Consider the following 112,352-nt stretch of genomic DNA (forward strand, 5'->3'; position numbering starts at 1 on the left):
AGAGGCGTTCTCCGCAGAGAACACTCTCTAAGAGGTGCTGAAAGGAGATAATCGCTCCAGCTCTATCCGGGTACGGATTTACTGGACGGTCTACTCAGTCCCCTCCCAAGCGTCGACTGCAAGGTCGAATCCGGCGGTGTAAGTCGATTCGACCTGTATTCAGGCTTGCGATGTCACTCAGCGCGTCGGGGCCAGAATCTCGATCGGATGGGGAACGTCCCGCTCGAGCAGCGTCTCGAGCTGGTCGCCACACGACGTCCCGGAGGCGACGACGGTCGCCGCAGTCTCGAACTCCTGAGCCAGTCGGTCGCCGACGTCCATACTCAGCTCGTAGTACTCTTTTTTGTAGCCGAAGGAGCCGGCCATCCCACAGCACTCGACGCTCGAGGTCCGGGGCGCGTAGCCACAGCGCTCGAGCAGCGCTGTTGTCGGGGCCTCGAGGCCGAGCGTGCGCTGCTGGCAGTGGGAGTGGTAGGCGATCGGTTCGCCCTGTTCGTCGGTCCCGCTGTCGACGGTCGCGAGCGCGTCCGCGTCGGCCCCGTGCTCGAGGAGACCGTAGACGTAGTGACACACCTCGTAGCTGTTGTCCCGGAGGCGTTCGAACGAGCGCTCCGGCAACAACCGCTCGTATTCGCGGTGAAACGCTGCCAGATCGGAGGGTTCGATGACAACGAGGTCGCGGCCAGCATCGAGGTCCTCGGCGACGGCCCCGTAGAGCCGACTGGCCTGTCGATCCGCCGTGGCGATCATCCCCTGTGACAGCGGTGCGCGCCCGCTCTCGGGCAGGTCGGGGACGCTGACCGGGACGCCGAGCGCCTCGAGCGTCCTGACGGCGGCTTTACCACGGTCGATGTCGACGTAGTTCGTGTAGACGTCGGGGTAGAGGACGGCTTCACGGTCGATGTCGGCCCCAGTGCCGCGAGTCGTGGCACGTTCGGCGCGGCGTCTCGAGGTCGCCACGCCGCCTCGCTTCTCGAACCAGTCGACGAGCGACTCCCGCTGGAAGGTCGGCAGGTCGCGACGCCGGTCGATGCCGAGGGTGTGTTCGAGTAGCCCGCGAACAGGACCTGTCTCGGCCAGCCAGTTCGAGACGGGTGCCGTCGCGGCACCGAGTTTTGCGACCGTGCCGATGTTCCCGAAGAACCGTTTGCCGGGGTCAAGACCGCCGGCATCGGCCTCGGCGTCGGGCGTCAGACCATCCACGAGGAAGTCGTACGACTCGGTGTCGCCCTCGCGATTGATTCGATCTCTGACGACGGTGTTGATCCAGGGAATGTCGATTTTCACCGGACAGGCGTTGACACACTGCGAGCAGCCCGTACAGAGGTCGTTGAATTCGGCGGCGCTGTCCTGGCCGTGGACACCCGTCTCCCAGCCGGTCGCGATCCCACCGGAGTAGGTCTCGCCGCCGAAGGCGTGGCCGCCGACGGCCTGGAAGTTCGCACACGAGTTTGAACAGGCTCCACACCGGATACAGTACAGCGTCTCTCGGAGCTGGTCGTCCTCGCGCATATCGAGACGGCCATTGTCGAGCAAGACGAGGTGAAAGTCGCGGTCGGGGTTGGCATCGCCCCCGTCGTCGTCCTCTGCAGCCGCGTCCGTGATTGGCTCGTCGGGGTCGTCGAAGTTCAGCGTCGGCGACGCGGTCGGCGGCGTCAACATCGTCACGTACTGGGAAATGGACTGGCCCGTCGCGCTCTTGGCAATCAGATCGACGAACGGCTCGAGGTCTCGAACCGATGGGATCAGTTTTTCGACGCCGGCGATGGCGATGTGGGTGTCGGGCGTGACGGCACACTTGCGGGCGTTGCCCTCGTTCGTGACGAGCGCCATCGTCCCGGTTTCGGCGACGACGAAGTTCGCACCCGTGATCCCAACGTCGGCCTCGCGGATGCGGTCGCCCAGATAGTCGCGGGCGAACCGGGTGAGCGATTCGGCCGTCTCGAACGGCTCGTCGGGGTCGAAGCGCTCGGTAAACAGCTCGGCGATCTCCGGCTGGCTCAGATGCATCGCCGGCCCGACGATGTGGGAGGGTGTGTCGTCTGCGACCTGCAGGACCCACTCGCCGAGATCCGTCTCGTAGACGTCGGTGCCGTTACGCTCGAGCGCGTCGTTGAGGTCGATCTCCTCGGTGGTCATCGACTTCGATTTGACGACGGATGGCGGCTCGCCAGTGGCCGAATCCGACCGTTCAGCGACGACATCCGAGACGTAGGCGTTCGCATCCGCAGCGTCGTCGGCGACGTAGACTGTCCCGCCGTTTGCCTCGACTGCTTCCCGGACCGTCTCGAGCAACTCGGGGAGGCGGTCGATCGCGTCCTCCTTGATCGCCCGGGCGTCCGTCCGTAACGCCTCGATATCGTCAGTCTCGGCGTAGGTCTGTGTCTGGCGCGCGCTCATCGCGCTCGAGTGGGCGTGGACGGCCTCGCCTTCGGTCTCGAGGAGATGTCGGATCCGCGCGGCCGTCTCGCTTCGGGAGCCGGGCTGGTGGGTTCGCTCCGCCATCGCGCTCACCGATCCTCCAGAACGATGACGCTGACTGTCCCGGGGCCGTGGACCCCGTGGACGAGGTCGCCCATGTCCGCCGTTGCGCTCCGGCCAGTCGCGAAGACGATGCTCTTTCGATCGGCAAAACAATCCTCGAGGCGATCGAATCCGTCTCCGAGATCCGCCACGACGTCGCTCGCGGCGACGACCGCGACGTGGTGGTCCGGGTAGAGGCTGATCGGCTCGTCGCCCACAGCCCGCGATTCGACGGCGACGGTGCCGTATTCGGCGATTCCGAACGTGGCGGGCGTGACGCCAGTTCGTGCCGCCTCGAGCTCACCGGCCGTCGGCCGCGTCGTCACTGAGTCCGGTTGCGAGACGCCATCGAACGGGAGGGGGACCCCGACGGCAGCCCCCACGAGGACGGCTGCGATTCGCTCGGTCGCGTCGACTGCCGGCACCCGTTCGACGCCCACCTCAAGATCCTCGAGTGCGCGTTCGAACCGGCCGACGGTATCGGTTGTCATCGTCTGACACATTCGAAGCGATCCTCAATAGACTGTCGGACGGAGCGAGTGACGGTGGCAGCTATATTCGCCGCTGAGCTGTCGGATTTTATTGTGTGAGCTACTTGAGTGAGATTGGAAAACGTACGGTGTGGTCACAATGAACGAAACAGAGTTGAGCAGTCACGAGTGGTGGGAGTCGTACAAAGAAACGGTGAACAACGACCCGGAAATGGACGTCAGAGGGCACGACAAGTTCTCGGAGAACTTCTACATCGAGATCGGAGACGAGCGTGTACTCGTCGAGATGAACGGCGGCGAGATCGCGGAACTCGTCCCGAATCCGACGATGAATCATCAGTGGTCGTTCGGCGTCGAAGGCGATCGTGAAGCCTGGGAAGCGTTCGTCCAGGAGACGCCACCGGCGTTCAACCACGAGATCATCGCCTCGCATTATCGAACTGCGGTCCGTGGTGAGGAGGGTCATCTCCAGTTGACCGGCGACAACAAAAAGATCTTCCAGCATCTGCGCGCGTTCCAGCGAACGCTCGATTTGATGCGGGTTGCCCACAACAATGGAGGGAACTGACATGCCGACATCGTATCAGCCGGGCGATGTGGAACCAATCGATGGCTCCTACGTTCATATCGACGTTGAAGGAGTGAGTCATCGAGTGTACTACGAAGAGAACGGTCCTGACGACGGCATTCCGCTACTCTGTCAGCACACGGCTGGTAACAACTGTCAACAATGGCGGCATCTGCTGACTGATGAGGAGATCACCGAAAACTTTCGTGTCATCGCCCACGATCTGCCGTATCATGGGAAGTCAGTCCCCCCGACGACTCAGGAGTGGTGGACCGACGACTACACTATGACGGCAAAGAAGTTCACCGATACTCTTGTCAGTCTCGCCGATGCCCTCGAACTCGAAGACCCGATCTACATGGGCTCGAGCATGGGTGGCAACATCACGCTCGAGTTAGCCGACTGGTATCCGGATCGGTTTCAGGCGTTGATCGGCCTCGAGTGTGGGGCCCACAGCCCGGGTTTTTATATCGATTGGCTCGATCACCCGGAGGTGAACACGACGGAGGTCAACGCCTACGCGTGCTGGGGGTTGATGGCACCACAGAGTCCTGAACAGAGCCGGCGGGAAACGATGTATCTCTACGAACAGGGTGCCACAGGTGTCTTCAAAGGCGACCTCTACTACTACTCCGTCGATCACGACTACCGCGACAAACTCGATCAGGTCAACGCCGACGAGTGCCCGCTCTACATTGCCAACGGCGAGTATGATTACCTGACAACGCCCGAAGACGGGCGACAGACTGCCAAAGGAATCGGTGAGGGAGCCACCGCAATTGAACTTGCCCAGATCGGTCACTTCCCGATGAGTGAACATCCCGAACTGTTCAACGCGTACATTCGAGAGCTCCTCGCAGATATTACCGGCGACCGAGACGAGGCCCTCCCGGACGTCCTTGAGCCGGACGATGTCGGCATCGAACTGCATCCACCAGGCCCAGCACGCGAAAAGCCAGCTGACTAGTCGCTGACTCACGCGCCAAACTTTGTGATCTGCGTGCCATCGACGCCGGTTTCGCTATCGGAACTCCTTGTCGAAACAACAGATGGCACAAAAGTTATAATATGCGTAGTCAGTTCTCCGGTTATAATTCCAATGGGAGAACAGACGCGTGGTCAGCACCGGTACGCTGAACAGCAGACGGAGGCCGGTACCGTTCGTATTTTCGACACTGAAAACGATGCGGCGTGGATCGAATCGGATACGACACTCGCAGTTGCCTGGCAGACCTGACCGAAACACGTCCGATGGCGACTCGGCCGACTGCACCACGGTTCGGGGGCAATGAGCGAGAATCCGTGGGGTGGTCCGGTTACTGCATCGCCTTGACCCAGCCAGGAACGGACGCCATCCCCTCCTTGTCCTCCCAGCCGTGTTCGCGGAGATACGTCTCGAGGTCTGTAAACTCGAAGCCGAACTGCGCCTCGAGCGCGTCGATATCGGCGCTGTAACCGACCTCGTTGAACCACTCGCACATGACGGTGAACTCCTCGCCGAAGCTGTCGTAGGCGTCCTCGATCGGGACGTGAACCGGCTCGACATCGACACCGGTGACGTCCGAGAGCGTCTCGGCGGTCTCGGCGAGCGTCAACTCGTCGCCGGCGAGTTCGACGTGCTCGCCAACGAACGTGTCGGGGTTTTCGAACGCGACCGTCGCCGCGTGGCCGACGTCGTCGACGTCGATCATCTGGAGGGCAACGCCGTCTTCGAGTGGCAGCGCGAGCTGGCCGTCTTCGACGATATCCTCCGCGAATGCCTCGAGGTTCTGGAAAAAGAACACGGGCTGGAGGACGGTCATCGGGAGGTCGAGGTCCTGGGCGTGCTGGTCGATCTCCTCGGCCGAATCGAAGTGGGGAACACCGGTGTCTTTCTCGTGGCTGCCGACGCCGCTGAAGACGAACTGGTCGACGCCCGCCTCGCTTGCGACCTCCGCGATATTTTTGCCCTGTTGGACCTGCGTCTCGTAGCCGACCGTCCAGAAGTTGGTGACGGAGAAGACGGCGTCGACGTCGGCGACGTGCGGTTTCAGGGACGCGTTGTCGTTCAGATCGCCTTCGACCATCGTCACGCCCTGGTCGGCCAGTTCCTGTGCGCGGTCACCCGAGGCGTCGCGCGTGAGTCCGAAGACGTCGAAGTCGGTATCGGACTCGAGGAGATGCTCGACGACCGATCCGCCCTGATTGCCGGTCGCACCGGTGACGAGGACGCTCGTGGCCATTTCAATTCACCTCACCGAAGCGCATGGCAGCGGTTGGCGTCGATACGATCGCGGTCAAAACGGTGTTCGCAGCTGCTTTCATTACGTTACCTGATTCGGTTTTGAACGTATATATTCGCTTGGCGACATGAGCGATACTACCTAACACCGGTGTTACTGATACCTCGCTGAAAGAACACGTTAGTGGTGACTGCAACTGTGGCGATGTTGGTGGACAATCCACTGAAATCAAAAAATCGGTTGCGAGTGAATCGCTACTGCTCGCAGATCTCGAGGAAGTTCTCGAAGACCTCGTCGCCCTCTTCGGTGTGGGCGACTTCCGGGTGCCACTGGACGCCGTAGAGGTCGCGGTCGGTATCGCTCATCGCTTCGACACCACAGACGTCGCTCTTGGCGGTGAGTTCGAAGCCCTCCGGCAGTTCTTTCACCTCGTCGGCGTGGCTCGCCCAGACGCGCGTTTCGGGGTGGAGCGACCCAGTCAGCGGATCGTCCGCGTCGAGAATCTCGACGGAGACGTCGGCGTAGCCGCCGTACTCGCCGCTGCCGACGCGGCCGCCCAACTCCTCGGCGATTAGTTGCATTCCAAGGCAGATCCCGAGGACCGGCACGTCCGCCTTGAGGTAGTCGGCCGATTTGCCGATCCGATCCATGTCGGGGCCGCCCGAGAGGACGACGCCATCGGCGTCGATATCTTCGGGTGGTGTCTCGTTGTCGAGTAACTCCGTGTCGACGCCAAGGTCGCGAAGCGCCCGGCGCTCGAGGTGGGTGAACTGTCCGTGGTTGTCTACCACGACGATCTTCGTCATTGACTGGCCCTAGCCAGTCCCCCGGTAAAAACGGTCCGGAACGCGTTCTGGGGGCGACACGAGTCGAAACGACCCGATCGGATCGTTTCCTTCAAATTTGCGCCGCACAAGTTTAGCATATCTACTAATATCTCGATATAGTTCTCTATATACCTTCTTTTTCGCAAGAGGGTGAGATATTCAATGACTATCGGAGACAATACCAAAACGTTCATACATACGCCTGATCTATCGGTAGATATGACACTCGAGGCCGAGTCCGTGGGTAGTCAGTCGGAAGCCGACAGCAGTGTCGTCGCTGCGATCGACGAGATCGATGGTCGTTCGCACCTCGTGATCGCCGATATTACTCGAGACGGCGTCTGGCTCTCGATGCCCGAGGGAGACGCCGTCTCGCTCGAGACGTGGCGGTAGTCGGACTGCAACGAGTGTGTTCTTACCCTGTAGTCGTCCCCGGTTCCGGTACGTTTATGCGTGTTTCGCCGGAAAATATCGGTATGGCAGTCGATCTCAGTGAGTTCGAGCATCCGTCGTGGGTTACTGCAGGCGGGACCGCTATCGGGTATCTGTTGATTCTCGCCGTGCTAACGATCGCGTTGTTTGTCGTTCCGTGGCTGGTTTTTACAGCACTGTAGCGCGCTCCGAGACGAGTCAGCACGGATCGAACTGACTCGAGGGGGAGTGGGTTTTGTGCGTCTCGTCTTGACTCCCGACGTCGACACTCACTCAGCGACAGCGTGAGCGCTCTCGAGCAGTGAGAAACGGAAAGAAAACAGCACGTTCAGGCGAAGGTCTTGGAGACGTCTTCGGTTTCGTCCGAATCGGCCTGGACTTTCTTCCAAGCGTTGCGGAAGTCGTCCATTCGGATCTCGGTCCGCTCGTCGCGGATCGCGAACATCCCGGCTTCCGTACAGACGGCCTTGACGTCGGCACCGGAGGCCTCCTCGGCTTCCTCGGCCAGTTCCGCGAAGTCGACGTCGTCGGCGACGTTCATGCCGCGGGTATGGATCTCGAAGATGATCTCGCGACCCTCCTCGTTGGGCTTTGGCACCTCGATAAGGCGATCGAACCGGCCGGGACGGAGGATGGCACGATCGAGCATGTCGAAGCGGTTCGTGGCGGCGATGATCCGGATCTCGCCACGTTCTTCGAAGCCGTCCATCTCGGAGAGCAGTTGCATCATCGTCCGCTGGACCTCGGCGTCGCCCGACGTTTTGGACTCCGTTCGCTTGGCAGCGATGGCGTCGATTTCGTCGATGAAGATCACGGCAGGTTCGTGCTCGCGGGCGACCTTGAACAGATCGCGAACGAGCTTTGCCCCCTCGCCGATGAATTTGTGGACCAGTTCCGAGCCGGCCATCTTGATGAAGGTGGCGTCGGTCTGGTTGGCGACGGCTTTCGCGAGCATCGTCTTCCCGGTCCCCGGCGGCCCGTAGAGCAAGACGCCGCTCGGTGGATCGATGCCCACGTCGTCGAACATCTCGGGCTTCTCGAGGGGCATCTCGACGGTCTCACGAACTTCCTGCATCTGCTCTTCGAGCCCACCGATATCCTCGTAGCTGACCTCGGGGCTCTCGGTGACTTCCATCACGCGGGCACGCACGTCAGTCTCGCTCGAGAGGCTCTTGACGATAGATAGCGAGTTGTTGACGGCGACCCGGTCGTCGGGATCGATCTCCTTGCGGAGTTCGTCGGTAACCTCCGTCAGCGCCTCCTGGTTGTTCCCGTGTTGTTTGATGATGACGCCTTCGTCCGTGATTTCCTGGACGGTGGCGACGAACAGCGGGGACTGCTTGAGTTTCTTGTTCTCGTGTGTGAGTCGCTCGAGTTTCTGCTGGTACTTATTGTTCTCGGCGTTGGCATCGAGGAGTTTGTCTCTCATCTCCTCGTTTTGCGCCTCGAGGATCTCCAGCTGTTCCTCGAGTGACTGAATTTTCTCCTGTTGGGACGCCTCGTCCTCGTCGTATGGGAGGTCGACGTCGTCCACAGTGTCGCTCATCACCCGTCTCTTGGGTGTTGCTTCATAAGAGGCTTCGGGTAGGTGCACTCAGTCACGAAATATAACCACTAGGCATTTATAGAAACAGAAAATATTATCACCCTGTATTCTAAACGGAGAGGTGATGAGTGCTTCAGAGTCGTTGCGACACGAGGCCGAACCGCGGGGGACGTGGGACGACGTCAGAGAACTGCCGCCGAGTGCGAAACTCGTCGCGAAGGTCCTCGAGTACAACGACACGATGACCCAACAGCAGATCGCCGACGAGACGCTCCTGCCGTCTCGAACCGTTCGATACGCACTGAACCGCCTCGACGAGGAAAACGTCATCGACTCGCGGTTTTCCTTCTCGGACGCACGCAAGCGGCTATACAGTCTCGATATCGAGGAGTAATCGGACAACCGTCACGCCCACGAACATCTCGACACATCGACGACCGATTTTCTCTCTCGATGCGAGTGAGAGACGAGTGCTATATTATCAGAAAACTGTCGCCCTAGTGCCGCGTTCATAACGAGTGCTGGACGTGACTATGAGTACAGAAGACTTATCGGGTGAATGGACACACTCGGAGTCATGTCCAGTCTAAGAGCGGTCGTGCGCGCATCGACAGTGCCGATGAATCGTGATCTCTCGTGACCGACTCGAGAACCGGGATCGAGCGCCGGGCCGTCCTCGGCGCACTTGCCGGTATCAGCGGGGCTTCGATGGCTGGCTGTTCGGCGTTCGAACGCGACGCTGACGGCCAGACGAGCCAGCTCGACGATGATGCGGCTCGAGCGTTGGCGACGCGGTTCGCCCCGACGCTGTACTTCGACGTTCACGAGCCGTGGTTTCCGACGGATCCGCGGCCCTACACCAGCGAGCGCGACGGTGAGACGCTCGTCACCGGGTTCGATGCCTTCGACGGCTACCACGAACGGTATCGCGACGGGAGTCCACCGGATCCGACGGTGTTCTACCGCGCCGTCGAGTACGAGGACTCGCCACTCGCCGTGGTCCAGTTCTGGTTTTACTCGGTGTTCGATCAGTTCACGACCAATTTCCACTGGCACGACTGGGAAGTGTTGCACGTCTTCGTCGACACCGAAACCGGTGACCCGCAACTGCACGTCGCCAGCTCTCACTCCCGGATGGTACCGAACAACGAGTTCTTGGACCCGGATCCGGAGCAGGTTCCGCGTATCCTCGTGGAACTCGGCTCTCACTCGAGCACGCTCTCGGTCAACGACGTCCCCGATCGCTTCCAGCGGGTCGCCATCGAGGACTTGCTGGCGGACATCACGAACACGGCGCTCGAGGGCATCGAAGACCTCGCGGACCTCGAACTTCCGCTCGCGTACGGACTGCCACGAGACGAGGGATCGCGACTTCCCTACCTCGTGCCGGAGTACGACGGTGCCCCGATATACGACCACGAGCGCTTGCCGTCGGTCACTCGCGAGTCGTTGATCGACGACGACCTGACCGTCCGATCGTACGACGCGCTGACGTCGCCGCCAACGGGGCTGCCGACGCGCGAGACTGGGCTCGTCTTCGGGCACCACGAGCGACAGGGCGAGGCCGACACCGACGTCGAGTACGACCTCGTCCCGAGCAGTGAGATCGAACACATCGCGGCCTTTACTGGCCCGCAGCTGAGCTTCGAGTTCGCCGTTCCGGACGTAGTCGAGGACGCCATGGCCGGCCACATCACGACGACGGGGACGCCGTGGAGCCAGCCTCGGTACGAGAATCCGGCGGCGGATATCTCCGTTCCGAACCACCGGACGACACTGGCCGACCGCTACGATGCCATCGGCGAAGCGGCACCGATCAACACCGTCGTTGCTCGCCTCACGGAGACGATCACGGCCGACGACGCACCGGAAAACGAGGGACTGACCACGACGGAGACGGCCCTCGAGTCGGTCGTCTTGCTCGAGAGCGACCCCGAAGCCGTCCCGACGTTCGGTGGCGTCGCGGTCGTACAGGACGTCCCGGCTGGCGAGCACCGACTGACGGTCAACGGTGCCGGTCGAGCACCACACAGCGAACGTGTCAGCGTCACTGACGACGGGACGCCGACGGCGGCCGGCGTCGGCGGTGAGATTCCGCTTGTTGCCCGCAACGAGTCGACAAAGCTAGAACTCATGGGCGAAAACGCGTCGACCGCCCTCTCGACGGTGGCCGTCGAAGACGACTTCGCCGGACGGCTGTACGAGTCGTCGGTCGAGGGAAACGACGCCGTCTACGTCCACGCAGGCGGGGCCTACACGACCGAGGTTCGGGACGGCGACGACGCCGTCGGTGCTTATCGCGTCAACCCGTCCCCCGAGGCCGAGTCGACGGTCCGAATCGAACGCCCCGAGACCGGCAAAGCACCACTTTCCGAGTTCGTAGCGGATATCGCCGACGAGACGCGGCTGGCGGTCGCAGCGGCCAACGGCAACGACGATGACGACGACGGAGACGAGGATGGGGACAACGATTCGTCGAACGCCGTCGAGGGTCTCGAGCGAGCCCTTGCAGCAGTCGTTGAGGCCGCACGAAGGGCCGCCGAACGGGCACGCGACAGCGAGCAAGCCGGTGCCGACAGGCAACTCGAGACCGTGGCCGAGCGACTTCAGCGGGTAGAAAAGCGTCTCGCAGCGGCCAGCGACGACCTCCCGCAGTCGCTCTCGAACGCGACCCGAAACAGACTGGCACAGGCCGATCAGCGCACGGAGCAGGCCCGGGCCGCCGAGAAACTGTAGTCAGACACCGGACGCGCTGTTCGGTCGCGAGACGCCGCCGTGCGCTCGAGTTCACTTTCACACCGGTCACCGAACCCCTTTAGGACGCGCCCGCCAACGAGCGAGCAATGACGCGGGTACTCCATACGGGCGATACCCACATCGGGTATCAGCAGTACAACTCGCCCGAGCGACGCCAGGACTTTCTCGAGGCTTTCCGCTCCGTCGTCGAAGACGCAGTCGCCGCCGACGTCGACGCCGTAATCCATGCGGGCGACCTCTTTCACGACCGTCGGCCGGGACTGGTCGACTTACAGGGCACCGTCGAAATCCTGCGAACGCTCGCCGACGCCGACATTCCCTTTCTCGCCGTCGTCGGCAACCACGAGGGCAAACGCGACGCCCAGTGGCTCGATCTCTTCGCCGATCTCGGGCTGGCAACGCGACTCGGGGCCGAGCCCGAACTGATCGACGACGTCGCCGTCTACGGACTCGATTTCGTCCCTCGCTCCCGCCGCGACGACCTCGAGTACGAGTTTGCCCCTGTCCCCGAGGCAGCCGACCACGCGACGCTCGTGAGCCACGGCCTGTTCGAGCCCTTCGCCCACGCTGACTGGGACACCGAGCGACTACTCTCCGAATCGACGGTCGAGTTCGACGCCGTTCTGCTCGGTGACAACCACAAACCCGACACTGCGGAACTGCGTGACACATGGGTCACCTACTGTGGCTCGACCGAACGGGCAAGCGCGAGCGAACGCGAGGACCGTGGCTACAACCTCGTCGACTTCGATGATGACGCCGTCTCGATCAGCCGTCGCGGGCTCACCGATACCCGCGAGTTCGTCTTCGTCGACGTCGACCTCGCCGAGGGCGAGGGTGTCGACCGCGTTCAGGAACGGGTTCGCGAGTACGACCTCGAGGACGCCGTCGTCATCGTAACAATCGAAGGCGATGGCCGGCCGATCACGCCGGCATCGATCGAGGAAGCCGCCATCGACCGCGGCGCACTCGTCGCCCGCGTCAACGACCGCCGGGAACTCCCCGACGAGGACGAAGAACTCGCGGTGAACTTCGCCGACCCCGACGCGGCCGTTCGCGAACGCGTCCGCGAACTGGGCCTCAGCGACGCTGCCCTCGAACTCGACGAAACCGTCCGAAACGATGAGTTGGTGGATTCGAACGTCCGCGAAACCGTCGAACGCCGCGTCCGGGAGATTCTCGAGGAGGACGTGGCTGCGTTCGATCCGGCTCCGGACCGTGAGCCCGATGACGAGGACGTGACGACGGTCGCAGACCAGCTTCCAGAGGCGGGCGACGATCTAGAAGACAGTGACGAATCCACAGGGGAGACGACGGATGATGAGGACAGTGGACCCGCAGATACCGCTTCACTGGGTGATTTCGCATGAGGGTCGACCGCATCCGACTGCTGAACTTCAAGTGCTATGAGGAAGCCGAACTCGGACTCGAGCGCGGCGTCACCGTCGTCCACGGCGTCAACGGCAGCGGCAAATCGACGCTGCTCGAGGCCGTCTTCTTCGCCCTCTACGGCTCGAAGGCACTGGACGATCGCACCTTAGATGACGTCATTACGACCGGCGAGGACGAAAGCGAGGTCGAACTGTGGTTTACCCACGACGGCCGCGAGTACCACATCGAACGCCATCTCAAACTCCGCGGTGACCGAGCGACGACGGCGAAATGCGTCCTCGAGACGCCAACGGAGACGATCGAAGGCGCACGGGATGTCCGCCGCGAGGTAACTGAACTCCTGCGGATGGACGCCGAGGCGTTCGTCAACTGCGCCTACGTCCGCCAGGGCGAGGTCAACAAGCTGATCCACGCCTCGCCGAGCGATCGCCAGGACATGATCGACGACCTCCTCCAGCTTGGGGCCCTCGAGACCTATCGCGAACGGGCCAGCGACGCCCGACTCGGCGTCAAGACGGTCCTCGACGGCCAACAGGAAGTCCTCGAGGATCTCCACAAACAGGTCGAGCACAAAGAAGGGAAGGAGCTTCATGAGCGCCTGAACGGGCTCGAATCCCGCCAAAACGACGTTCGCGAGGAGATCGACCGCTTCGAAACACAACGTGAGCAGGCACGAAACACCCTCGAGAGCGCCGAAAACGTCCTCGAGCGCCACGCGGAAACCCGTGAGGAGATCACGACGCTCGAGACGGCAATCGAGGAATTGCGGTCGAAGATCACCGAAACCGAACGCAAGCGCAAGGACGCAAACGACGAGATTCGAGACCTCGAGGACCGACGCGAGGAACTCGCCGTGGAGCGCGAGGAGCTGCTGGCCGAGACCGATCTCGAGGCCGGCGATGATGACGCAGTCGAGACACGGATTGCGGACCTCGAGGCACGTGACGACGAGCTTCAAGACGACCTCAACGAGATCCGCGTTTCGGTCACGGAGACCACGAGCGAAATCGAACGCTGCCGCGAGGCGGCTGACGAGCTCGAGTCCAAAGCCGAGGCTGCCCGCGAGCAGGCCGACGACCTCGATGCAAAACTCGAGGCCGACGCGGAGGCCATCGAGGATCGTGAAGCGAAGTTAGAGGCGCTCGAGGCCGAAATCACCGCCGCACGCGAGCGCTTCGACGATGCCCCGATCGCGTTCGGTGAGGCCGCCGAGCATCGCGACTCGCTCGAGACGGAACGCGAGGCACTGACCGACGAGATCGGTGACGTTACCGCCGACATTCGGACCGTCGAGAACGCGATCGATGAGGGCGAACGGCTGCTCGAGGAGGGCAAGTGTCCCGAGTGTGGCCAGCCCGTCGCGGACTCCCCACACGTTGACGTGCTGGACGACAAACGCGAGGAACTCGCGGAACTCGACGATCGACGCGAAGACCTCGAGGTCAAACGCGACGAGCTCGACGACCGGCTCGATCGTGCCGAGGAGCTCCGCGAGGCCGAACGGCAGGTCGACCGGCTCGAGGAGAACCGGGAGAACATCGAGCAACTCCTCGCGGAGAAACGCGAGACGCTTGCAGAGCGACGCGACCAGTGCGAGCAGTTGCGCGAGGATGCTGAGACGTACGCGACCGACGCCGAGGACGAACGCGCGACTGCCGACGACCTCGAGGACGAGGTCGCCGACTACCGGGCCGAACTCGGCGCGATCAACACCGACCGTGGCGAGATCAAAGACACACTCGAGTCGCTCCGACGCATCGCTGCGGTCGGCGACGAACGTGATGACCTTGCGGGCGAAATCGAGACGCTCCGGGACCGCCGTCAGGACTGGCAGACGATGAACGACGAGCGCCGCGAGACGCTCTCGAACAAACGCGAGCGCAAGCGCGATCTCGAGTCGGAGTTCGACGAGGACCGCATTGAAACCGCCCGCAATGACAAGCAAAACGCCGAGAACTACCTCGAGCAAGTCGACGCGAAACTCGAGGACCTGGAGTCCAAACACGACAACCTCCAGAACGCGATCGGGGCCGCCGAACGGGAACTCGAGGAACTCGAAGAGCTCCGCGAGCGTCTCGAGGGCGTCGAGAAGCGGTGTGAACGCCTCGAGTCGCTGTACGACGAAGCCGAGACGCTGCAGGCGACCTACGCCGACCTGCGGGCTGAGCTCCGCCAACAAAATGTCGAGACCTTAGAACGGCTGCTCAACGAGACGTTCGAGTTGGTCTACCAGAACGACTCCTACGCGGCGATCGATCTCGACGGCGAGTATCGCCTGACCGTCTACCAGAAAGACGGTGAGACCTTAGAGCCCGAACAGCTTTCGGGCGGCGAACGGGCGCTTTTCAACCTCAGCCTGCGGTGTGCGATCTATCGGCTGCTCGCCGAGGGTGTCGAGGGAACGGCCCCGCTACCGCCGCTGATCTTGGACGAGCCGACAGTGTTTCTTGACTCCGGTCACGTCACGCAACTCGTCTCGCTGGTCGAGTCGATGCGCGACCTCGGCGTCGAACAGATCGTCGTCGTGAGCCACGACGAGGAACTCGTCGGCGCGGCGGACTCACTCGTCCGCATCGAAAAGGATGCCACATCGAACCGCTCGCGGCTCGAGCGTGGCGAGCCGCCCCAAGCGGAGCTGCTCGCATCGGACTGATCGGGACGGTGGGTGTGGCCCTGTACCGCACTCGAGACGGCGCTTACGAGCTGCTGTCTGCGGTTCCATCCGACGACTCGGCGACCGCCCCAAGGTCGTGTTCCGACGCCGTTGGAAGCTGGTCGAGCGCGGTCGTACATGTCTTGGTGGCTCGATAGCCGCGCTCGCAGGCGATATCGACTTGCTCGAGCAAGCCAGCGGCTGACAGTACCGTGAGCCGGCCGTGGAGGTCGCTCTCACAGAAGTCGTACTCGTCGAGGAGCGTGCGGATACCGAGCGGGCCGCGATTATCGAGTTCGATCAGGAGTCCGAGCGTCGCCTCGTCGTGGACGTTCGTCAGGAGCGTTCGGACCGGGTCGGAGATGGTTCGAGCCGCTGTCTCGAGAGGTGACTCGTCGGTGTCGTCCTCGAGGCGGTCGTTCTGGATGTAACACTCGTTGCCGTTCTTCGGATTTCGAACGAGGCTCGCGTGTTCGGAGCGTTTGAGAAGCAGATACCGTTTGCCGGTGTCGTCGTGGACGGTTTTCATGATCGTATGTGCTCGTCCGGTGACTGATGTAGGGAGACCGCTATTGAAGTAGTTTCGCCTGCATCCCGTTACGTCGATCTGGGGGGCCGTTCGTCGTTGGTGTCAGTGTTAGTGGCGTCGTTGGATTTGGACGGGGATTCGTCGGCTGCCTCGAGGTCGTTGTCCGCTGTCTCAGCCGTGTCGGCAGTCGGTTCGCCGCTGGTATCGTCGTCACCTTCTGCCGTGGTGTCGTCGGGTCGTTCGAACGTTCGGTAGCGACGGATCGCAAAGCCAGCGAAAACGAGGCCGGCGGCCCCCAGATAGGCGCTGTAGGTCTCTTCGCCCTCGAACACTAGAAAGAGAAGGCTGAGTGCAAACGCCAAGACGGCGGCGTTGACGACGAGCACGAGCGCCCAAAAATGTGTGAGGAGGTCGCTATCGACGTCGGTATCCGCCGTCGAGAATTCTGGAGCAGTCGCATCCTCCTCGAACTCTGCTTTGAGATCCGACCGCAGGTCCGACCCCGCGTCTTCGGTCGGCACTTGAGGAATAGTCAGTGAGTCGTCATCGGGGTCCCTGAACGCCGCTTCGGGATCGTACTCGTCGGGTTCGTCGGGTTCGTGCTCGGATCGATCGGCTCCCACACTCGAACGGTGGACAACGACTCAAAAAAGCGTTCGTGTTCGATCGTTGATTATGTCGAGAACAGTCGAACAGCAACACTGATCGCTCGCCGAGACAGTCAGGCGACTTCTGAAAGCGAAAAGGTCTGCGAGGTTTCGACCCACGCGAGCGGATTTTCGGCGTCATAGAAGACAACACCGTCGTCCGTCTCGTAGGACTCGACCGTCGCGGTGCCCGCTGGTTCACTACGTGGCTCGCTTCGATCCGTCGTGTCGTCGTTGACGTGGGTGGACACTTCGATCACCTACCGCCATGGTATGTGTTACCACGTTATATGTCTTGCTGCACCTGCAATACTCAGACAGCCACGGCCAGTCAGCTGAATTGTGGGGGTTTTTATCCAGTCGCTGCCAACTCGAAGACCATGACTGAGGCGGGCCAAACCGGACTTGCAGATTTTTCTCAAGAGTCCGACGAGCGACCGGACGAAGAGGCCGTTGCCATTGCTGGCAACGGTGGATCAAGCGCTGGCGAGGTGATCGACGTCGTCGAGGAGACCCTTCCCGAACCTGACGGCGACTGCGAGCTGGCCGTGATGCAGGTCGATTACACCATCGCCGGCTACGGCGACGAGGAACGACCGATCATGCACGTCTTCGGCCGGACAGCCGACGACGAACTCGAGCATGTCCAAGTCGTCGGCTTTCGACCCTACTTTTACGCACCGACGGACTCGCTCGAGCGCCCCCCCGAAGAGCAGTACGATCGGTTAACCGGGAGCCGCGAGGTCGATGCCGACGGTGAGCCATACGAGAGTATTCGTGGCGAGAACCTCACCAAGATCTTTGGGCAGACCCCCCGTGACGTCGGGCAAGTGCGTGATGACTTCCAGCATTTCGAAGCCGACATTCTCTTTCCGAACCGGTTTCTGATCGACAAAGACGTCCGCAGCGGCATTCGCGTGCCCGAACGCCGGGCCGACGACGGCTCGCTGGTCGTTCCACACGACGAGGTCGAAGCCGTAGACGTCGACGCCAACCCGCGTATCTGTACGTTCGACATCGAGGTCGACGACCGCTCGGGCTTTCCCGAGGACGGCGAGGAGCCGATCGTCTGTCTGACGAGCCACGACTCCTATCGCGACGAGTACATCATGTGGCTCTACGAGGCCCCCGTCGGCGACGGCCCGGTCCCCGACGCGATCACCGACTACGAGCCGATCGAGGGCGATCTCGAGCACGAAGTCCGGAGCTTCGAGGAGGAAGAAGCGATGCTCGAGGCGTTCATCGAGTACATCCAAAAAACCGATCCCGACGTCCTGACGGGCTGGAACTTCGAGGATTTCGACGCCCCCTATTTCCTCGACCGCCTCGAGGAACTGCAGGGCCCCCACCACGAGTACGATCTCGAGATCGATCGCCTCTCTCGAGTGGATGAGGTCTGGCGCAGCAACTGGGGCGGGCCGGACATCAAGGGCCGGGTCGTCTTCGACCTGCTGTATGGCTATCAGCGGATGGTCTTCTCGGAACTCGATTCCTATCGGCTGGACGCCGTCGGCGAGGCCGAACTCGGCGTCGGCAAGGAACGCTACGCCGGTGACATCGGTGACCTCTGGGAAGACGATCCCACCCAACTGCTCGCGTACAACCTCCGAGACGTCGAACTCTGTGTCGAACTCGACCGCCAACAGGAGATCATCCCGTTCTGGGATGAGGTGCGCTCCTTTGTCGGCTGTAAACTCGAGGACGCCCCCACACCCGGCGACGCAGTCGACATGTACGTTCTCCACGAGGCCCACGGCCGCTTTGCGCTGCCCTCGAAGGGCCAACAGGAGGCTGGCGAGGAGTACGAAGGCGGGGCCGTCTTCGATCCCATCACGGGTGTCAAAGAGAACGTCACCGTGCTGGACCTGAAATCGCTGTACCCGATGTGCATGACGACGGTCAACGCCTCGCCGGAGACGAAAGTTGACCCCGACGAGTACGGCGGGGAGACCTACGTCGCACCGACTCGGCCCGACCCGATCCACTTCCGGAAAGAGCCCGACGGCGTCATGCGCGAGATGATCACCGAACTGCTCGCCGAGCGCGAGGAAAAAAAGTCGCTGCGAAACGAGTACGAACCCGGCTCGCTCGAGTACGAGCAGTACGACCGTCAGCAGGGTGCGGTAAAGGTTATCATGAACTGCTTTACGCCGGACACGGAAGTCTTGACTCCCGACGGCGTTCGCGATATCACCGACCTCGAGATCGGCGACGAGGTGTACTCACTCGATCCGAAGACGGAGCAACTGGAGGTCAAGCCAGTCGTCGAAACGCACGCCTATCCCGACTACGACGGCGAGCTAATCGACATCGAGACGAGCAAGATCGACTTCCGCGTCACGCCGAATCACCGGATGCTCGTCCGAAAGAACGAGACGAACGGGATTACCGAAGACGAATACGATTTCGTCGAGGCAGGAGATCTTGACCGAGCGACCAACTACGAACTCCCTCACGACTGGACGGGACCTGACGGTGAGGAACTCGAGCAAGTCGACCTCACGGAACTGATCGACGGTGAGTACGAGGTCTGGGTCCGACCGTCTGTCCACGGCCACACGTTTACCGCAGAACTCGGCTGGACACCGCGTCGCGTGCCAAAGGCCGATGTCGGGAAAACAGGCTACGTCTTCACTGCCGAAGAGTTCGAGGAACACCGCGAATACATCGAGGACGTCTGTGAACTGAGCTACATCCACCGGGAATCCGGCCGGAAATGGATCCCACGGACATACGATGGCGACGACTTCCTCGACCTGCTCGCGTGGTTTGTCACGGAAGGCAACATCTACACATCCGAAGACAAACAGTTCGGCGAGAACGTCCGTGGCTCGGCGACGACGATACAACTCGCACAAGACAAACTGCCTGTCACTGACGGTGGCGTCGACCATCACACGACGATCGGCACTCTTCTCGATGAGATGGGATTCGATTACTACGTCGACGACCGCTCGTATTCGGTGACGTCGAAACTCCTCGGAAACCTCCTGACATCGCTCTGTGGCGACGGCAGCTTCGAGAAGCAAATTCCCGACTTCGTCTTCGAGTGCAGTCGCGGACAGAAACGACGGTTTCTCAAGGTCCTGATCGATGGTGACGGCGATCGACAGACGAACGCCTGGCGATATACGACCTCGAGTGACAAACTCCGAGATGACGTGCTTCGACTCTGCGCACATCTCGGACTGACGGCCAACTACAACCGCGATAGCGGCTCGTGGCGAATCTACGTGACTGAAGATTCGAAGAACACACTTCGAATGCATCGCAGCTCCGCCCAAAGTACGGCCGAAAACGGCGTCTACTGCGTCACCGTTGCGGACAACCACACGCTGCTTGCAGGCCGGAATGGTACGTTCCAGTTCGTCGGCCAATCGCTGTACGGCGTGTCGGGGTGGGAACGATTCCGTCTCTACGATAAAGAGGCGGCAGCTGCGATTACTGCCACCGGGCGCGAGGTCATCGAATTCACCGAGACTGCCGCAACCGAACTGGATTATCAGGTCGCGTATGGTGACACCGATTCGGTCATGCTCGAGCTCGGCCCCGACGTCCCGAAAGCCGACGCGCTCGAGCAATCGTTCGAGATCGAGGAGTACATCAACGATCGGTACGACGACTTCGCGCGCGACGAGCTCAATGCCGAGCTCCACCGGTTCCAGATCGAGTTCGAGAAACTGTATCGGCGATTCTTCCAGGCGGGCAAAAAGAAACGCTACGCCGGCCATATCACCTGGAAAGAGGGCAAAGACGTCGACACGATCGACATCGTTGGCTTCGAGTACCAGCGCTCGGACATCGCCCCGATCACCAAGGAGGTCCAACACGAGGTCATCGAGAAGATCGTCCGTGAGGGCGACGTCGAGGGGACAAAGGAGTACCTCAACGAGATTATCGAGGACGTCAGGACGGGCAACATCTCGCTCGAGGAGATCGCCATTCCGGGCGGGATCGGCAAGCGACTGGACAACTACGACACCGACACGGCACAGGTCCGCGGCGCGAAGTACGCCAACCTGCTGCTCGGGACGAACTTCCAGCGTGGCAGCAAGCCAAAACGGCTCTATCTGGATCGCGTCGATCCGTCCTTTTTCGAGCGACTCGAGGCAGAGGAAGGGTTCGACGCCCGCACCGATCCACTCTATGGCGCGTTCAAACGCGACCCCGACGTGATCTGTTTCGAGTACGACGACCAGATCCCCGAGGCGTTCGAAGTCGATTACGACACGATGCTCGAGAAAACGCTGAAAGGCCCGATCGAACGCATTCTCGAGGCACTCGGTGTCTCGTGGGAGGAGGTCAAAAGCGGCCAGGAGCAGAAAGGTCTGGATAGCTTCATGTAGCGAGTCGAGTTTCGAGGCACAGACACCATCGACGACCACCTTTTTGCGCGAAAATTGACGTCCTACAGAACTCCCTCAGTACGACGGGTTCTGGGCGACTATCACGATCAAAATACGCTGAAACGTAGCTTCTGTTTTTGTTTTGTGAACTAATCTTTTTCAATTGGGATCGTATCCAACCGGATACGAAACCGTTATGAGTCATACGACCTACGGTTTAGGTGACAGAGTACTATGGCACGTCTCGAACTAAACAACCTGCACGCGGAAGTAGCAGAAGGCGACGAGAAGATCCTCGAGGGCGTTACTCTCGAGGTTAAATCGGGCGAAATTCACGCGCTGATGGGGCCAAACGGCTCCGGGAAGTCGACGACCGCGAAGGTCATCGCCGGCCACCCGGCTTACGAGGTCACCGAGGGTGAGGTCCTGCTCCATCTCGAGGAAGGCGAGTTCGGTGAGGGAATCGAGATCGACGAAGACCATCGAACCTGGAACCTGCTCGACCTCGAGCCCAACGAGCGTGCCGCGCTCGGGATCTTCCTCGGCTTCCAGTATCCGGCCGAGATCGACGGCGTCACGATGACGAACTTCCTGCGCACGGCGCTGAACGCCAAGATCGAAGAGCGCGAGGAACTGTTCGAGGACGACGATGGAGACGAAGACGCAGACGAGGAGGCCGACGAAGGCTTTGAGACCTCACCGATGGAAGGCCCCGCAGACGAGGGCGAAGTCGGCGTCGCCGAGTTCCAGCAGATCCTCCAGGAGAAGATGGAAGCGCTCGATATGGACGAGATGTTCGCCCAGCGCTACCTCAACGCCGGCTTCTCCGGCGGGGAGAAAAAACAGAACGAGGTCCTTCAGGCAGCCATCCTCGAACCCTCGATCGCCGTCCTCGACGAGATCGACTCCGGGCTCGACATTGACCGGCTGCAGGACGTCTCCGATGGCATCAACGCGCTGCGCGATCAGGAAGGCACCGGTATCCTCCAGATCACCCACTACCAGCGAATCCTCGACTACGTCGAACCCGATCACGTTCACGTGATGCTCGACGGCCAGATCGCCAAAAGCGGCGACGCCTCGCTTGCAGCGAAACTCGAGGACAAGGGCTACGACTGGGTCCGTGACGAGGTTTACGGCACCGCGTAACCGAATTCGGCTAGAACAACGGTAATAACCCTACAGCCGTAACCATATACACAATCACATTATGAGTTCCGATCAAGACCACCTCAAAGAAACTGACACTGAAGCGCGGTTCGAGTTCAAAAAGGAAGAGCGCTCGGCCGTCAAATCGGACAAGGGCCTCACCGAAGAGGTCGTCCGACTGATCAGCGACGACAAAGACGAGCCAGACTGGATGCTCGAGCGCCGTCTGCGTGCACTCGAGCAGTACCAGAACATGCCGCTGCCGACGGACTGGCCCGGTCAGCCGGATCTGACCGAGCTGGACATCGAGGAGATCATTCCCTACATCCGCCCGGACGTCGACAAGCGCGAAGGCGTCGACGACTGGACGGAGCTGCCAGACGAGATCAAAGACACCTTCGACAAACTGGGCATTCCGGAAGCCGAAAAGAACGCCCTCTCGGGCGTCGGTGCCCAGTACGAGTCCGAGGTCGTCTACCAGAACATGCAAGAACAGTGGGAGGAGAAAGGCGTCATCTTCATGAACATGGACCGCGCGGTCCAGGAGCATCCCGAGCTCGTCAAAGAGCACTTCATGACGACCTGTGTCCCCCCAAGCGACAACAAGTTCGCCGCCCTCCACGGTGCCGTCTGGTCCGGCGGCTCGTTCGTCTACGTTCCTGAGGGCGTCACCGTCGAGATGCCAGTCCAGGCGTACTTCCGCATGAACTCGGAAGGGATGGGCCAGTTCGAGCACACGCTGATCATCGCCGAAGAAGGGTCGGAAGTCCACTACATCGAGGGCTGTTCGGCACCCAAATACGGCGCACACAACCTCCACAGCGGTGGCGTCGAGGTCTTCGTCGGCGAAGACGCTCACGTCCAGTACTCGACGGTCCAGAACTGGTCGAAGAACACGTTCAACCTCAACACTAAACGCGCGATCTGTGAGGCAAACGGGACGATGGAGTGGATCTCGGGCAGCATGGGCTCGAAAGCAACCATGCTCTACCCATGTACGATCCTCAAGGGTCGTGGCTCGACGGACACCCACATCACCATCGCCTTTGCCGGCGAGGGCCAGAACATCGACACCGGCGCGAAGGTCTACCACAACGCGCCCGACACGAGTTCGACAATCGAGTCCAAGTCGATTTCCAAGGACGGCGGCCGCACCAACTACCGCGGTCTCGTCCACATCGCCGACGGAGCCGAGAACTCCTCGACTGCCGTCGAGTGTGACGCGCTGATGTTCGACAACCAGTCGACCAGCGACACCATGCCGTACATGGAAATCGAGGAATCGAAAGTCGACGTCGCCCACGAGGCGACCGTCGGCAAGATCGGCGACGAGGACATCTTCTACCTCCAGAGCCGCGGGCTGGACGACGACGACGCCAAGAAGATGATCGTCGCCGGCTTCATCGAGCCGATTACGGAGGAACTGCCGATCGAATACGCGGTCGAACTCAACCGCCTCATCGAACTCGAGATGGAGGGTAGCCTCGGATAATATGAGCGCAGGAACACAGGTACACGCCAATCTGACGGAGGAACAGGTACGCGAGATCAGCGGGAACCTCGACGAGCCCGAGTGGCTCTTAGCGACCCGTCTCGAGGCCCTCGAGGCACTCGACGACCTCGATATGCCCGACGTCATCCGGACGCCGGGCCGAGACTGGACGAACTTCCACGAACTCGACTTCGAGTCGCTCGTGGACCCGCTCAACGCGGCCGAAAACAAAGACCAGGTCGGTCCCGAGGACGTCGACGTGCTTCCGTGGGCCGAAGCGGTCGACGAGCACGAAGCACTCCTCGAAGAGCACTTCGGTTCCATCGTCGATCCCCAGGAGAACTACCTGACGGCGCTGTCGACCGCCCTCTTTAGCACCGGGACCGTCATCTACGTCCCCGAGGGCGTCGACGCCGAGGACGTCACCATCCGCACCGAGCAGAACTCCCGCTCGCTGTTCAACTACACGCTCGTCGTCACCGAGGAGTCGTCCTCGGTCACGATCTTAGAGCGCCAAGCAACGGGCGAGGACAGCGAGCCGCGAGCAGGAGACGAGCAGTACTACAGCGGCATCGTCGAGGTTGCCGCTGGCGAGAACAGCTACGTCCAGTACGGCAGCCTCCAGAACCTCTCGGAGGACGCCTACAACTTCACCGTCAAGCGCGGTGTGACGGACACGTACGCCACGATCGACTGGATCGAGGGCAACATCGGCACCCAGCTGACCAAGACTGAGGTCTCGACGGAGCTCAACGGAGACTCCTCGGAGACCCAGATCGTCGGTGCGTTCTACGGCCACAACGACCAGCACTTCGACCTCGATGTTAAGGTCTGGCACCGTGCCGAGCACACGACGGCCGACCTCGTCACCCGTGGCGTCACCGACGACGTCGCTCGCTCGGTCTACGAGGGCGTCCAAGACGTTGGACAGGATGCCTGGGACACTAGCTCCTACCAGCGCGAGAACACGCTGATGCTCAGCGACGAGTCCGAGGCCGACGCCTCCCCGAAGCTGATTATCAACAACCACGACACCGAGGCCAGCCACTCCGCGACGGTCGGCCAGATCGATGCGGAGGATCTGCTGTATATGACCTCCCGCGGTGTCGACCCACGGTCGGCACGCAACATGCTCGTCGAGGGCTTCTTCGTGCCCGTCTTAGAGGAAGTCGACGTCGACGAACTGCGTGACGACCTCGAAGACCTGATCGCTGCGCGGCTTCGCAAGCGAGCGTAACGAACGACGCGAGTCGCGCGCGAGTGAACGGTTCGTGGGATTGTACCCACGGCGGCTTCGCCAACGACGCTCTTTTTGTCCGCGAACAGTTGCTGACCGACAGTCAAGAGCGAGGGGGCGACGTTTTCCGCACCGTGTCTGACGACGACTTTTGTACGATGACCGGGTACACCACAGTATGCGGGCCCTCTCCATTGAACTCGAGGACGAGCTCGTCGACACACTCGAGGCCGAGCGAGAACGGTTCGGTTTCGAGAGTCGCCAGGCGTACGTCCGCTGGATTATCGAACACCGCGGCTCGATCACCGCCGAGTCCAATGAGACGACCGCGTCCCTCGAGGCCGCTCGCGATCGGATCGCCACGCTCGAGCAACGGCTGGCAGTCGCGACCGACCGAGAACCCACAGCTGCGTCGGAGACACAGCCGGGCGATGATCGTTGCTCGTTGGATCCCGACACCCAGACACCGTCCTCTGCACACGCCGACTGCGGAGTCGATCAAGCACCCACAACCGGAGCCGACGACGCGCCGCAAGCGGCCTCAAGTGAATCGCGAACGGACGGTGACGGCTGGACGCGACCGAAGAGCGATCCATCGGTCGAGGTCCGAGGATCGCCCCGGACGACCATCTCGAGTGAGGGCACACCGAGCGGTTCGGCGACCAAAACGGACGGCGAGCGCGCTGACTCCCCGACGGCAGTCGACGAGTCGGGCCGAGATTCGAGCAAGGAGCCCTCAGCAGCGCGTGAGAAATCGGAACCGACTCAGGACTCAAGTCCGGGAATGCACGTCCCTCAGCTGTCCCCGGAACGCATCGTCCGGATTCCGGGCGACCCCGTCTCGGAAGATGCCGACGTGCTCGAAACGGTCGAGTTCGATCGGGTCGACGAACTCTCCCGGCGAGCGGTTGCAACGACACGCAAGCGCCTGAACAGGGAGGTCCAGACCGGCCTCGAGTACGCCTCTTCGACTCGGCTTCCCGGAAACGGTGTCCAACCGGGCGAAGATCTCGCCGATCTCGAGGCGCTCTCGCTTCCGGGCCGCTCGACCGAGACGGTCGAGAAACGCCGTCACGCCGTTGGTCGAGCGCTTGCGTACGTGCGAGACGAGAGGCGAGCGCGTCGATCCGATTTCGTCGACGCGCTCTATACGGAGTGTCCGGCCGGCTATGAGACGGCAGACGGCTGGTGGCGGTGTATCAAGGCGGGGCTAAAACAAGTCGATTGCGTCGACGGGGGCGACGGAACACGCGTTTGGCGGTACGAGGGGTGATCCGTCCGAACACGGGCGGGCTGTCCTCGAGCCGGCGGCCATGTTTGTGTCCCACAGAGCACCCGTTAGACGGGACCAGCCACCGAGTAGGGACGGTTAAGTATCAGCAGCCCGGACATCGTCGTATGAGTTTGGGACAGCGTGTCTCGAGCGACAACCAGCTGACTCGGCTGCTCCAGATCGGGGTCGTCCTGGAGGAACTCGTCGAGTCACGCGCCGCCCACCACCTCGACTCGCTGCCACCGGACGAGCGAGCGGCAGTCGACGAGGCGGTCCGGGAGTTGCTCGTTTGTGCCGCCGAGGAGTCGGCCGTCCACCGCGAGCGGCTCGAGGCGCTGATCGACGACCTCGAGGCCGAGACGGTCCCCTACGAGGAGATCAACATGTTGGTCGACGCCCAGTATGGGCCGCCGGAGGACACCGATGGCGTTCTCTATGACCAACTGGCAAACGAAGAAACGGCGTACAAGTTCTACGACGACTTGATCGACGCGATCGAGGCCTCTGATGCCGAGTTCGCCATCGATCGTGACCGACTGCTCGAGACCCTCTACGGAATTCGAGAAGAAGAACGTGAGGGCGTCGAAGAAGTGACCGAGATCATGGAGCAACGAGCATGATCGTGCAGCTGAACAATGTTGCCGGGACGCGGGTCACGACACTTCGAACGGCACTTCGGCGAACACGCGTCCGTATGGACGCCCGGATGCTGTCAGTCCGACGAGCGACCACCGCGACGGACGGCCTCAACGGAGGGACACAATGAACACTGCAGATCAGTATCTCAAGGCAATCTATCTCGCACAACGAATCGAAGAGGGCCCTGCATCAACCGGCACACTCGCGGACTTACTCGATGTCAGTCCGGCGAGCGTCAACGAGATGATCGGGAAACTCGAGGAGCGCGGACTCGTTGACCACGAGAAGTACAAGGGGGCAAGCCTGACCGATGAGGGGATCGAACGCGCACACAATGCCCTCCAGACCTACTGCATTATCGAACGGTTTCTCGCGAACGTCCTCGAGGTCGAGGAGTTCCGCGATGAGGCACGTGCCTTAGAGAGCGTCATCGACGACACCGTCGCCGAGCGCCTCGACACCATTATCAACCGGCCCAGTGACTGCCCGGACTGTTTCGACCCCGAACTGGATTACTGTGAGCGACTCGAGGTCGGTCCCGACGGGTGTGCGGACTGAGACGGGTTGTGGTCCCTGTGTCCCGGCGCGACCGCACGCGGCTTCACAGTCGATCCAGATCGATCCAGAACTGACAGACAGCGCTCCGTCTGAGTCACCGGACCGTGGTGACTCCGATCGCCGTCGTTAGGGCTCCAAGTCCGAGTGAGACCGCGGCTCGCCGAAACGAACGTACCGACGACCGACGAGCGCTGCGAGAACGAGGGCAGCGACGACGGTGGCACTGATTCCAAACGGAAGCGTCCACAGTTCGGGGTTGCCCTCCCAGTCGTCGTTGAAGACGGCCGCGTAGTAGGCCGCAAGCTCCGTGCCGTGGACTGCAAGGAGGACTTCACGGTTGTTTTCGAACGCGTTCCCGTTCCAGTTGGCGCTTCCGATGACGGCGACTTCCCGATCGATCACCACACCTTTGGCGTGGATCTTCCCGAACCGGTCGGTTTCCTCGACGAGCCTGGCCTCGAGCGGGAGTGATTCCTCGGCGGCCAGTCGCTGGAGGTCGGCGACCAGCGCTTCGTTCTCGGCTTCGTGATACCACGTCGCATCGAGCAAGATCTTGACGTCGACGCCACGGCGGGCGGCGTCAACCGTCGCCTCGAGAACGGCGACGTCGCCGTCGATACTGGTTTGTTTGACGAGGATTTCGTCGTCGGCCTCAGCCAGCAGCTCCGTCACCCGTCGCTCGGCGTTGTCCGGAGCGACGAGGAGTTCGGCCGAGTCGATAGCGGCCGTCATTGGGTCGTACTCGGTTGGGTGTGTGCGGGGAGCCGTCCGCTTGCTGTCGTCGTCAACGAACGACGTGGTGTGCAGGTGGTTCGCGCCGGATTCGGTGTCCCACCCCCCGTGGTCCGCTCGAAAGACCGTGGCGAGATCAGCCGCGAGATGCTCGTCTTCGAGCCGAACACCCCAGCCACGACTCGACCCGCCGCCGATACCCGACGGCTTCCAGTTTTCGCTGGTGACGAGTACCGTGTCGTCGACGATGGCGTACTTCGGATGGTGGTAGCGGTAGCGAGCACCCTCGCCGCCAATGACGCGGACATCGACGTCGCTGGCCTCGAGCGTCTCGAGGACTGGTTTGGCCGCCTGTGGCGTGCCGCCGACGGGGCCGGACTCGAGGAGGACCGCGACGTCGACGCCGCGGTCGGCCGCCGCGACAAGGGCGTCCGCAATTTGACTCGAGGTAAAGGTATAGCCCGCCAGCAGGAGTCGATTGTCGGCCTCGTGGAGCGTTTTCCGTGGGAGCGCGGGTGCATCGGGAAGGACGAACGCCGTCGCCTCGTCGATATCGTGACTCGAGACCGGGAGACAGGTCGCGTCTCGAGGGTGCCAACCCCCGTCGGCCGAAGGCGTGGTTCCGGTAGGTTCGGCGCTTGCCGTCTCGCTGTGCTCGTCGGCGGTTCGGTACCAGCGCTCTGCCACCGGCGCGCGATCATACGAGACCGCATCGACTGTTGTCGATCCGTTCCGGACGACGAGGTCGTCGCCGTCGACGGCGAGTCGAAGTGTTCCCTCGAGTTCGAGGACGGGATCGTCAGTCAGCCTCTTGGTGACGTTCGGATCGGCACTCACTGCGACGCGTCCGCTAACGGTCTCGTTTGGGAGAGTCGCGACCGTGTGCCCGTCGGTAATCGTCCAGTTCTCGAGTGACGTCTCCGAGGCGGTCTCGAGGACGAGGTACTCCCCGACGTTTCCGTCGATGGTTGGATTCGGATAGAGTTCGACGATCCGTGGGCCGGTGTCGGTGGTGTTCGTTGGCCCGTTCGTTGTGCCTGCTGTCATGCCAGTGGGACAAGGAGGGGCGGTCTCGGTGGGCTGTCTGGGCGTCGCTATTGAACTGCCGTCCGTTTCGGTTTCGTCCGTTGTGGACCAGACCCCCGGCGTCACGCTGGCGACGAGCCCGAGGGTAACGACCGCAGCGAGAACGACCAGTGCGACCCGTCGGCGCTCCATCGGTCGGTCTGGCCGCCCCTTGAGATATAAACACTCGGCTGTCGGTCACGGGAGCCTACTGTGCTCGGAACGGACAACGGGGCGGTTATCGGCAAAAAACGAGTCGTCCGCGTCCCTCAGGCTGCCGGCTCGAGGGAGACCTTTTCAGCTTCGGCCTGGACGAGATACGCGCGGTCATCACCGTAGTTGGCGACGATCTCGAGAGCCGCAGCGGTGCCGATCTGGTTGAGCGCCCAGGCAGCACTGGCGCGAACGCGGTCTTCGTCGTCGTCGGCCAGCACGTCCGCGAGCGGCTCGATCGCGCGAGTGTCACCGATCAGGCCGAGTGCGCGGGCGGCCCAGCTTCGGGCGTCCGGATTCTCGTCGACCAGTTGATTGGCGATCGGCTGGACGGCATCCTCGGCCCCGACCTCGCCGAGTGCTCTAAACGCCGGCTGCTGGAGGTTCGGGTTCGAATCGACGTAATCGAGCAGCGTCTCGACGACGTCGTCGCTGTCGACACCGATCTTGCCGAGGATGCTCATCGCGGCCGTGTCCCGACGGTTGGCCTTCTGGAGCATCGGTTCGATGGCCTCCTCGGGGCCCATTCGTTCTAAGGCCTCGAGGCAGTGTTCCTCCATGAAGTCCGAATCGAACGTCTCGAGGGCGAGCAGAATCATCTCGACGTTGCCGCGTTTCTCATGGACTTTGAGCGCGTGCCACTCCGGCGGGAAGTCCTTGACGTGGTCGAGCACGTCGTAAAAGCCCTCCCGGCGCATCTGTTCACGAACCTTGAGGTCGGTCCACTCGGTGGAATCGTCGATATCGGATTGAAGATCGTCACAGCACTCGAGCAGGCCGGCAATCGTCTCGGCGTCGTCGTCGGCATCGAGATCAGCGTCGTCGACGGCGTCGGCTGCGTCCTCGAGGGTGGCCTCAAGCTGGGTGGGGACCTCGTCGCCCTCGTCGGTTCGTGTAACGGACGTGTCGAGCAGCTCGTTGAACGTCTCGAGGAAGTCGTCGACGGCCGCGAGCAGCTCTGCGTTCCCCTCCTCGGTCCAGCGAGTGCCGGTGATCGTGCCGCTGGCGCTTTCGATCTCGCTGACGACGTCTTCGCCGTAGGGACCGCGCTGGTCCTCGAGGTCCGACTCGAGATCCGAAACGTCGCTGTCGATCTCGTCGTAGCGCTCCTGCAGGACTTCTTCGGGCGCTGGCTCCTCGTCTTCCTCGTCGTCGTCTTCGGTCTCCGGCGGCTCCGGGATTTCGACCTCGTCGAACTCGTCGCGAAACGCCTCGAGGTCGGCTTCGACGACGTCCAGATCGTCCTCGGTGTCGGCGGCCTCGAGGGCCGACTCGAGACGCTCGACGTCGTCCTCGAAGGACCCGAGGTCGTCGCGGATGGCCTCGAGGTCGACTGGTTCGCGTTCCTCCTCAGTGTCTGTTTCGTCGGCACCGGCAGACTCGTCGTCGCTCATGGCATCACCCGGGTGCTGAAACGACGTCGACGCGTGGCGGTGTGCATACACTACGGTCGTGTCAGGACCGCCCTAAGCGTTTCCATGCAGTTCGGACGCTGCCGGCTGTGTCTCCTCCCGCCAGTAGAACCACGGACTGAGCGTCATGTATGCGATCCCAAGCGTCAACAGGGCGTAGGGGAACGTTCGGCCGGCGAACGTGGGGATGAGAATCGCGAGTACGTGGACGATGCCCATGATCCCGGCGTCGCGGGCGAGCAGGTCGGGATACTGGATCCGCGAGACCATTAGATAACAGAACGCGCCCGTGACTGCGAGGACGAGCCACGGCTCGGTCTCGCCAGCGAGGATCGCCGCCCCGAGGATCGTCGCCGCGAGCGTCGTCTGGACGCCCTCGGTACAGCTTCCGCTGACGTCGTATGCGGTGTACATGCCGAGCCGGGTGACGGCCATGGCGACGAACAGCCCACAGATCGCGGTGACCAGCAGCAACTCGGTCGTCACCGTATCGAAGCCGATATTAAAGCCATCGGTAATGACGACGAAGGCGAGGACGGCAGGGGCGACGGCGAAGGAAGCGACGTCGGCCAGCGAGTCGAGATAGGGGCCGGCGTCGGTGCCGCCGTACCGACGGGCGAGGATTCCGTCCAGCCCGTCTGCGATCGCTGCAAGCAGAATCAGTCGCGCGGCGAGAGTGATGTCAACAAAGGCGATGACGACGGCGATGAATCCCAGCACCGCGTTGGTGACCGTCACCGCGTCGGCGACACCGAGTCGCCCGACGAACCGGGGAAGCATATTCGCGGATTCGACGGGGAGTTACCTTACGTGTTTTCGTTTCCGAACGCCCACTCGAGTCGACTCGGTGTTCGACGATCGAACCGGGGCCGTTATGTCGCGACTCTCCTAACGCGTTCGTATGAACAGGCGCGTCTATCTCGCCGCCGTCGGAACCGCCGTCTCCGCCGGACTGGCTGGTTGTTCGGCCGTTCGAAGCGCCTTCGAAGACGAACCCTGTAGCGGCGACGAGTGTACGATCGGCATGAGTCGAAACGAGTTCCTCCCCGACGAGTACGAGACGCAGGTCGGCGAAACCGTCGTCTGGAAAAACACGAGCGGCGCCGACCACACTGTGACCGCCCTCGAAAACAGCATTCCCGAGGATGCGGAGTATTTTGCAACTGGCGGCTTCGAGGACGAGGAGACGGCCCGCAACGCCTGGCACGACCGCACGGGTGGTCGGCTTGGTCCTCGCGATACGTTCGAACACACGTTCGAGGTCCCCGGAACGTACACGTACATCTGTGAGCCACACGTCAAAGCCGGGATGGTCGGGACGATTATCGTCTCCGAGTAGTCAGTGCCTTCGAGCGCTCACAACGGGTCCATACAGCCTGCCATCACGACCCCGAGTGTCCGTCGTCGGTACCGTCTCGATCTCGATTGCCTCGAGTGAATTCCCCGTTGCTCGACCTCGGGGTACTGCAGTCGGTCGATGAGAATTATTCCTTTCTCGAGTATATTTCCGGACCTATATGATTTGAGACAGCTAGCTGCTGGATAACAGATCAGCCGTTTAGGCCGGATTTGGGGCATAAAATACCGTATGACATCTGGTCACTGGGTAGGATATGACATACACCGGTCAGAATCCTCCATGTTTATACATTGGGCTCACGGTGGTCTATGTATATGTCCGAAACCGGGGCTGAGACCCGTCCGCTGGTCCGGCAGCTTCCCGATCCAACGACAGCGTCGAACGTCCGGTACAACCCATCGCTTGCAGAACTTCGTGAACTCGCGGCCGACGACGAGACGACGACCGAGTTCGGATCCCCGTCGTATGTCAGTGAGTACCGATCGCGGAGTTCTGATCGGACGAAAAACACCGTCGATCACGACTTTTCCGACCACGACCACGAACTGGTCGACGATGCGGTCGGCCTCGCCGGCGAGCGCGAACTGGTGTGCGTCGACCGTCTGATGGGGCGTCACCCGGATGCCACCTTCTGTTGCCGGTTCTTCGTCCCCGTCGAACACGCCCGAATCGCGCTGGCGTGGGCGAACCTGTTCGAACCGACTGACGGCCGCGAACCCGACCTCTACACCGTCCAGCTTCCCGACTACGACGAAACGGCGATCCGCGTCCTGCCGGATGAGAGCTTCACTGCGGTGTTAGGCAGCGACTACACCGGTGAGGCCAAGAAGTCGTTCCTCCGGCTGTTCATGTTCCGAATCAAAGAGCAGGGCGGACTCGGCCTCCACGCCGGCAGCAAGCGCGTTCGCGTCCGCGATGACGACGACGACCTGCGCACCGTCGGGCAGGTGTTCATGGGACTTTCGGCGACCGGCAAATCAACGCTGACTTCTCACGGCTGCTGGCTCGAGGACCCAGAAGACGCCACGATGTTACAGGACGACGTCTGTGGCCTCCTGCCGGACGGCTCGGTTCCTGGCAGCGAAGGAGAAGGGCTGTTCATCAAGACGATCGGTCTCGGCGAAGACGAGCAACCCGAACTCTACGAGGCTGCAACCGACGAGTCGGCGATCTTAGAGAACGTCGCCGTCGACGACGACGGGACGGTCCACTTCGAGGAGGACCGCTACACCGCAAACTCCCGGGCGATCATCCAGCGCGACCAACTCGAGAGCGCCGACGACGAGATCGATCTCGAGCGGATGGATCAGGTCTTTTTCATCACGCGAAACCCGCTGATGCCGCCGGTCGCAAAACTCAACGACAAGCAGGCTGCCGTCGCCTTCATGCTCGGTGAGTCGATCGAGACCAGCGCTGGCGATCCGTCTCGAGCGGGCGAGTCGATTCGTGTCGTCGGCACGAACCCCTTCATTATGGGTCCCGAAGGCGAGGAAGGCAACATCTTCCAGGATCTCATCGATGATCTCAACGCCGAGTGTTTCGTCATCAACACGGGCTATCTCGGCGCGAAATCCAAAGATATCGGCGTCACCGAATCCGTCACGGTGCTGACTGAAACGGCACGCGGGACGATCGAGTGGACCGACGACGACAAAACTGGGCTGACGATCCCCGAATCCGTTCCCGGACTGGACATCGAGGAGTACTACGTCCCCGACCACGTCGAAGAGTACGACGAGGCCGTTGCAGAACTCCGCGACGAGCGGCGTGCGTATCTCGAGCAGTTCGACGAACTCCGCGACGAGATCAAGGACGCCGTCTACTGATCGACACAGCGAGTTCGTATCGCTGTCGACCCCTGTTTTGACGTGTTAACCATCTCTTTCGGACGATCTATGGCGTTGTCGAACAGGAATACTGTTATATGAGTGCAGTTCCCACCTCCGGTAATGAGTCCACAGGTACGAACGCCAACGGCCCGCGTATGCGAACGATGTGGTCGAGCAGAACGATGGGATAGCGACCTCGAGGCCTGGCAACTCGCCCGTGAAGATGGCGAGAAGCAGGTCGGCAACCCACACTGTCTCCACGAGTGGGATATCAATGGGACGTTCAACCCGGTCGCCGAACCCGAAGAGTAAGCAGACACAACTGCGACGGCAGGTCATCGCGACGTGTCACGAGCGGTGCGCGGGCCTTTTTGCGGTGTCGGCCGTATCCGACAGTGTGCCGACCGTTTATATCACCGTGCCACCAGCCGACGCCGATGTGATCGCCGAAACGTTGGTCGACGAGCGACTCGCAGCCTGCGTCAATCGGCTATCGACAACCTCGACGTACCGGTGGGAGGGTGAGATCCATCACGACGACGAGATCGTCTTGCTCGCGAAAACGACTGACAGCGCCTACGACGCCCTCGTCGACCGCGTCGAGTCGCTTCACCCCCACGACGTCCCGTGTATCGAGCGATTCGACGAGGCCGACGTCCTCGAGTCGTTCGCGACGTGGCGGGCCGAAACCGTCGACTGATCCGGTCTGCGGTCCCGATGTCCCGGCGCGACCGCAGGATGGGCTCGCGGTCGCGCCGAAGCTGACTGACAGCAGTCCGCATGACCGGCTGACTGCTGCCCCTCCCCAAGCCAGTCCGTCACACTATCGCAGGCCGTGACTGCCGGAAAAAGCAACCCTTAAAACTCGCGCACGGGTTGTGACGGGTATGGCTGGAACCATCGAAGTGCTCGTTCCGGGTGGCCAGGCCAACCCTGGCCCACCGCTCGGTCCCGAGCTCGGACCGACGCCCGTCGACGTGCAGGCAGTCGTACAGGAGATCAATGACCAGACGGCAGCGTTCGACGGGACGGAAGTCCCCGTCACCGTCAACTACGACGACGACGGCTCGTTCGACATCGACGTCGGTGTCCCACCGACGGCCGCACTCGTCAAAGACGAAGCCGGATTCGAAACCGGCAGCGGCGAACCACAGAAGGATTTCGTCGCTGACCTCTCGGTCGAACAGGTCAAGACGATCGCCGAGCAGAAACACCCAGACCTGCTCGCCTACGACACGATCAACGCGGCAAAAGAAGTCGTCGGCACCTGCGCCTCGATGGGCGTCACCATCGAAGGCGACGACGCTCGAGACTTCAAAGAAAAAGTCGACAACGGCGAGTACGACGACGTACTCGCGGCAGACGCGTAATCGGTTCGGACGTCGACGCCGGACGAGACCATTTTTCGACACTGTTTCGCCAAGAGCGCAGGCCATGGCTGTTGGCCGCTAGTCTGACTTGCAGACCGTCGCAGACGGTCTGCGGTCACTGTGTCCCGGTATACCCGCAGGGCAGGCCGCAGGTGCATCAGAATCGACTGCCAGAAGTTCGTGTCAGTGCTCGAGTCACGACGAACTGACGCGTTAAATCTTGTTCGCCGGCGGGACCGTCCGTTCGTCAGGGGTCGTCGATCCACTCGACCGGAGCACGCGCACGCCCGCGCCGATACCAAGTGAGCCAGCGAAAACGAGAGTGATGACGGACGCGGCCACCGATAGGCCGACAAGGCCGCTCAGGACGCTGCCAGCGATAACGCCGACCCACAACTGATCAGCACCCAGACGCGCCACAACGGCGTAACCGATCGCGACGAGACCGAGTACGGTCAGGATCGGGATGACTGTCAGCCCGACGGTGACAAGGACGATACCAAAGAACGCACCGAGACTCGTGCCGACGATTAGATACCCTGTCCCTGTGAGTCCGGCGAGAACGAGCAGCGTCGGCAGCCCGATACAGAGCGAAATGATCGGGCTCCGGCGTGATTTCGTCACCGTTCTCGGCGCGTACCCCTGAAGCAACCCCAGGACCACCATCGCAACGACGAGTGTCGTGGCAAACTGGATGCCAGCCCGCTCAAGTGCGCCGAGTGACTGATACGTTTCGAGACCGATTCCACGTACGAGAAGCGGTGCGAACGACTCGAATGCCATCAAATCACTGACTATATATAAATCTAATGGCCACATACCGGAAAGTTACACTCTTCTTCTCAATAGTATTTTCGGTCTTTGAGGTTATTCTCACACGTTCTCGGACTGCGTACGGCGTCTCGAGTGAGATCTGTGGGTGTCGTTCGGTCGCATTCTCGTCCGATTCGAGGTCGAGTTTACGGCCGGTTTCGAGTACCCCTGCAGAACAGTTCGACGGGTTTAAGTTCGACATGGCACTTCGTTCAACAGAGACAGGCATCACCTGTTTCACTAACCCGTAGGAGCATTCCTGCGTACTACGGAGGTGAACGATGGCAGATTCGGATATTAAAACCGCAGTGGCTCGCGCACTCGAGGAGTCGCCCGATCGGAACTTTACCGAGACGGTAGACCTCGCGATTAACTTGCGCGACCTTGACCTGAACGAACCGTCGAACCGTGTTGATGAGTCCATCGTCCTACCGTCTGGAACCGGCCAGGAGACGATCATCGTCGTTATTGCCGAGGGAGAAACCGCCGTCCGCGCCGAAGAGGCAGCGGACGACGTGCTCTCGGTCGACGACGTGGCCGATCTGGACGACGACGATGCCAAAGATATGGCTGACGAGACGGACTTCTTCATCGCCGAAGAAGCGATGATGCAAGACATCGCCCGGCACCTGGGGACCATCCTCGGTCCTCGGGGGAAGATGCCGGACCCGCTCGCGCCCGACGACGACGTCGTCGAGACCGTCAACCGGCTCAAAAATACCGTGCAGCTTCGCTCCGGCGACCGACGAACGTTCCACACGCTCGTCGGTGCCGAAGATATGGACGCCGAGGATATCTCGGACAACATCGACGTCATCCTGCGTCGCCTGCACGCTGACCTCGAGAAGGGTCCCCAGAACATCGACGCCGTCTACGTGAAGACGACGATGGGCCCATCCGTGGAGGTGGCCTAGAATGAGCGCACAGGCTGAACGCAAAACCGAGAACCTTCCCCAGTGGAAGAAAGAGGAAGTCGACGAACTCGCTCAGATCATCGACGACTACGAGAGCGTCGGCATCGTCGGTATCACCGGCATTCCCTCGAAGCAGCTCCAGGACATGCGCCGCGACCTGCACGGGACCGCCGTGTTGCGCGTCAGCCGCAACACCCTGCAGACGCGTGCACTGGAAGACGCCGGACTCGGCGACCTCGTCGAGCACATCGAAGGACAGGTCGGCATCGTCGCAACCAACGAGAACCCGTTCTCGCTGTACAAGGAACTCGAGGCGTCGAAGACGCCCGCGCCGATCAACGAGGGCGAAGTCGCGCCGAACGACATTGTCGTCCCCGAGGGTGACACCGGTGTCGATCCGGGGCCGTTCGTCGGTGAACTCCAGAGCATCGGTGCAAACGCACGCATCGAAGAGGGTTCGATTCAGGTCATGGAGGACTCGACGGTCTTAGAGGCCGGCGAGCAAGTCTCTGCGGACCTGTCGAACGTCCTCAACGAGCTTGGGATCGAACCCAAGGAGGTCGGACTCGACCTGCAGGCAGTCATTGCCGAAGGCGTGCTCTTCGACCCAGAAGACCTCGATATCGACATCGAGGCCTACGAGAGCGACGTGGCGACGGCCGCCGCTCGTGCTCGGAACCTCTCGGTCAACGCGAGCTACCCGACCGAAGCAACCGCCCCAACGCTCATCGCCAAAGCCACGGGCGAGGCCAAGAGCCTCGGCCTGCAGGCGGCGATCGAGGACGAAGCCCTGATGCCCGACCTCGTCTCCAAGGCCGACGCACAGCTGCGTGCGCTTGCGGCCCAGATCGAGGACGAGGACGCCCTGCCTGAGGAGCTGCAGGGCGTCGAGGCCCCTGCCCCACCGGCAGCGGCCGACGAGGGCGAGGACGAATCGGCAGACGACCACGACGACGCTGAGGCCGACGACGCCGACACCGACGACGCTGAGGCCGACGACGCCGACACCGACGACGATGACGACGACGAAGACGGTGGCGGCGGCGAAGGACTCGGCGCAATGTTCGGCTAATCAACGGAGGATTTACCAATGGAATACGTATACGCTGCACTCATCCTGAACGAAACGGACGAAGAGCTCAACGAAGACAACATCACCGGCGTGCTCGACGCTGCTGGCGTCGACGTCGAAGAATCCCGAGTCAAGGCGCTCGTCGCCGCACTCGAGGACGTCGACATCGACGAGGCAGTCTCGGAAGCCGCTGCTGTCCCTGCTGGCGGTGCTGCCGCAGGCGGCGCAGCCGCTGACGCTGCAGCCGACGAGGACGACGAGGCTGAAGAGACCAGCGACGTCCCGGACACGACGGACGACGACGAGGACGACGAGGACGAAGGCGACGGTGGCGAAGGCCTCGGCGAACTCTTCGGCTAAGTCGCGACGCGACGACACCACGAAATCCCGATTTTCTTTCGACGCAACGGTCGACGAGCGACTGCTGTGTGCTGACGATGGGCGAAGCGATCGCTAATCGACTCGAGTGAGTCGACGACGACCGCAGGTTTAAGACTGAACGGGCGGCCAGACGAGTCGATGGCTATCGCTCCGGTCGAGTTCGTCACCGAGCCCTCGCTGACCCTGCAACTGCTCGGCTGGGTGCTGGCCGGCGCGGCACTCGGAAGCTGTAGCGGCCTCGTTCCCGGTCTCCACGCGAACAACTTCGCGCTGTTGCTCGCCGGCGTCGCGCCGTCGGTTCCCGGTCCGCCGCTGTTCGTCGGCGCTGCAATGCTTTCGGCCGGCGTGATTCACACCTTTCTCAACGCCGTCCCCGCGATGGCGCTCGGCGTTCCCGACGCCGAAATGGCCGTCACCGCGCTGCCGGCCCACCGGCTGGTGCTCGAGGGACGGGGCTACGAAGCGATTCGACTCTCCGCACTCGGCAGTATCCTCGCCGTCATCGCGGCCGTTCCGCTTGCGCTGCCGATCACGTGGGGTGTGACAGCTGTGTACCCGACGATCCGGGATCATCTGGCGCTCGTGTTGGCGATGGTCGTCGTCGCACTGGTCGCCTCCGAACGGACGTGGCGTGGCCGTGTCGGCGCCGTCGTCTCGTTCACGCTCGCCGCCGTGCTGGGGCTGGCCACGCTCGATCTCTCGCCGGACGCACCACTCGAGGCCGGCGGGATGCTCGCACCGCTGTTCGCCGGCCTCTTCGGTGCGCCGGTGTTGCTCGACGCACTTCGCGGCAGCGGAATTCCATCCCAGTACGACGAGACGATCGCGATGTCCGGCCCGCTCGTCGGGGTAACGGCGGTCGCCGGTGCGCTCGCGGGTGCGGTCGTCGGCTACATTCCGGGGGTGTCGGCGGCCATCGCCGCCGTCGCGGTGCTGGTGTTCGTCCCCGGTCGCTCCGGCGATCGGGGCTACATCGTCGCAACGAGCGGTGTCGATACCGCGAACACGATTTTCGCACTGTTTGCGCTGGTCGCCATCGGCCAGCCCCGAACCGGCGTGATGGTCGCCTTCGAGAGCCTCGGCGCACCGCTCGAGATTCCGATCTTACTCGCCAGCATCGTCCTCGCGGGACTGCTCGGATTCGTGCTCGTGATCGTCGTCGGAGACGCATATCTCGAGGTCGTCGGCCGGATCGATTACTGGAAGATTTCGGTCGCGGTCCTCGCGCTCCTCCTCTGTCTCTCGTATCTGTTCACTGGCGTTGTCGGGATCGCGGTCTTCTGTGTCGCGGCCGCGATCGGGATGGTGCCGGTTCGAGTTCGGGCCCGACGGGTTCATTTGATGGGCGTGTTGATCGGCCCGCTGCTGGTCGGCTCGTAGCCATCACGCCGATTACTGCATGTGAATAGTACACAAATATTTTTCACCAAGATCGATGTAGCTGCTTGAGGTGTCTTACCGATGGTAAACGCGACAATCGACGTCATCTACCGGGGCGGACTCGAGTGCGACCAGAACTACATGATCGAGGGGCAGACGTTGGGGACTCACGACGAGCCGAATCCGGACCTCGACTACGAGGAGATCCCCGTCTGGTGTCTCGTCATCGACCATCCCGAAGCGACGATCCTCTGGGATACTGGATCACATCACGACGCACTCGAGGGCCACTGGCCCGAGGGACTCACACAGGCGTTCTATCCACACGACGCCCACGAACACCGACTGGACGACGACTTGGAGGCGGCAGGCTATAGCATCGACGAGATCGACGCGGTCTTCCAGACGCACCTGCATCTGGACCACGCCGGCGGCCTCGAGTTCTTCGACGGCACCGACGTCCCGGTCTACGTCCATGAAAAAGAGATCAAGTTCGCCTACTACAGCGCCAAGACCGACAAGGGCAGCGGCGCGTACATCCTCGAAGACTTCGATCACGACCTCAACTGGGAGATCATCCATCAGGATCGCGAAGAACACTTCGAGGACCTCGAGTTCGTCCGATTCCCGGGGCACACGCCGGGACTGACGGGGTCGGTGATCCACCTCGACGACGACGGCACCGTCGTCTTCACCGGCGATCAGGTCTATCAAGCGCCCAACTACGAGGCGGAGGAACCGCTCGGGGCTGCCCTTCTCTGGGGGAAGACAGAGTGGTTCGACAGCCTCCGACGGATCAAAGAAATCCAGCGCCGCCACGACGCGACGGTCGTCTACGGCCACGACACGGACCAGTTCGCCAAGATCGAAGACGGGTGGGGACAGTGACGATGGACTACGACCGCTCGGTGTCGGCACCCGAGCACGAACTCGGCCCGGAGACGGTCTGGCACCTCCAGATGCCACAGATCCGGTTTGGCCGCGACGCCGTCGAGGAACTGGGCTACCAGCTCGCCGATCTGGGTGTCAACGCCGACGCCCACGGGCTGCTCGTCACGGACGAGACCCTGGTCGATATCGGCCACGTCGGCCGCGTCAGGGACCACCTCGAGGACGCGGGCTACGACGTCACCGTCTGGGACGGAGCCGAACGCGAGCCGTCGATCGAGAACGTCGACCGCTGCATCGAGTTCGTCCGCGAACACGAGGGCGATGCAGGCTACGACTTCTACCTCGGCTTCGGCGGCGGTAGCTGCATCGACGTGGCCAAGACGACTCGAGCGGTGATCGAAAACGGCGGGCAGGTGCTCGATTACATCGCCGAACCGACTGGCGAGGGCGAGGCGCTGACCGAGTCGGGACCGCCGTTGATTCTCATGCCGACGACGGCCGGTACGGGCGCGGAAATCTCGCCGGTCGCGATCCTCTCCGTCGAGGAAAAAGAGATCAAAGAGGGGATCTCGAGCAACCACATCCGGGCCGACGCGGCCGTCCTCGACCCAACGTTTACGACGACGCTGCCCCCGGAGATGACCGCCAAGACGGCGATGGACGCGCTTGGCCACGCCATCGAGGGCTATACGACCCATCCGTTCGACAGCCTCCTGCGGGCGTCCGATCCGGGCTCGCGGCCAGTCTACGCCGGGCGAACGGGACTCACCGAGATGTTCTCCGAAAAGGCGATCGACCTCCTCTCGAGTAACGTTCGGACGGCGGTCCACAACGGCGACGATCTCGAGGCTCGTTCGGCGATGCTCAAGGGGGCCTTATTCGGCGCGATCGCGGGGCTGACGGCCGGCGCGAGCCTCTGTCACGCGATGGCCTACCCCGTCGGCAACCGGTATCACACCTACCACGGCGAGACGATCGCCGTCCTCACGCCGGCGACGACGCTCGGCTACAACGTGGCCAGCGATCCGGAGCGATTCGTTGCGGTCGCCGAGATGCTCGGTGCCGAGACAGACGGACTGGGTACTCGCGAGGCTGCAGATCGGGCCAGACAGGAGTACGTCCGGCTCCAGCAGGACCTCAACGTCATCCCGAGTGGTCTCAACGATCTCGCCGGGATCACCGAGGAGGATATCGACTGGCTGGCGAGTCAGACCGTCGAAACCCAGCAACGCCTGCTGCGCTGTAATCCGCGCCCGGTGACCGAAGACGACGCCACCGACATCTTCCGGGACGCGCTGCACAACTGGGAGTGACTCGACGCTGGTATCGACTCACTGGCGACTCGAGTCCCGCGCGGCCGCCACGAGTTCTTCGACGCGCTCGCGTGAGACGGGGTTCGTCGTTTCCCCGCCCGTTTTGAGCGCCGTACCAACGATCACACCGTCAGCGCCCACCTCGAGGCAGTCGCTGACCGTCTCGCTCGTCACGCCGCTGCCGACGAAGACAGGGGTGCGTTCCCGTGTCGCTGCTTGGTCTGCCAGCACGTCCGCAACCCGTTCGACGTCCTTGAGCGCGGTCTCAACCCCGGTGCCGGGCCCGGAAACGATCACGCCGTCGGCCATGCCGCGTTCGACCGTCTCAAGGGCGGCCTGCTCGAGATTTCCCTCGCCGACCGGCGTCGCGTGTTTGACGTGAACGTCCGCGAGGATGGCGACGTCGGCCTCGAGTCGGTCGCGAAGCCGGAGCGTCTCGTGGGCCTGTCCCTCGAGGATGCCCTGATCGGTCGCCGCGGTGCCGACGTGGACGTTCACCCGGATGAAGTCGGCATCGGTGGCCGCAGCGATCGACAGCGCCGCGTCGGCGTCGTTTCTGAGCACGTTGATGCCGAGCGGGATGTCCACGGTTCGCTGCAGCGCCGACGCCAGCGCGGTCATGTCTGCAACGACGTGGTTCGGAACGGCTTCGGGGTAAAAGGGTGCGTCGCCGAAGTTCTCGAGCACGATGCCGTCGACCCCGCCGGCCTCGAGGCGGCGGGCGTCCTCGAGCGCGCGAGTGCGGACGGCGTCACGGTCGCCGTCGAACCCCGGCGCGCCGGGAAGAGGTGGCAGGTGAACCATCCCGAGAACGGGTCGATCGGCGTCGAATCGATCGTGGAGGGGTGTCGGTGTGGGCATAGCGATGGTGTTGGCTCGAGGGGCAAAAGTCCGCACGACAAGTGACCAGACGATATCGGTTCCTCAGCCAGTCGACGGCTCAGTCGACGACTGGCTCTCTTGACATCCTCCTCCGCGTAAACGCGGAGGAATCCCGAGCGGTGGGAGTTTCAGGTCCGCAACCATGGACGCCGCCACTTCACGGGAACCCGTCTAACCCAGTCGTCGTGGTCGGTGGCTGACTGGCCATGCCAAATGGCCGTTACTCCTATCCTCGGCGTCGTCAGCGTTCGTGGTTGTTTTTGCCCGGCGAACGCCGAGTCAGCGTCAGCAGACTCGGAGGTATCGTGGGCTTGCTGAAACAGGAGGCACGCGACCGCACTCTTTTGGAATGCGGTGTTCACCGCCTGTCTTTCGGATACTGTCGTCCGAGAGACAGGGTCTCTCGTGATCACGAAAATCTTTGATTTTCGAACGACCTCGTTACGTGGGCGGACAGGCCGCCTCCGACGGTCGTTCGGAATCCGCTCCGTTCCGACCTGACCTTACCACTGCATAGGGATTTCTGTAACTTGAACGTTAGGATTGGAAACTCGGCTATGTTCTTGACGGTGGAACATGGCACTAAGTGACGGCGCGTATCCACGGCCTTCAGGCCGTGGTATTGCGCCTGCTCAGCGTATAAAACCGAGTCCGTGCGACCAACAGATACGCAAGGACGACGAGCGGGACGGCGACGAGTGGCACGTGGCTGAGACCGAAGACAGTCGCCCCGAGTGCCAGATTGAGCAGCGATACCGTGTACAGTACGACGGCTGCGATCCACCCCATCAGCGCCCCTCGCCAGAGCAGGTAGGAGACAGCGAGCCCTGCGATGCCCGTGTAAAACGCAAATGATGGCGCAGAGAGACTCGCTACGACTCGCTCGAGGCTGTACAATACCGTCAGCAAAACGACAGCGAGCACGCCGAGAGGGCGGGTGAGCGCGGATTCTCCGTCCATGGTGAGAGATACGACCGAGCACGGATAAGTATATCTTCCAATACGAACTGTGTTGAGCTCTATAACAGATACATAGAAATAACTTTATTTGTTGTGGACCAAACCTGTGGCGATGCCAGAACCGTCCCGGCGTTCGGTCCTCCAAGCACTCGGCGGCGTGGGTCTCGGTGTCGCAGCCTCGAGACAGCCACACTGGCCAGGCTTTTTCGGCGGGCATATCGAGGCAGCGCCGCTCGAACCGCTGCTCGACGCCGACGGGCAAGACGATCAGCTTCCGCCGGACGAGTTCGTGACCCCCCACGATGATGACCTGCTCGTCGACCTCGACTCGCTCCACGCAGCACTGGAACGAGCCGACGAGCAGGTCACGCTCTCGCGGCGAGAGTTTGGCACTGCGTTCGCTGCCCTCGAGGAACTCCCAGTGTTCGACCCCCACCGTCACGAGGGACACGATCATCCGGCAGTCGCTCGTGGGCTCTACATCCGTGATCTCGAGTATACGTACCGGGTCCAACTCGTTCCCTGGTGTAGTGACACGTGGTTGATTCGGACGCGAGGAACGCCCGAAGGATTGGCCAGCTGTCACGAGCGATAGTCGAGCCTATGACTCCCCAAACAGGCGGTCAACAGTCTCTTACCTGAGACCGGCACCGAAACGGACCCTCTCGAGCCTCGAGGCGGCAAGGCCGGCCCCGTTCATGACCGTTTTGCCGTCGCCATCGAAACACACGCGGGATGACCGACCTGTTTACGTCACTCGAGTTGCGCGGCCTCGAGATCCCCAACCGAATCGCCGTCTCGCCGATGTGCCAGTACTCCTGTGAGCCCGACGGGCTCCCGACGGAGTGGCACCGCGTCCACCTCGGCAGCCGCGCCGTCGGCGGTGCCGGCATCGTCATGACCGAAGCCACCGCCGTCGAACCGCGCGGGCGGATCACGCCCTACGATCTGGGCATCTGGAGCGACGAACACGCCGAGGCGCTCGAGCCGATCACCGCGTTCATCCGCGAGCAGGGTGGGGTGCCGGGGATTCAACTGGCTCATGCGGGTCACAAGGCGAGCAAGTGCCGTCCGTGGGACGGTAACCTCCCGATTCAGCCCGACGAGACCGACCCCGACGGCGCGTCGGGCTGGGAGGTCCTCTCTCCGTCGCCCGATGCCTATCCGCCGTTCGACGGCGACCGACCCGCGATGAAACGAGCCGACACGGACGACATTCAGGGCGTGATCGACGCCTACCGAGCCGCGGCCGAGCGATCGCTTTCGGCCGGTTTCGAGATCGCCGAAGTTCACGCGGCCCACGGCTATCTGCTCCACGAGTTCCTCTCTCCCGTGACGAACCACCGTGAAGACGACTACGGCGGGAGCTTCGAGAACCGCACGCGCCTGCTTCGGGAAATCGTCGACGCGGTCCGAGATGTCTGGCCCGAGGACAAGCCCGTCTTCGTTCGCATTTCGGGTACCGACTGGCTCGAGGGGAGAGACGCGTGGGATATCGACCAGTCCGTTCGACTGGCTGACGACCTCGCCGACCGCGGCGTCGATCTGATCGACGTCAGTTCGGGCGGGCTCCACCCCGACCAAGCGGTTCCCGGCGGGCCGAACTTCCAGGTGCCACTCGCCGAAGCGGTCCGGGAGGGTGCAGACGTCGCCGTCGGTGCAGTCGGCGGCGTCACCGAACCCGAACAGGCCGACGCACTCGTCCGCAACGGCCGCGCCGACGTCGTCCTCGTCGGCCGGGAGTTCCTCCGCGATCCGTACTTCGGGCTCCGTGCGTCCGACGACCTCGAGGACGATCCGATGGCATGGCCGGAGCAGTACCGGCGGGCGGTTCAGTAAGTCGCTGTTCGATTCACCAGAGCCCCGGGAGCAGCCGATGCGGCGTCTGATTGGTATATTCGTCGTAGGACTCGCCCAACGTCTCCCGAAGGGCTCGTTCTTCGACGCGGATCCGGTAGCCGTACGCGAGCAGGCCAGCACCAGTCACGACTCCGAGCCCCATCCACGTCCCACTGGCGACGCCGAGTCCGACCAGCGAGAGGAACCCGCCCGTATACGATGGGTGTCTGACCCATCGATAGGGACCCGCAGTGACAACATTGTCCGTCTCGTCGATATCAACCTCGAGCGAAAAGTACTCGCCGAGCGTCCAGACCGCATACTGGCGGATGGCGATGCCGACGAACACGAGCCCGATCCCGAGCCAGAACGTGCCAACGGGACGTGGGAGAGCGGGCACGGACAGCAGTTCGGGACCCAACGCGGCAGCCAGCGCGCCGCCACTAACGGCCCCACCAATGACGTGCTTCGACCATCGATCCTGCGTGGTATCCGACTGGCCACCGTGTCGAACGCCGATGCTGAGGTCCGAGACGACCCACAGTCCGATCGAACCGAGGAACACGTACAGATACGGGGGTTGTGAATACAGCGGTAGCGCCATGGCGACTACGCGTTCACGTCACTATATAGCTATTAATAATCTGTCTTTTCCCGCGGTCAAAATGGAGACGCGACGAGACAGTCAGGAGGAGAATCCGTTTCGAGAGCCTTACTCGTCGGTCCACTTGATCGAACAGCCCTACTCGTCGGTCCACTTGATCGAACAGCCCTGCGAGGGCTGCCACTCGAGGTCGACCGCCTCGCCCGCGAGGACGGCGTCGATCGCCTCCCGGATGTGGAACCGCGTCGGTTCGTCGTCGGGGTTCAGCGCGTCGTCGAGGCGACCCTGGTACACGAGTTGGAACTCACCGCCTGCGTTTTCGAACAGGAACGGGTCCGGTGTACAGACCGCGCCATAGGCTCGAGCGACGTCTTGGCTCCCGTCGCGCAGGTAGGCGTCGTACTGGATCGTGCCGTCCTCGACGTACTCGCGCATCTTCTCGACGGAGTCGTCGGGGTACTCGTCGGCGTCGTTGGGGTTGATCCCGACGACTGCGACGTCATCGTACTCGGCGGCCACCTCGTTCAGTAGCTCGAACTTCGCTTTAGCGTACGGGCAGTGGTTGCACGTAAAGACGACCAGCAGCGCCTCGTTGTCGGCGAACGATTCGAGGGTGTAGGTGTCGCCGTCTGCGCCCTCGAGTTCGAACGCGGGGGCGGCGTCGCCGGCCGCGAGTTCGGAGTCTGATTCTTTGAGTACCATGGTCGTGGGTTCCGGACGTGACGGCTTAAACGTCGTGTTCAGGAGACTCGATCGCTGTCGTCGCCCTGGGGAGCTGTTGGTCCAGCGGACGGTCAACACGGCCCACATATTTGTACCCCCCGTGAGATCGATATCATATGCAAACGCTCGAGATCACGGACGACCAGTACGCTGCTATCCAGTCGCTTCGCGAAGCGATCTCCGAGGACGTCGTCGGCGAGTACGGCTTCGTCCGCGAACGCGACGCCGTCCAGTTCCTGCTCGATAATCTCGACGACGACGCGGCTGTCGAACTCGAGGCAGCGGTCGAATCCTCGGCGACCGACGACGTCGCCGCTTCCGTCGGGGCTGCAATCGAGGGGGAGACTGATCCACACGCCCTCGAAGAAGTCTCCTACGTCGAAGACGAGTCGGTCACGGACGACGCCGAAGCCGACGCCGACCCCGACACCGAGGCTGACAGTGATTCGATGGGCGAGTTGAAAGGCGACTCGAGTGATGGCGAAGCCGACACCGAGGAACAAGACGACAGCGATGCCGGGAACGAACCAGACTCCGGTCCCGACGGCGATGTGATCGATGCTGACGCGTCCGGCGGTGCCAGCGGCGATGCCGACGACGACGATATGTTAGACGAGATGATGAGCCTCCTCGAGACCCACGACGACAAGTGGGGCGAAGCCACGTCGGCGGACTACCGCTACAGCGTCGAGTTGCCCGACGGCACGACAGAACAGGTCCAGACGAAAGACGACGTGCGGGCGCTGTTGTTCAAAAACTACCGATAACCCGACCGGCGGTCCCGTCGACCGGGGCCCGTTCGATAGTCATCGGGAAGTATGACAGTCAGTACGTCCGAACATGCGCTTTATATCGTTCGTGAGTGTAATGTGTAGTAGCATGAGCCGAGCACACCGCTTCCAGCTGGAAGCAGATATTACCTGCCCCGAGTGCCGACAGCGGATCCCTATGCAGGCCCAGATCTGCCCGCGGTGTGAAGTGTCGTTGCACTAGTCCCGTTTCACTCTCCCAGCCGAACAACGGTAGAACTTTACTCGCGCTTGCATTTCTGGGAGATATGAGCGAACGCGAGGTACTCGAGTTGCTTCGTGAGAACGCACGGTATTCGACGGCGGATATCGCGCGAATGACCGGCCTCGAGGAGTCCGAGGTCGACGACACGATCGAGGAACTCGAGGCAGCAGGTGTGGTTCGTGGATATCAGGCGGTCGTCGACTGGGACAAACTGGAAGACGAGCGCGTCCGCGCCGAAGTCGAGTTGAACGTCACGCTCGACCGCGAGACGGGCTACGACGACATCGCAGAGCGCCTCGCACGGTTCCCCCAGGTCAAAGCCTTACGGCTGGTCAGCGGCGACTACGACTTCGATATGGAAGTCGAGGGTGACTCCATCCGCGAGGTCTCTCAGTTTATCAGTGAGAAGGTCGCACCCGTCCCCGAGATCACCCAGACGGTCACCCATTACGTGATGACTTCCTACAAAGAAAACGGGATCGAGCTCGGTGACGGCGAAGACGACGAGCGGCTGTCGTTCTCACCCTAATCATGACGTTCGAACTGTCCGAACGCGTTCAGACGGTGCCGCCGTCGGGGATCCGACGGTTCTTCGAGATCGCCGAGGAACGCGACGACGTCATCTCGCTTGGAGTCGGTGAGCCCGACTTCTCGACGCCGTGGGCGGCACGCGACGCCGCGATCACCTCTTTAGAGCAGGGCAAGACCTCCTACACGGCAAATCGCGGCAAACGCGAACTCCGCGAGGCGATCGCTGACTACGTCGCCGACCGATTCGAGCTGGGCTACGACCCCGAAGAAGAGATCATCGTCACCGCGGGCGCAAGCGAGGCCGTCGACCTCGCCTTCCGGGCTTTTGTCGATCCCGGCGACACGGTCGCGATTGCCCAGCCATCCTACATTTCGTATGAACCCGGCGTGATCTTCGCCGGCGGCGAGGTGCTCTCCGTGCCGACGACGGAAGAAGACGAGTTCCGACTCACTGTCGAGGGCCTCGAGCAAGCGGGTGCAGACGAGGCCGACATGCTCGTGCTCTGTTATCCCAACAACCCGACGGGCGCGATCATGACCGAGGCTGACCTCGAGCCAATCGCCGAGTTCGCCCGCGAGCACGACCTGATGGTGCTCTCCGACGAGATCTACGCCGAACTCACCTACGACGGGAACGAACACGTGTCCATCGCGAGTCTCGAGGGGATGCGCGAGCGGACCATCGTTTTCAACGGGTTCTCGAAAGCCCACGCGATGACCGGGCTTCGGCTGGGGTATGCACTCGGTCCCGCCAAGGCGATCAACGCGATGAACAAGATCCACCAGTATACGATGCTGTCGGCCCCGACGACAGCCCAACATGCCGCACTCGAGGCGCTCGGCTCCTGTGAGAACGACGTCCGGGATATGGTCAACGAGTACGACCGCCGCCGCCAGTTCGTCCTCTCGCGGTTCCGCGAGATCGGGATGGACGTCTTCGAGGCCAAAGGGGCGTTCTACTGCTTCCCCGAAGTGCCCGAGGGCTTCACCGCCGAGGAGTTCGCCGAGGGCGTCCTCCGCGAACAGGGTGTCGCGGTCGTCCCTGGCGACGTCTTCGGCGAGGGTGGCGAGGATCACCTGCGGATCTCCTATGCGACCGGGCTCGACGATCTCCGGAAGGCCTTAGCCCGAATCGAAGCGTTCGTCGAGGAACACGCGTAGTCTCGACGACGGAATCGACGCACCGTCCGGCGCGAGACACGAACTGTTTTCCTGCTCGCCCACACCTCCTCGGTATGGTCGAGTACCGTCCCATCCCCGACGAACGGGACGTCTTCCACGAGTACCGCAGCTACGCGTTCCGGCCGGAATCGGGAGTGCCGACGTACGACCCCGACGAACACGAGACGCCGCGAGCGACGCTTGGCTCCCGCCGCGGGCTGTACGACCCCACAGCAGACGATACGGCCCCGCGGACCGTCTGTCGACACTACTGGCTCGAGACCCACGTTCGCGGTGAGCCCCACCGAACCGCCGGGCTCGCGTCGGTCGCGACGCCGCCGGAGTACCGCCACAGCGGGTACGTCCGTCGACTGCTCGCCAACTCGCTCGCGGAGTATCGCGACCGAGACGTCCGATTCTCGGTCCTGTGGCCGTTTCGTTATCGCTTCTACCGACAGTACGGCTGGGACACGGCAAACAGCATCGTTACCCACGAGTGTGCGCCGACGGCACTCGAGTTCGCGACTGGCGCTGTCGACACCGAGGGAACGTTCCGTCGACTCGAGGCCGACGAGTACGACCGTCTCGAGCAGGCCTACGACGCACACGCCGAGCGATACGGGCTCGCACTCGAGCGCGACGAGCAGTGGTGGCGACGGCGCGTCTTCGCCGGCCACGACCGCGACCCGTTCGTCTACGCCGTCGAACGTGACGGCGAGGTTCGTGGATATCTCGTCTACACGATCGACGACGACTCGAACGGGCGGACGATGGCCGTCTCCGAACTCGTCGCCGTCGACCACGACGCCCTGCTGGCACTGCTCGCGTTCTGTCACAGACACGACTCACAGATCGAGCGAGTTCGCTTGCGAGTGCCCGGGGACGTCCCGATCCGAGACATCGCTCGAGATCCCGACGAGATCGACACCGTCGTCGAAGACGGCCCGATGGTTCGAATCGTCGACGTCGCCGAGACGCTCTCTGCCTGTTCGGCTCCCGCGCTCGAGACCGACGTGACGATCGCCGTCGACGATCCGCTGGCCGACTGGAACGACGGGACGTTCAGACTCGAGGGGGCAGACGGGAGGTCGGCGTGTACGCGACTGGCAGACAGCATCGATCCGGAAAGCGCCGACATACGCCTCGACGTTGCCGCCCTCTCACAACTCGTCGTCGGCTCCCAGTCGGCACCACGCCTCGAGCGAACGGGCCGACTAACGGCCACGGATTCGACCGCTCTCAAGACCGTCACGACGTGGTTTCCCGAAACGGATGTCTACCTCGGCGAGTATTTCTGACGGCGGTGTCGATCACTCGTCGGGATACTGCTGCGTCCAGGGCCGAACCCGCTCGAGTGCCCCTGTTGCGGCCAACACGTCCGATTCAGCGTAGCGGCGGCCGACCACCTGCAGCCCGACCGGGAGCCCGTCGTCGGTGAGGCCGGCTGGAACAGACGCGGCCGGATGGCCCGTGAGGTTGAACACCCACGTAAGCATTGCGTCGGTCGGGATGCCCGCGACCTCGTGGCCGTCGATTTCCGTCGGATACCGATCGCGCAGGTGTTTGCCGTAGGGCGGGACGGTCAGCGTCGGGGTTACGAGGACGTCCGCGCCCTCGAGTGCCGCCTCGATCGCGTCGTAAGCCTCGACTCGTGGCCCGTTGGCGAGTCGTTCCTCGAGCGGCTTCGAATCCGACCCCAGCGCGATCGTCGAGCGAACCGTTTCCTCGACGTCGGCCGTCTCGAAGTCGATGCCGTACTGTTCTTCGACCCGACTCGCAATCGCCGCGAAGTACCCCCCGACCTGCGTGTAGTAGGCCCGGCGAAGCACGTCGACGTCGGGGAGGGCAACGTCGACGGACTCGACCGTCGCGCCGGCAGCCGCGAGATCGTCGACGGCCGCCCCAACCGCCTCGCGGACGACGGGAGCGACGGGCTGGAGGTCCAGATCCGGGCTGTACGCGATCGAGAGGTCGTCTGTCGGTCGCTCGAGCGCCTCGAACACGTCGTCGTCACCACGGGGAACGCTCAGCGGATCGCGATGATCCGGCCCGGCCATGATCTCGAAGCCGAGCGCGACGTCTTTGGTGGTGCGGGCGATCGGCCCGGCGACCATGAACGGCGAATGGCTGTCGAACGACTCGAGCCGCGAATTCGAGGGGATCCGACCGAACGAGGGTTTGAGTCCGATGACGTGACAACACGACGCCGGAACCCGAAGCGAGCCGCCGATATCCGAGCCAGTCGCAAGTCGTGCGAGGCCGGCGGCGACTGCCGCGGCTGACCCACCGGAGGAGCCTCCCGCTGACCGCTCCGTATCGAACGGCGTCGCCGTCGCACCGACGAGCCGGTTGTCGGTTTTGATCGTGTGGGCGAGCGCCGGCGTGTTGGTCGTCCCGACGATCACCGCCCCAGCGGCCTCGAGACGTTCGACGGTGATCGAATTCGTCGTCGCGACGTTCTCGGATAGGGCGGCGAGGCCGAGCGTGTTCCGAACGCCGGCCTTGCGATCCCGGAGGTCCTTGATCGCGACGGGCACGCCGTGAAGCGGGCCGAGGTCCTCGCCGGCGGCGGCCGCACGGTCAGCTTCGCGAGCGCGTTTTCGGGCCGACTCCTCGAGCACCGTAATGTAGGCGTTCAGCCCCTCGGTGGCCGCGATTCGCTCGAGGATGTCGTCGACGACGGCTTCCGATGAGACGTCGCCGTCGCGGATCGCCGTCGTCAGTTCATCGATAGTCGTGAGCGTATCAATCATGCACAAAGTGACCATACGTGACACAATAAAGCCGAGGGCAGCCACGTGACTGCACAGCCAGCCAGTTACACGAGTGCTGATACTATCGGACAGCAGTCAGTACGACGTCGGTCGCGAATTCGCGGCCGTCTCCGGGGGTGACGGCCGCAGTAGTGCGACCGATCGTCGAATAGTCCTGTCCGACAGTATAAACCGCTCGAGGACGACGCGCCGGCGGGTCAGGCAACTGAAGTAGTCGACCGACGATGTGCGCGTATGGTTCGTGTGCTCTCCGACGAGGATATCGCGTCGGTACTCGACCTCGAGTCGTTGTTACCGGTCGTTGCCGACGCCTTCGAGAAGCAACGAGCGGGCGCGGTCGAACGTCCCGAACGGCCACATTATCCGATCGGGACGGGGCTCGATCCCGCCACGCCTGCGGAGTCGACTGGGACCGGCCTCTGTATGCCGGCGTACATTCACGGGAACGCCTACGCCGCGACGAAACTCGTCACCGTCTGCGAGGACAACCCCGAACGCGGACTGCCGACGGTGACGTCACAGCTCTCCCTCGCCGACGCCGAAACCGGCCAGCCGGTCGGCTACCTCGCGGGCAACCGGATCACCAGCGCCCGCACGGGCTGTATCGGTGGGCTCGCCGCCCGCAAACTCGCCGTCGACGGGCCGCTCGACCTGGCAGTCATCGGCGCGGGCACACAGGCACGCTGGCAGACACGAGCCATCGCCGCTGCCGTCGGCGTCGACCGACTCGCTGCGATCCGGGTCTACTCGCCCAGTGACTCCCGGCTCGAGTGTGCTCGTGACCTCGAGTCGGCCCTCGACGTCGACGTGACGCCGGTTGCGAGTCCACGCGAGGCCGTCACCGACGCCTCGGTCGTCGTCACGACGACGACGAGCACTGAACCGGTGTTTCCCGGTGAGGCCCTCGCTGCCGGCACGCTCGTGATCGCCGTCGGCGCGTACACGGCCGCAATGCGCGAACTGGACGAGACGACGATCGAGCGTGCGTCCCGTATCATCGCCGACGTTCCAGACGAGGCGGTCGAGACTGGTGATCTTCGGACCCACGACGGCCTCGAGGTCTCCAGCTTTAGCGACACGCTAGCTGACGGCGATGGCCGCACGGCTTCAGACGAGATCATCGTCCTCGAGAGCGTTGGGACGGCGGTTCTAGACGCTGCAACCGCCGAGTTCGTCTTCGCTCGAGCCGAAGATGCCGACCTCGGCACGACGGTGACTATATGAGGGCCGGGTACGGATCTCCATCGAAAAGCGAACAATGGTGTCAGATGCCATACGAGAGTGGACAGTGGTGTTACGTCTCATAGCCGGTCCCGGCCACGACACTGAAATAGTCACTGTACAAAATGGGGGTGGAGTAGTTGCCGATGAGTGACCAGAGTGTAAACGTCGAGCGACGCCGTCTCGAAGGCGTTGTTCCATCGATATCAAATGAGAACGACGGTCGAGAGCGATGACGCTCCGATCGATCCCCGTCGTCGATCGTGTCACCGACGCCTTCTTCGCACTCGATACGGACTTTCGCTTTACCTATCTCAACGAGCGCGCTGAAACCCTGTTGAAACGCTCTCGGAAGGAGCTGATCGGACGCGTGATGTGGGATGAGTTCCCAGAAACCGTCGAAACCCAGTTCCCCGACGGGTTCCACCGCGCGATGGACGAACAGGTCCCGGTCTCGTTCGAGGTGTATCACGCCCAACTCGAGACCTGGTTCGAGGCCCGCGCGTATCCATCCGAAACCGGCCTCTCGGTCTACATGCGCGATGTCACCGAGCGAAAGTCACAGGAGACGACGCTCGCCCAGCACGCCGCCGTCGTCGAGGCCGTCTACGACGCCATCCTCACGCTCGATCGTAACCGAGAGATCGTCACCGTCAACAGCGCCATCGAGGACTTACTTGGGACCGATCGCTCGGAACTCATCGGCGAGCACGTCGAAACGCTGACCCAGCAAGCGGGCATTTCGGACGCCGACGCCGTCGAGATCGGTCGTGCGATTACCGACATCGACGTCGGCAACGCCGACAGACGCCAGCTCGAGGTGGCGTTTACCGCCGCTGACGGAACCGATCGGATCGGCGAGTTCCGGTTCGTCCCGATCGAAGACGATCACGCAACCGTCGCCGCCGTCATCCGGGACGTTACCGACCACCACGAGTACGAACGCGTCGTCACGTCGCTACACGAAGTCACCCGATGGCTCCTCGAGTCCGACGACCCCGAGGAGATCTGTGCGATTGCCGTCCACGCCGGCAGTGACCTGCTCGAGCTCCCGATCAGCGGCGTCTGGCTGCTCGACGACGAACGGGGGTATCTCGATCCCGTTGCCGGAACCGCTGGCGCACACGAGGAGTTCGGCGGCCTGCCGCGATTCTCCCCCGGCGAGGGACTCGTCTGGGACGTCTTCGAGGGCGGCTCGGTGGAACGGTTCGACGACCTCGAGTCGATCGCGGAGCTCTACAACCCCGACACGCCGCTTCGATCGGAGATCATCGCTCCCATCGGCACCCACGGCGTCCTCATGACCGGGGCACTCGAGGCCGACCAGTTCGACGAGACGGATGTCGACCTGATTTCCATTCTCGTCGAGAACACCCGCGCGGCACTCGATCGAGCCGACCGCGAGCGGGTGCTGCGGGAGCGAACAGCCGAACTCGAGCACCGGACCGACCGGCTCGAGTCGGTCGCCGAGATCCTCTCGACCGATCTCCAACAGCAGCTCTCGGCCGTCGCGGACGCCCTCGAAGACGACGGCGACGCCGAGGAGTGGGAGTTCCCGCTCGCGGAAAATTCGGTCGAAACCACGCTCGACCGTGCCGAAGGGCTCGTCGACGACGTCCGCGAGTTCGCCCGGAACGCCTCGACCGTCGGCCCCCGGTGTCGGATCGACCTCGAGTCGGCGATCGACGACGCGCTCGAGCGGTCCCAACTCGACGGCGATGCCATCATCGTCGAACAGGCGGCGACGCTTCGGGCCGACCGGGACCGCTTTGTACACCTCCTCGAGACGGTGTTCGACGATGCGATGGCTCGCGCCGACGGCGCGGTGACGATTCAGGTGGGACTGGTTGGCTTCGACGAGACCGATGGCTCTCGAGGCGTGTTCATCCGGGACGACGCCGCCGACATCTCGCCGGCGGCGTACTCACAGGAGCGCGAGTCGCCGACCGAGATCACTGCTGATGTGACGGCCAGCCCCATCGACGGCCTGGGACTCACTCTCGCTCGAGCGATCGCTGAGGCCCACGACTGGCGGCTCACCGTCGAGCCCGGCGATACCGGCGGGACACGGATCGAGATCCGCGAGATGACGACGCTCGAAAAACAGCCCTGAGTCGGTGCTATGAGACAGGTTCGGGTGAGAGATCCTGATAGAGTCGTCGGCAGCCGTCCCGTTCGAACAGCTCCATCATGGTCTCCCCAGCCTGCACTCGACACACTGCGAGGCGATCTTGCAACTGGGCATACTCCTCGCTCGATTTGCGTTCGGCAGCGGTTTTTTCGGCATCGAGGAGGGCTTTCGTCGAGGCGAGCGCGAAGAACTCCTGGAGCTGTTCGTCGTAGCTCGAGCGCAACACCAGTTGCTCGACGATCCGGAGCAGTTCGGCTCTCGAGACCGGTTTGACGAGATAGTCGTCGAACCCCATCCCGATGATGTCGAAGTCGGGTTCGACGGCGGTGACCATTGCGACACGACACTCGAGGTCGCGTTCCCGAAGCGTGGCCAGCAGCGTCTCGCCGGAGAGCCCGGGCATCCGTCGATCGAGCAGGACGATATCGACCGACTCGTCGACGGCATCGAGTGCCGTTTCACCATCGTACGCCGTCTCGACGTCGTATGCTCCCTCGAGCCAGGTGGCATACAGGCTCGCAAGGTCGGGTTCGTCTTCAACGATCAAGACGGACGAAGTGTCAGGAGTCATCACACAGTCACCTCCAGGAGGGTAGTTCGTCTCTCGAATCGTACCGATAGTATATTAAGATACCGGGACCGCGGTAATTGCCGATCCGAACGACAGTTACTCGAGGCCGTCTTCGATAGTCGAACGGTGTGCGTCGATCGTCGCGGCATCCGTCGTGATCGTCGCTGACCCGACGTCGATCGTCAACTCGCCATCGTCGGTTGCCGCCCCGAGTTCGACGACCGGGGCGACGCCGTCGAACGCGTCCGCGACGGCGTCGGGCGAGTCGGTCTGTATTACGACACGACCCGGCTGTTCGTGGAAGAGCGCGGCCGCCGCGGCCGTCTCGTCGGCAGCGTCGGGGACAGGAATCGAGACCTCGAGGCCAGCGTCCTCGGTGATCATCTCGGCGAGCGAGACGGCGAGGCCGCCGTGGCTGATATCGTGGACGGCGAGGGTCGACTCGTCGTTGGCCACGTCGGCGAGGGTCTCGACGACGGCTGCAGGGTCGGCCGGCAGTTCTGGGAATGCGTCGCTGCCGTCGAACTGGGCGAGATACTCGGAGCCGCCGAGACGAACGTCGCCGGCCTCGAGGCCGACGTCGCCGACGAGCAACAGCGTGCCTTCCGATTCGACCGACAGCGGCGGGGCGTCGTAGCCGTCTTTCGTCCCGACCATCGCCAACGTCGGCGTCGGTGGGATCGGTCCGGCGACGGAGTCGTTGTACAGCGAGACGTTCCCGCCGACGACCGGCGTCGACAGCGTCGAGCACATGTCCGCGAGCCCGTCGACGGCACCCTTGAAGCCACCGTACACATCGGGTTTCTCGGGGTTGCCGCCGTTGAGACAGTCGACGGCTGCAAGCGGCGTCGCGCCTTTGGCCGCGATGTTCGTCGCGTTCTCGAGGGCAATCGCTTTGGCACCGACGTAGGGGGCGACGCTCGTCCAGTTCGGTGCCGCACCGGAGGAGATTGCAAGCCCCTGCTCCGCTTCTCGAACCGCGATAATCGCCGCGTCGTCGCCCGGCCCGACGCTCGTGCGGACGCCGACCTCGTGGTCGTACTGTCGGTAAACCCACCGCTTGGAGGCCGTGTTCGGACTCGAGACGATCGTCTCGAAGGCCGCCTCGAGGTCGACTGCAGGCAGGTCGGTCTCAGGCTGGTCGACGGGCTCGCTCTCGAGGTCGTTCATCGGCGCGCCCTCGCCGAGGAAGTAGGCGTCGACGTCGACGACCGTCTCGCGCTCTCGCGGCTCCGTGCCGTCGCCGCTCGAGTCGTCCGAGGCGCGTTGCGTTTCGCTTCCCTCGAAGGTGCAGACGTAGTTTCCGTCGGTGACCTCGCCGATGACCGAACAGCCCAGATCGAAGCGCTCGGCGATCTCCCGGACGCGGTCGACGTTGTCCGGTTCGACCTCATAACACATCCGCTCCTGGGATTCCGCCAGCAGGATCTCTAAAGCGTTCATGTTCGGCTCACGCTGGTGGACGCGCTCGAGTTCGATGTGTGCGCCGAGGCCGCCTTTGGCGACCAGCTCGCTCGAGGCACCGCCGAGGCCGGCGGCACCGAGGTCGCGGGCGGATTCGATCAGTTGCTCTTCGACGAGCTGTTCGTTGGCCTCGATCAGCAGCTTCTCCGCGTAGGGGTCGCCGACCTGGACGGCCGGGCGGTCTTCGGTTTCTGCGTCTTCCGCCAAGTCCTCGCTAGCGAAACTCGCGCCGCCGAGGCCGTCGCGGCCGGTCCCGTTGCCGACGAGCACCAGTTTGTTGCCGGGCTCTTGGGCGACGGCCGTGACGAGTCGCTCCTCGTCGGTGAGGCCGACACAGGCGACGTTTACCAGCGGGTTGCCTTCGTAATCGGGGTGGAAGTCGACGCTGCCCGCGACCGTGGGGACGCCGATACAGTTGCCGTAGTGGCTGATCCCTTCGACGACGCCCTCGAAGAGGTATTTCGAGTGTTCGGCGTCGAACTCGCCGAAGTACAGCGAGTCCGCAAGCGCGATCGGATAGGCACCCATCGAGAGGGTGTCCCGGACGATCCCGCCGACACCCGTCGCGGCCCCGTCAAAGGGGTCGACATAGGAGGGGTGGTTGTGGCTCTCGATCCCCATCGTGATGTAGGTGCTCGAACCGTCCTCGTCCTCGTTTCCGGGCAGGGCAACGACCGCCGCGTCGTCACCCGGCCCGATGACGACCTGATCGCCCTCGCTGTCGAACGCGGAGAGCAGTGGTCTCGAGGAGCGGTACGCGCAGTGTTCACTCCAGAGGTTCTCGAACAGCGCCGCCTCCGCCGGCGTCGGCTCTCGCCCCAGCTCGGAAACGACGAGCTTGTGGTCCGAATCGGCAAGACTCATTCATGTCGGTGATGGAAGTCGGGTAGTAAAGGGGTTTCTATGTGCACGTTCGTGCATCTTCTCAAGAGCATGCGTTCGCTATCCGATCCGGACCTCGAGTCGGAAACCAGACTCTGGATCGATACTCGAGACGGCGAGTAAAACGCCGCTGTTAGTGTCTGAAAACCGCATAGCAGAGCGGGTGTCTCTGTCAGGCCGTCCACCGAATCTCGTACTCGAGTTCGTACCGCTCCTCCCCGGTTTCCGAATCGGTGAGTCGCTCGAGTTCGATTTCGAACTGCGGGGTTTCGGGAATCGTAACGTGTTGTTCCGCCGTTGGCTCTTCTAACTGGACGGCTCCGGACTCGATCTGTTCGGCAGCGTCAACGAGTGTTTCGGCGATTTCAGCTCTGGTCCGTGACTCCTCGAGTTTGAACAGTTCTTCTTCAGGCATCACCCGGTATGACATCAACTCGCGTGATAAAGCTTCCAGAGATTGTTCTCGAGTTGACAGCGCGGACAGTATCGGTTGTAACGGTGTCTCATACGGTCTCAGTGAAACTGAGTGAGACCCGACGTCATCGAGCCTCGAATTCGGCGTCATCGAGCCACGAGCCGGCCCAGCACTCGATTTCGTCGAACACCGGCTCGAGCGACTCCCCTTTCGAGGTCAGACTGTAGTAGGTCGCGATCGGTGCGTCCTCCTCGATGCGGCGTTCAACAAAGCCCATCTCGCCGAGGTCGTCGAGGACACGGGAGAGGGTACGCGCGTTCGCACCGGTCGAGCGCTTGAGTTCGTTAAAGCGCTGTTCGCCGGCCAGCAGTTCGTGGAGGACGGCCAGTCGCCACTGCGAGCCGATCTGCTCGAGGGACTCGATGACGGGACAGGCGGCGTTCTGGTCGCGGGATTCAGTCTGTGGAGAGGACATACGACGCTCTGCTTGTGGCTACGCCGTGGACGACTTTAGCAGTTCGGGTCCGAACCAGCTAACACGACGTTAGCTGTGTCGGGCGAGTCACACACTCATTCACCCTCGAGGACCGACTCGAGTGACTCGAGTGCGCGAAGCGAGAGGGGAACGGAGCCGACGGCGTGCAGCGGGAGTTCGAAGACGACCCGACACCGGTCGGCACTGAGGGCTTCGACCCGGTGGGTCGCGACCGGAACGCGAGTGACGCGCCAGCTCCAGCGCCGATCCGAACGCGAGCAGTCGGTGATCCGAAACGGCACCCAGACACCGGAGACCTGCACTCGCCCGCTCGTTCCGCTTTCGATCCGACGGTCGGTCGATTCGACGCCGGTCACGAGCGGGATCCACTCCGGCCACTGGGCGGTATCGACGAGTACATCCCAGGCGTCGTCTGCAGGCACTGAGAGGACCTGTGAGACCTCGAGGCGGTGGCCATCTGGCGTCTGTGCGGCCTGGAGGCGAGTCATGTGTACTGACTGCTACGTCGGCCGTGGACATGGAGGTTTCCACCGCCACGGATGCGATCTCGTCCGGGAGGTCGTTCGTCGTGGGTCACGACACATACTGTTTTTTGACCGGCATGCGTCCCTCTCGTATGGAGTACACAACACTCGGTTCGACCGGGATGGAAGTCAGCCGGCTCTGCCTCGGGTGCATGAGCTTCGGCTCGAGCGACTGGCGCGAGTGGGTCTTAGAAGACGAAGAGAGCAAAGCGATCATCGACCGGGCGATCGATCTCGGGATCAACTTCTTCGATACGGCGAACATGTATTCGAACGGCGAGTCCGAGCGGATTCTGGGCGAGGCCCTAGCGGGCCACCGCGAGTCGTCGGTCGTCGCGACGAAAGGCTACTTCCAGATGCGCGAGGACGACCCGAACTCGGGCGGGTTGTCGCGGAAGGCGATCGAGCAGGAACTCGCCGCCAGCCGCGAGCGGCTGGGAATGGACACCATCGATCTCTACCAGATCCACCGCTGGGACGACGAGACGCCGATCGAGACGACGCTTCGGGCGCTCGACGATGCCGTTCGACGGGGCCACGTCCGCCACATCGGGGCCTCGTCGATGTGGGCCCACCAGTTCGCCGAGTCGCTCCACACGAGCGATCGGCTGGGCCTCGAGCGGTTCGTCACGATGCAAAACCACTACAACCTCGTCTATCGCGAGGAGGAACGCGAGATGTTGCCCCTCTGTGACAAGGAGAATATCGGCGTCATGCCGTGGTCGCCGCTGGCCCGGGGCTATCTCACGCGCCCGCACGAGGAGATCGACGCCACGACGCGCGGCGAGACGGAAGAACACATGTACGACCACCCCTACCGAGACGGCGGCGGTCGGGAGATCAACGACCGCGTCGCCGAAGTCGCCGCCGACAAGGGCGTGACGATGGCCCAGATTTCGCTCGCGTGGCTGCTCCATAAAGAGTGGGTCGACGCCCCCATCATCGGCACGACGAGCGTCGAACACTTAGAGCAAGCCGTCGAGACGCTCGAAATCTCGCTGTCGTCGTCGGAGCTGGCCTACCTCGAGGAACCCTACGAGCCAGTCGAGGTCTCGGGCCACGAGTAGCGCCGCACGTCTTCTGCCGGTCGATCGTTCGGACGGAATGCGAGCGCTGTCGCTCGAGCGATAGTCCCGTTTCGATTTTCTAATACAACATTTGCCGTTTGTAAACCGTATATGGTTTCTACAAACCCTAATTCGGGGAAAGCATAATTAGTGTTCGTTTACAACGAAAGAGATACCGACGACCGGAGCCGCCGTTCGACCGAGCGCAACGCCGGCGTCCCGGCCAGCGACGTCATTCAGGATAATGCCACACACGAAATTCGATTCGCCACCGGCGACCGCGGAGCGCGCGAGCGAGCAATCACCGTCCGAGAAAGCACGGAGCCAGTCTTCGGCCGACAGCACGGAGACGACGACTTGCCCCGAGTGCGACGGCCGATTGCTCGTTCACAATGATCAGACACACTGTGAGGACTGTGGCCTCGTCGTCGACGAGGACCGCATCGACCGCGGCCCGGAGTGGCGCGCGTTCGATGCCACCGAGAACGACGAGAAGTCCCGCGTCGGTTCGCCGACGACGAATATGCTACACGATCGCGGCCTCTCGACGACGATCGACTGGCGGAACACGGACGGCTACGGCGGCACTCTCTCAGCCCGAAAGCGCCGGCAGTTCCAGCGGCTCCGAACCTGGGACGAGCGGTTCCGCACGCGTGACGCCACCGATCGGAACCTGAAACACGCCCTCGGCGAAATCGATCGGATGGGGTCGGCGCTCGGGATCCCAGACGCCGCCTTAGAGACCGCGAGCGTCATCTACCGACGCGCCCTCGAGGAGGACCTGTTGCCCGGCCGATCGATCGAGGGGATGGCGACGGCCGCGCTGAACGCCGCCGTTCGACAGGCGGGTGTGCCGCGGTCGATCGACGAACTCGCGACCGTCAGCCGGATCGACTACCTCGAAGCGGCCCGAGCCTACCGCTATCTCGTCAGAGAGCTCGAACTGCCGATGGCACCGCCAGATCCACTCGAGTATCTCCCGCGGTATGCCTCGACGCTCGAGATTTCCTCGGAGACGGAACGACGCGCCCACGAACTGCTCGAGGGGGCGATGGAATCGGGGCTGCACAGCGGCAAACATCCCGTTGGTCTCGCGGCGGCGGCGATCTACGCGGCCGACCGGCTGACGGGCGACGACCTCACGCAGGACGACGTCTCGGATGCCGCCGACGTCAGCAAGGTAACGATCCGCAACCGGTATCAGGAGCTGCTCGAGCACGAACTCGAGGCCCCAGCAGACGACTGACGAGCGAGACACGCACTGCTGTGTTTCGCTACGCGGTTTTTTGTTTCGTGCTCGCTCGATGGTCCGTGATCGACGTCGTCCCGACAGACGGACGCTATCCACGGCCACCGGCCAACTGTGCCGCTTCCGGCCGAGAACGCAGCCGAAGCATCGCCAGCGTCCCGATCAGCGGCCCGATCGCGAGGGGAACGAACGCCCACTGCCAGCCCACGGCCCGCTGGACGATGGGGATGAGCTGGATCGACCCGATGGTAATGAGAAAACCGATGGCCGTCTGGAGTGTCAGCGCGGAGCCGACGTAGCTGTCGTCGGCGAGTTCCGAGACCGCTGTGGAAAACTGTGCGGAGTCCGCGACGATGAAAAAGCCCCAGATAAGCACGAACGGCGTAATGATCGCCAGCGACGAGCCGTAGACCACGCCGGCAAGCAGACACGCAGCCCCGGAGACGACCATCGACGCGCTCGTGACGATCGATCGGCCCACCCGATCCGCGGCCGAGCCGGCGAGCCACGCGCCGACGCCCCCGATCGCGATCGTGCCAAACGCAAGCAGCGCCGCCCATCGCTCGGGATTCGGCGTCCCACTGGCCTCGAGGCTGGCGAGGAGAAAGACCGGAATCCACGTCCAGACCGCGTACAGCTCCCACATGTGCCCGAAGTAGCCGGTGTTGGCGAGGGCGACACCGCGATCGGAGACGATCCGGCGAATCGCGCCCGGATCGAAGGGAGCCGTTTCGGGCTGGTTTGGGCCGTCCTCGTAGGCCAATGCGAGGAGGCCACCGACGGCTGCGATGGCGGCCGTCCCATACAGAACGAGGCGTGGCTGGCCAATCCCGCCGACGGCCCGGAGCAGGTGTGGCGAGGCAGAGCCGACGGTGAGCGCGCCAACGAGGACGCCGATCGCGAGCCCACGGCCTTTGATGAACCACGAGGCCATCATCTTCATTCCCGTCGGGTAGACGCCGGCGAGCGCAACGCCGGTGAGAAATCGGAGACCGATCGCCGGGAGCCCGCTCTCGACGACACCGGCGATCAGCGCCGTCGCCGCCGCACCGACGAACGCACTCCCTGCAAAGAGGTATCGCGGGCGAACGACGTCGGCGATGGTCAGCGAGGCCGACAGCAACGCCCCGACGACGAACCCGAGCTGGACAGCGTTGGTCAGCCACGCCGTCTCGGCAGGTGTGAGATCCCACAGATCAGCCAGCTCCGGCCCGACAGCGGTCCCGCTGAACCACAACGTCATCGCGAACAGTTCGGCGATCCCGATCAGCACAAGTGTGCGCCACTTGGTACTAGTAACCGCTGCCATTGACGAGACATACAACGGATAGCTGATATAAATAGTGTGGCCCACGACTCGAGAGGCCGTGCTCCGGCCAGGCCCTGCTCGAGTACGGTCAGTACCAATGAGCGGCGGCCAACAGTCGTTGCTCGCCGGTTAGGAGAATCGGGCGGCGATGTCCGCCTCGGTGATGATGCCGACCGTCTCGCCGGCCTCGGTGATCATCACGGCCTTGTAATGCTCGAGGAGGTTGCTGATCTCGTCCAAGGTGGCGTCTTTCGACACCGTCGGGAAGCTCTCGCTCATGTGTTCGTCGACGGATTCGTCCCGAGCCTCGGAATCGAGATGTACGAGGTCGCTCTGGCTGATCGAGCCGACGGGGATCCCGTCCTGAATGACGGCCAGTTGGGAGTAGGCTTCCTCCTCCATCTTTCGGGCGGCTTCCTTGACGGGATCGTCAGGCGAGACGTTGACGACGGCCTCGTTCATCAGGTCGTCGGCGCGGACGACGTCGCTTTCGGCCTTCTCGAGTGCGTTGACGATTCGACGGAGCGTCGAGAGTCGCGGATCGACGTCGCCGCCTTCGATCCGAGCGATCAAGGGCTGGGAGACGTCGGCCGTATCAGCGAGTTCGCTCTGGGTGAGCCCGAGTTCGGTTCGGCGCTGACGGAGATCCGCGGGCGTCGGGAGTTCCATACGCTACAATAACTAAGGGTTATAGAAAATGTTTTGGGTCGATTCCCAGTTCGCCGCTCTGTCTCTCGCAAGCGGGCGTGCCTGCGACGGTCCGACGGAAACTCAGTCCTCGTCGGGAACTTCGATGACCTCGACGACCGAAAGCGGGACGTCCCGCAGCGCGCCACCGACTTCGCTCTTTGCGATCCGGGAGGCGTGTTCCTCGCCGTCGGCGTTGAAGACCTCCATCTCGAGGCCGAGGCCGACGAGTGCGGTGTCGGCCGCAATAAACGCGGAGTCGAAGGGCTCGCCACAGGCCGGACAGCCCGTCGCCCCGACCTCGACTTCGACGTAGTCCATGTCTTCGCTGTTAAGTCGTTTTCCGGCTTCACTGACGGCGACACCGATCGCGTCGTCGATCTCGTCGACGTCACGAACCAGCCATGCCGCTTCCATCGCGACGATATAATTGGTCATATGTCGTGGTCGGTCCGGGGAACCACCTGTCTTGCGATTCGTCGCCAGCGTGGAAGCGGCGACTCGAACGTAGATTTGACGCGCCCGCGGTGCGCACGTGAGCCGGATGATGCCCATAAGTTACGAGAATTGTGCGAGTCGATTGTCACCTGCTTAGTCGGATCTCGCCTCGAGTCCGCCTCGAGTTGTCTCGAGTGTAACCACAGTTTAATCGCATGACTGCGGCGACCTCGCACCGAGTGAACAACCATTATGAACTGAGGATTTCAGTAATCTTTATATATACCCCTCGTCTGGGCCAGAGTGAACGTCGATGATATCCCGCGTGTACCACGCGACCCTGTTCGCACTGTACCAACTGTGCATTGTGATCGGTATCGCCGCAATGCCACTCGCAATCGCCGCCCGCCAGGCTGGGGTTACCCTGCCAATCCACCGCATCCTCGGAAACCTCGAGGAGGCCTACGAGGCCAGCCACACATAATGGGATAACGCACACCGGGATCGAACCACACCAGTTCTGTCGTCGATCGTACTGCCGGACAGCCGCCGGTCTCTGTATCGGCTCGGAAAGCGGAAACCGCCGTGGTGACCGCCGGTGTTTTATACCGTTCCGGTCGTAACGTTCGATCAATGCGAGCACCGCAACACAACTCGGATTTCTCCCGTACCGTCGACCAGTTGGCCGACGACCCGAACCCCTACGAGCCCGAAATCGGTTCGATGCCGAAAAACGATCTCTCGCGTGCCGATCTCGACAACGTCAACAAGACCGGCACGACGACGATCGGTATCTCGACCGCCGACGGCGTCGTCATCGCGACGGACATGCGCGCCAGCCTCGGCGGCCGCTTCGTCTCGAACAAGAACGTCCAGAAGGTCGAACAGATCCACCCGACCGCTGCGCTGACCCTGGTCGGTAGCGTCGGTGGTGCCCAGTCGTTCATCTCGAGTCTCCGTGCCGAGGTCAACCTCTATGAGGCCCGTCGCGGCGAAGACATGAACATCGACGCGCTCGCGACGCTCGCCGGGAACTTCGCCCGCGGTGGTCCGTTCTTCGCCATCAACCCGATTCTGGGCGGCGTCGACGACGAGGGCTCTCACGTCTACAGCATCGACCCAGCCGGCGGCGTCATGGAAGACGACTACACCGTCACTGGCTCCGGGATGCAACTCGCCTACGGCCATCTCGAGCAGGCCTACGAGGACGACATGTCCAACGAGGAGGCAAAGACGGTCGCCGCCCGCGGCATCAAATCGGCCGTCGAGCGCGACACTGGCTCCGGGAACGGTGTCTTCCTCTGTGAGATCACCGAGGACGGCGTCGACATCCACGGCCACCACGACTTCGACGAAGTTCTCTAAAGCGGTCGAGCAGTCTTTCGATCAGGCGACTACGAGTGCCCAGCGCTGGCTCTCACAGGCACTGAACCAGTATCCGAACTCGAAGTGATGATTGAAATCGTTTTACGACAGTCCCCCCATTGACCGGTAATGGCGCTGCTACTGGAGGAAGGTGTGCGATATCCGTTCCGGGGCGATCGGCCGATCGATCGCCTCGCTGTCGGTGGACTACTGGGGATCATCACCGCCATCCTGTTCCAGTTCGGAGCGGCTGCGTACCCGTCACTGCTCTCGGCGCTATTCGTCGGGCTTGCAGCCGTCTTCGGGGTCGCGTTACTCGGCTATCTCCTCCGAGTGTTCGAGACAACTATCGACGGCGACGACAGCCCACCCACATTTCGACCGGCAGGGACCGTGTTGCGTGAGGGGAGTCGGCTGTGTCTCCTCTCGCTCGGCTATGCCGTCGTGCCACTGGTCGTCATCGCCATCACCATCGGCGGGCTGTTACAGGCTCCGTTCTCGCTCGAGTCCGCTGGCTTCATGGGCACGGTACTGTTTTTTGTGGCGTCGACGATCGTGCTGGTCGTCGTCCTCGCCTTCGGCTACAGCTACCCGGCAGCAGTCGGCCGACTCGCCGATAACGGGACCCTTCGTGGGGCTGTCGATCTCCGGCGTACTCGATCGGTACTCGGCCACAGCAGTTACGCCACCGCCTGGCTGTTCGCCTCGCTGGTCGTCATCCCGGGCTGGGCGTTTCTCCTCACGGCGCTCTCGAGTGCAACGCTGTTCGGCGTCGTCGCCGTGTTCGTGACGTTTTACGCCCACGTGGTCGCTACTCGACTCGTCGCTCGTGGCTATCGAAACGCGACGGCGGGGAGTTACGGAAGAACGAGTATGGGAACGAATAGCCGTAAAATCGAAACGGAGTGACTACAGCTGCGGTTCAGGCATCGTCTGCGTGTCGAGAGTCCGGTTTCGAAGCGCGGTGCCACTGGCACGATCAAAGATGTGGATGGCGTCTTCTGGCACGTGGGCGATCACTGACTGTCCCTCCTCGACATGGTGGAGGCCGTCGATCGTCGCGACGAACGTCTCCGTCGAGTCGGCGTCGAACGTGAGATAGACGTTGTTCTCGTTGCCCATCGGTTCGACGACGTCGACGAACGTCTCGTAGCTGTGTGTGTCGTCCTGGGTCGAGCGGAGCTCGATATCTTCGGGCCGGATCCCGAGCACGAGTTCGTCGTGGTCACCTAGCTCACTCGCCGTCTCGGGTGTGAGGTCGTACGCGAAGTCGTCGTGGACGAGCGTCTCCCCGTCACGGCTCACGTCGAAGAAGTTCATCGACGGCTCCCCGATGAAGCTGGCAACGAACAGGTTCGCGGGCTCGTGATAACACTCCAGCGGCGTGCCGACCTGCTGGAGCTGGCCGTCGTTCAAGATGGCGATCTTGTCGGCCATCGTCATCGCCTCGGTCTGGTCGTGGGTGACGTAGATCGTCGCGACGCCGAGGTCTTCCTGCAGGCGCTGGAGTTCCGTTCGCATCTGCGCGCGGAGCTTCGCGTCGAGATTCGAGAGCGGTTCGTCGAGCAGGAATACCTCCGGATCGCGGACGATCGCCCGCCCGAGCGCGACTCGCTGTTGTTGTCCGCCAGAGAGGTCGTCCGGCTTCCGATCCAGCAAGTCGTCGATGCCGAGCATCGTTGCAGCGTCTTCGACCGTGGCCGTGATCTCCTCGTCGGGCATTGAGGTCGACTCCTCGAGGCCGAACGACATGTTTTCACGGACAGTCATATGCGGGTACAGCGCGTACGACTGGAACACCATCGCGATGTCCCGCTCGGCGGGTTTCGCGTCGTTGATCACCGAGCCGTCGAGGCGAATCGCGCCGTCACTGACGGTTTCCAGCCCCGCGACCATTCGGAGCGTCGTCGATTTGCCACAGCCGGATGGGCCGACGAGAACCAGAAACTCCCCGTCGTCGATCGCTAGCGATACCTCGTCGACGGCGGTAATCTCGTTCCCGTCGTCTTCTACGAATACTTTGGTTACGTCGTCGAGTTGTAGGTCAGCCATTGTATCTGCCTCTGTTGTGTGTCATAACGTCTGCCCCTTGGCGAACTGTTCGCCGAACAGGATGTAGACCAGAATCGTCGGGAGCGCCGCGATGAACGCTCCGGCCATCTGAACGCTGTAGTTCGTCGCCATCGACCCCTGGAGTGCGTTCAACTCGAGGGTGACGACGTAGTTCGACCGGTTGCTGAGCAAGACCAGTGCGAACAGGAAATCGTTCCAGACCTGCGTGAACTGGTAGATCAGCGTCACGGCGAACATCGGCAGCGACAGCGGGAGGACGATCTTCCGGTAGATCCGGGCGAGACTCGCGCCGTCGAGGCGGGCGGCCTCGATGAGTTCGCTGTCGAGGGTCTGGTAGTACGATCGGAACAGGATCGTACAGATCGGAATCCCGTACGCGATGTGGGTGATCGTCAGTTCGACCAGTTCACCGCGGGGGTGGACCTGCGAGAGGCCAACCATCGACCAGAACTGTCGCAGCGGGACGAGCACCGCCTGGTATGGAATAAAGACCGCTGCGAGGAATAACACGAGCACGAACACCTGCCCGCGCCAGTCGACTTTCGTCAGCCCGTAGGCCGTGAGGCTGCCGAACAGGGCCGACAGCACTGCGGCCGGAATCACCATTGCGAAGCTGTTGACCATCGCAAACGCCAGTTCGCTACCGGCCGTCAGCCAGGGGTCGATCGTAACCCCCTCGATCGGTGGCTGCAGTGGCGACGTGTTCCGGTACGCCTCCTGAGTCTTGAACGCGGTCGTCAGCCCGCTATACAGCGGCGACAGATACGCGCCGACGAGCGCGAGCAGGGCACCATAGAGGGCGACGCGATGCAGTTCGAGTCCGGTCTCCGTGTCGGTCTGCTCGCTTTTGTCGTCCGTTGTCGTTGCCATTAGAGTGCACCTCGTTTGTACTGCGTGTAGGCGTAGGGACCGATGATCGTCAGCGCGAGCGCGAAGAGGACGACGGCGATCGCAGCGCCGTAGGCCCACTCGCTCGAGGAGAACGCCTCACGGTACATCGTGACCGCGAGGATGTCCGCCGATCGACCCGGGTTGGTGCCGAACATGACGTAGATGAAGTCGAACGCCTTCAGCGCGAACACCATCAGGACGACGGTCGCGCCGACCGTCGACGAACGAAGCTGGGGGATGATGATCCGCCAGTACAGCTTCAGCGTCGACGCGCCGTCGATCCGTGCGGCCTCGTAGTGGTCGTTCGGAATCGAGCGTAAGCCGGCGAGATAGACGATCATACAGTAGCCGCTGAACTGCCAGATCAGCGCGACGATCACCGCGGCGAGTTTGAATCGCGGATCGCCGAGCCAGTCTTGGCTGAGCCAGCCGAGTCCGATACCGTTTAACATCGTATCGATCAGGCCGTTCGAGGCGTACATCCACGACCAGAAGATCGCGGTGACGACGAACGACAGCGCCATCGGCAGCAGATAGATCGTCCGGAACGTGCTCTCAAAACGGATCTTGCGATCGACGAGCAACGCGAGCCCGAGCCCGACGACCAGCGAGACGCCGGTGAAAGCGACGAGCAGCGCAACCGTGTTCCGGAGGGATGCCATAAAGTTCGGATCCGACGGCATTTGTCGATACATTTCCAGCGTGAAGTTCGTGTAGTCGGGCTGTCCGAGACCGGACCACCCGGTAAACGAAATGATGACGTTCCAGCCGATCGCTCCGTAGACGAACAACAACACGAGCGCCGTCGCCGGCAGCCAGAACGGCATCGACTCGAAGAAGTCGCTGTCGCTCGCCGACAGCGGATTGAGTCGTTTGATCGAATTTCGTAACGAATCCATAGCTCAGACAGTGCTGTTAGTCGAAGCTGCTGACGAGATCGTCGTACGTCTCGTCGACATCCCAGTTGTCGATGAAGTTGGCGAACGCGCCCTCGACGTCCGTCTGGATCGATGGGGCCACTGCCAGACCGTGAGTGACCGACGGCGGCTGTTCGGTCGACGCCTCGAAGTCGGCCATCTGATCCTGCAAGAACGGCGTGAACGCTTCGTCGGAGACGTCCGTACGCGGCGGTATCGAACCCTTGTGTGGATTAAATCGTTCCTGTGCGTCGGTCGTTCCGGCGTACTGCAGGAACCGGACCGTGGCGTTCGGTGACGGGTTGTGTTTCGGGAAGACGAACGAGTCCATGTTCAGGGCGTACATGCCGTCGGTACCGGGGAACGGAACGTGGTCCCAGTCTTCGCCGTACTCGAAGTCGTCTTCGCCCTCGTACTGGCCAGCAGCCCAATCGCCCTGATGAAAAAAGGCCGCGTCGCCCGTGTTGATGTAGTCGCTTGCATCGTCCCAGTCGTTCATCGAGCTCGCATCCTCGTTGAAGTACTCGCTGTACTCGACGACGAGTTCGAGCGACGCACGAATCTCCGACTCGACCGCCTCGAGGTCGCCCTCGATGAACGAGTCGTAGACGTCCGCACCGTACTCGCCGAGCAGCACCTGTGCCCACAGCTGCATCGTCGACCACGCCGACTGAGTCTGCTGGGCCATCCCGACGAAGCCGGCGTCGTCGACGGCTTCCATCGCCTCGAGCAGGTCGCTCGGGCTCTCGAGCGATTCGGGATCGACGTCGGCATCCTCGACGACGTCGACGTTGTAAAACAGGTTGTTCAGCCGGTGGATGTTGATCGGGACGGCAACGAACTCGCCGTCGGGTCGGGAGACGTCGATCGGGCCGTCGAGATACGCCTCTCGCATCTCGTCGTTCCAGACGTGGCCGTCGATGTCGTAGAGCAGATCCTCGTCGGTGTACTCGGTGAGTGCCTGCCCAGGCCAGATCTGAAACGTACTCGGCGGGTTCTGGTCGACGACGCGGTTCTTGATATCCGTCTCGAGTGCACTTCCAGCGCCGCCGGGCGAGGGCGAGGAGTCGACCTCGATATCGGGGTATTCGGCCTCGAAGCCTTCGATGAGCGCTTCGAAAGCCGCTTCCTCGCCACCAGCGGTCCACCAGTGGCCGATTTCGAGTGCCTCGAACTCGTCAGGGTCGTCCTCGAGCAGTTCATCGAGGTTTCCGGCCTCGCTGCCGCCGCCAAGGCAGCCAGCGAACGCAGCCAGTCCGACAGCACCTGTCGCCTGCAACATAGCTCTCCGCGATCGACCGCTTCCTGTAGAATTTCTTCGAATCATAGTCAACCTTCTATCGTGATATTGAGTAGAAACAGTGTATTAACACCTTTGATACGTATTCACACTACAGATAGTGTTGGTAAACATTCAGGTGTCGGTGGATAGCAATGTAAGCCGAGTTATTATTTACGCTTTTCCTGAAACTGGTACTCGATTTCAGGAAGCTATCACTCGCCGGTCTCCGACAGCACTTCGATCGGAACGACTCGTTCCTGTCCCAGCGAGCCACCTCGAGAGTCTGCCCCATCGGTTCGAACCGTCAATCCATTCGTGGTCGCTGTTCGACTGCGACGTCGGGCACCTCAAGCGCGGTCGCCTGTCCCGTCTCGCTCGAGCGATAGATGGCGTCGATTACCCGCTGGACGGTCAACGCCTCCTCGAGGGTGTTCGTCTCGGGTGGCGTCCCCGTCGTAACGGCCTCGAGGAACTGGGTATCCTGTCCGGTGTAGCCGGTCAGCGACGAGTCGCCAGTCAGTGTCGAGTCGGCGTAGTGATCACCGCCGGCCGTACCCGTCTCCAGGATCTCGAGGGTGGTGTCACCGATATCGAACTGCGCGCCACCCTCTGTGCCGCGCACTCGGAAGTCCATGCTCTCCTCGCGGTTGGTTGCCCACGCGGCCTCGAGCGAGATCGTCTGCCCGTCGGCAGTGCGAATAAAGGCGCTGACGGAGTCGTCGACCGTGTACGTCTCGCTTTCGGCGTCCCAGTTATCGCCGAAACCGTCCGGGTCGGCGTACTCCTCGTCGTGTCCAAACGTTGTCCTGGCGACGCCCGACACTTCCGTAATCTCGGGGAAATCCAGCGCGTAGAGGGCGAGATCGAGGGCGTGAACGCCGATATCGAGCAATGCGCCGCCGCCGGCGAGTTCGGGGTCGGTAAACCACGAGCCGGGGCCGGGAACGCCGCGCCGTCGAACGTAGTTCGCCTCGATGTGGGTGAGCTCGCCGAACCGGCCGCGGGCGTGGTGCTCATCGAACATCGCCATCGACGCGGCGTGGCGGTTGTGAAAGCCGACCATACAGATGCCGCCCGTTCTGGCTGCCGTCTCGGCGATTCGCTCGGCACTTTCCAGAGAGTGAGCGAGTGGCTTCTCGACGAGCACATCACAGCCGGCCTCGAGTGCGTCGACGGCGATCGGTTCGTGAAACCGATTGGGTGTCGTCACGATGACGGCATCGACGTCGTCGTCGGCGACGAGTCCCTCGTGTGTTTCGTAGGTCGCCGCGCCGAACTCGTCGGCAAAGCGCTGGCGTTGTGCTTCGACGAGGTCGGCACCGGCGACGACGTCAGCGCCGAGGTCCGTGATACTGCGTGCATGGAGATGCCCCATCCCACCGAGGCCAACGATCCCGATACCGATTCCGGGTCGGCTCTCGTTCATCGAGAAATCACCGATTGTTGGATGAGTACTGTGGACATATCGTGAGAAACCATCGTTTGCGTGCGATCCCAGTCCATACGAAGAGGCAGTGGGGAATCAAAATAAGCGTTATGACTGATTAATCTGCACTACTGGCCTGGATTTTACACCATAGCAAAATATGATGGATGTATAGGGTATATAATTTGTTGTAATTGTATATTTTAAACTGACAGTCGCAGTCGATTACCAGCCGGGCTAAGGAGTTTGCCCTCGACGACAGGACTAATGGTGACAGTGACGATCTGGAACGAGTTCCGCCACGAACGCGAGGACGAGGCTGCCGCGGCGGTCTACCCGGATGGCATTCACAACACGATCGCGGATGGCCTGGCCGACCACGACGGGGCCGACCACGATATCCACACGGCGACACTCGAGGAACCCGACCACGGCCTCACCGAGGACGTCCTCACGGAGACGGACGTCTTGCTGTGGTGGGGCCACGAGGCCCACGACGAGGTCGATGATGCCGTCGTCGACCGCGTCCACGAACGGGTGCTCGAGGGGATGGGACTCATCGTTCTCCACTCGGGTCATTACTCGAAGCCGTTCAAGCGACTCATGGGGACCACCTGTAGCTTACAGTACCGCGAGGACGGCGCGACCGAACGGCTCTGGGTCGTCGATCCCGGCCATCCGATCACCGACGGGCTGGACGAGTCGTTCGAGTTGCCCCAAACCGAAATGTACGGCGAGCCCTTCGACGTTCCCGAACCCGACCGGCTGGTGTTCGTCAGCTGGTTCGAAGGCGGGGAGGTGTTTCGCAGCGGCTGTTGTTACAGACGCGGGAGCGGCCGGATCTTTTATTTCCGGCCGGGCCACGAGACGTATCCGATCTACGAGCACGACACCGTCCAGCAAGTGCTTCGAAACGCCGTCGACTGGGCGAGTCCGACCGACGGCTCGCCGCGAACGTTCGGCGAACGAGCGTAACGGCGACGAGGTGTCGATTACCCACTTCGCTGCGTATCGACCAGTTCGACGACCACCTCGAGGTCGACCCCGGTCGCTGCCTCGAGTCGCTCGCGCACCACGTCGGCGAACCCGGACGACTCCCGGTCGCCCGGTGGCCGCTCGACGAGGACGGTGACCTCCGGCTGCCCGCCGGTGTAGACGTCTACGAGTTCGTAGGCGACGTCGCTCTCTCGGAACTGCAGGTCGTCGAACGCAGTGTCGGCGCTCATCGCCTCGAGTTCGGTCTTGACGTCGTGTTCGACGGCGGCAGTCTGGTAGGTTCCGTACGTGACGCCGCCGAGAACGACCGACAGCAGCGCAATTGCCACGAGGAGCACGACGATCCGCGAGCGCAACTGTCCGTAGGCGCGCTGGACACGATCCGATCGGTCCGGACGGTAGCCCGAGACCCACAACAGGATCAGTGCGGTGAGGTTGATCGACAAGAGGTTCACGAGAGCGAGCGTGCCCGCGGTGACGACTACCATCGGATGCCCCCAGGCGATACCGAGTCCAGCGGTGGCCGCGGGCGGGACGAGGGCGACAGCGATCGCGACACCGACGAGCACCGACCCGACGTTGCGGGTGAGACTGACGACCCCAGCCACGCCGGAGCCGAGTGCAAGAAAGAGCGCGAGCACGTTCGGCGTGATCCGTTCGGAGATCTGTGGAACGGTCGTGATATCGAACCCGGGCGGGAGCAACACCGTCCCCCTGAGCGTCCAGCCGATCGCCGCTGCCGTGGCAACCGAGACGACGAGCCCGGCGACCTGTAAGCTGACACCGCGCGTCGCGAGCCTGTCGTCGTCGACGACGACGCCGACGCTTGCCGCCAGTGCCGGCCCCATCAACGGGGCCACGACCATTGCTCCGATGATCGTTGCCGCGGAATCGAGCAACAACCCGGCCGTCGCGATGGCCGTACTCACCACGAGCAAAATAAAGTACGTCGATGCGGCGGGTGCGAGATCCGCTGCTCGTGCCTGCAGTTCCGCTCGAGAGATCCTGGTCCCGACGAACTGGCCGGTCAACTCGCCCGTTCGATTCGAGACGACCGTTTCCGTAGCCGTGACGACCGTGTACGAATCCTCATCGAGGCCGGCGGTTCGAAGCGACGAGAGAAACGGCTCGACAGCGGCTGGCGGCACGGGAACCGAGACGAGCGCCTCGAACTCCCCGCGACTCGTTTCCTCGGTGACGGCATAATCAAGGCCCGTCGCCGCCGCCGTTTCGAGGACGAGTTCGAGTTCGCCCTGAGGGACGAACACCTGTACGAGACGCATACGCCTGCTACGACGGACACAGACATATAGTAACAACTGACCCGATTTACACACGCATCGCACAGCGGTCGTGCGATGCGGTATGCATTGATGGACAGTGGCTACTATAGACTGTCGCCACCCATAAAAGAGTGTCAGGACTCCGTGTCAGTGCTTTCGGCCACAGAAAGCCGGGTTGTGCCGACAGTCGACCGCCTCGTTCGTCGGGCCGTCACCAGCAGCGAGAACTGAGCGCGTCTCCGCCGGAGCACGCACGGCCACAGCGCTGTCAGAACTCGTGGCGGCCTTCGTCCGTGATGGCGCTTTCGAGCAGCGAGACCGGCGTCGCGTCGTAGGCCGGGTTTTCGACGGCGAAGCCGTCGGCGGGTTCGGGCATGACTTCGCTGCCCGTTCGGAACTCGTTTTCGAAGACGAATCCTTCGCTGACGATTTTCGACGCCGAGCCGAGGACGGTCATCGGGACGTCGAGTTGGCTCGCCGTCGCCGCGATCGGGAACGTGCCGACACGGTTGTACAGCGTGTCGTCGACGATACAGTCCATGCCGACGACGACGCGGTCACACTCCTCGAGGTAGACGCCGTGTGCGCTGTCGGTGATGAGCGTGGTCTCGACGGCGTCGATCTCGGCCAGCGAGCGGGCCGTCTTGCGGCCGATATAGCGCGGGCGGGCTTCCGTGATGTAGACGTCGAAGGACTTGCCGGCCTCGACTGCTTGCTCGATGGCCTCGAGCACCGTCGAGGAGTAGTCGTGTGTCAACAGCGTCGCGCCGTCCTCGAGGTGCTCGACGGCGTTTTCGGCCGCCAGCCGCTTGCCTGATTCGACTCGCGAAATGACCGTGTCGATCTTCTCTTGTGTGTACTGTTTTGCCTCCTCGACAGTGTCCAGATCGGCGTCGCTGACGTCATCGACGACCTCTCTAACTGCGGTCTGCAGCGACGCGTGCGACGGATTTGCCCGCCGCAACACCGTCCCGTTTCGCTCGAGCGACCGAGTGTACTCCTCGACGGTTGCGAACTCCCGATCGAGCAGTTCCTCGAGCGCCCGTGTCGCGTTTACGGCGATTACCGAGGAGCTGTGCGTCTGCATTTCCTGAATCTCCTCGACCGTCTCGTCGATCATACCTGCATGGATTCCCGTGAGCGCAAAAGGTGTTCCGGGTATCGGCAGTGTTCACGCGCAGTCCGGCGATTCGACCGTGACTCCGTGTGTGCCCGTCTGCGAGTCGGCAAACGAGACGCAGTCAGCCCGTTTGCCCGCAGACTTACGTCGCTACACACCCTCTATCCACCGATGACTGTCACTGTCCGGTACACCTGTCCCCACTGTGGCGCCGTCGTGAGCCTCGAGCGACCGCCGGATCTCGCGGATCGGTCGGTCACGAAACTCACCCAACCGGGCTGGGAGTACGCGACGCCTGACGACGACGAGCGCGAGTCAGCCGACGGCATCGCCTTCGTCTGTGGCGAAGACGATGTCACCGACCTCGAGGGAACCGAAACCGAGGGCTGTGGCCGTCCGTTCTACCTCAACTTCGTCCGATACGAACAGGGCGTCGAATTCGACCCGAATCCGGCGACCTACGGTGGCCCCCGATTCGATTTTAACGGGTAGCGGTTTCGATCGTAGGCTCCCGCGAACACAACCCTTTTCGACGGCGGGACCTACCTCCGGACATGGACGAAGCCGCCGTTCGCGACCGCCTCCGGACGGTCGACGATCCGGAACTCGGCGACGATATCGTGTCGCTCGGACTGGTCAACGACATCACCGTCGACGGCGAACAGGTCGACATCGATCTCGCACTCGGGGCTCCCTACTCCCCAACGGAGAGTTCGATTGCCGGTGAGATCCGCGAACTGCTCGTAGAGGAGGGGCTCGAGCCTGATCTCTCGGCGAGTATTCCGGACCGGGACGACCTCACCAGCGAGGAGCAAGTCCTCCCGAACGTCAAGAACGTTATCGCCGTCTCCTCCGGGAAGGGAGGGGTGGGGAAATCGACCGTCGCGGTCAACCTCGCTGCCGGACTCTCACAACTGGGGGCTCGGGTTGGCCTATTCGACGCCGACGTCTACGGGCCGAACGTGCCGCGGATGGTCGACGCCGACGAGCCGCCGATGGCGACCGAAGACGAAACGCTCGTGCCGCCCGAAAAGTACGGCGTGAAGCTGATGAGCATGGCGTTCCTGACCGGCAAGGACGACCCCGTCATCTGGCGTGGGCCGATGGTCCACAAAATCATCACGCAACTCACCGAGGACGTCGAGTGGGGCCATCTCGACTATCTCATCGTCGATCTGCCGCCGGGCACGGGCGACACGCAGTTGACGATGCTCCAGACGATGCCCGTCACGGGTGCTGTCATCGTCACGACTCCCCAGGACGTCGCCTTAGACGACGCACGAAAGGGCCTCGAGATGTTCGCCGAACACGATACCATCGTCCTCGGCATCGCCGAAAACATGTCGACATTTGCCTGTCCCGACTGCGGCAGCGAACACGATATCTTCGATTCCGGCGGCGGCGAGCGGTTCGCCGAGGAACACGAGATGCCGTTTCTCGGCTCGATTCCGCTCGATCCCGTCGTCCGCGAGGGCGGTGACGGCGGTGAGCCGACCATCCTCCGAGCGGACAATGACACCGCCGACGCCTTCCGGACGCTCACCCAAAACGTCGCGAACAACACCGGGATCGTTCAGCGACGCAACGTCTCTCAGACCAGACGCAACGAAGCCGTTTCGAGCGATCAATAACGAGCGACGTCGACAGACCGCTGTTTTGCCGTCGGTAGCCGCGTCATTTTTGCGAGCGCACGGCTACACTCGAGTGTGGACGCACATCAACGCTCTCGAGCGAACCCCTACGGCATGGACGAGACGTGTCGGAACTGTCCGGCACTCTGTGAGACACGAACACAGGTCGTCCACGGCTACGGCGACGTCGGTGCTGATTTCTTATTCGTCGGCGAGCGACCGACCGCCAGCGCGGATGAGACTGGCGTCCCGTTTGCAGCCACCCCCGGCAGCAAAACGCCAGCAACCGGCGACGACGGCAACACGGGAACGACCCTTCGGCGACTGCTCGAGCGACTCGGCTTCTGTGATTCGACTTCGCCGATCGACCAGCCCGTCATCGAGAACGCCTATCTGACGAATCTCACGCGCTGTCGCGACCCCGACCGCAAGCCGACCGACGAGGAGATCGGTAACTGCGAGCCCTTCCTCAACGCCGAAATCCGGTCGATCAACCCCCACATCCTCGTTCCCGTTGGCGAGCGCGCCCTCGCCGAGCTCGGCGACGAGTATACGACGATGCCGGCCGAGGAACTCTCGCTGCCAGCCGATCACGGCCGGCGCATCCGTGGCCGCGGGTTCGAACTCGTCCCCATGATCGACCCGCGCGAGCAGTCCGCCGAGCAAACCCAGGCGTGGCTCGAGGCGTTCGTCGAACTGATGGCCTCGGACTATCGCCAGACGAAAGGACAGCGGGATCGATAACAGCCGACGCGGCCATCCAACGCGGCCGATCGTCACCGATCGACACTACCAGTACGGGCCTTCGCGCCATCGCTTGGATCGCGCACCAAGCACGATTAGCAGTCCGACGACGATAGCTGTCACTGCCAACACACCGAGTGTCGAGGCCGCGTATTCGCCAGCCGACTCGAGCACGACGCCGTCGACGAAACTCCAACTTCCGAGTACCACCAGTCCGACGACGATCAGCGTGCCAAGCAGGCCGACGGAACCGGGTATCGATCGTGTTCCTGATTGCTCGTCCATAGCCGACTGCAGACAGCCCACCACTATAATTCGTCCGGCGTCCGTTGCCCGATCAGCAGGACCGTCCTCAAAAGCGCCGCGTTCAAGGGTCGCGCAGTCGGAGCACAGTATATGATCGTCGTCGTTCCGGTCGACCCGCCTCGAGACGGACTCGTGTTGTCGTCGCTCGTCGAGCAAACGCCCCTGACCGCCGACGACGCGGTCGCCCTCTACGAAGCATCGGTCAGCGATGTTTGTCGGGCCGTCGACGCCAGCGGCGGCGAGTTGCTGGTCAACTACCGTGACAAGGACTCCCTCCCCGACCAATTCGCCCACGGCGACCCCGAAGCCGAGCTCCGAACGCTCGTTGCCGACGCACTCGACGACCTCGAGACACCAAACACCGACGGCCCACACAGCGACGAGCGTGTCCGGTTCGAACGACAGGTCGGCTCGAGTCGCGCTGCGCGCGTCGGTAACACCGTTACCCACCTGCTCGAACGTGAAGACGCAAGTAGCGTGGGCGTCCTCGAGCCGACGGTTCCGCTGGTCGGCCGGACCCAGATCGACGGCGCGGCGATGTCGATCCGCCGCCACGACGTCGTCCTCGGCCCGTCGTCAGGCGGACAGACGTATCTCGCAGCGTTTAGTGAACCGATCGATTTCACCGACGCTGACGCAGTGCCCGAGGTTACCACGCTGGCGACTCGCGCGGACGAGGCCGGCCTCGGAATCGGCTTCGCGCCGATGCTGCCGACCGTGGCGACACCAGCCGGGCTTTGCTCGACGCTTGCGACCCTCGAGGCACGGCGAACCGCCGGCAAGCCGGGAGCCGACGCGACGGCTGCCGTCGTCGATGATCTGGGACTTGTCATTGGCGCAGACGGCTCACTCGAGCGAGCGTAACCGACAACCCTTTTTGACCGGCCGGAAAAGAGGGCAGTGAGGTGGGGTGGCAGAGCGGCCCAACGCGCCTGCCTTGAGAGCAGGTGGCTGTCAAGCCTCATGGGTTCAAATCCCATCCCCACCGTTGCTGTCGCGAACAAACACGTGAGCGACAGCACCGTCGGTGGGGTTTGAATTGCGGAACGAGCCTCGAGCAGTGCGACAGACCTCTTCGCATCGCTCTCGGCCCGAGTCAGCACAAAAAAGACGACTCGAGACGGAAGCCGTCGGACCGCGATTACTGGTAGGAGAGTTCGAGCGTGCGAGCGCGCTCGAGGAGGTCCGCGTCGTAGTACTCTTCAGTCTGCTCGGGGCGGGTGTCGTCGATCGCTCGGACCTGCAAGATCGTGTTGCGGAAGACCTTGAACGTGGCTTCGTCGACCATCTGGCCGTCGAGGGTGACCGCGCCGGTCCCCTCCGCTTTGGCCTCGTTGAAGCGCTCGATCTTGCTCACGTCACGCTCGAGTTCCTCGGCCGTCGGCATGTGGATCGTGTTCGCCTGAATCGTCTGTTTGGGATACAGCGACCACGAGCCGTCGAGGCCGAGGTGAGCTTCGTGTTCGACCTGATCCGCGTAGGCGTCGGCGTTGTAGTAGGTCAGGCCAGCGCGCTCTTTGAACAGGTCGTCGAACGGACCACCGATCGAGAGCAGGTCGCCAGCGCTGGCTTCGTTCGACAGCTCCTCGAGGAGCGCATCCCAGCGTGGGCGACCGTCGCCGAGGTCTCGAGCGCCGAGTTCGGCGGCGTAGTCGACGGGACCGAAGACGAGCGCGGTGAGTCGCGAGTCCTCGCCGAACTTCGAAATCTCGTGGAGATCCGAGCGAGCACGACCGGTCTCGATGATGATCGAGAGCTTGATCGAGCCGTCAGCGTAGCCGTGTTCGGCCTCGGCTTCGGCGACAGCTTCGGCGGCGCGTTTGACGTCCTCGATGCGGCCGACCTTAGGGACGACGACGCCGTCGATCTCGTCGCCGATCTCACCGACGAGCTGGTCGATCTGTTCGCGACCGCGGTCGCGGAAGGAGGCGTCCTCGTAGCTCCACTCGACGCGGGGCCAGATCTCGCCAGCGAAGTCGTGCTCGGGGACGAGTTCGATCGTGTTCTCGAGCCCCTCGTCTTTCATATTCGGCGCGGTCCCGTCTTCCATGTCGGGGACGAGCCAGTCGGGGGCCTGAAAGCCCTCGGCCTCGAGGCCCGAGCGGAGATATTTCGCCGAGTCGTCTTTTGGAACGGCGGCTGGTGCGGTCTGGAAGGTTCGGCAGAGTCGGATGTCGTCAGTCATGTCTGTGAATTCGTAGTTGTCTGCGTGCGTTTATGATGTTCGATCGTGTTAGTTAGGACGCTTTCGAATTTCGGCTGTGCGTGTTCCCGAATAGACAGGTTCGTCGTCCTGATTGAACGCGATGTGTTCGAAGGTGACGGTGCCTGCCTGCTCGCTCGAGGCATCGTCTTCGGCCGAGAGCACGCGCGTAAAGGCGTAGACGGTGTCACCCACGGCGACGAACGTGTGGAACGATTCGTCGTCGAAGCCGACCTCGCGCCAGGTCTGTTCGTCCGAGCGAGCGTGACCCAGCGCCGTCGAGCGGGTGACGTCGCCGTAGGTGACGATGTCGCCGGATGGCGAATCGCTCATCACGTCGACGTTGTGGTGTTGTTTGGCCGTATTGAGCGTCGACAGTGGAAGTTGGGCGACGGTGACGTCGTCCTGCGTGCGACCGCGTTCGTGGCGGTAGGCGACGGCTGCGTTTTCGCCGTCGGCTTTCGCGAGTGCCGCCTGAAAGTCCTCGAAGTAGCCACCGTCGGGCGTGATGAACTCCTCGGGAAGGTCGGGTTCGTCCTCCTCCTCGGCGGCTGCCGCGCCGCTGCCGTCAGTCGCGACGGGCTCGCGACGCGGGATCATGTTCGTCCGCTCGTACGAACAGAGTACGTCGCCGGTTTCGGCGTCTTTTCCGCGAGTGCGCCAGCTAACGATGCCGTACTCGGGTCGGGAACTCGAGGTCGCCGTGTTGACGACTTCGCTTTCGACGTGGAGTTCGGTCCCCGCATACACTGGCGCTTCAGGGAAACGAACGTCCGTTCGGCCGAGGAAGTAGCCGCCTTTCTCACTCAGATCCTCGACGGTGATACCCAGCGTCGCCGCCGTCAGGTAGTCCGGGTGGATCGGTGGCTCGTCGTAGCCACGAGCCTCGGCGGCGTCGGTTCGCCAGTAGGCTGGGTCGTGGTTGAGCGTCTGGCCCATCCACTGTTCGTTGCCGAACTGGGTGAGCGTGAGGCCGGGGTCGTGTTCGATGACGTCGCCGTCGGCGAAGTCCTCGAAGCAGTTGCCCTTCTCTTTGGTTTCGACCTGTTCGAGTGCCTGTGCAAACGTGTCGGGGTCGGTCCAATCAGTCATCTGCAGTGATTTCGTCGGTGTCGGCGTCGGTCGTCTGCTGTTCGCGTTTACGGCGAGCGATCGTCCGTCGCATCTCGTTTTCGACGATCATGTAGCCCTCGTCGAAGCCCATGCCGGGCTTTGCGAGTGTCTGTGCAGCGTTCGTCGCGAGCGCGACGTGGGCGCAGGCACGCGCGGAGGTTTCCGTTTCGTTGCAGGTCCCGCCGAGATAGGCGCGGGTGTCGGTCCCCTCGCAGTAACGAACCGCCTGTCCGCTCCGGTGAATGCCACCGAGGTCGGGAGTTTTGATCTGCACGAGGTCGGCTGCGCCGGCGTCGACGAACGCTTGGACGTCCTCGAAGGTGTTACACCACTCGTCGGCGACGATGTCGACGTCGACACCGGCCGCTTCGAGTCCGTCGCGAAGTTCGACCATCGCTGCGATCTGGTCTTCGCGGTTGCCAACGTCCATCGGCCCCTCGATCTGGATCGGGTACGGCGCGGCGGCCTCCTCTAAGGCGGCGAAGTAGTCGACCACTTCCTCGCGATCGTAGGGGGCCCCGAAAATCTCGCCGATCATGCCGTAGACGTCAATGTGGAATCGGGGATCGTAGCCCTCCGGACCGAGTTCCTGAGAGCGTTCGGTGAGCCACTCGACGTACTCGAGTAAGGTTTCGCCGTTTTCGCCGATCTTCTCGACGCTGTTGATCAGCGCGTGGGGCAGGACTGGGACGCCCTTGACGAACATCTTCTCGGTGTTGTTATACCGGTCGTCGCCGGACTGGCCGAAGACGGGCACCGGCTCCGTTGCGGGCTCGGTACCGAGTGCGTCGGCCATCACGTCCGTCTGCGTCGTCTTCTCGGCTTCGGCGGCGGCGGCGAGCAGCGCCTGCGAGACGCCGTAGCGGATCGCCGTGTGCAGGCGGTCGCCCTCGACTGCCATCTCCTCGAGCGTCTCTGCGTTGTCGAGGAACTCGGTCGCATCGCGGCCGACGAGTGCGTCGGCGACCGGCCCCTCGATGACGGGGGCGTACTCCTCGGCTTTGAACAGTGGGTCGCGGCCGCCAGCACCGGAGTACTGAACGGCAGCACAGTCACCGCGGACGACGGTGCCGTCCTCGAGTTCGATGTCGACGATGATCGACTCGCCGGCCTGGCGAATCTCGTCGAAGCCGTCGGTGACGGGCTCGCCCACATAGGTGAAGCCGTCGTGTTCGGCACCTTGCTTGATCGCGCGCTGGTCGTCGAAAAAGAACCCGGAGTAGCCGGGCGTTGCGTATATACCTGTAATATTCATAGTTTCACGTCACCCTGCGGGCGACCGATGAGTTTGCCGTCGCTGATCGCGTCGACGTCGTCTGCAACCATTCGGAACGACTGTTCCCGGCCCTCGGTGTCGGCACGCTGGGACAGTCGGGCCTTGTGGATCTCTTTGATATCGTCGTCCATCTCGAGGTCGGCCCACTCGAAAATGCGGACGCGACCGTCGTCGTCTCGAGCCGGTAACACGGCCCCTTTTGCACTGTCGCTGGGTGCAAAGGGAACGTCGAGTGCGCCGGAGTCGAAGGCCTTGAGCGTCCCCTGAACGACGTCGCCGTCGCCGTGCTCGAAGATGGTGTCCATCAGACACCGGGTCTCGCGCTCGATGAGGTCCTGTTCTTCCTCGATGCCATCGATATCGATTTTCTGCTCGATGGCCATGTCGATAACCTGGCGTGTGGTGCGCAGGCCAGCGGAGTTTGCCTCCATCGTTGGAACCCCCTGGAACTCCTGTGGGGACTTGGTGATGACCTTGTCCGGCTTGGCGATGGCGGCAGTCATCCCGCCGAAGCTGATCACGCCGTTGGCGCGAGCTTCGTCCGGCGGGAACCCGCCCATCCACTCGTGGAAGACCGTCGTGACGACGACCTCGTCGGGCAGGTACTCGTTGCCCAGCTTTTTGAGCGCGTGCAGGGCCGCGACGTCCTGGACGACGTTACCGACCTGTCCGTAGCCGAGGGTGATCGAACGCACGCCCTGTGTGGCCGCGAGTTTCCCCTCGACCAGCATGACCGCGATCGCAATCGATGGTGGGACGAGCGTCCCCGTAAGCGGGCCGAACGGCTCGCGGTTAATGCGGACACCGCGTTCGGTGTAGGCCCCCGCCAACCGATCGACGAACTGCCACTTCTCGATGGTCTCCTCGAGTCCGTGGCGTTTCGTGTAGGGGATGTTGTACGAAATCGGACCGCCTTCGAAGCTCTGGAAGCCGCCCGCGAAGGTGATCGCCGCCAGCAGCCGGGCGTCCGGCGTGCCGTGGCGAACTTCTATCGGCGCGTCGACTGCGTCGATCAGCTTCCGACAGCCGTCGACACCGTGGTTGACGGCCGGGAAGCCGTTCAAGGTGTCATCGCCCGTCTCGCGGGCTTTATCGAGGCCCTGCTGGGCTTTCTCGTACTCGTTGTCTCGCGTGTACGAGTCGATCGTCGTCGGGAGGAGGTCTGCCTGCCCTTCTTCATGAAGATATCTCAGGAGCTCGATCTGGTCGTCGAGTCGGGGAACACCGGCTCGAGGCTGCAAGAGTGGCTTGTCGGCCGACTCGAGGACGTCCGCAAATCGCTTGTGGTCGGGCAGCGATTCGTGGTACTCAATGGCTTCCTCGAAGTCGACGGCTTCGCCGGTGTGCCAGTTAGACCGAATCTCCTCGTCAATACGCCGTAGCTCGTCGGAGGGAATACGTTCGTCTCGTATCATCTAGGAACTGATAGTAGCGCGTTCCGACTCGGTCGGTGTAATCTGTAGGTCCTGTCGAAGCGCTTCGATCGCCTCTTCGGAATCAGTCTCGGAGTCGAAGACACGGTCAAAGCCGAGCTCCCGAAACGTCTTGCGGGTCTGCTCGAAATCGTCCTGGCCGACGGCGAGGTTGCCACCAATATAGGTGACTGCGTCGACGCCTGCTGCCTCGAGAACCTGGTGAAATCCCTGGCAGTCCTGCTCGGCGTGGCCGTAGAGCGAGGAGACCAGGACGGCGTCGGCGTCGTGGTCTACAGCGGCCTCGGCGAACTCCTGCTGGGAGGTCTGGACACCGAGGTTAACAACGTCAAAGCCTGCTGCACTGAAGGCCTGCTCTAGGATTGTGATTCCAACGACGTGAGCATCGGAGCCGATCACGCCGAGGACGACCGTTTGGGACATCGTATGCAGAACCATGAGGAACACCATTATAAACCTAATGATCTTCCATGATCATACTCCTTAAACATCCTAACAGCGTCCCTATGGTACGATCTAACAAAGTACATGATCGATGGTAAGGGTTTAGGTACTGGTATCGCAAGGGCCCTTACATGGGAGCCCTTTCGAATCTCCGTGTGCTCGATCTGACCCAGGTGCTTGCTGGGCCGTACTGTACGATGTTACTTGCGGACATGGGCGCAGATGTCGTCAAAATCGAGCGCCCGGGTGGTGACCTCATCCGATCGAACCCACCGTTTGTCGACGACGCCGAGGAGGAAGCCTACGGCGGCTACTTCCAGAGTGTCAACCGTGGGAAAAAGAGCATCGAACTCGACTTTGGCGACGAGGAGGACCGCGCGGACTTCCTCTCGCTTGTCGAAGAGGCCGACATCGTCGTCGAGAATTACCGTGCGGGCACGATGGAAAAATATGATCTCGGCTACGAGACACTGACCGAGTACAACCCCGACCTCATCTACTCCTCGATCCGTGGCTTCGGTGACCCGCGTACGGGCGAGACGGACCGACAGGGCCAGCCCTCCTTCGACCTCATCGCCCAGGCACTCGGGGGCGTCATGGAGATTACGGGCCAGGAAGACGGCCCACCGACGAAAACCGGGCCCGGCGTCGGCGACCTCTTTACCGCGACGCTGAACTGTATCGGCATTCTGGCGGCGGTCAACCACCGCGCCCAGACCGGCGAGGGCCAGTACGTCGACACCGGGATGTACGACTCGATGCTCAGCTTCACTGAACGCGCGATCTACCAGCAGTCCTACACCGGTGAGGCCCCCACCCGACAGGGCAACTCCCACCCGACGCTGTTCCCCTATGACGCCTTCGAAACCGCGGACGGCTACACCGTTATCGCCGCCTTCGGCACCAACCATTGGAAGGAGGTCTGTGCAGCGATGGGCCGGGAGGAGTTGGCTGAGGAGTACCCCACTGCGTCCGACCGCCTCGAACACCGTGAGGCCCTGCGCGAGGAGATGGCTGCCTGGACGGCCGAGTTGACCAACGACGAACTCATCGATACCCTCGAGGGCCGCGTCCCCGTCGCCCCGGTCCAGACCACCGAGGAGATCTTCGAAGACCCACACGTTCACGCACGGGACATGCTCGTGTCGGTCGAACAGCCGGGTGCCGACCATGAGGTCGAGATCGCCGGCAACCCAATCAAAATGACCAAGACGTCACCCGAACCCCGCGGTCGCGCCCCGCTGCTCGACGAACACCGCGAGGAAGTGCTGGGCGAGGAGACCGAGACGACGGCAGACGACTAAGTCAGGCCACTTGGCGAGGCTTAGACTGTCGGCCAACCGTCAGTGAGCGGCCGACCACGAGACGGTGACGAGCGGTAAGTGCTTCGAGTCCTAGCCCGACCGACAGCTCCGGGCTACTCCAACTCGAGGGCGTCGGGTGGGGCGTGACAGCCACAGGGGGAGACGATGGCCTCGGTCGGCCCGACCACAGTTACCATCCGCATCCGCGAGCCACACATTGAACAGCGCGGCCACGGTGACTCGTCGCCGTCGTCGGCCTCGAGGTCGTGGGTCACGTCCATCGATCCCCCAACTCGAGATGGCGCGTGCCAGTGGGTCGTCGCTCGAGGCAAACAAGCCGTCGTACAGGATGCGGAAGTCCCGATGGAAGCGGTCTAATCATAGCGATGTGTTCACGCGGTAGGTAGCGAGGGTCGTCGGCCGATTCTGGACGGCCGCCGATTGAGACGGATGGAAACGCGACCACTCGAGTGGGTGCTTCGATACGACAACCCCACCGGAGTGCGAGTTTCGTTCAGTATATTCACCTACAATAATATATATCTGACGGTGATTAGTGATGCTAATTTTTGTGTGAGATTCGCGTCGTGTCGGGCCGTCGAAATGGGTTTCGAGAGGGAAACGAGAGCGCACTGTGTGACAGGATCGCATTCACTCATCGCCACCCAGTGTTGCCTGACGTGCCGATAGTAGCACATCATTAACCATTATATCAATATCGAAATTATTTAACGGAGTCACATAGAAGCCGACTGTATGACTCGAGAACGAGTGACGGCGGAGCAGCCGATTCGAAACTGGAACGACGTGTTCACAGCCGTCTCAGCTGAGCCGCGCCGTCAGCTTGTGGTCTCGCTGTCGGAGCAGCCAGCAGACGACCCCGTTTCGCTGCCGGAAAGCGCGACGAACCCCGCCATCTGCAGCGATTCAGACACGCTTCGACGCGAACTCTATCACCGCCATCTGCCACTGTTGGCCGACATGGCGTTTGTCGAGTGGGACACCGAACCGCTGGTTGCGACTCGAGGCCCGCGATTTGAGGAGATTGCCGTGGTGGTCGACAGCTTACACGCGAACGCGGGCGAGCTCCCGGAGTCGTTACTCGAGGGCTGTCACTGGATCCGGTGACGACTCCCACGAATTTGTGTGAGCAATCGGAGCACTGACCGTCGGTGCACATCCGATCGCACGCCGGGAGCGAAAAACGCTATTCAGTCTCGAGATCGTCGGGCAACTGGTCGACGCCGCGCGCCTGAAGTACCTGCCGGACGTGAAAATCCTTCTCCGCGGGATCGGTTTCCGCCAATGCTTTCTCGAGATGAGCCGTGCATTCGGGACTGAGTCGCCTGTTCGAAGCCATCTATCTCGGGGGTTTTATGTCGAGTAGCAAAAATCTGGTTGCTCTCGTCGCCCCGATCGAACGTCGCCGACTCGACGCGTCACACCCCTGAGGCGACGGCGGAGAGTAACCCTTTTGCGGGACCCCCACACACGATTCTGTATGGACTGGCCACACGATCCCGATGGAGAGCAAGGAAGCGATGGGATGCGACGGTTTGATATGCGAATTATCGCCGACAAAGTCGACGAAGAGGAGGATTTCCCGCTGAATCGCGACGAGTTCGTCGCTGAACACGGTGACGACCCGATCCGAATCAACTACAAAAAAGTCGTGCCGATGAGCGAGATCTTCGACTACATCGATGTCGAGGAGTTCGAGACGATCCTCGACATGCACAAAGCAGTCGGTGCGGCGATGCGAGCTGGTGACTTCTGGGACTACCACCCACAGGGTGCCAACCCCAAGAAGAAACACGCCTAACTGCTGGGCGGGGCTGCTGTCACTGTGTGGCGCATCCGCGGGCGGGTCGCGGTTGCACCAGTAAATTGCTACAGCAGACCGCACGACAGCAGTTCGTGTGAGTTGTCGTCGATTACCGATCGCGTTTTCTTGGCCCATAACGAATCTGGATTACGTATCACTTATACGACGGCGTTCAAAAGAATCGATCACCGTGACTAATACGCAGGTTACGCTCTTTCAGATCGACAACTACGGGCCGTGGACGGTGACACCGGAGCCACGCAGGGAAGCAGACCTCCAGACGCTGCAGTCCCGACTCTATGCCGACATCTCCCAATTCGTCGGCAACCGTGATGGCTACGTCTTCTTCACTCGCTTCGACAACATGGTCGCCGTCACGAACGGCTGCTCGTTCGACGACCACGCACTCCTCCAGGAGTCCGTCGGCAACCGCTACCCCGTAACGCTCAGCATCGGTGTTGCGACCGGCACGAATCCCGTCCAGGCGCTTGCCGATGCGACAGCACGCGTCCAGGACGCCGGCAGCGCACAGGACAAAACCCGCCGTGAGTGTCTCGAGGGCCGAGTGATCGACGACGTCCACCGAACCGACGCGGACATCCAGATCGCGCATTTCGATGTGATCAACGCGACTGGCCAGTATACCGACGAACTCAACGCCTTCGATACGTTCATCGAGATCGAGCAGGGCTATGCCGAGCTCATGCGCCACATGCGCTATGCCCACGACAGCCTCTCCTTTTTTGTCGGCGGCGACAACATCATCGTCGTCTGCCCGGATCTCGAGGAGGCCGACTACGAGGAGGCGATCTATCACGTCGAGGAGGCCGTCGACGTCGAACTCCAGGTCGGGGTCGGTCGTGGCAAAAGCGCACACGACGCTGGCTTCGCGGCAAAACACGCCCTCGAGACCTGTCGTGCCGACGGCACCCGCGTCGAACTCGAGTGGTAACTGCCTCGAGACAGAAGCTAAAGGTCTTCGTGACGGATTTGCTTAAATGTAGCGGGGGTAGCTTTTAGCCCATCTATGGCAATAGTTAACATATGGAATCGGAACTGTCCGTCAGGGATATCCTGACGACCGAATACGTCGGCGTCAGCGAGTCAGACACCGTTCGTGGCGCAGTCGAGCTTATGCGCGAAGACCGTGCGAGTTGCGTGCTCGTCGTCCGCGGGAGCGAGCCAGTCGGCATCATGACCGAGTGGGACGTTCTCGGCGTCGTCGCCGACGACCACGAACCGGGCGAGACGACAGTCGGAGACGTGATGACCACACCCGTCATCACGTTCGGTCCCGATCGGTCGCTTACCGACGCCGCCAGTACGATGGCTCGCGAAAACATCCGTAACGTCGTGGTCGAAAGCGACGACGGTGTGATGGGGCTGGTGACCCAGCGAGACGTCATCGCCGCCGCGGGATCGTTCCAGGCCACGATGACGCCGACGCGGTCGGGCAACCCCACGCTCGAGGGGGAGCGATCGACCGACGACCGGTCCGCTCAGTCGAACACCGCCTCCGGCAACGAACTCGAGCCGGTGCGTTCCAACGGCGATGAGTACTCGACACAGGGAATCTGTGAGGCCTGTGGCTCGCTTTCGGACTCGCTGTGGGATGCGAACGGACAGCTGGTCTGTGCGGATTGTCGAACGGTGTGATCGACTGCTTGCGACCAGACCAGTGGCTGTGTCGGCCGGTAGCCATCCCGAGACGGCCGGCACATAATTGGGCTATGATACCGATCACCGATGGCGATATCTCCGATAGAAAGACCTTTCGGGTGGCGCGGTGGACTGGTCGATAATGACCGATACCCTCGACGACCTCGACGTCGAAGGGACCACCGTCGGCGTCCGCATCGACGTCAATAGCCCCATTGGTGATGACGGCATGCTGGCCGACGATGCCCGACTACGCGCCCACGTTGACACCCTTTCGGAACTGATCGAGCGCGGCGGCCGGGTCGCCGTCCTCGCCCATCAGGGCCGTCCCGGTGGCGATGAGTTCGTCTCCCTCGAGTCACACGCCGAGCGACTCTCGAAACTGCTCGACCATCCAATCGACTACGTCGATGCCACGTTCAGCCACGCCGCCCGCGAGGCCGTCACGGCGCTGGAAAACGGCGACTGCGTCGTGCTCGAGAACACGCGCTTTTACAGCGAGGAGTACATGGAGTTCGAACCCGAACGAGCCGCGCAAACGCATCTCGTGACGGGGCTGGCACCGGTACTCGACGCCTACGTCAACGACGCCTTCGCCGCGGCACACCGCTCACAGCCCTCGCTGGTCGGCTTTCCGACCGTCTTACCCGGCTACGCCGGCCGTGTAATGGAGTCCGAACTCGACACGCTCGGATCGATCGAGGAGACACCCGAACCACGAGTCTATGTCCTCGGCGGAGCGAAGGTCTCCGACTCGATCGACGTCGCCTGGAGCGTCTTAGAGAAGGGGCTGGCAGATCACGTCCTCACCGCGGGCGTCGTCGGCAACGTCTTTCTCATCGCCGATGGCGTCGACCTCGGCGATGCGAGTTCCGATTTCATCTACGATCAGGGCTACTGGGACGAGATCGACCGTGCTGCCGACCTGCTCGATGCCTACGGCGAGCGGGTCGCCCTCCCGCGTGACGTCGCCGTCGAACGCGACGGGCAGCGACACGAAATCGGCGTCAACGCCTTACCACCACAGGACGCCGAGGCCGCCATGGATATCGGGAGTTCGACGCTGTCGTACTACCAGCGCCTGCTTGAGGACGCAGGGACGGTTATTCTCAACGGCCCGGCCGGCGTCTTCGAGGACGAGGCCTTCGAGAAGGGAACACGACGGCTCTACAACGCGGCGACGGACGTCGAGATGAGTATCGTCGGCGGTGGTGACACTGCATCGGCCCTCCGACAACTTGGCGTCGAGGGCTTTTCGCACGTGAGCACCGGCGGCGGTGCCGCGTTACGGATGCTCACCGCGGAGCCGCTTCCTGCCGTGACGGCGCTCGAAAATGGACCGACACAACAACAGCCAGCCGACGATTGAGTACGCATCACAAGCCGACATCGACGCGGTCGCGGATCACTGGGTTCGCCTCGCCCGTGACCAGCGTGCGTACGGCTCGTTCGTCCGCGCCGACGACAACCGGGAGACGATGTGCGAGATCCTCGCGGCCCACCAGGTCAACGACAGCCTGCTCGTTGCCCGTATCGACGACCGTCCCGTCGGGTTTGCGTCGTTTACCGTCGAACACGGCTCGCTCGAACTTGATGCCACCCGCGGCCACCTGTCGAATCTCTACGTCGACCCTGCCTTTCGCGACCACGGGATCGGCACCGCGTTGCTCGAAGCCGTCGAGGACGCGCTGGTCGACCGGGGGGTCGAGGTACTGCTCCTCGAGGTAATGGCCGACAACGAGGACGCACGGCGGTTTTACGACCGGCACGGGTACGACGAGTTCCGAGTGACAATGCAGCGCTCACTCGAGGGCGAGGACTCATCGGAAAACGATACACATTCAAAGGAGGACCGCTAACTGGAAACTGCGCCAGGGGAGCATGGGTGGTTCATGCACTCGACTTGTAATCGAGACTCCCGGGGTTCAAATCCCTGCCCTGGCTTTTCTATTCGCGAACGGATCTGTGCGAGTGAAAACCAGACTGGGGAGGTTCTCCTGTAGTAGTTGACTGTCCAGCGATTGGCTCGATAGTCGCCACTGGTAGGATTTCGATCCGATTTGAAGACGAGGGGCGATGTCTCAGAGTGAGAACGCCATTCGTGGCAACGATTGGTGTTCTGCCCCCGTCCTTCGGGTGAACGTGATGGACCCTGATAATTCTATATCCAAAGCATGTTGGGCCGGCCGTGCTACAGCTCGAGCGAGTCCGCGCTGTCGGGGTCGATACCGGGATCCATGACGTCCCATAACGGGTCGACAGTGACCGTCCCATTGCTCGTGATCACCCAGGGGATGAGTTGACAGGTGTGACAACGTCCGCTGTCGATGGAGAGTGTCGCCGTATCCGACGCGCCCGAGATCTCGCTCACACCGAGGAGCCGATCGGCCTGGCTGAGCCGCCAGACGACGCGCTCGAGGGTTCCGTCCGGGTCGCTGACGTCGATCTCGAGGGTCGTTCCCTCGGGACTGATCTCGAGGGGGCCTGGCGCCGGTCGCGCAGCGTCGATGGTGGGCGATTCGAGTCCCGTCGGCGTGACGGTGATCGTCCAGTTCGCTCGGTACTGCTCGCCGTCGACGTCGATGCCAGCGACCACCTCGTAGGTCGCGTTAGTCTCGTCAGTTCCGTCAGTCTCGTCAGTCCCGAACGTTTCCTGCCAGTAGTGGGCGTCCTGTTCGACGTAGTAGATCCCTTGCCACGGAGCTGCCAGCGTGTCACCGACGGTCTCCCCGTCGATCCACCAAGTGGTCGTCTGGAATGCGTCTGGATCGACAGCCCCGACTTCGAAGTGGACCGTTGTCTCCGGCTGGACGGCCAGTTCGGGATCGGGAAACTGCAGTTCGGGATCCAGTTCGTCGGTCGCACGGAGCCGAACGGTGCGTTCGTCCGCGTCACCGTTAGCTTCGACCCGAACCGTCACCGTGTCGGCTTCCGGGACGGGTTCGGTCCGATAGCTCGCGGAAAACGGGCGTTCCGTCTCGCCGGGGTCGACGGTCAACGTGATATTCCCTGCGGGCTCGCCGTCGACGGTGTACTCGATGGTCGGGCGGATCGACTGCTCGGTCGGGTTCTCGACCTCGACGCTCCACTCGAGTAATGCACCCCCAGTGATCGTCTCGGGGAGTTCGACGATACGGACCGAAACTGGTGTGTCCTCGCAATCAGTCGGCTCAGTGTCGGCTGTCTCGGCGTCTCCTGGCTCGTTCTCGAGTGTCGCGGTTCCGATGTGCGCTGCCGGGACGATACTGCCAGCCAGAACCCCGTTCAAAATCGTTCGTCTGTTCACGGATCTGCCCTCATATCGGTTCCCAACCCGAAATCACGGCATAAGTGCGTGCTACCGTTGTACTGGCAAATCGGACATTTGAACCAGGTGATCACCCCTGGCTCTTCGATGGTTGTGCTTACTGAATTGTTGTCCGTGCGTAACGCGGCGGGCACCGGCCGGCCACCAGACGCCCAGATGATGAGCCATTCGGCCGAAAGAGCCGATAAAACGGGCGGGGAAACGGCGTTCGGTCAGCCTACTCGTCACGAGTCTCGATTCGGGCCTTGCCCGAAAGCGCGTCGACGTGAACCTGGACAGGCCTGGTGTCGGTCTCGAGGGCGACGATCCAGACGGCGCTGATTCGCTGCGGTTCCTCGACGACCGTGAGGGCGTCCGACTCGCCGCTCTCGGCGTCGGCTGTGAGGGCGTCTCGAGCGATCCGTTCGGCGTCCTCGGCGTCGTCGATCCGGATCTCGTCGGTCAGACGCACGGTCACGACCGGCACGTCGGCCATGCGGACGACGCGTTCGGTGACGCTCCCGACCAGCACCCGGTCGAGGCCGGTTCGGCCCTGTGTTCCCATCACGATCAGGTCGATATCGTGGTCCGCGGCGTACTCGAGGATTGCCTCGTGTGGGACTCCCTGTTCGACCCCCGTCGTGGCTTCGATACCGTCTCGGGCAGCTTCGGCCGCGACTCGCTCGACAGCACGGTGGGCAGCAGGCGTCGCTGCTTCGTTCTGGAGGGTACCGAGTGGTCCCTCCGGCACGATCGAGAGGGCGTGAATCGTCGCCTCGAATCGATTCGCGATCGTCAGGCCGTGCATAATCGACTGGCGGGTCCCGTCGCTCCCGTCCGTGGGAATGAGAACGTCCTGATACATTATCACGGGGTTAGGAGCACGGACGTAATAGACTGCCGGCCACGGCTGTGTATGGACGGCCTCGAGCGGCTGGAACGGCACGTTTCAGATTTCCTCACTCCGAAACGGGGCAATCTCGATACCCTTTGGCAACCCTTTTTACGGTACATGAAAACGTATGCCACGGAGTATGGCAAATCTTGTCACTAATCTCGCGGCCGCCGTCGAAGAGCACGGCGAGAATACCGCGATCGGATATCAGGGGACTGAAACGAGCTACGAGGAGTTCTGGGGTCAAATCGGTGCCTTTGCCACCGCACTCGCAGACCGCGGTGTCGGAGCCGACGACCGGGTCGCGATCTATCTCCCGAACGTCCCGCCGTTTCTGATCGCGTTCCACGGCACGCTTCGGGCCGGCGGGGTCGTCGTCCCGATGAACCCACAGTACAAAGCCCGTGAGATCGGTCATCTGCTCGGCGATAGCGGGGCCACGGTGGTCGTGACGCTGGCAGACCTCGTCCCGTTCGTCAGGGCGGTACAGGACGAAACCAGCGTCGAACACGTCGTCAGCGTCGGCGGCGACGTCGACGGTGCAACCGCGTTCGAGGACTTCCTCGAGCCCGGCGATCCCGACATCCTCGAGCGGGCCGACGACGACGTGGCGGTCCAGCCGTACACGTCGGGGACGACGGGCCAGCCGAAGGGCGTCCAGCTCACCCACAAGAACCTCGCGTCGAACACCCAATCCGCAGCGGAGCTCATTCCCGACGGGATCCGACCGGACGACAAACAACTCGGCGTCCTTCCGCTGTTTCACATCTACGGGATGACCGTCGTAATGAACGCGACGCTGTTCAGCGGCGGGGCCTTCTACCCAATGGCCTCGTGGGACGCACAGGAGGCCGTCTCGCTCATCGAGGACGAGGAACTGACGCTGATGCATGGCGTGCCGGCGATGTACAACGACGTGATCAACCAGCCCAACGCCGAGGCGTTCGACCTCTCCTCGCTGCGGTTGTGTGGTGTCGGCGGTGCCGGCATCCCTGTCGAGGTACTGCGTCGGTTCGAAGAACTGTACGAGCCGACAGTCTACGAAGGCTACGGGCTGACCGAGACGAGCCCGGTGACACACTTCAACAGCCCCATCAAGGGCCGCCGCGTCGGCAGCATCGGCAAGCCCGTCCCCGGCGTCGACTCGAGAGTCGTCGACAGGGACTTCGAGGACGTCCCACCGGTCGAGGACGGCCCAGTCGACGAGGACGAAGCTGATCTCGACGCGATTACCGGCGAGATCGTCGTCAGCGGCCCCAACGTCATGAAAGGCTACTACGGGCTGCCCGACGCAAACGAGGAGGTGTTCACCGACGCCGACGGCAAAACCTGGTTCCACACGGGCGATCTGGGCTATCGCGACGAGGACGGCTTCTTTTACGTCGTCGATCGCGAGAAACACATGATCGTCACGGGCGGCTACAATGTCTACCCACGGGAGGTCGAGGAGTTGCTCTTCGAACACGAGGCCGTCGCCGACGCCGCCGTCGCCGGGATTCCCGACGAACGCCGCGGCGAGACCGTCAAAGCGTTCGTCGTTCCCACGCCAGACGCCGATGTCACCGAAGCCGAACTCAAAGAGTACTGCCTGACGAATCTCGCCGAGTACAAACACCCACGGGAGATCGAGTTCGTCGAGGAACTTCCACGGACGACGACCGGTAAAGTCCAGAAGTTCAAGCTCCGCGAGCAGGACACACCGGAATCGGAGGCAGAGTGATGGCGCTCGGCGAGGCAGTCCAACTCGAGATCGATGCGGACGGTCCGGCGACGATCACGCTCGATCAGCCGGACCGGCGCAACGCCCTTTCGGAGGCGATCAGCACCGGCATCTCGGAGGCCCTCGACGAGATCGAGGGCAGCGACGCCCGCTGTGTCCTCCTCGAGGGCTCGGGCGGCTCGTTTTCCGCCGGCGGCGACATCGAACGGATGGTCGAGGGGATCCAGAACGACGTCCCGATCGACGAGCGTGTGCGCGCCCTCGAGCGGTCGACGAACGAGCTGATCGGCCGGCTCGTCTCGTTTCCGATTCCGACGATTGCGCTCGTCGACGGGGCTGCCGTCGGCGCTGGTGCGAATCTCGCGCTCGCGTGTGACATGCAACTGGCGAGCGAACGGGCCGCGTTCGGCTTCGTGTTCCGACAGGTCGGGCTGAGCGTCGACGCCGGCACGTCCTACCTGCTCCCGCGCGTCGTCGGCGAGAACGTCGCCAAGGAACTCGTCCTCACGGGCGACATTATCGGGGCCGACCAAGCACACGAGCTCGGTCTCGTCAATCACGTCTACGACACAGACGAGTTCGACGAGGCCGTCGAGACGTTCGTCGAGAAGATCGTTGCCGGCCCGCCGGTCGCGTTACGCCATGCCAACCGACTGCTCGGCGAGGGCCTCGAGAAATCACTCGAGCAGGCGTTGACCGACGAAGCGGTCGCACAGGGCATCGCGTTCGACACCGACGATCACGAGGAGGGCGTGACCGCCTTCCTCGAGGATCGCGAACCCGAGTTCAAGGGACGCTAACGTCGGCCACAGTCCGCTGAGACAAGCGACGACCGGCGACGAGGAGCCGACTCGAGCGCGAGTTGCTTATTCTGTGTGGGTGACTCCCGTCCCGAGCGAGCACAGCGTCGACACTCGCGCGTTTTCCTTGATTTCGAGCCCGCCGTCGGCGACCGACAACGGGAGCAGCGGCAGGTGATCTCGGACCTGCATCGAGGGATGGGAACCACCACGAGCGAGCAGTTCGTTGCGCGGCTGGAGCTGTAAGGGCTCGTCGAGTCCAGTCAGGAACTCGTTGTGCTGGATGACGTATTGGCCACCTTCGAGATGCCACCAGCCGAACTCGTCGTCGGGGTTGTGGAGGTCGGTCGCGACCGGCTCGAGGTCGGCGTCCTCGAGTTCGTCGCCGCCGAAATCCAGCCGGCCGGGGGCGGCGACCTCGTACACCGCGCTGACGGTTAGATCGATGCCGTGGTCGTGGATCTGTGTCGGTTCGTACACGAGGTTGTCGACAGCGTCGGCGAGTGGGTTTTCGGCAGACATTTCGGTTGGCTTGACGGTTTCGAGCGGCAAAAACGTGTCTTCGCGAACGCGGGAGCGGGAAAGACGGCGGGCGACCGACACACGGACCCAGACGAGTCAGGCGACCGAACGGATACACATATGCATCGCCGACGCGACGGCACGCACAATGGCACAGCCACAGCTCGAGGCCATCCGTGTCCATCCGATCAAGTCCGTCGATGGGGTGTCGGTCACCGAAGCCGAGATCGTCGAGAACGGCGGCCTGTCGTGGGACCGACGGTACGCGATCGTCGAACAGTCGCCGGAGACGACGACAGGGACCGGGCCGGGCGGTCGGTACGTCAACGGGAAACGGGAGCGCCGAGTCCACGACCTCGAGGCGACGTACGATCTCGACCGCGAGACGGTCACCGTCGGCGAACGTGACGGCGACACACGCCACACGTACCACCTCGAGCTGGACCGGGACGGTCTCACCTCGTGGCTCTCGGACTTCTTTGGCTATCCGGTCGATCTCGTCCGTGACGACGAGGGCGGGTTTCCGGACGACACGGACGCCTCGGGGCCGACAGTGATCAGTACGGGGACACTCGAAGACGTCGCCTCGTGGTACGACGGAATCGACGCCGGCGAGATGTGTCGTCGGCTGCGTCCGAATCTCGTCCTCGATGCACCTGCGTTCTGGGAGGATCACCTCTACGAGGCACCCGGACGGGTCATCCCCTTCGAGATTGGGTCAGCGATGCTGTACGGCGTCAACCCGTGTCAGCGGTGTGTCGTTCCGACCCGCGATCCCGATACTGGCGAGCCGACCAACGGATTTCGAGAGACGTTCGTCGAACGACGGGCGGCGACGCTTCCCGAGTGGGCGAGCAAGGACTGGTTCGATCACTACTTTCGGCTGATGGTCAACACACGCGTGCCCGACGCTTCGTGGGGGGCGACGCTCGCCGTCGGCGACCCCGTTACCGTCGGCGAGTCGACGATCGATCCGGAACCGGCCGACTGATCCCAAGCGGGCCCGCCATGAAGCCCTCACGACCGCGGCTGATTTTCAGTTCTGGTACTCACGGGTAAAACGCAAAGAGGGCGCTCCGGCTTTCGGTTGGCATGAACTACGGTCTCGACATCGGGCCGGACGCGATCCGGGTCGCTATCGACACGCCAGACGGGGTGATCCTCGAGTCGGCACCGGCCCGTGCCACACCGGCCGACGCGGAGACGGGGTCGGCGAGAGGCATCGACGCGGAACCCGGCGAACCGCTGCTCTCGAACGGTGTGCTGACTGCGGACAGCGACGTCGAGCCGGCGCTCGAGGCACGCCTCCAGGACGTTCTCGATCTCGACGACGCGAGCGACGGGCAGCTCTGTTATACCACGCCTGGAACACTGGTCGACGCGGCCGAACCGACCGACGCTCGACGTGATGCCGTCGGTGCGGTTCTCGCCGATCGCGGACTCGATGTGACACCGATCCACAGCGGGTTCGCCGTCGTCTACGACCAGTTCGCCGACGACAACTACACTGGCCTCGGCGTCCGTCTCGGCCCACAGACGACCAGCGTCGCACTGGCGTACTACGGCGTGCCTGCGGTGGCGTTTTCGCTTGCGAAAGGCAGCGACTGGGTCGTCGACCGGGCCGCCGACGACACGGATCACGAGCAGGCAGCGGTCGCGTCCGCGCTCGAGGCGTTCGCGCTCGACCCCGACGCGGCGACGGACGAGGTCGAGGCCGCACTCACGACGGCGTTCGACGCACTGATCGGCGACCTCGCCGACGCGCTCGAGCGCGAAGCCGGGTCGGCTGATATCCAGCGAGGGTTGGCCGTGCCGCTTGCCGTCGCGGGACCGGACGCGGTCGAGGGCCTCGAATACCTTCTCGCCGGCCGCGTCGATAGCACACTCCCGATCTCGGTCCGCGATCCGCGACGCGCCGACGAGCCGGCCGCAGGCGCTGCCAGAGGGGCGCTCGCGGCTGCGAAAGACGGCGTCGAAGCCCACGAGGCCGTGACGTGGTCGCCGGCTGACGCGGACGACGGCGACGGAACCGATGGCACTGTGACAGTGACCAAGCCGACCGGCGAGACGACACTGACGTTCGACGACGCGCTCGATGGCGGAGCCGATGCGGACCGCGCTCGCGCGGACGACGCGATCGAGCAGTTATTCGATCGGCTCGCCGACCGAGACGACGAGATCCAGTCGATCCGGGCCGATCTCGAATCGGCGGTCGACGATCTCGACGAACTCGATGCGCGGACGGCCAGCGCCGACGTAGTCGCGGCCCTCGAAGGCGACCTCGAGCGGATCGCCGAGGAACTGCGCGATCTCGAAGCCGAAAGCGCGCGCCATGCGAGCAAGCAAACGGTTTCGACCCTCGAAGGCAATCTCGAGACACTTTCGACCGCGTTCGACGGGGTCGAAGACGACGTCGGCGACCTCGAGTCAGCGTTGGAAGACGAATTCGACACGCTCGAGGCGATGATCGAAACCCTCGAGACGACGACGGCGGACGAGCGAGCGGCACTCGACGACCGAATCAGTGACCTCGTGGACGATCTCGACGGCGTTTCCGACTGCACTGACACGCTCGACGATCTCCTCGAGGCGCTTCGAACCGAGGTGGAGTCCCTCGAAACGACGACCGCATCGGCAGCCGACCTCGACGCCGTGACAGAAACCGTCTCGCGGCTCGACGACGACCTCGACACCGTTGGCGAAGACGTCGCTCGACTCGGGTCGCGATCTGATGGACTTGCCGGCCGGCTCGAGGAACAAGCGACTCGGATCGGCAGCGTCGCCGATCGACTCACGGCCCGCGCTGAGCAGGCCGACGAGAAACGGGCACAGCTCGAAGACGGCCTCGAGACGGTCGAAACGAGTTTCAAGGACGAACTCGGGACCGTCGAACGCGACCTCGAAACGATTACTGAACGGCTTGGCGATCTCGACGGGCGGATCGCCGAACTCGGTGGCGAACTCGAGACGACCGCCACTGCCCTCGAGGCTACCGGCGAGCGACTCGGCTCGACGGAGGATCGCGTGGGGGCGCTTGACGAGGCGCTAACCGACGTCCGCGAGCGTCTTCATGACCGAACCGACGATCTCGACGCCCGTCTCAAGACTGCTCGAGAGACGATCACGACCCTCGAGGAAACGGCCGCTGACGACGCGCGGGTAGCCGCCGTCGAAGACGACCTGACAACGGTCGAGACGGTGGTGGCTGATCTGGAAGACGACGTTTCGGCCGTCTCGGAAACCGTGGAAACGCTCGAGGAGCGGACGGCCCCAGTAGAGGCGGTCGAGGACCTCGAAACAGATCTCGACGGAGTCGACGATGATATCGATTCCCTGACCGACAGCGTGCGCGCGCTCGAGGAGCGCGTCGACGAGACGATGATCGATCTTGAGGCCCGACTCGAGGACGCTACCGAAACGATCGACGACGAGGTGACAGCGCTCGAGTGCCGTCTCGAGCGCACGGTCGAGGAAAGCGTCGACGACCTCGCGGCGACGCTCGACAGGGCTGACGATTCGACCGAAGCGCAGCTGTCGGCGATCGAGACCCGCGTCAGCGATCTCGAGTCCGCGATCGAGACTGACCGAGCGGACGACTTCGAAGCGATTCGAACCGATCTCGAGACCGTACAGGATCAGATCGAGACGGATGCCGCTCCAGCTCTCGGCACGCAACTCGCCGCTGGTGGAGGCGGTGCCGGTGTCGTTGCAGGGAGCGTCGCTGCGCTTACCGGCGAGGCGACCGTCGGAATCGCCGCGGTCGTCGTCGGGGTGGTCCTGATCGCTGCGGTGATCGTTCGTGAGCACTCATAGACACGGGAGCGCCGCTCGAGCGTCGGTCTCGAGGGCTCGACGCGGCAATCGTACCGCCGAACGAAGCATTGAGACGCGCCGACGACTCGACTACTCCCGGATCAACTCAACGTTTCGCATCTCGCCCCCGCAGCGCCGGCAGCTACCGAGGAGTGCGTCCGCGACCGTCTCTCGGCGGCCACAGACGACACACTCGTACTCGAGTGGTTCTACAACAGACATGTTCGTAGGTATGTAACGAGGTGTGTTAACTCTTTTCATGGTAAAACGCGACTACGGGCGCGGCTGTGATACGGACTGCTGTAGTCAATTACCGCCGATCACCGACCCGTCTCTGGTGATCGGCGGTAAATCGGTATAGCAGACCGTATGAGTGTGTCGAGCGTACCGCCGAGCTACTCGAGGAACCAGAGCACGACACCGAGTCCTGTCGCGGCGACGATCGCGGCCGCGAGCAACCAGAATGCAGCCCGGAAGCCGGCTGTTTCCGACAGCGTGCCGACGATCGCGGGTGCGACCGCGCCTGCACCCATCAACATCGTTCTGACCACCCCGAGTCCACCGCCGGCGACGTCATCAGGAATCGTCGACATCAGGTACGCCCCCCGCACGGGTCGAAAGCCGTGTGCACCGATTCCGACGGCGACGAGTGCGGCGCCAAGGACAATCGGACCGACCGAGCCGGTCAGTGAAATAAACGCGATGAGCGCGAGCGAGGCGAGGCCCAACGTCGCGACGATTATCGGGAGTCGGCCGATCCGATCGCTGAGGTCGCCTGTGACGAGTTGAACCAGACTCGCAAGGAAGAGCGCGCTGTAGAGGACGCCCGCGACCGCATCCGTCAGACCGGCCGCCTGTGTAAGGTAGAGCGGGGCAAACGCAACGAATCCGTTGTACGTGAAGGAAAATAGGATCGTCAGGAGGGCAAACACCGAGAATCGCCAGTCTCGAAAGAGCGTGACGTACTGGCCAACGCCGACGGTTGTCGCTGCGGTCGGCGCGGCGTCACCTTCGGATTCGCTCGGCAAGCGTCGGGAGACCCGGGTTCGGAACACCACGGCGAGGCCGAGCCCGGCGAGACCGGCGAACAGGAAGATGAGCCGCCAGCTATCGCCAAGCGCAAACGAAACGCCCGCGACGACGACGATCGCAGCGGGTGCGACCACGCCGCCAAAAGCCCCGAACGTATCGAGAACCCCGAGCGCCCGACCAGTCCGGGACGGATACGCTCGAGACAACAGCCGGACGGCGACGGTCTTATGCGCTCCGGTTCCAGCACCCATGACGAGCATCGCTCCGACGAGGACGAGAAACGGGGAGTCGAAGACGAGCGCGAGCGCCGCGAGCGCCGCGACGAGCGCACCGGCAGTAATGACGACGATTGAACCGAGTCGGTCGGCCAGCACGCCCGAGGGGAACTGCATCGCGGCATAGACGAGCATAAATCCGGAGAACGCCGTTCCGAGGACCGCGTTTGAAACGCCGTAGCTCGCCTGAAACGAGCCGAACAACGGCGGAAACGCGTACCGCAAAAACTTCCCGAGAAACCAGATCGCCGCCGTCACCACGAGCACGTCGTACTGTGCGACCTTGCTGGCCGCCTCTCGAATCGACGCCTCGTTCACGTTCGCCAGTAGGTCAGTGGCCGGATGAATACTCACCGATTCGAGACTCGAGTACGCCCAGAAGTCGACACCGACGCGCGGCCGAACGCCGCTGACCCTGCGCTCGGGCGGACACCGAATCCACACCTTATCTGAGAGGGAAGCGCCTCATATTGATGTGATTAACCACCATATGGTTGTACTAGTTCTTAACCGATCAACATTATATGGGTGTCGATGCCAGAATACGGTACCGATGGCAGTGAACACCACCACGAATTGGAACGATCTCACCAGCTGTCCGTTCTGTGGGGACGAACTCGCCTCGCCCGGTGCCGGATTCATCGATCACATCGACAGCAGCGCCAACTGTGAAGACGGGTTCGAACAGTGGCGAGCGAACATCGCCGGCGACCTCGCCGGCGAATGGTCCGGTTAGAGACGGCCCGTGGCGATCTGTTGGCGACACCTGCCTCGCACCCGGCCGCTTTTTCTTGACGAATTCGGTATCGTGCCGTATCGCTGGCATCAGTCAGCATCGTTGTCGCTTTCGGACCCGTCCGAGTCTTCGTCAACCGTGTCCAGCGTGTGCTGGTCGTCGTATCATCGAGTCCGACCGACGATCATCGAAGGTGGCCGTGGCTGACCGTTCCCCGTAGCGGATCTGGGGCACGAGTTATCACCGCAAAACTGAGCGAACGTCCAAAATATTATCAGATATAGGGCTATATGTCGTCAGAGTCGTGCTAGACTAATACCAACGCAACTCTTTTTATGTTGTATGTTAGCAAACAACTATGGTTCACAACGATCCATACACACCGACCCGATCGTACTACGAATGCATCGACTGTGGGCATCGAGAAGTAGCCGATTCGGTCGCGTTCTGTCCGAACTGCGGCGGTCACACGACGAATATCGCAGTCGCTCGAGAGTGACGACCGGCGAGAACGCTGCAACCCTCCTCAGTCGAAGTCCGGGAGATCCTCCGGCGGTTCGTACTCGGCTTCCCAGTCGATGTAGTCGTCTTTGAGTACCTCTGAAACGATCTGTCCGAACTCGGTCAGTTCGGCGTTGATCGAGGAAACGGTCCCCCACGTATCGAGTTCGGGGTGATACGCTCGAGTCTGCCAGTCCTCCGGAATGCCGGGGGCGTGATAGCCGACGCGGTCGGCGAAGTCGTCCCAAAAGAAGTCAAATTCGGCGAAGAGGTCGAGATCGCGGGCGATGTCGTACGCTCGCTCCTCGAGGTCGGCATCGGCAAGCCACAGTTCGAACGCTTCCTCCCAGGCACCGTCTTCGAGGAACGCCTGGAGGTCCTCACGGCGGTAATCGATCTCGCTACCATCGCCGCTGATCGTCGCGTCCTCGTACTCGTTCGGATCGACGAACTCCAGTTCCGGCGGCGCAGGGGGTTCGACCTCGAGTGTCATGATCGGGGATACGACCGGTTTGGGCATAAGAATTCCTTCCCCGGAACGGCTCGCACTCGAGTGAGCCGACAGTCGACCCGTCTGTGACGTCCTGCGTGTGGCCGATCCCTACAGTTATTCCGTTTCAGTGTCAACACGTAGTCATGGGCAGCGAGAGCGGCGGAAGGAACTACAGTCTCACGGAGATCTTCGCGATCAAGTTCGTCCTCGCCGACATCCTGATCATCGCCGTGTTGCTGTTGGCCGGACCGCTGTATGCGCTCGCGATCACGGCGCTGCTCGTAGGTAGCGTCTTTCTCGTCTGGTATCTCACTCAGCGCGTCGATCGTGTCGACCCCGACGACGAGACGGCCGTCTCGAGTCGAACAGCGTCCGAACGCGATCCCGTCACGAAACTCCAGAAGCGGTATGCGGCCGGCGAACTCTCCGATGCCGAGTTCGAAGCCAAACTCGAGCGACTGATCGATGCCGATGAGCGGGCCGACGCCGCCGGTGTCGACACGGCGGAGTTGGAACTCGAGCGCTCGGAGTGACCGTCGGCTGCCGACGGCCGAGTTCCCCGAACCCAACACTCAATCGACAGCCAGCCCTAGCAATGCATAATGACTCACTACGAGGCGGCGATCCTCGACGTCGACGGCACCATTATCCGGGGCGAAGAGTTGCTCCCGAACGTCACCAACGGCCTCTACGCCCTCGAGGACGCCGGCATCGACCGACTGCTGTTCTCGAACAATCCGACACGCGGCAGCGATCACTACGGGGAGCGACTCGAGCCACACGGAATCACGATCGACCCTGAAACTGTGCTTACCTCGGCGACCGTCTCGGCGGCATATCTCGCGACGACTCATCCCGGTGCGACGGTCTACCTCGTCGGCAGCGAGCGACTCGAGGCGATCCTCAGAGACGCAGCCATCGAGGTGACCGACGATCCCGAGGGTGCCGACGTCGTCCTCGGCTCGTTCGACAAGAACTTCTCGTACGGCGGGCTCTGGGGCGCATTGCGCGCCCTCGAGGGCGACGTTCCGTTCTACGGCACCGACCCCGATGCGACGATTCCGATCGACGACGGGGAGATCCCCGGCACTGGAGCGATCCTCGCCGCAATGGAAGCCGTCGCCGGACGAGAACCCGACGCGATCCTCGGCAAACCCTCGTCGATCGCCGCCACGGCCGCGATGGATCGTCTCGAGGCCGATCCCGAACGAACACTGGTGGTCGGCGATCGGCTCGACACCGATATCCAACTGGGGAATCGGGCCGGGATGACGACCGCGCTTGTTCGGACCGGCGTCACGGATCAGGCTGCACTCGAGGGCGCAGCCGTCCAACCCGACTACGTCCTCGATTCGCTTGCCGACGTCGAAACGCTGCTGTAGCCGAGACGTGCTCGAAGGCCGGGACGGCGGATAGGGGGGGCTGTTCGAGATTGTCACCACTGCATATTGTGGGTATGAGAGACATATTTATGCGTAACAGTCACGATAGTCGAAACATGGAACTTGGCAACACGAAATCCCGCATCAAACACGTCTTGCTTCGAGCGCGATACGCGGCAATCGGTGCTGCGGTCGGGGCCGCACTCGGGGCCGTATTCAGTCGAAACGCTGCGAGTACTGGCGGTGCGATCGGTGCACTGGTCGGTGCGACGGTCGCAGACACTCGTGACACCGCGAGTTCGGTCCTCGAAGAGGCCAAAGAAAAAGAGATCTTCCCCCTCTCAAACGGCGACGAAGAGCACCGCTGAATTCCGAAAGCGACAACAATTTCTCGATATGTTGACACACTTCGCCATCAAGGACGTGGTGTCGCTACTCTGTCGGTCGGGGTTGGTGACTGGTGCCGTATAGTCCGATACTGGTAAAAGTCCACGTCGAGTTGAATCGCTAATGAGCGATGCAGGCGACGCCGGCGTGCCGGAGCCCCCGGAGCCACCAACGGACCAGGGTTCCATCCACGTTCTCGGGACGGCACACGTCTCGCAGGCGAGCGTCGACGACGTACACGAAACGATCGACCGTGAAGACCCGGACGTCGTCGCCGTCGAACTCGACGAGGGTCGATACCGCCAGATGCAGGGTGGAACTCCGGAGGACATCGAGGCGAAAGACCTCCTCTCGGGAAACACCGTCTTTCAGTTTCTGGCCTACTGGATGCTTTCCTACGTCCAGTCACGGCTCGGGGAGAAGTTCGACATCGAACCCGGGTCGGACATGCGTGCGGCAATCGAAGCCGCCGAACGCAACGAAAGCGGCGTTGCACTCGTCGATCGCGACATCCAGGTCACGATCCAGCGGTTCTGGCGTCGGCTTTCCGTTACCGAGAAACTGAAAATGGTCGGCGGGCTCGCCCTCGGGGTTACCGATCCTCGAACCATCGGATTGGCCTTCGGTGCCGCTGGTGGACTCTTCGTCGGACTCGTTTTCGCCGCGTTTCTCGCCCCACTGCTGGGACTTGGCGACCTCTTCTTGCTCGGTGTCACCGGCGCGACATCGCTTCAGTACGTCGGCGGTGCCGTCGGCGGTGCCATCGGCGGTGCACTCATCGGCCTGCTCTTTTTACCTTCCCTCGAGGCGGCCGGCGAATCGACTGGCGGGCTTCTCGATGGGGTCTCGATACGGATACTCGCGGGCGTGGCGATCGGGATCAGTGGCTGTCTCGCGCTCGTTGCAACCGGAACCTTCGTCGGCCCGTTCTCGGCGAGTACCTTCGAAAGTGCCGGCGTCTACGCGATTCGAGGGACAGTCGGGATTCTCGCTGGGCTCGGAGTTGGCGTCGGCATCGGTGGACTCGTTGGCCTCGTCCTCGATGCCGGTGGCAGCGACGTCGAGGATATCGACGAAATAGACATCGAGGAGATGACCGACGGCGACGTCGTCGCCGCGATGATGGAGGAGTTTCGCCGGTTCAGCCCCCGCGGCGCAAACGCTCTGATCGACGAGCGTGACGCCTACATCGCCAACCATCTCCACGACCTTCGCGAGCAGGGGTACGACGTCGTCGCCGTCGTCGGTGCCGGACACAAAGCCGGGATCGAACGCCATCTCGCGAACCCGTCGGGAATTCCCACCCTCGAGTCGCTTACGGGGACGGCCTCCAAACGACGGTTCTCGCCGCTGAAAATCGTCGGCTATCTGGTTATGATCGGCTTCCTCGGCTTTTTTTTCCTGCTGATTATGGCCGGTGTCCAAGACCTCTTTTTGCTCCAGCTGTTTGCGGCGTGGTTCCTGTTCAACGGCTTTTTCGCGTTCACGCTCGCCAGACTCGCCGGCGCACGCTGGACCAGTGCGGGCGTCGGCGGCGCAATCGCGTGGCTGACCAGTATCAATCCGCTGTTGGCCCCTGGCTGGTTCGCCGGCTACGTTGAGCTCAGACACCGCCCCGTCAACATTCGGGATATCCAGACGTTGAACGAAATCGTCGGCGACACCGACCGACCTGTCGGGGAAGCGATGTCCGAGATGTTCGAGGTGCCGTTGTTCCGGCTCATCATGATCGTTGCACTGACCAACATCGGGAGCCTGATCGCGACCCTGCTGTTCCCGATCGTGGTGTTGCCGTGGCTGGCCCCCGAAATCGGCGGTGTCAACGCCCTGTTCGCCGAACTCCTCAGCGGCGCTGAAAACACCCTCGAGTTGCTCAGAGGGCTCCTGACATGAGCACTCGAACACGGCAACGGTCGAGCGCGGAGCTGAGTTTCAGCGACAAGGAACTGTTCGACCTCGCGCTGGCGTGGATCACGCTCTCGGTCGCGTTCGCGCTGTTGCTCGCCCCGATCCATGTTGGAGGCGCAACCATCGGTACCTTCGTGCTGATGGTCGGCTTGAGCTTCGTGACTGTCGGCGTCGCCTTCCTGTTACACGAACTCGCGCACAAGGTCGTTGCAGTCGAGTACGGCCAGCTCGCGGAGTTCCGTGCCGACTACCAGATGCTGTTTCTGGCGATCATGAGCGCCCTCGTCGGCTTCCTTTTCGCCGCGCCCGGCGCGGTCTACCACCGCGGTCGGATCACCGAACGGGAGAACGGCCACATCGCGATCGCCGGGCCGGTGACGAATATCCTGCTCGCGCTCCTGTTTCTTCCGCTGTTGCTGTTCAGCGGGCTGCCCGGAATCGCCGGATTTCTGGGTGTAATCGGACACATGGGTGTCCTCATCAACCTCTTCCTTGCTGCGTTCAACATGATTCCGTTCGGTCCACTCGACGGCAAGTCGGTGCTCGGATGGAGCAAGCCGGCCTTCGGTGCCGTCTTCGGCATCGGCTTGGGTCTGCTCGCAGGATTCATCTGGATCTTTGGGATCTGGCCGTGGTGAGCAGCCACCAGAACGCACGTCCGGGGCACTGTCTCGAGCCCCCTCTTACCGGGTAGCCTGGACCGCCGGACCGGTGATCTTTTGCTCACCCCGAGAGGTCGTTCAGACATGACCGATCCAGCGGCCGATGACACTGCGGCGGACCGACTCACCTACGCCGACACCGGCGTCGACATCGAAGCCAGCGAAGACGCAACAGCAGCGCTGCTCGAGGCCTTCGGCAGCGACCTGACGACCGAGTACGCGGGCCTGATCGACATCGGCGACCGCTATCTCGCCCTGGCGACCGACGGCGTCGGCACGAAACTCATGGTCGCGGAAGCGATCGAGGACTTCTCGACGATCGGCATCGACTGTATCGCGATGAACGTCAACGACCTCGTCGCCGCGGGCGTCGAACCCGTCGCCTTCGTCGACTACCTCGCGATCGACGAACCCGACGACAACCTCACCAACGAGATCGGCGAGGGGCTCGCCGTCGGCTTAGAAGAATCCGGGATGACCCTTCTCGGTGGCGAGACGGCTGTCATGCCCGACGTCATCAACGGCTTTGACCTCGCGGGCACCTGTGCCGGCCTCGCCGGTAAAGACGAGATCCTCGAGGGCAACGCCCAAGTTGGCGACGTCCTCGTCGGCTTCGCCTCGAACGGGATCCACTCGAACGGGCTGACACTCGCCCGCGAGGCCGTCACGCGCAACCACGAGTACACCGACGCGTTCCCACACGATGACGAGCGCACGATCGGTGAGGAACTGCTGCGGCCGACGCGACTCTACACGGACTTACTCGAGCCGATGCGCGACCACGGCGTCCGGGCGGCGGCCCACATCACGGGCGGTGGCTGGACGAACCTGCTTCGGATGGGCGACAACCAGTACGTCATCGAGGACCCGTTCCCGGCCCAGCCGGTTTTCGAGTTCGTTCAGACGGAAGGGAAGGTCACCGATGAGGAGATGCACCGGACGTTCAATATGGGTACCGGCTTCGTCGTCGCCGTCCCCGAGGATCGGGCCGACGACCTCGTCGCCGAGACGGACGGGCAGGTTATCGGCCGCGTCGAAGAGGGCGAGTCGGTCGAGATCCGCGACCTCTCGTTGACCTGAGACCGACGCGTCTCAGTTGCGACAGGAGCCACTGCTCGTCATTTTTAGAGCACAATGCTGGCAGCCGTTTTAGGCCAGTGGCAACCGTATCCACGATATGAGCGACACACGAGAACCAACGCAGTCACCGATTCCGGTGCGAACGGCTGCGTTCGCTGCTGGACTGGGGGCCTGGATCCTCTGGTCAGGCGTCATCCTGACGGGAACCGGGTTGATCATCGCGACCAACGTCGTTGCAGGGGCACTGATCGCGCTCTTTGCCGCGTACACTGCGGGCTGGCCCGACGGCGGGCGACTGCCGGCGATTGCTGCGCCGCTGCTCGTGGCTCTCCTCGGGGTGTTGGTCATCGTGGCCCCGTTTGTCCTCGAGGTGACCATCCAGCGAGTCCTCTGGAGTAACGTCATTTCTGGGCTTCTGGTCGTGTTGCTGGCCGTTGGCAGCGTCTACGGGAGCTGGCAGTTGGCCCAATCGTCGGGAACCGGTGTCTGAGCCTGTCGATCCGAGACCGGTGGCCATCACGACAGGGGGTCGACCGATCGAGTGGTGAATTATATACCCACTGGTCGCGTACCCGTCTCGATGACTCCCCACATCCCTACTCGGACTGACGACCACAAGCGGGGCCGCGTTCCAGTCCAGACGCGTCTCGAGGAGACGACGGTGCGTCTCGAGCAGGCAGAGTCCCAGTTACGGGACGTGGTGGCTCGACTGGACCAGACCGAGTCCACGCTGCAGTTGCTTGAACGGACGGTACATGCCGTTGCTCGGCAGTCGGATGTCTCGATCGGCGGTCCGTGTAATCGCTGTGAGCAGAGCTATCTCCTGATCGTCGATGGGATAATGCAGTGTCCGACGTGTGGCTACCGACGATCGATCTGAGGTGGCGGCGGCTGGGCTGGTGGAGTATCTCGCAAGTCGCCTCATAGCGATGAAAAACCGATTCTGGCAGTCCTGCATTCCCTGTCGACCAAGTTCCAGAACCCGGTCGGTTAAATATTTGGTCACATGAGTTTTATAGCTTTTTGAGAGTAGCTAGCAATGAGAATCCGTGCGGCGATGTTCTGGTGTTGGTTGAGTGTGTGTCTCGAGCAGGCGACAGCCTGCTGTGGCCGAGATATCGTATACGTGTCGCTGACTGTTCTCGCTGTCGAACTGATCAGTGACCGCTACGTTCTGACTTGATAGAGAGTCACCCAAACTGGGTGGCGGGAAAGGCTACCGGAAACCCAACGGGTCTATACGTCTTTGTGGTGGGTGTTCCTGATGACGACAGTCGTCGAACTCGAGATTCCGGCTGACCGACTTGGGGCCGCTCGGACGTTTGATCGGGTACCGACGTTCGAGTGCCAGATCGGTGGGATGATCGGTGATTCACCCCCGCTGGTCTGGACGGCCGGTCCGGATATCGAAACCGTTCGCGAGGCACTTGAGGCGGATCCGTCGGTCGACGTGATCGCGAGTTTAACCGACGGCGAACGGGAACAGCGGACTGTCGATGCAGATGATCGCGACCGCTGGCTGTTCCGACTCGAGTTTGGGGATGGCCTCAAGTTGTTCCAGCAGATCGTTGCGGAAAACGATGGGGCGATTCTGGCAGCGAGCGGCGAGAGCGGCACGTGGACAGTCAAACTGCTCTTTCACGAACGGGCGTCGCTCTCGGAGTGTTACTCGCTGTTCGAACAGTACGACTTTGACGTGGAGGTCACGCGGCTTGCTGGAACGAACGATTTTGCGAGTGCACAGACGCCGCTGACCGAGACACAGTACGAGACGATCTGTAAGGCTCACGAACTCGGTTACTTCGATATCCCTCGACAGATCACGCTCAAGGAACTCGCTGCGGAACTCGACGTCTCACACCAGGCGCTTTCGGAACGGCTCCGTCGATGTCACGCCGCCCTTGTCAGTGCCGAGTTGACCGATCGGATGACACCAGCGGCGATCGATCCGTAGCGAGACGGACTCGGTACTGAGCAGCAAACGGGGAATCCTGTCGAACGACACGATTTCGGAGGGTACCACAAGAATACTCTTTGGCATTCAAATTTTTATCGGCATAGTTTGATGAATAGGCAATTATACACACAATAACAGCGTATCTACCGCAAGAGATAGCTTTATTATTGGATAGTACAAACCCAATGTTGTCGGTGTGGTAGCCGACCCCGCGACGGAGTACCGAGTCAACCAGTACGCGCCGCTCGCTCGTATGAAAGTACTGTGGTCACTCGTGGCTGTGTGGCCACACAGAAACTCCGGCGACCGTTTCCCACGGTCCACCTCTACTTTCGACACCGAGGTTACACCGAGAGTGATCGATTCGATGAGCAGAATCACCAAGCTACTTACCTGTTCTCTACGGCGATAATACCGACGATGGTGAGTCTCACGTCCCAACGCCCAGAGATCGATAGTCAGTCCGCGTCTCGGGACACCGAGACGGCCGATCATCAAGACCCGCTCGAGCCGGACGATATCTACCACCTCCTTCAGACCCGTCGCCGGCGCGACGTGCTTCGATATTTACACGCCGCCGATGGCCGGGTCCGACTGCGTGAACTCGCCGAGCAGATCGCTGCCTGGGAAGCGGAGACGACCGT

Annotated in this window: 114 protein-coding genes and 2 tRNA genes (1 of these 116 running past the window's edge); 70 read left to right on the forward strand and 46 right to left on the reverse strand. The window is 62.5% G+C overall.

Translation table 11 applies throughout. The features are described 5' to 3' along the window. Positions 1 to 177: 177 nt before the first annotated feature. Positions 178 to 2,505, reverse strand: coding sequence for an LUD domain-containing protein (locus BW940_RS06745; protein WP_076608443.1), 2,328 nt, complete (start codon positions 2,503 to 2,505; stop codon positions 178 to 180). A 5-nt stretch (positions 2,506 to 2,510) separates the two neighbouring features. After that, entirely contained in the window at positions 2,511 to 3,014 is a 504-nt protein-coding gene (locus BW940_RS06750) for an LUD domain-containing protein (RefSeq protein WP_076608688.1), read from the reverse strand. A 139-nt stretch (positions 3,015 to 3,153) separates the two neighbouring features. Here BW940_RS06750 and BW940_RS22070 point away from each other — a divergent pair, with 139 nt between their 5' ends. The 3 genes from BW940_RS22070 (at position 3,154) to BW940_RS21455 (ending at position 4,819) form a co-directional block, all read left to right on the forward strand. Next, positions 3,154 to 3,582 (forward strand): hypothetical protein, encoded by a 429-nt coding sequence (locus BW940_RS22070; RefSeq protein WP_076608444.1) that lies wholly within the window; start codon positions 3,154 to 3,156, stop codon positions 3,580 to 3,582. A gap of 28 nt (positions 3,583 to 3,610) precedes the next feature. Next, positions 3,611 to 4,549 (forward strand): alpha/beta fold hydrolase, encoded by a 939-nt coding sequence (locus tag BW940_RS06760; RefSeq protein ID WP_235847776.1) that lies wholly within the window; start codon positions 3,611 to 3,613, stop codon positions 4,547 to 4,549. A 132-nt stretch (positions 4,550 to 4,681) separates the two neighbouring features. Further along, on the forward strand, positions 4,682 to 4,819 hold the full coding sequence (locus BW940_RS21455; protein ID WP_159440158.1) for a hypothetical protein: 138 nt from the start codon (positions 4,682 to 4,684) through the stop codon (positions 4,817 to 4,819). 79 nt (positions 4,820 to 4,898) lie between these two features. Here the strand turns inward: BW940_RS21455 and BW940_RS06765 are convergent, their stop codons facing one another. Next, positions 4,899 to 5,804 carry an NmrA/HSCARG family protein gene (locus BW940_RS06765; protein ID WP_076608445.1) on the reverse strand — a complete coding sequence of 302 codons (906 nt, stop codon included), beginning with the start codon at positions 5,802 to 5,804 and terminating at the stop codon, positions 4,899 to 4,901. A gap of 254 nt (positions 5,805 to 6,058) precedes the next feature. Beyond that, the gene (locus tag BW940_RS06770) at positions 6,059 to 6,610 is read right to left on the reverse strand and encodes a GMP synthase subunit A (protein WP_076608446.1); all 552 of its coding nucleotides are present in this window, start codon (positions 6,608 to 6,610) and stop codon (positions 6,059 to 6,061) included. A 240-nt stretch (positions 6,611 to 6,850) separates the two neighbouring features. Between BW940_RS06770 and BW940_RS21725 the strand changes: the two genes are divergently transcribed. Beyond that, positions 6,851 to 7,024: a DUF7556 family protein gene (locus BW940_RS21725; RefSeq protein WP_173834857.1), complete on the forward strand. Its 174-nt coding sequence runs from the start codon at positions 6,851 to 6,853 to the stop codon at positions 7,022 to 7,024. 83 nt (positions 7,025 to 7,107) lie between these two features. Then, positions 7,108 to 7,245, forward strand: coding sequence for a hypothetical protein (locus BW940_RS21730; protein WP_173834858.1), 138 nt, complete (start codon positions 7,108 to 7,110; stop codon positions 7,243 to 7,245). Positions 7,246 to 7,391: 146 nt separating this feature from the next. Here BW940_RS21730 and pan1 read toward each other — a convergent pair whose 3' ends face one another. Then, on the reverse strand, positions 7,392 to 8,609 hold the full coding sequence (gene pan1 / locus BW940_RS06780; RefSeq protein ID WP_076608448.1) for a proteasome-activating nucleotidase Pan1: 1,218 nt from the start codon (positions 8,607 to 8,609) through the stop codon (positions 7,392 to 7,394). A gap of 124 nt (positions 8,610 to 8,733) precedes the next feature. On the opposite strand from pan1, the gene BW940_RS06785 reads away from it, so the two are divergent. From BW940_RS06785 to rad50, 4 genes are all read left to right on the forward strand, one after another. Then, positions 8,734 to 9,003 carry a MarR family transcriptional regulator gene (locus tag BW940_RS06785; RefSeq protein WP_076608449.1) on the forward strand — a complete coding sequence of 90 codons (270 nt, stop codon included), beginning with the start codon at positions 8,734 to 8,736 and terminating at the stop codon, positions 9,001 to 9,003. A gap of 314 nt (positions 9,004 to 9,317) precedes the next feature. Next, the gene (locus BW940_RS06790) at positions 9,318 to 11,345 is read left to right on the forward strand and encodes a hypothetical protein (protein WP_394329397.1); all 2,028 of its coding nucleotides are present in this window, start codon (positions 9,318 to 9,320) and stop codon (positions 11,343 to 11,345) included. A 107-nt stretch (positions 11,346 to 11,452) separates the two neighbouring features. After that, positions 11,453 to 12,736 (forward strand): DNA double-strand break repair protein Mre11, encoded by a 1,284-nt coding sequence (gene mre11, locus BW940_RS06795; RefSeq protein WP_076608451.1) that lies wholly within the window; start codon positions 11,453 to 11,455, stop codon positions 12,734 to 12,736. Beyond that, a complete protein-coding gene (gene rad50, locus BW940_RS06800; protein ID WP_076608452.1) occupies positions 12,733 to 15,411 on the forward strand; it encodes a DNA double-strand break repair ATPase Rad50 in 2,679 nt (892 codons plus the stop codon). The genes mre11 and rad50 overlap by 4 nt, the downstream gene beginning before the upstream one ends. A gap of 43 nt (positions 15,412 to 15,454) precedes the next feature. On the opposite strand, the gene BW940_RS06805 is transcribed toward rad50, so the two are convergent. The 3 genes from BW940_RS06805 to BW940_RS06815 form a co-directional block, all read right to left on the reverse strand. Next, positions 15,455 to 15,940, reverse strand: a complete 486-nt coding sequence (locus BW940_RS06805) for a DUF7346 family protein (RefSeq protein WP_076608453.1) — start codon at positions 15,938 to 15,940, stop codon at positions 15,455 to 15,457. Between the two features lie 68 nt (positions 15,941 to 16,008). Next, the gene (locus BW940_RS06810; RefSeq protein WP_076608454.1) at positions 16,009 to 16,563 is read right to left on the reverse strand and encodes a DUF7322 domain-containing protein; all 555 of its coding nucleotides are present in this window, start codon (positions 16,561 to 16,563) and stop codon (positions 16,009 to 16,011) included. Between the two features lie 98 nt (positions 16,564 to 16,661). Further along, positions 16,662 to 16,847: a DUF7331 family protein gene (locus BW940_RS06815; protein WP_173834859.1), complete on the reverse strand. Its 186-nt coding sequence runs from the start codon at positions 16,845 to 16,847 to the stop codon at positions 16,662 to 16,664. Positions 16,848 to 16,967: 120 nt separating this feature from the next. Between BW940_RS06815 and BW940_RS06820 the strand changes: the two genes are divergently transcribed. The 7 genes from BW940_RS06820 to BW940_RS06850 all read left to right on the forward strand — a co-directional run bounded on the left by BW940_RS06820 (position 16,968) and on the right by BW940_RS06850 (position 27,281). After that, positions 16,968 to 20,933 (forward strand): DNA polymerase domain-containing protein, encoded by a 3,966-nt coding sequence (locus BW940_RS06820; RefSeq protein ID WP_076608455.1) that lies wholly within the window; start codon positions 16,968 to 16,970, stop codon positions 20,931 to 20,933. 234 nt (positions 20,934 to 21,167) lie between these two features. Next, the gene (locus BW940_RS06825) at positions 21,168 to 22,082 is read left to right on the forward strand and encodes an ABC transporter ATP-binding protein (protein ID WP_076608456.1); all 915 of its coding nucleotides are present in this window, start codon (positions 21,168 to 21,170) and stop codon (positions 22,080 to 22,082) included. A 61-nt stretch (positions 22,083 to 22,143) separates the two neighbouring features. After that, the gene (gene sufB / locus BW940_RS06830) at positions 22,144 to 23,574 is read left to right on the forward strand and encodes a Fe-S cluster assembly protein SufB (protein WP_076608457.1); all 1,431 of its coding nucleotides are present in this window, start codon (positions 22,144 to 22,146) and stop codon (positions 23,572 to 23,574) included. Between the two features lies 1 nt (position 23,575). Beyond that, the gene (gene sufD / locus BW940_RS06835) at positions 23,576 to 24,811 is read left to right on the forward strand and encodes a Fe-S cluster assembly protein SufD (protein ID WP_076608458.1); all 1,236 of its coding nucleotides are present in this window, start codon (positions 23,576 to 23,578) and stop codon (positions 24,809 to 24,811) included. Positions 24,812 to 24,989: 178 nt separating this feature from the next. Beyond that, positions 24,990 to 26,084, forward strand: coding sequence for a hypothetical protein (locus BW940_RS06840; protein WP_076608459.1), 1,095 nt, complete (start codon positions 24,990 to 24,992; stop codon positions 26,082 to 26,084). A gap of 125 nt (positions 26,085 to 26,209) precedes the next feature. Further along, positions 26,210 to 26,704, forward strand: a complete 495-nt coding sequence (locus BW940_RS06845; RefSeq protein ID WP_076608460.1) for a type 2 periplasmic-binding domain-containing protein — start codon at positions 26,210 to 26,212, stop codon at positions 26,702 to 26,704. A 142-nt stretch (positions 26,705 to 26,846) separates the two neighbouring features. Next, positions 26,847 to 27,281: a metal-dependent transcriptional regulator gene (locus BW940_RS06850; RefSeq protein ID WP_076608461.1), complete on the forward strand. Its 435-nt coding sequence runs from the start codon at positions 26,847 to 26,849 to the stop codon at positions 27,279 to 27,281. A gap of 126 nt (positions 27,282 to 27,407) precedes the next feature. Here BW940_RS06850 and BW940_RS06855 read toward each other — a convergent pair whose 3' ends face one another. The 3 genes from BW940_RS06855 to BW940_RS06865 form a co-directional block, all read right to left on the reverse strand. Beyond that, positions 27,408 to 29,231 carry a phospholipase D-like domain-containing protein gene (locus BW940_RS06855; RefSeq protein ID WP_076608462.1) on the reverse strand — a complete coding sequence of 608 codons (1,824 nt, stop codon included), beginning with the start codon at positions 29,229 to 29,231 and terminating at the stop codon, positions 27,408 to 27,410. Between the two features lie 116 nt (positions 29,232 to 29,347). Beyond that, positions 29,348 to 30,685 (reverse strand): HEAT repeat domain-containing protein, encoded by a 1,338-nt coding sequence (locus BW940_RS06860; protein ID WP_076608691.1) that lies wholly within the window; start codon positions 30,683 to 30,685, stop codon positions 29,348 to 29,350. A gap of 72 nt (positions 30,686 to 30,757) precedes the next feature. After that, positions 30,758 to 31,483 (reverse strand): protein sorting system archaetidylserine synthase, encoded by a 726-nt coding sequence (locus tag BW940_RS06865; RefSeq protein ID WP_076608463.1) that lies wholly within the window; start codon positions 31,481 to 31,483, stop codon positions 30,758 to 30,760. A 121-nt stretch (positions 31,484 to 31,604) separates the two neighbouring features. On the opposite strand from BW940_RS06865, the gene BW940_RS06870 reads away from it, so the two are divergent. From BW940_RS06870 to BW940_RS06890, 5 genes are all read left to right on the forward strand, one after another. Continuing rightward, a complete protein-coding gene (locus tag BW940_RS06870; RefSeq protein ID WP_076608464.1) occupies positions 31,605 to 32,042 on the forward strand; it encodes a cupredoxin domain-containing protein in 438 nt (145 codons plus the stop codon). Between the two features lie 335 nt (positions 32,043 to 32,377). Further along, the gene (locus BW940_RS06875) at positions 32,378 to 33,889 is read left to right on the forward strand and encodes a phosphoenolpyruvate carboxykinase (ATP) (RefSeq protein ID WP_076608692.1); all 1,512 of its coding nucleotides are present in this window, start codon (positions 32,378 to 32,380) and stop codon (positions 33,887 to 33,889) included. Positions 33,890 to 34,012: 123 nt separating this feature from the next. After that, positions 34,013 to 34,204, forward strand: coding sequence for an HEWD family protein (locus BW940_RS06880; protein WP_076608465.1), 192 nt, complete (start codon positions 34,013 to 34,015; stop codon positions 34,202 to 34,204). 85 nt (positions 34,205 to 34,289) lie between these two features. After that, positions 34,290 to 34,592 carry a divalent-cation tolerance protein CutA gene (gene cutA, locus BW940_RS06885; protein ID WP_076608693.1) on the forward strand — a complete coding sequence of 101 codons (303 nt, stop codon included), beginning with the start codon at positions 34,290 to 34,292 and terminating at the stop codon, positions 34,590 to 34,592. A 187-nt stretch (positions 34,593 to 34,779) separates the two neighbouring features. Next, complete coding sequence (locus BW940_RS06890; RefSeq protein ID WP_076608466.1) at positions 34,780 to 35,262, forward strand: 50S ribosomal protein L11; 483 nt, start codon at positions 34,780 to 34,782, stop codon at positions 35,260 to 35,262. 213 nt (positions 35,263 to 35,475) lie between these two features. Here the strand turns inward: BW940_RS06890 and BW940_RS06895 are convergent, their stop codons facing one another. Further along, positions 35,476 to 36,081 (reverse strand): hypothetical protein, encoded by a 606-nt coding sequence (locus BW940_RS06895; RefSeq protein ID WP_076608467.1) that lies wholly within the window; start codon positions 36,079 to 36,081, stop codon positions 35,476 to 35,478. Positions 36,082 to 36,356: 275 nt separating this feature from the next. On the opposite strand from BW940_RS06895, the gene BW940_RS06900 reads away from it, so the two are divergent. From BW940_RS06900 to BW940_RS06925, 6 genes are all read left to right on the forward strand, one after another. Then, a complete protein-coding gene (locus BW940_RS06900) occupies positions 36,357 to 36,989 on the forward strand; it encodes a 50S ribosomal protein L1 (protein WP_076608468.1) in 633 nt (210 codons plus the stop codon). Between the two features lies 1 nt (position 36,990). Next, complete coding sequence (locus BW940_RS06905; RefSeq protein ID WP_076608469.1) at positions 36,991 to 38,061, forward strand: 50S ribosomal protein L10; 1,071 nt, start codon at positions 36,991 to 36,993, stop codon at positions 38,059 to 38,061. A gap of 18 nt (positions 38,062 to 38,079) precedes the next feature. Then, the gene (gene rpl12p, locus BW940_RS06910) at positions 38,080 to 38,421 is read left to right on the forward strand and encodes a 50S ribosomal protein P1 (protein WP_076608470.1); all 342 of its coding nucleotides are present in this window, start codon (positions 38,080 to 38,082) and stop codon (positions 38,419 to 38,421) included. A gap of 159 nt (positions 38,422 to 38,580) precedes the next feature. Next, positions 38,581 to 39,822 (forward strand): tripartite tricarboxylate transporter permease, encoded by a 1,242-nt coding sequence (locus tag BW940_RS06915; protein WP_076608471.1) that lies wholly within the window; start codon positions 38,581 to 38,583, stop codon positions 39,820 to 39,822. A gap of 81 nt (positions 39,823 to 39,903) precedes the next feature. Continuing rightward, positions 39,904 to 40,710, forward strand: coding sequence for an N-acyl homoserine lactonase family protein (locus BW940_RS06920; protein ID WP_076608472.1), 807 nt, complete (start codon positions 39,904 to 39,906; stop codon positions 40,708 to 40,710). Positions 40,711 to 40,712: 2 nt separating this feature from the next. Then, positions 40,713 to 42,026 (forward strand): hydroxyacid-oxoacid transhydrogenase, encoded by a 1,314-nt coding sequence (locus BW940_RS06925; RefSeq protein ID WP_076608473.1) that lies wholly within the window; start codon positions 40,713 to 40,715, stop codon positions 42,024 to 42,026. An 18-nt stretch (positions 42,027 to 42,044) separates the two neighbouring features. On the opposite strand, the gene BW940_RS06930 is transcribed toward BW940_RS06925, so the two are convergent. Together BW940_RS06930 and BW940_RS06935 are read right to left on the reverse strand one after the other, a co-directional pair. Next, positions 42,045 to 42,887, reverse strand: coding sequence for a BtpA/SgcQ family protein (locus BW940_RS06930; RefSeq protein ID WP_076608474.1), 843 nt, complete (start codon positions 42,885 to 42,887; stop codon positions 42,045 to 42,047). Positions 42,888 to 43,517: 630 nt separating this feature from the next. Continuing rightward, positions 43,518 to 43,868, reverse strand: a complete 351-nt coding sequence (locus BW940_RS06935; protein WP_076608475.1) for a hypothetical protein — start codon at positions 43,866 to 43,868, stop codon at positions 43,518 to 43,520. Between the two features lie 112 nt (positions 43,869 to 43,980). Here BW940_RS06935 and BW940_RS06940 point away from each other — a divergent pair, with 112 nt between their 5' ends. Beyond that, on the forward strand, positions 43,981 to 44,463 hold the full coding sequence (locus tag BW940_RS06940) for a hypothetical protein (protein WP_076608476.1): 483 nt from the start codon (positions 43,981 to 43,983) through the stop codon (positions 44,461 to 44,463). 140 nt (positions 44,464 to 44,603) lie between these two features. Then, entirely contained in the window at positions 44,604 to 45,707 is a 1,104-nt protein-coding gene (locus BW940_RS06945; RefSeq protein ID WP_076608477.1) for an NADH:flavin oxidoreductase/NADH oxidase, read from the forward strand. 13 nt (positions 45,708 to 45,720) lie between these two features. Here BW940_RS06945 and BW940_RS06950 read toward each other — a convergent pair whose 3' ends face one another. Both BW940_RS06950 and BW940_RS06955 read right to left on the reverse strand, forming a co-directional pair. Then, positions 45,721 to 46,311, reverse strand: a complete 591-nt coding sequence (locus BW940_RS06950) for a methyltransferase family protein (RefSeq protein ID WP_076608478.1) — start codon at positions 46,309 to 46,311, stop codon at positions 45,721 to 45,723. Positions 46,312 to 46,449: 138 nt separating this feature from the next. Beyond that, positions 46,450 to 47,013: a thioredoxin family protein gene (locus BW940_RS06955; RefSeq protein ID WP_076608694.1), complete on the reverse strand. Its 564-nt coding sequence runs from the start codon at positions 47,011 to 47,013 to the stop codon at positions 46,450 to 46,452. Between the two features lie 137 nt (positions 47,014 to 47,150). On the opposite strand from BW940_RS06955, the gene BW940_RS06960 reads away from it, so the two are divergent. The 4 genes from BW940_RS06960 (at position 47,151) to BW940_RS06975 (ending at position 51,038) form a co-directional block, all read left to right on the forward strand. Then, entirely contained in the window at positions 47,151 to 47,801 is a 651-nt protein-coding gene (locus BW940_RS06960; RefSeq protein WP_076608479.1) for a hypothetical protein, read from the forward strand. Positions 47,802 to 48,091: 290 nt separating this feature from the next. Next, on the forward strand, positions 48,092 to 48,577 hold the full coding sequence (locus BW940_RS06965) for an Lrp/AsnC family transcriptional regulator (RefSeq protein WP_076608480.1): 486 nt from the start codon (positions 48,092 to 48,094) through the stop codon (positions 48,575 to 48,577). A 2-nt stretch (positions 48,578 to 48,579) separates the two neighbouring features. Next, positions 48,580 to 49,740, forward strand: a complete 1,161-nt coding sequence (locus BW940_RS06970; protein WP_076608481.1) for a pyridoxal phosphate-dependent aminotransferase — start codon at positions 48,580 to 48,582, stop codon at positions 49,738 to 49,740. 74 nt (positions 49,741 to 49,814) lie between these two features. Then, positions 49,815 to 51,038 (forward strand): GNAT family N-acetyltransferase, encoded by a 1,224-nt coding sequence (locus BW940_RS06975; RefSeq protein ID WP_076608482.1) that lies wholly within the window; start codon positions 49,815 to 49,817, stop codon positions 51,036 to 51,038. Between the two features lie 12 nt (positions 51,039 to 51,050). Here the strand turns inward: BW940_RS06975 and BW940_RS06980 are convergent, their stop codons facing one another. Then, entirely contained in the window at positions 51,051 to 52,493 is a 1,443-nt protein-coding gene (locus BW940_RS06980; RefSeq protein WP_076608483.1) for an amidase, read from the reverse strand. A 255-nt stretch (positions 52,494 to 52,748) separates the two neighbouring features. On the opposite strand from BW940_RS06980, the gene BW940_RS06985 reads away from it, so the two are divergent. Continuing rightward, the gene (locus BW940_RS06985; protein WP_076608484.1) at positions 52,749 to 53,738 is read left to right on the forward strand and encodes an ornithine cyclodeaminase family protein; all 990 of its coding nucleotides are present in this window, start codon (positions 52,749 to 52,751) and stop codon (positions 53,736 to 53,738) included. Between the two features lie 229 nt (positions 53,739 to 53,967). Beyond that, positions 53,968 to 55,848, forward strand: coding sequence for a sensor histidine kinase (locus BW940_RS06990; protein ID WP_076608485.1), 1,881 nt, complete (start codon positions 53,968 to 53,970; stop codon positions 55,846 to 55,848). Between the two features lie 7 nt (positions 55,849 to 55,855). Here BW940_RS06990 and BW940_RS06995 read toward each other — a convergent pair whose 3' ends face one another. The 5 genes from BW940_RS06995 to BW940_RS07015 form a co-directional block, all read right to left on the reverse strand. After that, a complete protein-coding gene (locus tag BW940_RS06995) occupies positions 55,856 to 56,437 on the reverse strand; it encodes a response regulator (protein ID WP_076608486.1) in 582 nt (193 codons plus the stop codon). 96 nt (positions 56,438 to 56,533) lie between these two features. Further along, a complete protein-coding gene (gene purL / locus BW940_RS07000; RefSeq protein ID WP_076608487.1) occupies positions 56,534 to 58,765 on the reverse strand; it encodes a phosphoribosylformylglycinamidine synthase subunit PurL in 2,232 nt (743 codons plus the stop codon). Between the two features lie 190 nt (positions 58,766 to 58,955). Then, positions 58,956 to 59,198, reverse strand: coding sequence for an amphi-Trp domain-containing protein (locus BW940_RS07005; protein WP_076608695.1), 243 nt, complete (start codon positions 59,196 to 59,198; stop codon positions 58,956 to 58,958). 124 nt (positions 59,199 to 59,322) lie between these two features. Next, positions 59,323 to 59,673 (reverse strand): winged helix-turn-helix transcriptional regulator, encoded by a 351-nt coding sequence (locus BW940_RS07010; RefSeq protein ID WP_076608488.1) that lies wholly within the window; start codon positions 59,671 to 59,673, stop codon positions 59,323 to 59,325. Between the two features lie 95 nt (positions 59,674 to 59,768). Beyond that, a complete protein-coding gene (locus BW940_RS07015; RefSeq protein ID WP_076608489.1) occupies positions 59,769 to 60,182 on the reverse strand; it encodes an SRPBCC family protein in 414 nt (137 codons plus the stop codon). Between the two features lie 128 nt (positions 60,183 to 60,310). Here BW940_RS07015 and BW940_RS07020 point away from each other — a divergent pair, with 128 nt between their 5' ends. Then, positions 60,311 to 61,285 carry an aldo/keto reductase gene (locus BW940_RS07020; protein ID WP_076608490.1) on the forward strand — a complete coding sequence of 325 codons (975 nt, stop codon included), beginning with the start codon at positions 60,311 to 60,313 and terminating at the stop codon, positions 61,283 to 61,285. Positions 61,286 to 61,529: 244 nt separating this feature from the next. Beyond that, positions 61,530 to 62,531, forward strand: a complete 1,002-nt coding sequence (locus BW940_RS07025) for a transcription initiation factor IIB (RefSeq protein WP_076608491.1) — start codon at positions 61,530 to 61,532, stop codon at positions 62,529 to 62,531. Between the two features lie 94 nt (positions 62,532 to 62,625). Here the strand turns inward: BW940_RS07025 and BW940_RS07030 are convergent, their stop codons facing one another. From BW940_RS07030 to BW940_RS07040, 3 genes are all read right to left on the reverse strand, one after another. Then, complete coding sequence (locus BW940_RS07030; RefSeq protein ID WP_076608492.1) at positions 62,626 to 63,843, reverse strand: MFS transporter; 1,218 nt, start codon at positions 63,841 to 63,843, stop codon at positions 62,626 to 62,628. A gap of 129 nt (positions 63,844 to 63,972) precedes the next feature. Beyond that, a complete protein-coding gene (locus tag BW940_RS07035; protein WP_076608493.1) occupies positions 63,973 to 64,512 on the reverse strand; it encodes a CBS domain-containing protein in 540 nt (179 codons plus the stop codon). A gap of 102 nt (positions 64,513 to 64,614) precedes the next feature. Further along, a complete protein-coding gene (locus tag BW940_RS07040) occupies positions 64,615 to 64,968 on the reverse strand; it encodes a DUF555 domain-containing protein (RefSeq protein WP_076608696.1) in 354 nt (117 codons plus the stop codon). Between the two features lie 313 nt (positions 64,969 to 65,281). On the opposite strand from BW940_RS07040, the gene BW940_RS21735 reads away from it, so the two are divergent. The 3 genes from BW940_RS21735 (at position 65,282) to BW940_RS07050 (ending at position 67,242) form a co-directional block, all read left to right on the forward strand. Next, the gene (locus BW940_RS21735; RefSeq protein WP_173834860.1) at positions 65,282 to 65,452 is read left to right on the forward strand and encodes a hypothetical protein; all 171 of its coding nucleotides are present in this window, start codon (positions 65,282 to 65,284) and stop codon (positions 65,450 to 65,452) included. A 149-nt stretch (positions 65,453 to 65,601) separates the two neighbouring features. Then, positions 65,602 to 66,333, forward strand: a complete 732-nt coding sequence (psmB, locus tag BW940_RS07045; RefSeq protein WP_076608494.1) for an archaeal proteasome endopeptidase complex subunit beta — start codon at positions 65,602 to 65,604, stop codon at positions 66,331 to 66,333. Between the two features lie 129 nt (positions 66,334 to 66,462). After that, a complete protein-coding gene (locus BW940_RS07050; protein WP_076608495.1) occupies positions 66,463 to 67,242 on the forward strand; it encodes a DUF4013 domain-containing protein in 780 nt (259 codons plus the stop codon). Here BW940_RS07050 and BW940_RS07055 read toward each other — a convergent pair whose 3' ends face one another. From BW940_RS07055 to BW940_RS07075, 5 genes are all read right to left on the reverse strand, one after another. Beyond that, positions 67,243 to 68,385 (reverse strand): ABC transporter ATP-binding protein, encoded by a 1,143-nt coding sequence (locus tag BW940_RS07055; RefSeq protein ID WP_076608496.1) that lies wholly within the window; start codon positions 68,383 to 68,385, stop codon positions 67,243 to 67,245. Positions 68,386 to 68,406: 21 nt separating this feature from the next. Then, a complete protein-coding gene (locus tag BW940_RS07060; protein ID WP_076608497.1) occupies positions 68,407 to 69,276 on the reverse strand; it encodes a carbohydrate ABC transporter permease in 870 nt (289 codons plus the stop codon). Continuing rightward, on the reverse strand, positions 69,276 to 70,196 hold the full coding sequence (locus tag BW940_RS07065) for a carbohydrate ABC transporter permease (RefSeq protein ID WP_076608498.1): 921 nt from the start codon (positions 70,194 to 70,196) through the stop codon (positions 69,276 to 69,278). Before BW940_RS07065 ends, BW940_RS07060 begins: the two co-directional genes overlap by 1 nt. Before the next feature lie 16 nt (positions 70,197 to 70,212). Further along, entirely contained in the window at positions 70,213 to 71,496 is a 1,284-nt protein-coding gene (locus tag BW940_RS07070) for an ABC transporter substrate-binding protein (RefSeq protein ID WP_084776737.1), read from the reverse strand. Between the two features lie 304 nt (positions 71,497 to 71,800). Next, a complete protein-coding gene (locus BW940_RS07075; protein WP_076608500.1) occupies positions 71,801 to 72,922 on the reverse strand; it encodes a Gfo/Idh/MocA family protein in 1,122 nt (373 codons plus the stop codon). A gap of 267 nt (positions 72,923 to 73,189) precedes the next feature. Between BW940_RS07075 and BW940_RS07080 the strand changes: the two genes are divergently transcribed. After that, positions 73,190 to 73,897 carry a ThuA domain-containing protein gene (locus BW940_RS07080; protein WP_076608501.1) on the forward strand — a complete coding sequence of 236 codons (708 nt, stop codon included), beginning with the start codon at positions 73,190 to 73,192 and terminating at the stop codon, positions 73,895 to 73,897. Positions 73,898 to 73,914: 17 nt separating this feature from the next. Here BW940_RS07080 and BW940_RS07085 read toward each other — a convergent pair whose 3' ends face one another. Together BW940_RS07085 and BW940_RS07090 are read right to left on the reverse strand one after the other, a co-directional pair. Beyond that, a complete protein-coding gene (locus BW940_RS07085; protein ID WP_076608502.1) occupies positions 73,915 to 75,201 on the reverse strand; it encodes a TIGR00341 family protein in 1,287 nt (428 codons plus the stop codon). Between the two features lie 268 nt (positions 75,202 to 75,469). Further along, positions 75,470 to 76,321 carry a translation initiation factor eIF-2B gene (locus tag BW940_RS07090; RefSeq protein ID WP_076608503.1) on the reverse strand — a complete coding sequence of 284 codons (852 nt, stop codon included), beginning with the start codon at positions 76,319 to 76,321 and terminating at the stop codon, positions 75,470 to 75,472. Positions 76,322 to 76,492: 171 nt separating this feature from the next. Here BW940_RS07090 and BW940_RS07095 point away from each other — a divergent pair, with 171 nt between their 5' ends. The 3 genes from BW940_RS07095 to BW940_RS07105 all read left to right on the forward strand — a co-directional run bounded on the left by BW940_RS07095 (position 76,493) and on the right by BW940_RS07105 (position 78,696). After that, positions 76,493 to 76,813: a hypothetical protein gene (locus BW940_RS07095; protein WP_076608504.1), complete on the forward strand. Its 321-nt coding sequence runs from the start codon at positions 76,493 to 76,495 to the stop codon at positions 76,811 to 76,813. A gap of 62 nt (positions 76,814 to 76,875) precedes the next feature. Beyond that, complete coding sequence (locus BW940_RS07100) at positions 76,876 to 77,952, forward strand: Mrp/NBP35 family ATP-binding protein (protein WP_076608505.1); 1,077 nt, start codon at positions 76,876 to 76,878, stop codon at positions 77,950 to 77,952. Between the two features lie 114 nt (positions 77,953 to 78,066). Beyond that, on the forward strand, positions 78,067 to 78,696 hold the full coding sequence (locus tag BW940_RS07105; RefSeq protein ID WP_076608506.1) for a uracil-DNA glycosylase: 630 nt from the start codon (positions 78,067 to 78,069) through the stop codon (positions 78,694 to 78,696). Positions 78,697 to 78,741: 45 nt separating this feature from the next. On the opposite strand, the gene BW940_RS07110 is transcribed toward BW940_RS07105, so the two are convergent. After that, complete coding sequence (locus BW940_RS07110; RefSeq protein WP_076608507.1) at positions 78,742 to 78,981, reverse strand: hypothetical protein; 240 nt, start codon at positions 78,979 to 78,981, stop codon at positions 78,742 to 78,744. A gap of 111 nt (positions 78,982 to 79,092) precedes the next feature. Between BW940_RS07110 and BW940_RS07115 the strand changes: the two genes are divergently transcribed. Both BW940_RS07115 and BW940_RS07120 read left to right on the forward strand, forming a co-directional pair. Continuing rightward, on the forward strand, positions 79,093 to 79,866 hold the full coding sequence (locus BW940_RS07115) for a hypothetical protein (RefSeq protein WP_076608508.1): 774 nt from the start codon (positions 79,093 to 79,095) through the stop codon (positions 79,864 to 79,866). 40 nt (positions 79,867 to 79,906) lie between these two features. Continuing rightward, a tRNA-Ser gene (locus tag BW940_RS07120) sits at positions 79,907 to 79,990 on the forward strand. Between the two features lie 153 nt (positions 79,991 to 80,143). Here the strand turns inward: BW940_RS07120 and citE are convergent. The 5 genes from citE to glmS are packed head-to-tail and all read right to left on the reverse strand — an operon-like array spanning position 80,144 to position 85,465. Then, complete coding sequence (gene citE / locus BW940_RS07125) at positions 80,144 to 81,187, reverse strand: L-malyl-CoA/beta-methylmalyl-CoA lyase (protein ID WP_076608509.1); 1,044 nt, start codon at positions 81,185 to 81,187, stop codon at positions 80,144 to 80,146. Positions 81,188 to 81,235: 48 nt separating this feature from the next. After that, positions 81,236 to 82,297, reverse strand: coding sequence for a 2-methylfumaryl-CoA hydratase (mch, locus tag BW940_RS07130; protein ID WP_076608510.1), 1,062 nt, complete (start codon positions 82,295 to 82,297; stop codon positions 81,236 to 81,238). After that, the gene (locus BW940_RS07135) at positions 82,290 to 83,573 is read right to left on the reverse strand and encodes a methylaspartate ammonia-lyase (RefSeq protein ID WP_076608511.1); all 1,284 of its coding nucleotides are present in this window, start codon (positions 83,571 to 83,573) and stop codon (positions 82,290 to 82,292) included. Before BW940_RS07135 ends, mch begins: the two co-directional genes overlap by 8 nt. Next, positions 83,570 to 85,009 carry a methylaspartate mutase subunit E gene (locus tag BW940_RS07140; RefSeq protein WP_076608512.1) on the reverse strand — a complete coding sequence of 480 codons (1,440 nt, stop codon included), beginning with the start codon at positions 85,007 to 85,009 and terminating at the stop codon, positions 83,570 to 83,572. The genes BW940_RS07135 and BW940_RS07140 overlap by 4 nt, the downstream gene beginning before the upstream one ends. After that, a complete protein-coding gene (glmS, locus tag BW940_RS07145) occupies positions 85,010 to 85,465 on the reverse strand; it encodes a methylaspartate mutase subunit S (RefSeq protein ID WP_076608697.1) in 456 nt (151 codons plus the stop codon). A 137-nt stretch (positions 85,466 to 85,602) separates the two neighbouring features. Between glmS and mct the strand changes: the two genes are divergently transcribed. Continuing rightward, complete coding sequence (gene mct, locus BW940_RS07150) at positions 85,603 to 86,775, forward strand: succinyl-CoA:mesaconate CoA-transferase (protein WP_076608513.1); 1,173 nt, start codon at positions 85,603 to 85,605, stop codon at positions 86,773 to 86,775. A gap of 113 nt (positions 86,776 to 86,888) precedes the next feature. On the opposite strand, the gene BW940_RS21740 is transcribed toward mct, so the two are convergent. Further along, complete coding sequence (locus BW940_RS21740; RefSeq protein WP_173834861.1) at positions 86,889 to 87,056, reverse strand: hypothetical protein; 168 nt, start codon at positions 87,054 to 87,056, stop codon at positions 86,889 to 86,891. A gap of 475 nt (positions 87,057 to 87,531) precedes the next feature. Here BW940_RS21740 and BW940_RS07155 point away from each other — a divergent pair, with 475 nt between their 5' ends. Beyond that, positions 87,532 to 87,903, forward strand: coding sequence for a hypothetical protein (locus BW940_RS07155; protein ID WP_076608514.1), 372 nt, complete (start codon positions 87,532 to 87,534; stop codon positions 87,901 to 87,903). Between the two features lie 79 nt (positions 87,904 to 87,982). Here the strand turns inward: BW940_RS07155 and BW940_RS21745 are convergent, their stop codons facing one another. Continuing rightward, a complete protein-coding gene (locus tag BW940_RS21745; protein WP_173834862.1) occupies positions 87,983 to 88,135 on the reverse strand; it encodes a hypothetical protein in 153 nt (50 codons plus the stop codon). Between the two features lie 141 nt (positions 88,136 to 88,276). Between BW940_RS21745 and BW940_RS07160 the strand changes: the two genes are divergently transcribed. The 6 genes from BW940_RS07160 to BW940_RS07185 all read left to right on the forward strand — a co-directional run bounded on the left by BW940_RS07160 (position 88,277) and on the right by BW940_RS07185 (position 92,203). Then, entirely contained in the window at positions 88,277 to 88,597 is a 321-nt protein-coding gene (locus BW940_RS07160) for a DUF5785 family protein (protein WP_076608515.1), read from the forward strand. Positions 88,598 to 88,790: 193 nt separating this feature from the next. Next, positions 88,791 to 89,552: a GTP cyclohydrolase III gene (locus BW940_RS07165; RefSeq protein WP_076608516.1), complete on the forward strand. Its 762-nt coding sequence runs from the start codon at positions 88,791 to 88,793 to the stop codon at positions 89,550 to 89,552. Between the two features lie 92 nt (positions 89,553 to 89,644). Continuing rightward, a complete protein-coding gene (locus BW940_RS07170; RefSeq protein WP_076608517.1) occupies positions 89,645 to 90,256 on the forward strand; it encodes a CBS domain-containing protein in 612 nt (203 codons plus the stop codon). A gap of 145 nt (positions 90,257 to 90,401) precedes the next feature. After that, the gene (locus BW940_RS07175) at positions 90,402 to 91,628 is read left to right on the forward strand and encodes a phosphoglycerate kinase (protein ID WP_076608518.1); all 1,227 of its coding nucleotides are present in this window, start codon (positions 90,402 to 90,404) and stop codon (positions 91,626 to 91,628) included. After that, positions 91,594 to 92,118, forward strand: a complete 525-nt coding sequence (locus BW940_RS07180) for a GNAT family N-acetyltransferase (RefSeq protein WP_076608519.1) — start codon at positions 91,594 to 91,596, stop codon at positions 92,116 to 92,118. Before BW940_RS07175 ends, BW940_RS07180 begins: the two co-directional genes overlap by 35 nt. 11 nt (positions 92,119 to 92,129) lie before the next feature. Beyond that, positions 92,130 to 92,203: transfer RNA gene (locus BW940_RS07185), tRNA-Thr, on the forward strand. 247 nt (positions 92,204 to 92,450) lie between these two features. Here the strand turns inward: BW940_RS07185 and BW940_RS07190 are convergent. Then, on the reverse strand, positions 92,451 to 93,545 hold the full coding sequence (locus BW940_RS07190) for a hypothetical protein (protein ID WP_076608520.1): 1,095 nt from the start codon (positions 93,543 to 93,545) through the stop codon (positions 92,451 to 92,453). 238 nt (positions 93,546 to 93,783) lie between these two features. After that, positions 93,784 to 94,410 (reverse strand): universal stress protein, encoded by a 627-nt coding sequence (locus BW940_RS07195; protein ID WP_076608521.1) that lies wholly within the window; start codon positions 94,408 to 94,410, stop codon positions 93,784 to 93,786. Between the two features lie 169 nt (positions 94,411 to 94,579). Between BW940_RS07195 and BW940_RS07200 the strand changes: the two genes are divergently transcribed. Together BW940_RS07200 and BW940_RS07205 are read left to right on the forward strand one after the other, a co-directional pair. Next, positions 94,580 to 96,160 carry a long-chain-fatty-acid--CoA ligase gene (locus BW940_RS07200; RefSeq protein WP_076608522.1) on the forward strand — a complete coding sequence of 527 codons (1,581 nt, stop codon included), beginning with the start codon at positions 94,580 to 94,582 and terminating at the stop codon, positions 96,158 to 96,160. Continuing rightward, positions 96,160 to 96,960, forward strand: a complete 801-nt coding sequence (locus BW940_RS07205) for an enoyl-CoA hydratase-related protein (protein WP_076608523.1) — start codon at positions 96,160 to 96,162, stop codon at positions 96,958 to 96,960. The genes BW940_RS07200 and BW940_RS07205 overlap by 1 nt, the downstream gene beginning before the upstream one ends. A 66-nt stretch (positions 96,961 to 97,026) precedes the next feature. Here the strand turns inward: BW940_RS07205 and BW940_RS07210 are convergent, their stop codons facing one another. Continuing rightward, positions 97,027 to 97,482, reverse strand: a complete 456-nt coding sequence (locus BW940_RS07210; RefSeq protein ID WP_173834863.1) for a dCTP deaminase/dUTPase family protein — start codon at positions 97,480 to 97,482, stop codon at positions 97,027 to 97,029. A 148-nt stretch (positions 97,483 to 97,630) separates the two neighbouring features. Between BW940_RS07210 and BW940_RS07215 the strand changes: the two genes are divergently transcribed. Both BW940_RS07215 and BW940_RS21460 read left to right on the forward strand, forming a co-directional pair. Next, complete coding sequence (locus tag BW940_RS07215) at positions 97,631 to 98,473, forward strand: MOSC domain-containing protein (protein WP_076608524.1); 843 nt, start codon at positions 97,631 to 97,633, stop codon at positions 98,471 to 98,473. Positions 98,474 to 98,574: 101 nt separating this feature from the next. Beyond that, on the forward strand, positions 98,575 to 101,295 hold the full coding sequence (locus BW940_RS21460; RefSeq protein ID WP_076608525.1) for a disk-shape morphogenesis protein volactin: 2,721 nt from the start codon (positions 98,575 to 98,577) through the stop codon (positions 101,293 to 101,295). 90 nt (positions 101,296 to 101,385) lie between these two features. On the opposite strand, the gene BW940_RS21045 is transcribed toward BW940_RS21460, so the two are convergent. Next, positions 101,386 to 101,517: a rubrerythrin-like domain-containing protein gene (locus BW940_RS21045; RefSeq protein ID WP_143823874.1), complete on the reverse strand. Its 132-nt coding sequence runs from the start codon at positions 101,515 to 101,517 to the stop codon at positions 101,386 to 101,388. A 173-nt stretch (positions 101,518 to 101,690) separates the two neighbouring features. After that, entirely contained in the window at positions 101,691 to 102,920 is a 1,230-nt protein-coding gene (locus BW940_RS07225) for an MFS transporter (RefSeq protein WP_076608699.1), read from the reverse strand. A 235-nt stretch (positions 102,921 to 103,155) separates the two neighbouring features. On the opposite strand from BW940_RS07225, the gene BW940_RS07230 reads away from it, so the two are divergent. Both BW940_RS07230 and BW940_RS21050 read left to right on the forward strand, forming a co-directional pair. Then, positions 103,156 to 103,338: a DUF7501 family protein gene (locus BW940_RS07230; RefSeq protein WP_076608526.1), complete on the forward strand. Its 183-nt coding sequence runs from the start codon at positions 103,156 to 103,158 to the stop codon at positions 103,336 to 103,338. Positions 103,339 to 103,696: 358 nt separating this feature from the next. After that, entirely contained in the window at positions 103,697 to 103,837 is a 141-nt protein-coding gene (locus BW940_RS21050) for a rubrerythrin-like domain-containing protein (RefSeq protein WP_143823875.1), read from the forward strand. 27 nt (positions 103,838 to 103,864) lie between these two features. Here BW940_RS21050 and BW940_RS07235 read toward each other — a convergent pair whose 3' ends face one another. Then, positions 103,865 to 104,332 carry a hypothetical protein gene (locus tag BW940_RS07235; protein ID WP_076608700.1) on the reverse strand — a complete coding sequence of 156 codons (468 nt, stop codon included), beginning with the start codon at positions 104,330 to 104,332 and terminating at the stop codon, positions 103,865 to 103,867. Between the two features lie 143 nt (positions 104,333 to 104,475). On the opposite strand from BW940_RS07235, the gene BW940_RS07240 reads away from it, so the two are divergent. The 10 genes from BW940_RS07240 to BW940_RS07285 all read left to right on the forward strand — a co-directional run. Next, complete coding sequence (locus BW940_RS07240; protein ID WP_076608527.1) at positions 104,476 to 104,865, forward strand: SHOCT domain-containing protein; 390 nt, start codon at positions 104,476 to 104,478, stop codon at positions 104,863 to 104,865. 69 nt (positions 104,866 to 104,934) lie between these two features. After that, positions 104,935 to 105,714, forward strand: a complete 780-nt coding sequence (locus BW940_RS07245) for an HAD-IIA family hydrolase (RefSeq protein WP_076608528.1) — start codon at positions 104,935 to 104,937, stop codon at positions 105,712 to 105,714. A 116-nt stretch (positions 105,715 to 105,830) separates the two neighbouring features. Next, complete coding sequence (locus BW940_RS07250; RefSeq protein ID WP_076608529.1) at positions 105,831 to 106,082, forward strand: glycine zipper 2TM domain-containing protein; 252 nt, start codon at positions 105,831 to 105,833, stop codon at positions 106,080 to 106,082. Between the two features lie 142 nt (positions 106,083 to 106,224). Further along, positions 106,225 to 107,994, forward strand: coding sequence for a TraB/GumN family protein (locus BW940_RS07255; RefSeq protein ID WP_076608530.1), 1,770 nt, complete (start codon positions 106,225 to 106,227; stop codon positions 107,992 to 107,994). Then, a complete protein-coding gene (locus BW940_RS07260; protein ID WP_076608531.1) occupies positions 107,991 to 108,647 on the forward strand; it encodes a zinc metalloprotease in 657 nt (218 codons plus the stop codon). Before BW940_RS07255 ends, BW940_RS07260 begins: the two co-directional genes overlap by 4 nt. Positions 108,648 to 108,755: 108 nt before the next feature. Next, positions 108,756 to 109,751: a phosphoribosylformylglycinamidine cyclo-ligase gene (purM, locus tag BW940_RS07265; RefSeq protein ID WP_076608532.1), complete on the forward strand. Its 996-nt coding sequence runs from the start codon at positions 108,756 to 108,758 to the stop codon at positions 109,749 to 109,751. A 97-nt stretch (positions 109,752 to 109,848) separates the two neighbouring features. Further along, complete coding sequence (locus BW940_RS07270) at positions 109,849 to 110,241, forward strand: SPW repeat domain-containing protein (protein WP_076608533.1); 393 nt, start codon at positions 109,849 to 109,851, stop codon at positions 110,239 to 110,241. Positions 110,242 to 110,331: 90 nt separating this feature from the next. After that, positions 110,332 to 110,631: a hypothetical protein gene (locus tag BW940_RS07275; protein ID WP_076608534.1), complete on the forward strand. Its 300-nt coding sequence runs from the start codon at positions 110,332 to 110,334 to the stop codon at positions 110,629 to 110,631. A gap of 384 nt (positions 110,632 to 111,015) precedes the next feature. After that, positions 111,016 to 111,705 (forward strand): helix-turn-helix domain-containing protein, encoded by a 690-nt coding sequence (locus tag BW940_RS07280; protein WP_076608535.1) that lies wholly within the window; start codon positions 111,016 to 111,018, stop codon positions 111,703 to 111,705. Positions 111,706 to 112,128: 423 nt separating this feature from the next. Beyond that, positions 112,129 to 112,352, forward strand: the start of a protein-coding gene (locus BW940_RS07285) for a DUF7344 domain-containing protein (RefSeq protein ID WP_076608536.1). The gene runs 343 nt beyond the window's last position; the window shows 224 of its 567 coding nt (coding positions 1-224); it begins with the start codon at positions 112,129 to 112,131; its stop codon lies beyond the right edge, outside the window.

It is taken from the genome of Natronorubrum thiooxidans (assembly GCF_900156475.1).
Classification (GTDB): domain Archaea; phylum Halobacteriota; class Halobacteria; order Halobacteriales; family Natrialbaceae; genus Natronorubrum; species Natronorubrum thiooxidans.

Bases quoted from the DNA above. Each gene is read 5' to 3' on its own strand.
- BW940_RS06985 (WP_076608484.1), top strand. From the start codon at position 52,749: ATGGTTCGTGTGCTCTCCGACGAGGATATCGCGTCGGTACTCGACCTC.
- sufD (WP_076608458.1), top strand. From the start codon at position 23,576: ATGAGCGCAGGAACACAGGTACACGCCAATCTGACGGAGGAACAGGTA.
- BW940_RS21745 (WP_173834862.1), bottom strand. From the start codon at position 88,135: ATGGCTTCGAACAGGCGACTCAGTCCCGAATGCACGGCTCATCTCGAG.
- BW940_RS07105 (WP_076608506.1), top strand. From the start codon at position 78,067: ATGGACGAGACGTGTCGGAACTGTCCGGCACTCTGTGAGACACGAACA.
- BW940_RS07030 (WP_076608492.1), bottom strand. From the start codon at position 63,843: ATGGCAGCGGTTACTAGTACCAAGTGGCGCACACTTGTGCTGATCGGG.
- BW940_RS06960 (WP_076608479.1), top strand. From the start codon at position 47,151: ATGCAAACGCTCGAGATCACGGACGACCAGTACGCTGCTATCCAGTCG.
- BW940_RS06980 (WP_076608483.1), bottom strand. From the start codon at position 52,493: ATGATTGATACGCTCACGACTATCGATGAACTGACGACGGCGATCCGC.
- BW940_RS06935 (WP_076608475.1), bottom strand. From the start codon at position 43,868: ATGGACGGAGAATCCGCGCTCACCCGCCCTCTCGGCGTGCTCGCTGTC.
- pan1 (WP_076608448.1), bottom strand. From the start codon at position 8,609: ATGAGCGACACTGTGGACGACGTCGACCTCCCATACGACGAGGACGAG.
- BW940_RS21455 (WP_159440158.1), top strand. From the start codon at position 4,682: ATGGGAGAACAGACGCGTGGTCAGCACCGGTACGCTGAACAGCAGACG.
- rpl12p (WP_076608470.1), top strand. From the start codon at position 38,080: ATGGAATACGTATACGCTGCACTCATCCTGAACGAAACGGACGAAGAG.
- BW940_RS06865 (WP_076608463.1), bottom strand. From the start codon at position 31,483: ATGCTTCCCCGGTTCGTCGGGCGACTCGGTGTCGCCGACGCGGTGACG.
- BW940_RS07205 (WP_076608523.1), top strand. From the start codon at position 96,160: ATGGCGCTCGGCGAGGCAGTCCAACTCGAGATCGATGCGGACGGTCCG.
- BW940_RS06895 (WP_076608467.1), bottom strand. From the start codon at position 36,081: ATGTGGCCATTAGATTTATATATAGTCAGTGATTTGATGGCATTCGAG.
- BW940_RS07195 (WP_076608521.1), bottom strand. From the start codon at position 94,410: ATGTATCAGGACGTTCTCATTCCCACGGACGGGAGCGACGGGACCCGC.
- citE (WP_076608509.1), bottom strand. From the start codon at position 81,187: ATGACTGACGACATCCGACTCTGCCGAACCTTCCAGACCGCACCAGCC.
- BW940_RS07180 (WP_076608519.1), top strand. From the start codon at position 91,594: ATGGACCGACACAACAACAGCCAGCCGACGATTGAGTACGCATCACAA.
- mch (WP_076608510.1), bottom strand. From the start codon at position 82,297: ATGACTGATTGGACCGACCCCGACACGTTTGCACAGGCACTCGAACAG.
- BW940_RS07240 (WP_076608527.1), top strand. From the start codon at position 104,476: ATGGGCAGCGAGAGCGGCGGAAGGAACTACAGTCTCACGGAGATCTTC.
- BW940_RS07005 (WP_076608695.1), bottom strand. From the start codon at position 59,198: ATGCCTGAAGAAGAACTGTTCAAACTCGAGGAGTCACGGACCAGAGCT.
- BW940_RS07280 (WP_076608535.1), top strand. From the start codon at position 111,016: ATGACGACAGTCGTCGAACTCGAGATTCCGGCTGACCGACTTGGGGCC.
- BW940_RS06915 (WP_076608471.1), top strand. From the start codon at position 38,581: ATGGCTATCGCTCCGGTCGAGTTCGTCACCGAGCCCTCGCTGACCCTG.
- purL (WP_076608487.1), bottom strand. From the start codon at position 58,765: ATGAGTCTTGCCGATTCGGACCACAAGCTCGTCGTTTCCGAGCTGGGG.
- BW940_RS07215 (WP_076608524.1), top strand. From the start codon at position 97,631: ATGGCACAGCCACAGCTCGAGGCCATCCGTGTCCATCCGATCAAGTCC.
- BW940_RS07075 (WP_076608500.1), bottom strand. From the start codon at position 72,922: ATGAACGAGAGCCGACCCGGAATCGGTATCGGGATCGTTGGCCTCGGT.
- BW940_RS21050 (WP_143823875.1), top strand. From the start codon at position 103,697: ATGGTTCACAACGATCCATACACACCGACCCGATCGTACTACGAATGC.
- BW940_RS07135 (WP_076608511.1), bottom strand. From the start codon at position 83,573: ATGAATATTACAGGTATATACGCAACGCCCGGCTACTCCGGGTTCTTT.
- BW940_RS06955 (WP_076608694.1), bottom strand. From the start codon at position 47,013: ATGGTACTCAAAGAATCAGACTCCGAACTCGCGGCCGGCGACGCCGCC.
- BW940_RS07175 (WP_076608518.1), top strand. From the start codon at position 90,402: ATGACCGATACCCTCGACGACCTCGACGTCGAAGGGACCACCGTCGGC.
- BW940_RS06975 (WP_076608482.1), top strand. From the start codon at position 49,815: ATGGTCGAGTACCGTCCCATCCCCGACGAACGGGACGTCTTCCACGAG.
- BW940_RS07275 (WP_076608534.1), top strand. From the start codon at position 110,332: ATGACTCCCCACATCCCTACTCGGACTGACGACCACAAGCGGGGCCGC.
- BW940_RS07200 (WP_076608522.1), top strand. From the start codon at position 94,580: ATGGCAAATCTTGTCACTAATCTCGCGGCCGCCGTCGAAGAGCACGGC.
- BW940_RS06840 (WP_076608459.1), top strand. From the start codon at position 24,990: ATGCGGGCCCTCTCCATTGAACTCGAGGACGAGCTCGTCGACACACTC.
- BW940_RS07060 (WP_076608497.1), bottom strand. From the start codon at position 69,276: ATGGCAACGACAACGGACGACAAAAGCGAGCAGACCGACACGGAGACC.
- BW940_RS07015 (WP_076608489.1), bottom strand. From the start codon at position 60,182: ATGACTCGCCTCCAGGCCGCACAGACGCCAGATGGCCACCGCCTCGAG.
- BW940_RS07245 (WP_076608528.1), top strand. From the start codon at position 104,935: ATGACTCACTACGAGGCGGCGATCCTCGACGTCGACGGCACCATTATC.
- BW940_RS06930 (WP_076608474.1), bottom strand. From the start codon at position 42,887: ATGCCCACACCGACACCCCTCCACGATCGATTCGACGCCGATCGACCC.
- BW940_RS06950 (WP_076608478.1), bottom strand. From the start codon at position 46,311: ATGGCGCTACCGCTGTATTCACAACCCCCGTATCTGTACGTGTTCCTC.
- BW940_RS06925 (WP_076608473.1), top strand. From the start codon at position 40,713: ATGGACTACGACCGCTCGGTGTCGGCACCCGAGCACGAACTCGGCCCG.
- BW940_RS06860 (WP_076608691.1), bottom strand. From the start codon at position 30,685: ATGAGCGACGACGAGTCTGCCGGTGCCGACGAAACAGACACTGAGGAG.
- BW940_RS06970 (WP_076608481.1), top strand. From the start codon at position 48,580: ATGACGTTCGAACTGTCCGAACGCGTTCAGACGGTGCCGCCGTCGGGG.
- sufB (WP_076608457.1), top strand. From the start codon at position 22,144: ATGAGTTCCGATCAAGACCACCTCAAAGAAACTGACACTGAAGCGCGG.
- BW940_RS07270 (WP_076608533.1), top strand. From the start codon at position 109,849: ATGAGCGACACACGAGAACCAACGCAGTCACCGATTCCGGTGCGAACG.
- BW940_RS07160 (WP_076608515.1), top strand. From the start codon at position 88,277: ATGGACTGGCCACACGATCCCGATGGAGAGCAAGGAAGCGATGGGATG.
- BW940_RS06845 (WP_076608460.1), top strand. From the start codon at position 26,210: ATGAGTTTGGGACAGCGTGTCTCGAGCGACAACCAGCTGACTCGGCTG.
- BW940_RS07115 (WP_076608508.1), top strand. From the start codon at position 79,093: ATGATCGTCGTCGTTCCGGTCGACCCGCCTCGAGACGGACTCGTGTTG.
- BW940_RS06905 (WP_076608469.1), top strand. From the start codon at position 36,991: ATGAGCGCACAGGCTGAACGCAAAACCGAGAACCTTCCCCAGTGGAAG.
- BW940_RS21045 (WP_143823874.1), bottom strand. From the start codon at position 101,517: ATGTCTGTTGTAGAACCACTCGAGTACGAGTGTGTCGTCTGTGGCCGC.
- BW940_RS07010 (WP_076608488.1), bottom strand. From the start codon at position 59,673: ATGTCCTCTCCACAGACTGAATCCCGCGACCAGAACGCCGCCTGTCCC.
- rad50 (WP_076608452.1), top strand. From the start codon at position 12,733: ATGAGGGTCGACCGCATCCGACTGCTGAACTTCAAGTGCTATGAGGAA.
- BW940_RS07255 (WP_076608530.1), top strand. From the start codon at position 106,225: ATGAGCGATGCAGGCGACGCCGGCGTGCCGGAGCCCCCGGAGCCACCA.
- BW940_RS06995 (WP_076608486.1), bottom strand. From the start codon at position 56,437: ATGACTCCTGACACTTCGTCCGTCTTGATCGTTGAAGACGAACCCGAC.
- BW940_RS07065 (WP_076608498.1), bottom strand. From the start codon at position 70,196: ATGGATTCGTTACGAAATTCGATCAAACGACTCAATCCGCTGTCGGCG.
- BW940_RS07210 (WP_173834863.1), bottom strand. From the start codon at position 97,482: ATGTCTGCCGAAAACCCACTCGCCGACGCTGTCGACAACCTCGTGTAC.
- BW940_RS07080 (WP_076608501.1), top strand. From the start codon at position 73,190: ATGGTGACAGTGACGATCTGGAACGAGTTCCGCCACGAACGCGAGGAC.
- BW940_RS06890 (WP_076608466.1), top strand. From the start codon at position 34,780: ATGGCTGGAACCATCGAAGTGCTCGTTCCGGGTGGCCAGGCCAACCCT.
- BW940_RS06990 (WP_076608485.1), top strand. From the start codon at position 53,968: ATGACGCTCCGATCGATCCCCGTCGTCGATCGTGTCACCGACGCCTTC.
- BW940_RS07155 (WP_076608514.1), top strand. From the start codon at position 87,532: ATGACTCGAGAACGAGTGACGGCGGAGCAGCCGATTCGAAACTGGAAC.
- BW940_RS07035 (WP_076608493.1), bottom strand. From the start codon at position 64,512: ATGGAACTCCCGACGCCCGCGGATCTCCGTCAGCGCCGAACCGAACTC.
- BW940_RS06940 (WP_076608476.1), top strand. From the start codon at position 43,981: ATGCCAGAACCGTCCCGGCGTTCGGTCCTCCAAGCACTCGGCGGCGTG.
- BW940_RS07025 (WP_076608491.1), top strand. From the start codon at position 61,530: ATGCCACACACGAAATTCGATTCGCCACCGGCGACCGCGGAGCGCGCG.
- BW940_RS06870 (WP_076608464.1), top strand. From the start codon at position 31,605: ATGAACAGGCGCGTCTATCTCGCCGCCGTCGGAACCGCCGTCTCCGCC.
- BW940_RS07260 (WP_076608531.1), top strand. From the start codon at position 107,991: ATGAGCACTCGAACACGGCAACGGTCGAGCGCGGAGCTGAGTTTCAGC.
- BW940_RS07020 (WP_076608490.1), top strand. From the start codon at position 60,311: ATGGAGTACACAACACTCGGTTCGACCGGGATGGAAGTCAGCCGGCTC.
- BW940_RS06805 (WP_076608453.1), bottom strand. From the start codon at position 15,940: ATGAAAACCGTCCACGACGACACCGGCAAACGGTATCTGCTTCTCAAA.
- mct (WP_076608513.1), top strand. From the start codon at position 85,603: ATGGGAGCCCTTTCGAATCTCCGTGTGCTCGATCTGACCCAGGTGCTT.
- BW940_RS07095 (WP_076608504.1), top strand. From the start codon at position 76,493: ATGACTGTCACTGTCCGGTACACCTGTCCCCACTGTGGCGCCGTCGTG.
- BW940_RS21740 (WP_173834861.1), bottom strand. From the start codon at position 87,056: ATGGACGTGACCCACGACCTCGAGGCCGACGACGGCGACGAGTCACCG.
- BW940_RS21460 (WP_076608525.1), top strand. From the start codon at position 98,575: ATGAACTACGGTCTCGACATCGGGCCGGACGCGATCCGGGTCGCTATC.
- BW940_RS07050 (WP_076608495.1), top strand. From the start codon at position 66,463: ATGGCGCTGCTACTGGAGGAAGGTGTGCGATATCCGTTCCGGGGCGAT.
- BW940_RS07040 (WP_076608696.1), bottom strand. From the start codon at position 64,968: ATGACCAATTATATCGTCGCGATGGAAGCGGCATGGCTGGTTCGTGAC.
- BW940_RS06855 (WP_076608462.1), bottom strand. From the start codon at position 29,231: ATGGAGCGCCGACGGGTCGCACTGGTCGTTCTCGCTGCGGTCGTTACC.
- BW940_RS07100 (WP_076608505.1), top strand. From the start codon at position 76,876: ATGGACGAAGCCGCCGTTCGCGACCGCCTCCGGACGGTCGACGATCCG.
- BW940_RS06850 (WP_076608461.1), top strand. From the start codon at position 26,847: ATGAACACTGCAGATCAGTATCTCAAGGCAATCTATCTCGCACAACGA.
- BW940_RS07070 (WP_084776737.1), bottom strand. From the start codon at position 71,496: ATGTTGCAGGCGACAGGTGCTGTCGGACTGGCTGCGTTCGCTGGCTGC.
- BW940_RS07140 (WP_076608512.1), bottom strand. From the start codon at position 85,009: ATGATACGAGACGAACGTATTCCCTCCGACGAGCTACGGCGTATTGAC.
- BW940_RS06770 (WP_076608446.1), bottom strand. From the start codon at position 6,610: ATGACGAAGATCGTCGTGGTAGACAACCACGGACAGTTCACCCACCTC.
- BW940_RS07090 (WP_076608503.1), bottom strand. From the start codon at position 76,321: ATGATCGACGAGACGGTCGAGGAGATTCAGGAAATGCAGACGCACAGC.
- BW940_RS07085 (WP_076608502.1), bottom strand. From the start codon at position 75,201: ATGCGTCTCGTACAGGTGTTCGTCCCTCAGGGCGAACTCGAACTCGTC.
- BW940_RS06875 (WP_076608692.1), top strand. From the start codon at position 32,378: ATGTCCGAAACCGGGGCTGAGACCCGTCCGCTGGTCCGGCAGCTTCCC.
- BW940_RS07170 (WP_076608517.1), top strand. From the start codon at position 89,645: ATGGAATCGGAACTGTCCGTCAGGGATATCCTGACGACCGAATACGTC.
- BW940_RS06920 (WP_076608472.1), top strand. From the start codon at position 39,904: ATGGTAAACGCGACAATCGACGTCATCTACCGGGGCGGACTCGAGTGC.
- BW940_RS06820 (WP_076608455.1), top strand. From the start codon at position 16,968: ATGACTGAGGCGGGCCAAACCGGACTTGCAGATTTTTCTCAAGAGTCC.
- BW940_RS06745 (WP_076608443.1), bottom strand. From the start codon at position 2,505: ATGGCGGAGCGAACCCACCAGCCCGGCTCCCGAAGCGAGACGGCCGCG.
- BW940_RS21730 (WP_173834858.1), top strand. From the start codon at position 7,108: ATGGCAGTCGATCTCAGTGAGTTCGAGCATCCGTCGTGGGTTACTGCA.
- BW940_RS06765 (WP_076608445.1), bottom strand. From the start codon at position 5,804: ATGGCCACGAGCGTCCTCGTCACCGGTGCGACCGGCAATCAGGGCGGA.
- BW940_RS06750 (WP_076608688.1), bottom strand. From the start codon at position 3,014: ATGACAACCGATACCGTCGGCCGGTTCGAACGCGCACTCGAGGATCTT.
- psmB (WP_076608494.1), top strand. From the start codon at position 65,602: ATGCGAGCACCGCAACACAACTCGGATTTCTCCCGTACCGTCGACCAG.
- BW940_RS21735 (WP_173834860.1), top strand. From the start codon at position 65,282: ATGATATCCCGCGTGTACCACGCGACCCTGTTCGCACTGTACCAACTG.
- BW940_RS06965 (WP_076608480.1), top strand. From the start codon at position 48,092: ATGAGCGAACGCGAGGTACTCGAGTTGCTTCGTGAGAACGCACGGTAT.
- BW940_RS06825 (WP_076608456.1), top strand. From the start codon at position 21,168: ATGGCACGTCTCGAACTAAACAACCTGCACGCGGAAGTAGCAGAAGGC.
- BW940_RS21725 (WP_173834857.1), top strand. From the start codon at position 6,851: ATGACACTCGAGGCCGAGTCCGTGGGTAGTCAGTCGGAAGCCGACAGC.
- BW940_RS06790 (WP_394329397.1), top strand. From the start codon at position 9,318: ATGGCTGGCTGTTCGGCGTTCGAACGCGACGCTGACGGCCAGACGAGC.
- BW940_RS06945 (WP_076608477.1), top strand. From the start codon at position 44,604: ATGACCGACCTGTTTACGTCACTCGAGTTGCGCGGCCTCGAGATCCCC.
- BW940_RS06900 (WP_076608468.1), top strand. From the start codon at position 36,357: ATGGCAGATTCGGATATTAAAACCGCAGTGGCTCGCGCACTCGAGGAG.
- BW940_RS07230 (WP_076608526.1), top strand. From the start codon at position 103,156: ATGGCAGTGAACACCACCACGAATTGGAACGATCTCACCAGCTGTCCG.
- glmS (WP_076608697.1), bottom strand. From the start codon at position 85,465: ATGGTTCTGCATACGATGTCCCAAACGGTCGTCCTCGGCGTGATCGGC.
- mre11 (WP_076608451.1), top strand. From the start codon at position 11,453: ATGACGCGGGTACTCCATACGGGCGATACCCACATCGGGTATCAGCAG.
- BW940_RS06785 (WP_076608449.1), top strand. From the start codon at position 8,734: ATGAGTGCTTCAGAGTCGTTGCGACACGAGGCCGAACCGCGGGGGACG.
- BW940_RS07110 (WP_076608507.1), bottom strand. From the start codon at position 78,981: ATGGACGAGCAATCAGGAACACGATCGATACCCGGTTCCGTCGGCCTG.
- BW940_RS07055 (WP_076608496.1), bottom strand. From the start codon at position 68,385: ATGGCTGACCTACAACTCGACGACGTAACCAAAGTATTCGTAGAAGAC.
- BW940_RS07250 (WP_076608529.1), top strand. From the start codon at position 105,831: ATGGAACTTGGCAACACGAAATCCCGCATCAAACACGTCTTGCTTCGA.
- BW940_RS22070 (WP_076608444.1), top strand. From the start codon at position 3,154: ATGAACGAAACAGAGTTGAGCAGTCACGAGTGGTGGGAGTCGTACAAA.
- BW940_RS07235 (WP_076608700.1), bottom strand. From the start codon at position 104,332: ATGACACTCGAGGTCGAACCCCCTGCGCCGCCGGAACTGGAGTTCGTC.
- BW940_RS06880 (WP_076608465.1), top strand. From the start codon at position 34,013: ATGAGTCCACAGGTACGAACGCCAACGGCCCGCGTATGCGAACGATGT.
- purM (WP_076608532.1), top strand. From the start codon at position 108,756: ATGACCGATCCAGCGGCCGATGACACTGCGGCGGACCGACTCACCTAC.